Origin of the sequence: Pseudomonas sp. N-137, assembly GCF_034555295.1 — a bacterium.
GTDB classification, from domain to species: Bacteria; Pseudomonadota; Gammaproteobacteria; order Pseudomonadales; family Pseudomonadaceae; genus Aquipseudomonas; species Aquipseudomonas rhizophila.
On record NZ_JAXUDQ010000006.1, the window covers coordinates 571,443 to 686,242 of the forward strand.

At 61.1% G+C, this 114,800-nt stretch carries 102 protein-coding genes; 49 read left to right on the forward strand and 53 right to left on the reverse strand.

Annotation, left to right across the window (positions count from 1 at the left end; genetic code table 11):
- Positions 1-151 precede the first annotated feature (151 nt).
- The gene (locus tag T3A99_RS04805) at positions 152-688 is read left to right on the forward strand and encodes a hypothetical protein (protein WP_047226451.1); all 537 of its coding nucleotides are present in this window, start codon (positions 152-154) and stop codon (positions 686-688) included.
- 4 nt (positions 689-692) lie between these two features.
- Here the strand turns inward: T3A99_RS04805 and T3A99_RS04810 are convergent, their stop codons facing one another.
- Positions 693-2,030, reverse strand: a complete 1,338-nt coding sequence (locus tag T3A99_RS04810) for a sodium:proton antiporter (RefSeq protein WP_322834003.1) — start codon at positions 2,028-2,030, stop codon at positions 693-695.
- A 249-nt stretch (positions 2,031-2,279) separates the two neighbouring features.
- Between T3A99_RS04810 and T3A99_RS04815 the strand changes: the two genes are divergently transcribed.
- From T3A99_RS04815 to ligD, 4 genes are read left to right on the forward strand one after another with little or no spacing between them, the layout of a single operon-like run.
- Positions 2,280-3,665 carry an iron-containing redox enzyme family protein gene (locus T3A99_RS04815; protein ID WP_322834004.1) on the forward strand — a complete coding sequence of 462 codons (1,386 nt, stop codon included), beginning with the start codon at positions 2,280-2,282 and terminating at the stop codon, positions 3,663-3,665.
- A gap of 8 nt (positions 3,666-3,673) precedes the next feature.
- Complete coding sequence (locus T3A99_RS04820; RefSeq protein WP_322834005.1) at positions 3,674-4,675, forward strand: class I SAM-dependent methyltransferase; 1,002 nt, start codon at positions 3,674-3,676, stop codon at positions 4,673-4,675.
- Positions 4,647-5,810, forward strand: a complete 1,164-nt coding sequence (locus tag T3A99_RS04825) for a carboxylate-amine ligase (RefSeq protein WP_047226455.1) — start codon at positions 4,647-4,649, stop codon at positions 5,808-5,810. The genes T3A99_RS04820 and T3A99_RS04825 overlap by 29 nt, the downstream gene beginning before the upstream one ends.
- Complete coding sequence (gene ligD, locus T3A99_RS04830; RefSeq protein ID WP_322834006.1) at positions 5,807-8,395, forward strand: DNA ligase D; 2,589 nt, start codon at positions 5,807-5,809, stop codon at positions 8,393-8,395. The genes T3A99_RS04825 and ligD overlap by 4 nt, the downstream gene beginning before the upstream one ends.
- A gap of 22 nt (positions 8,396-8,417) precedes the next feature.
- Here ligD and T3A99_RS04835 read toward each other — a convergent pair whose 3' ends face one another.
- Positions 8,418-9,032: a Yip1 family protein gene (locus T3A99_RS04835; protein ID WP_160892738.1), complete on the reverse strand. Its 615-nt coding sequence runs from the start codon at positions 9,030-9,032 to the stop codon at positions 8,418-8,420.
- Between the two features lie 166 nt (positions 9,033-9,198).
- On the opposite strand from T3A99_RS04835, the gene T3A99_RS04840 reads away from it, so the two are divergent.
- Genes T3A99_RS04840 through T3A99_RS04850 form a run of 3 tightly spaced genes read left to right on the forward strand, consistent with a single transcriptional unit; the run spans position 9,199 to position 10,681 of the window.
- Positions 9,199-9,699 (forward strand): CinA family protein, encoded by a 501-nt coding sequence (locus T3A99_RS04840; protein ID WP_274090452.1) that lies wholly within the window; start codon positions 9,199-9,201, stop codon positions 9,697-9,699.
- 9 nt (positions 9,700-9,708) lie between these two features.
- On the forward strand, positions 9,709-10,227 hold the full coding sequence (locus tag T3A99_RS04845; protein WP_047226458.1) for a hypothetical protein: 519 nt from the start codon (positions 9,709-9,711) through the stop codon (positions 10,225-10,227).
- Positions 10,228-10,234: 7 nt separating this feature from the next.
- Positions 10,235-10,681: a DUF421 domain-containing protein gene (locus T3A99_RS04850; protein WP_047226459.1), complete on the forward strand. Its 447-nt coding sequence runs from the start codon at positions 10,235-10,237 to the stop codon at positions 10,679-10,681.
- 68 nt (positions 10,682-10,749) lie between these two features.
- Here T3A99_RS04850 and T3A99_RS04855 read toward each other — a convergent pair whose 3' ends face one another.
- On the reverse strand, positions 10,750-11,607 hold the full coding sequence (locus tag T3A99_RS04855) for an SDR family oxidoreductase (protein ID WP_047226460.1): 858 nt from the start codon (positions 11,605-11,607) through the stop codon (positions 10,750-10,752).
- A gap of 166 nt (positions 11,608-11,773) precedes the next feature.
- Here T3A99_RS04855 and T3A99_RS04860 point away from each other — a divergent pair, with 166 nt between their 5' ends.
- Complete coding sequence (locus T3A99_RS04860) at positions 11,774-12,178, forward strand: VOC family protein (RefSeq protein WP_047226461.1); 405 nt, start codon at positions 11,774-11,776, stop codon at positions 12,176-12,178.
- Between the two features lie 66 nt (positions 12,179-12,244).
- Here the strand turns inward: T3A99_RS04860 and T3A99_RS04865 are convergent, their stop codons facing one another.
- On the reverse strand, positions 12,245-13,393 hold the full coding sequence (locus tag T3A99_RS04865; RefSeq protein ID WP_076384669.1) for a MalY/PatB family protein: 1,149 nt from the start codon (positions 13,391-13,393) through the stop codon (positions 12,245-12,247).
- A gap of 988 nt (positions 13,394-14,381) precedes the next feature.
- Between T3A99_RS04865 and T3A99_RS27815 the strand changes: the two genes are divergently transcribed.
- The 3 genes from T3A99_RS27815 (at position 14,382) to T3A99_RS04880 (ending at position 16,068) form a co-directional block, all read left to right on the forward strand.
- Positions 14,382-15,089, forward strand: a complete 708-nt coding sequence (locus T3A99_RS27815; RefSeq protein WP_411157100.1) for a methyl-accepting chemotaxis protein — start codon at positions 14,382-14,384, stop codon at positions 15,087-15,089.
- A gap of 122 nt (positions 15,090-15,211) precedes the next feature.
- The gene (locus T3A99_RS04875) at positions 15,212-15,640 is read left to right on the forward strand and encodes an Sbal_3080 family lipoprotein (RefSeq protein ID WP_047226464.1); all 429 of its coding nucleotides are present in this window, start codon (positions 15,212-15,214) and stop codon (positions 15,638-15,640) included.
- Positions 15,637-16,068 (forward strand): DUF2846 domain-containing protein, encoded by a 432-nt coding sequence (locus tag T3A99_RS04880; RefSeq protein ID WP_274090449.1) that lies wholly within the window; start codon positions 15,637-15,639, stop codon positions 16,066-16,068. The genes T3A99_RS04875 and T3A99_RS04880 overlap by 4 nt, the downstream gene beginning before the upstream one ends.
- Before the next feature lie 21 nt (positions 16,069-16,089).
- Here T3A99_RS04880 and T3A99_RS04885 read toward each other — a convergent pair whose 3' ends face one another.
- The 10 genes from T3A99_RS04885 to T3A99_RS04930 all read right to left on the reverse strand — a co-directional run bounded on the left by T3A99_RS04885 (position 16,090) and on the right by T3A99_RS04930 (position 27,364).
- A complete protein-coding gene (locus T3A99_RS04885) occupies positions 16,090-18,330 on the reverse strand; it encodes a xanthine dehydrogenase family protein molybdopterin-binding subunit (protein WP_305468415.1) in 2,241 nt (746 codons plus the stop codon).
- A gap of 12 nt (positions 18,331-18,342) precedes the next feature.
- A complete protein-coding gene (locus T3A99_RS04890) occupies positions 18,343-18,816 on the reverse strand; it encodes a (2Fe-2S)-binding protein (protein ID WP_047226466.1) in 474 nt (157 codons plus the stop codon).
- Between the two features lie 185 nt (positions 18,817-19,001).
- Complete coding sequence (locus T3A99_RS04895) at positions 19,002-20,321, reverse strand: OprD family porin (protein ID WP_076384677.1); 1,320 nt, start codon at positions 20,319-20,321, stop codon at positions 19,002-19,004.
- Between the two features lie 178 nt (positions 20,322-20,499).
- Positions 20,500-21,330: a phosphodiesterase gene (locus T3A99_RS04900; RefSeq protein ID WP_047226468.1), complete on the reverse strand. Its 831-nt coding sequence runs from the start codon at positions 21,328-21,330 to the stop codon at positions 20,500-20,502.
- 25 nt (positions 21,331-21,355) lie between these two features.
- Positions 21,356-22,387 carry an ABC transporter ATP-binding protein gene (locus T3A99_RS04905; protein ID WP_322834007.1) on the reverse strand — a complete coding sequence of 344 codons (1,032 nt, stop codon included), beginning with the start codon at positions 22,385-22,387 and terminating at the stop codon, positions 21,356-21,358.
- Positions 22,384-23,178: an ABC transporter permease gene (locus T3A99_RS04910; protein ID WP_047226470.1), complete on the reverse strand. Its 795-nt coding sequence runs from the start codon at positions 23,176-23,178 to the stop codon at positions 22,384-22,386. Before T3A99_RS04910 ends, T3A99_RS04905 begins: the two co-directional genes overlap by 4 nt.
- Complete coding sequence (locus tag T3A99_RS04915; RefSeq protein ID WP_047226471.1) at positions 23,175-23,996, reverse strand: ABC transporter permease; 822 nt, start codon at positions 23,994-23,996, stop codon at positions 23,175-23,177. Before T3A99_RS04915 ends, T3A99_RS04910 begins: the two co-directional genes overlap by 4 nt.
- A gap of 48 nt (positions 23,997-24,044) precedes the next feature.
- Positions 24,045-25,049 (reverse strand): ABC transporter substrate-binding protein, encoded by a 1,005-nt coding sequence (locus T3A99_RS04920; protein ID WP_107322481.1) that lies wholly within the window; start codon positions 25,047-25,049, stop codon positions 24,045-24,047.
- Entirely contained in the window at positions 25,033-26,052 is a 1,020-nt protein-coding gene (locus T3A99_RS04925; RefSeq protein ID WP_047226473.1) for a LacI family DNA-binding transcriptional regulator, read from the reverse strand. The genes T3A99_RS04920 and T3A99_RS04925 overlap by 17 nt, the downstream gene beginning before the upstream one ends.
- 100 nt (positions 26,053-26,152) lie before the next feature.
- Positions 26,153-27,364 (reverse strand): MFS transporter, encoded by a 1,212-nt coding sequence (locus T3A99_RS04930; protein WP_047226474.1) that lies wholly within the window; start codon positions 27,362-27,364, stop codon positions 26,153-26,155.
- A 152-nt stretch (positions 27,365-27,516) separates the two neighbouring features.
- Here T3A99_RS04930 and T3A99_RS04935 point away from each other — a divergent pair, with 152 nt between their 5' ends.
- The gene (locus tag T3A99_RS04935; RefSeq protein ID WP_173406961.1) at positions 27,517-28,398 is read left to right on the forward strand and encodes a LysR family transcriptional regulator; all 882 of its coding nucleotides are present in this window, start codon (positions 27,517-27,519) and stop codon (positions 28,396-28,398) included.
- A 41-nt stretch (positions 28,399-28,439) separates the two neighbouring features.
- Here the strand turns inward: T3A99_RS04935 and T3A99_RS04940 are convergent, their stop codons facing one another.
- The 9 genes from T3A99_RS04940 to T3A99_RS04980 form a co-directional block, all read right to left on the reverse strand.
- Positions 28,440-29,219 (reverse strand): SDR family NAD(P)-dependent oxidoreductase, encoded by a 780-nt coding sequence (locus tag T3A99_RS04940; RefSeq protein WP_322834008.1) that lies wholly within the window; start codon positions 29,217-29,219, stop codon positions 28,440-28,442.
- Between the two features lie 75 nt (positions 29,220-29,294).
- Positions 29,295-30,554: a TIGR02270 family protein gene (locus T3A99_RS04945; protein WP_322834009.1), complete on the reverse strand. Its 1,260-nt coding sequence runs from the start codon at positions 30,552-30,554 to the stop codon at positions 29,295-29,297.
- 15 nt (positions 30,555-30,569) lie between these two features.
- A complete protein-coding gene (locus T3A99_RS04950) occupies positions 30,570-31,439 on the reverse strand; it encodes a hypothetical protein (protein WP_177513913.1) in 870 nt (289 codons plus the stop codon).
- Positions 31,436-32,353 (reverse strand): DUF4150 domain-containing protein, encoded by a 918-nt coding sequence (locus T3A99_RS04955; RefSeq protein ID WP_047226479.1) that lies wholly within the window; start codon positions 32,351-32,353, stop codon positions 31,436-31,438. The genes T3A99_RS04950 and T3A99_RS04955 overlap by 4 nt, the downstream gene beginning before the upstream one ends.
- On the reverse strand, positions 32,350-33,402 hold the full coding sequence (locus T3A99_RS04960; protein ID WP_322834010.1) for a 3-oxoacyl-ACP synthase: 1,053 nt from the start codon (positions 33,400-33,402) through the stop codon (positions 32,350-32,352). The genes T3A99_RS04955 and T3A99_RS04960 overlap by 4 nt, the downstream gene beginning before the upstream one ends.
- On the reverse strand, positions 33,399-34,541 hold the full coding sequence (locus tag T3A99_RS04965) for a DUF2169 family type VI secretion system accessory protein (RefSeq protein ID WP_047226481.1): 1,143 nt from the start codon (positions 34,539-34,541) through the stop codon (positions 33,399-33,401). The genes T3A99_RS04960 and T3A99_RS04965 overlap by 4 nt, the downstream gene beginning before the upstream one ends.
- 12 nt (positions 34,542-34,553) lie before the next feature.
- Complete coding sequence (locus T3A99_RS04970; RefSeq protein ID WP_047226482.1) at positions 34,554-35,006, reverse strand: DUF6484 domain-containing protein; 453 nt, start codon at positions 35,004-35,006, stop codon at positions 34,554-34,556.
- 16 nt (positions 35,007-35,022) lie between these two features.
- Complete coding sequence (locus tag T3A99_RS04975; protein WP_274090444.1) at positions 35,023-37,248, reverse strand: type VI secretion system Vgr family protein; 2,226 nt, start codon at positions 37,246-37,248, stop codon at positions 35,023-35,025.
- A gap of 228 nt (positions 37,249-37,476) precedes the next feature.
- Positions 37,477-38,625 (reverse strand): alpha/beta hydrolase, encoded by a 1,149-nt coding sequence (locus T3A99_RS04980; RefSeq protein ID WP_322834131.1) that lies wholly within the window; start codon positions 38,623-38,625, stop codon positions 37,477-37,479.
- Positions 38,626-39,015: 390 nt separating this feature from the next.
- Between T3A99_RS04980 and T3A99_RS04985 the strand changes: the two genes are divergently transcribed.
- The 5 genes from T3A99_RS04985 to T3A99_RS05005 all read left to right on the forward strand — a co-directional run bounded on the left by T3A99_RS04985 (position 39,016) and on the right by T3A99_RS05005 (position 42,723).
- Positions 39,016-39,375 (forward strand): co-regulatory protein PtrA N-terminal domain-containing protein, encoded by a 360-nt coding sequence (locus T3A99_RS04985; RefSeq protein ID WP_274090442.1) that lies wholly within the window; start codon positions 39,016-39,018, stop codon positions 39,373-39,375.
- Positions 39,376-39,541: 166 nt separating this feature from the next.
- Complete coding sequence (locus T3A99_RS04990; RefSeq protein ID WP_274090441.1) at positions 39,542-39,745, forward strand: hypothetical protein; 204 nt, start codon at positions 39,542-39,544, stop codon at positions 39,743-39,745.
- 165 nt (positions 39,746-39,910) lie between these two features.
- Positions 39,911-40,159 carry a DUF2933 domain-containing protein gene (locus T3A99_RS04995; RefSeq protein WP_274090440.1) on the forward strand — a complete coding sequence of 83 codons (249 nt, stop codon included), beginning with the start codon at positions 39,911-39,913 and terminating at the stop codon, positions 40,157-40,159.
- Positions 40,160-40,164: 5 nt separating this feature from the next.
- Positions 40,165-42,522 carry a heavy metal translocating P-type ATPase gene (locus T3A99_RS05000; RefSeq protein ID WP_274090439.1) on the forward strand — a complete coding sequence of 786 codons (2,358 nt, stop codon included), beginning with the start codon at positions 40,165-40,167 and terminating at the stop codon, positions 42,520-42,522.
- 33 nt (positions 42,523-42,555) lie between these two features.
- Positions 42,556-42,723, forward strand: a complete 168-nt coding sequence (locus tag T3A99_RS05005) for a heavy-metal-associated domain-containing protein (protein ID WP_322834011.1) — start codon at positions 42,556-42,558, stop codon at positions 42,721-42,723.
- Between the two features lie 188 nt (positions 42,724-42,911).
- On the opposite strand, the gene T3A99_RS05010 is transcribed toward T3A99_RS05005, so the two are convergent.
- Positions 42,912-45,155, reverse strand: coding sequence for a TonB-dependent receptor (locus T3A99_RS05010; protein ID WP_322834012.1), 2,244 nt, complete (start codon positions 45,153-45,155; stop codon positions 42,912-42,914).
- 434 nt (positions 45,156-45,589) lie between these two features.
- Here T3A99_RS05010 and T3A99_RS05015 point away from each other — a divergent pair, with 434 nt between their 5' ends.
- From T3A99_RS05015 to T3A99_RS05050, 8 genes are all read left to right on the forward strand, one after another.
- On the forward strand, positions 45,590-46,441 hold the full coding sequence (locus tag T3A99_RS05015) for a putative selenate ABC transporter substrate-binding protein (protein ID WP_322834013.1): 852 nt from the start codon (positions 45,590-45,592) through the stop codon (positions 46,439-46,441).
- A complete protein-coding gene (locus tag T3A99_RS05020) occupies positions 46,438-47,235 on the forward strand; it encodes a phosphonate ABC transporter ATP-binding protein (RefSeq protein ID WP_322834014.1) in 798 nt (265 codons plus the stop codon). The genes T3A99_RS05015 and T3A99_RS05020 overlap by 4 nt, the downstream gene beginning before the upstream one ends.
- The gene (locus T3A99_RS05025; RefSeq protein ID WP_047226488.1) at positions 47,229-48,056 is read left to right on the forward strand and encodes a PhnE/PtxC family ABC transporter permease; all 828 of its coding nucleotides are present in this window, start codon (positions 47,229-47,231) and stop codon (positions 48,054-48,056) included. Before T3A99_RS05020 ends, T3A99_RS05025 begins: the two co-directional genes overlap by 7 nt.
- Positions 48,053-48,820: a phosphonate ABC transporter, permease protein PhnE gene (gene phnE / locus T3A99_RS05030; protein WP_076384900.1), complete on the forward strand. Its 768-nt coding sequence runs from the start codon at positions 48,053-48,055 to the stop codon at positions 48,818-48,820. Before T3A99_RS05025 ends, phnE begins: the two co-directional genes overlap by 4 nt.
- Positions 48,821-49,018: 198 nt before the next feature.
- Positions 49,019-50,398 carry a UDP-glucose dehydrogenase family protein gene (locus tag T3A99_RS05035; protein ID WP_076384902.1) on the forward strand — a complete coding sequence of 460 codons (1,380 nt, stop codon included), beginning with the start codon at positions 49,019-49,021 and terminating at the stop codon, positions 50,396-50,398.
- Between the two features lie 173 nt (positions 50,399-50,571).
- Positions 50,572-51,279, forward strand: a complete 708-nt coding sequence (locus T3A99_RS05040; RefSeq protein ID WP_076384904.1) for an HPP family protein — start codon at positions 50,572-50,574, stop codon at positions 51,277-51,279.
- A 134-nt stretch (positions 51,280-51,413) separates the two neighbouring features.
- Positions 51,414-52,520, forward strand: coding sequence for an enoyl-CoA hydratase/isomerase family protein (locus tag T3A99_RS05045; protein ID WP_322834015.1), 1,107 nt, complete (start codon positions 51,414-51,416; stop codon positions 52,518-52,520).
- Between the two features lie 3 nt (positions 52,521-52,523).
- Positions 52,524-53,675 carry an acyl-CoA dehydrogenase family protein gene (locus tag T3A99_RS05050; protein WP_047226493.1) on the forward strand — a complete coding sequence of 384 codons (1,152 nt, stop codon included), beginning with the start codon at positions 52,524-52,526 and terminating at the stop codon, positions 53,673-53,675.
- Positions 53,676-53,801: 126 nt separating this feature from the next.
- On the opposite strand, the gene T3A99_RS05055 is transcribed toward T3A99_RS05050, so the two are convergent.
- The 7 genes from T3A99_RS05055 to pssA all read right to left on the reverse strand — a co-directional run bounded on the left by T3A99_RS05055 (position 53,802) and on the right by pssA (position 61,989).
- A complete protein-coding gene (locus T3A99_RS05055) occupies positions 53,802-54,575 on the reverse strand; it encodes an enoyl-CoA hydratase (RefSeq protein WP_047226494.1) in 774 nt (257 codons plus the stop codon).
- Between the two features lie 13 nt (positions 54,576-54,588).
- The gene (locus tag T3A99_RS05060; protein WP_047226495.1) at positions 54,589-55,716 is read right to left on the reverse strand and encodes an acyl-CoA dehydrogenase; all 1,128 of its coding nucleotides are present in this window, start codon (positions 55,714-55,716) and stop codon (positions 54,589-54,591) included.
- A 9-nt stretch (positions 55,717-55,725) separates the two neighbouring features.
- Positions 55,726-56,913 carry an acetyl-CoA C-acyltransferase gene (locus T3A99_RS05065; RefSeq protein WP_188251708.1) on the reverse strand — a complete coding sequence of 396 codons (1,188 nt, stop codon included), beginning with the start codon at positions 56,911-56,913 and terminating at the stop codon, positions 55,726-55,728.
- Positions 56,914-56,924: 11 nt separating this feature from the next.
- Entirely contained in the window at positions 56,925-57,686 is a 762-nt protein-coding gene (locus tag T3A99_RS05070) for an SDR family NAD(P)-dependent oxidoreductase (RefSeq protein ID WP_274090420.1), read from the reverse strand.
- Between the two features lie 16 nt (positions 57,687-57,702).
- Complete coding sequence (locus T3A99_RS05075) at positions 57,703-59,367, reverse strand: AMP-binding protein (RefSeq protein ID WP_047226498.1); 1,665 nt, start codon at positions 59,365-59,367, stop codon at positions 57,703-57,705.
- Positions 59,368-59,617: 250 nt separating this feature from the next.
- Positions 59,618-60,634, reverse strand: coding sequence for an AraC family transcriptional regulator (locus T3A99_RS05080; protein WP_322834016.1), 1,017 nt, complete (start codon positions 60,632-60,634; stop codon positions 59,618-59,620).
- 11 nt (positions 60,635-60,645) lie between these two features.
- The gene (gene pssA, locus T3A99_RS05085) at positions 60,646-61,989 is read right to left on the reverse strand and encodes a CDP-diacylglycerol--serine O-phosphatidyltransferase (RefSeq protein ID WP_322834017.1); all 1,344 of its coding nucleotides are present in this window, start codon (positions 61,987-61,989) and stop codon (positions 60,646-60,648) included.
- A gap of 122 nt (positions 61,990-62,111) precedes the next feature.
- On the opposite strand from pssA, the gene T3A99_RS05090 reads away from it, so the two are divergent.
- From T3A99_RS05090 to T3A99_RS05100, 3 genes are all read left to right on the forward strand, one after another.
- Entirely contained in the window at positions 62,112-62,681 is a 570-nt protein-coding gene (locus T3A99_RS05090; protein WP_274090419.1) for a TetR/AcrR family transcriptional regulator, read from the forward strand.
- 54 nt (positions 62,682-62,735) lie between these two features.
- Positions 62,736-63,215, forward strand: coding sequence for a DUF1348 family protein (locus T3A99_RS05095; protein ID WP_047226502.1), 480 nt, complete (start codon positions 62,736-62,738; stop codon positions 63,213-63,215).
- Between the two features lie 273 nt (positions 63,216-63,488).
- Positions 63,489-63,890, forward strand: a complete 402-nt coding sequence (locus T3A99_RS05100; protein WP_076384918.1) for a hypothetical protein — start codon at positions 63,489-63,491, stop codon at positions 63,888-63,890.
- 33 nt (positions 63,891-63,923) lie between these two features.
- On the opposite strand, the gene T3A99_RS05105 is transcribed toward T3A99_RS05100, so the two are convergent.
- From T3A99_RS05105 to T3A99_RS05120, 4 genes are all read right to left on the reverse strand, one after another.
- A complete protein-coding gene (locus tag T3A99_RS05105; RefSeq protein ID WP_107322497.1) occupies positions 63,924-66,347 on the reverse strand; it encodes a TonB-dependent receptor in 2,424 nt (807 codons plus the stop codon).
- 67 nt (positions 66,348-66,414) lie between these two features.
- Positions 66,415-67,359 (reverse strand): FecR domain-containing protein, encoded by a 945-nt coding sequence (locus T3A99_RS05110; RefSeq protein ID WP_322834018.1) that lies wholly within the window; start codon positions 67,357-67,359, stop codon positions 66,415-66,417.
- Complete coding sequence (locus tag T3A99_RS05115) at positions 67,359-67,868, reverse strand: sigma-70 family RNA polymerase sigma factor (protein WP_322834019.1); 510 nt, start codon at positions 67,866-67,868, stop codon at positions 67,359-67,361. The genes T3A99_RS05110 and T3A99_RS05115 overlap by 1 nt, the downstream gene beginning before the upstream one ends.
- A 185-nt stretch (positions 67,869-68,053) precedes the next feature.
- Complete coding sequence (locus T3A99_RS05120) at positions 68,054-68,575, reverse strand: SgcJ/EcaC family oxidoreductase (RefSeq protein ID WP_047226507.1); 522 nt, start codon at positions 68,573-68,575, stop codon at positions 68,054-68,056.
- A 167-nt stretch (positions 68,576-68,742) separates the two neighbouring features.
- Between T3A99_RS05120 and T3A99_RS05125 the strand changes: the two genes are divergently transcribed.
- From T3A99_RS05125 to T3A99_RS05140, 4 genes are read left to right on the forward strand one after another with little or no spacing between them, the layout of a single operon-like run.
- Positions 68,743-69,927: a sensor histidine kinase gene (locus T3A99_RS05125; protein ID WP_047226508.1), complete on the forward strand. Its 1,185-nt coding sequence runs from the start codon at positions 68,743-68,745 to the stop codon at positions 69,925-69,927.
- Positions 69,924-70,592, forward strand: a complete 669-nt coding sequence (locus T3A99_RS05130) for a response regulator (protein WP_047226509.1) — start codon at positions 69,924-69,926, stop codon at positions 70,590-70,592. Before T3A99_RS05125 ends, T3A99_RS05130 begins: the two co-directional genes overlap by 4 nt.
- Complete coding sequence (locus tag T3A99_RS05135; protein ID WP_322834020.1) at positions 70,589-72,901, forward strand: ATP-binding protein; 2,313 nt, start codon at positions 70,589-70,591, stop codon at positions 72,899-72,901. Before T3A99_RS05130 ends, T3A99_RS05135 begins: the two co-directional genes overlap by 4 nt.
- Positions 72,898-73,365 carry a response regulator gene (locus tag T3A99_RS05140; protein ID WP_076384928.1) on the forward strand — a complete coding sequence of 156 codons (468 nt, stop codon included), beginning with the start codon at positions 72,898-72,900 and terminating at the stop codon, positions 73,363-73,365. The genes T3A99_RS05135 and T3A99_RS05140 overlap by 4 nt, the downstream gene beginning before the upstream one ends.
- Before the next feature lie 32 nt (positions 73,366-73,397).
- Here the strand turns inward: T3A99_RS05140 and T3A99_RS05145 are convergent, their stop codons facing one another.
- The 5 genes from T3A99_RS05145 to T3A99_RS05165 form a co-directional block, all read right to left on the reverse strand.
- Entirely contained in the window at positions 73,398-74,231 is an 834-nt protein-coding gene (locus tag T3A99_RS05145; RefSeq protein ID WP_047226512.1) for an energy transducer TonB, read from the reverse strand.
- The gene (gene tolR / locus T3A99_RS05150; protein ID WP_047226513.1) at positions 74,228-74,674 is read right to left on the reverse strand and encodes a protein TolR; all 447 of its coding nucleotides are present in this window, start codon (positions 74,672-74,674) and stop codon (positions 74,228-74,230) included. The genes T3A99_RS05145 and tolR overlap by 4 nt, the downstream gene beginning before the upstream one ends.
- Positions 74,675-74,687: 13 nt before the next feature.
- Entirely contained in the window at positions 74,688-75,395 is a 708-nt protein-coding gene (gene tolQ, locus T3A99_RS05155; protein ID WP_076384930.1) for a protein TolQ, read from the reverse strand.
- 64 nt (positions 75,396-75,459) lie between these two features.
- Positions 75,460-77,337 carry a phytase gene (locus T3A99_RS05160; RefSeq protein WP_240539607.1) on the reverse strand — a complete coding sequence of 626 codons (1,878 nt, stop codon included), beginning with the start codon at positions 77,335-77,337 and terminating at the stop codon, positions 75,460-75,462.
- 142 nt (positions 77,338-77,479) lie between these two features.
- On the reverse strand, positions 77,480-80,002 hold the full coding sequence (locus T3A99_RS05165; protein ID WP_288910758.1) for a TonB-dependent receptor: 2,523 nt from the start codon (positions 80,000-80,002) through the stop codon (positions 77,480-77,482).
- A 476-nt stretch (positions 80,003-80,478) separates the two neighbouring features.
- On the opposite strand from T3A99_RS05165, the gene T3A99_RS05170 reads away from it, so the two are divergent.
- Positions 80,479-81,390, forward strand: a complete 912-nt coding sequence (locus T3A99_RS05170) for a GGDEF domain-containing protein (protein WP_047226518.1) — start codon at positions 80,479-80,481, stop codon at positions 81,388-81,390.
- Between the two features lie 9 nt (positions 81,391-81,399).
- Complete coding sequence (locus T3A99_RS05175) at positions 81,400-82,437, forward strand: AraC family transcriptional regulator (protein WP_047226519.1); 1,038 nt, start codon at positions 81,400-81,402, stop codon at positions 82,435-82,437.
- 69 nt (positions 82,438-82,506) lie between these two features.
- Here the strand turns inward: T3A99_RS05175 and T3A99_RS05180 are convergent, their stop codons facing one another.
- The 4 genes from T3A99_RS05180 to T3A99_RS05195 all read right to left on the reverse strand — a co-directional run bounded on the left by T3A99_RS05180 (position 82,507) and on the right by T3A99_RS05195 (position 87,102).
- Positions 82,507-82,947, reverse strand: coding sequence for a CBS domain-containing protein (locus T3A99_RS05180; RefSeq protein ID WP_047226520.1), 441 nt, complete (start codon positions 82,945-82,947; stop codon positions 82,507-82,509).
- A gap of 81 nt (positions 82,948-83,028) precedes the next feature.
- A complete protein-coding gene (gene nirD / locus T3A99_RS05185; RefSeq protein WP_047226521.1) occupies positions 83,029-83,415 on the reverse strand; it encodes a nitrite reductase small subunit NirD in 387 nt (128 codons plus the stop codon).
- On the reverse strand, positions 83,415-85,976 hold the full coding sequence (gene nirB, locus T3A99_RS05190) for a nitrite reductase large subunit NirB (protein WP_047226522.1): 2,562 nt from the start codon (positions 85,974-85,976) through the stop codon (positions 83,415-83,417). The genes nirD and nirB overlap by 1 nt, the downstream gene beginning before the upstream one ends.
- A gap of 496 nt (positions 85,977-86,472) precedes the next feature.
- On the reverse strand, positions 86,473-87,102 hold the full coding sequence (locus tag T3A99_RS05195; RefSeq protein WP_173406990.1) for a TetR/AcrR family transcriptional regulator: 630 nt from the start codon (positions 87,100-87,102) through the stop codon (positions 86,473-86,475).
- 86 nt (positions 87,103-87,188) lie between these two features.
- On the opposite strand from T3A99_RS05195, the gene T3A99_RS05200 reads away from it, so the two are divergent.
- Positions 87,189-87,821: an NAD(P)H-dependent oxidoreductase gene (locus tag T3A99_RS05200; RefSeq protein ID WP_173406991.1), complete on the forward strand. Its 633-nt coding sequence runs from the start codon at positions 87,189-87,191 to the stop codon at positions 87,819-87,821.
- A gap of 6 nt (positions 87,822-87,827) precedes the next feature.
- Here the strand turns inward: T3A99_RS05200 and T3A99_RS05205 are convergent, their stop codons facing one another.
- Positions 87,828-89,390, reverse strand: a complete 1,563-nt coding sequence (locus T3A99_RS05205) for a L,D-transpeptidase family protein (protein ID WP_107322507.1) — start codon at positions 89,388-89,390, stop codon at positions 87,828-87,830.
- Between the two features lie 180 nt (positions 89,391-89,570).
- Between T3A99_RS05205 and T3A99_RS05210 the strand changes: the two genes are divergently transcribed.
- Positions 89,571-90,233: a murein L,D-transpeptidase catalytic domain family protein gene (locus tag T3A99_RS05210; RefSeq protein ID WP_047226636.1), complete on the forward strand. Its 663-nt coding sequence runs from the start codon at positions 89,571-89,573 to the stop codon at positions 90,231-90,233.
- A 213-nt stretch (positions 90,234-90,446) separates the two neighbouring features.
- A complete protein-coding gene (locus tag T3A99_RS05215; RefSeq protein ID WP_076384948.1) occupies positions 90,447-91,400 on the forward strand; it encodes a class I SAM-dependent methyltransferase in 954 nt (317 codons plus the stop codon).
- An 88-nt stretch (positions 91,401-91,488) separates the two neighbouring features.
- Here T3A99_RS05215 and T3A99_RS05220 read toward each other — a convergent pair whose 3' ends face one another.
- The 3 genes from T3A99_RS05220 to T3A99_RS05230 form a co-directional block, all read right to left on the reverse strand.
- Entirely contained in the window at positions 91,489-96,591 is a 5,103-nt protein-coding gene (locus T3A99_RS05220) for a dermonecrotic toxin domain-containing protein (protein WP_281459258.1), read from the reverse strand.
- A gap of 180 nt (positions 96,592-96,771) precedes the next feature.
- On the reverse strand, positions 96,772-97,374 hold the full coding sequence (locus T3A99_RS05225) for a LysE family translocator (protein WP_076384952.1): 603 nt from the start codon (positions 97,372-97,374) through the stop codon (positions 96,772-96,774).
- A 53-nt stretch (positions 97,375-97,427) separates the two neighbouring features.
- The gene (locus T3A99_RS05230; protein ID WP_047226529.1) at positions 97,428-98,264 is read right to left on the reverse strand and encodes an AraC family transcriptional regulator; all 837 of its coding nucleotides are present in this window, start codon (positions 98,262-98,264) and stop codon (positions 97,428-97,430) included.
- A 215-nt stretch (positions 98,265-98,479) separates the two neighbouring features.
- Here T3A99_RS05230 and T3A99_RS05235 point away from each other — a divergent pair, with 215 nt between their 5' ends.
- Together T3A99_RS05235 and T3A99_RS05240 are read left to right on the forward strand one after the other, a co-directional pair.
- Positions 98,480-99,556, forward strand: a complete 1,077-nt coding sequence (locus T3A99_RS05235) for an aromatic ring-hydroxylating oxygenase subunit alpha (protein ID WP_047226530.1) — start codon at positions 98,480-98,482, stop codon at positions 99,554-99,556.
- On the forward strand, positions 99,553-100,503 hold the full coding sequence (locus tag T3A99_RS05240; RefSeq protein ID WP_076384957.1) for a PDR/VanB family oxidoreductase: 951 nt from the start codon (positions 99,553-99,555) through the stop codon (positions 100,501-100,503). The genes T3A99_RS05235 and T3A99_RS05240 overlap by 4 nt, the downstream gene beginning before the upstream one ends.
- A gap of 129 nt (positions 100,504-100,632) precedes the next feature.
- Here T3A99_RS05240 and T3A99_RS05245 read toward each other — a convergent pair whose 3' ends face one another.
- From T3A99_RS05245 to T3A99_RS05260, 4 genes are all read right to left on the reverse strand, one after another.
- On the reverse strand, positions 100,633-101,346 hold the full coding sequence (locus T3A99_RS05245; protein ID WP_047226532.1) for a GntR family transcriptional regulator: 714 nt from the start codon (positions 101,344-101,346) through the stop codon (positions 100,633-100,635).
- 256 nt (positions 101,347-101,602) lie between these two features.
- On the reverse strand, positions 101,603-103,471 hold the full coding sequence (locus tag T3A99_RS05250; RefSeq protein WP_274090404.1) for a feruloyl-CoA synthase: 1,869 nt from the start codon (positions 103,469-103,471) through the stop codon (positions 101,603-101,605).
- Between the two features lie 143 nt (positions 103,472-103,614).
- On the reverse strand, positions 103,615-105,063 hold the full coding sequence (locus tag T3A99_RS05255; RefSeq protein ID WP_047226533.1) for an aldehyde dehydrogenase: 1,449 nt from the start codon (positions 105,061-105,063) through the stop codon (positions 103,615-103,617).
- A 106-nt stretch (positions 105,064-105,169) separates the two neighbouring features.
- The gene (locus T3A99_RS05260) at positions 105,170-106,000 is read right to left on the reverse strand and encodes a p-hydroxycinnamoyl CoA hydratase/lyase (RefSeq protein WP_003202420.1); all 831 of its coding nucleotides are present in this window, start codon (positions 105,998-106,000) and stop codon (positions 105,170-105,172) included.
- 216 nt (positions 106,001-106,216) lie between these two features.
- Between T3A99_RS05260 and T3A99_RS05265 the strand changes: the two genes are divergently transcribed.
- The 9 genes from T3A99_RS05265 to T3A99_RS05305 all read left to right on the forward strand — a co-directional run bounded on the left by T3A99_RS05265 (position 106,217) and on the right by T3A99_RS05305 (position 113,093).
- Positions 106,217-106,705, forward strand: a complete 489-nt coding sequence (locus tag T3A99_RS05265; protein ID WP_047226534.1) for a MarR family winged helix-turn-helix transcriptional regulator — start codon at positions 106,217-106,219, stop codon at positions 106,703-106,705.
- Between the two features lie 57 nt (positions 106,706-106,762).
- A complete protein-coding gene (pnuC, locus tag T3A99_RS05270; protein ID WP_047226535.1) occupies positions 106,763-107,326 on the forward strand; it encodes a nicotinamide riboside transporter PnuC in 564 nt (187 codons plus the stop codon).
- Positions 107,323-107,847, forward strand: a complete 525-nt coding sequence (locus T3A99_RS05275) for an AAA family ATPase (RefSeq protein WP_047226536.1) — start codon at positions 107,323-107,325, stop codon at positions 107,845-107,847. The genes pnuC and T3A99_RS05275 overlap by 4 nt, the downstream gene beginning before the upstream one ends.
- Before the next feature lie 321 nt (positions 107,848-108,168).
- The gene (locus T3A99_RS05280; RefSeq protein ID WP_047226537.1) at positions 108,169-108,618 is read left to right on the forward strand and encodes a hypothetical protein; all 450 of its coding nucleotides are present in this window, start codon (positions 108,169-108,171) and stop codon (positions 108,616-108,618) included.
- Between the two features lies 1 nt (position 108,619).
- Positions 108,620-109,198, forward strand: coding sequence for an adhesin (locus T3A99_RS05285; RefSeq protein ID WP_173406996.1), 579 nt, complete (start codon positions 108,620-108,622; stop codon positions 109,196-109,198).
- Between the two features lie 63 nt (positions 109,199-109,261).
- Positions 109,262-110,233, forward strand: a complete 972-nt coding sequence (locus T3A99_RS05290; RefSeq protein ID WP_047226539.1) for a hypothetical protein — start codon at positions 109,262-109,264, stop codon at positions 110,231-110,233.
- A 65-nt stretch (positions 110,234-110,298) separates the two neighbouring features.
- The gene (locus tag T3A99_RS05295) at positions 110,299-110,979 is read left to right on the forward strand and encodes a C39 family peptidase (protein ID WP_092397940.1); all 681 of its coding nucleotides are present in this window, start codon (positions 110,299-110,301) and stop codon (positions 110,977-110,979) included.
- Positions 110,980-111,037: 58 nt separating this feature from the next.
- A complete protein-coding gene (locus T3A99_RS05300; protein WP_076384967.1) occupies positions 111,038-111,784 on the forward strand; it encodes a hypothetical protein in 747 nt (248 codons plus the stop codon).
- Positions 111,785-111,830: 46 nt separating this feature from the next.
- Positions 111,831-113,093 carry a transporter gene (locus tag T3A99_RS05305; protein WP_076384969.1) on the forward strand — a complete coding sequence of 421 codons (1,263 nt, stop codon included), beginning with the start codon at positions 111,831-111,833 and terminating at the stop codon, positions 113,091-113,093.
- A 119-nt stretch (positions 113,094-113,212) separates the two neighbouring features.
- On the opposite strand, the gene T3A99_RS05310 is transcribed toward T3A99_RS05305, so the two are convergent.
- Positions 113,213-114,538 carry a sigma-54 dependent transcriptional regulator gene (locus T3A99_RS05310; protein ID WP_047226543.1) on the reverse strand — a complete coding sequence of 442 codons (1,326 nt, stop codon included), beginning with the start codon at positions 114,536-114,538 and terminating at the stop codon, positions 113,213-113,215.
- Between the last annotated feature and the right edge of the window lie 262 nt (positions 114,539-114,800).

Sequence of the window (114,800 nt, forward strand, 5' to 3'; positions counted from 1 at the left end):
CCTCCTCAAGCTTTCGGTGATCTAGAGACCGTGACGATCACTGAGCGTTTCGTTGAGCCCGGGTCGCACCTCTGGTCCGGTGGCCGGAACTTGCCTGTCCCTCATTTCTTCTAACAAGTCCCAAACCCACACCCGAGGCGCAGCCTGCGCAATGCCCAGAATACTCACCAGCCATACCCCGGATGAAGAACTGACGGAACACAATGCCAAGCTGTTCGGCTCGCCCAAGGAACGCCTGGATTTTTATCGCCGGGAGATCCAGTACGAAACCAGCATCCTGGCCAATCGAACCGATGCGTACCTGGCCGCCCAATCCTTCCTGGTGATCGCCTTTGCCTCATGCATGGCCAACCTGAACCCGGAGTGGGGCAAGTTGTTCACATTGATCGTCCCGCCGTTCCTGGCTCTGCTGGGCTTCCTGAGCTCGCTCAACGCCTGGCCAGGAATTCGCGCGGCTTACGAGATCATCGACCATTGGCATTTCAAGCAAAGCGAGTTGCTGCGCGCAGAGCCGTTGATGGGACTGGCCTACGACGAATCCCCGCTGTTCAGCAAACAGGAATCGACTCACAAGGGCTATCGCAAGTCGTTGCTGTTTTCGGTGCGTACGCCATGGATCTTTGCCGCGTTCTGGGTCTTGCTGGGGGCATACTCGGTTTATATCCAGGTGAGTGATCCAGGGGGCTGAAGCCTTAGCTCGATTTTTTGTGGCGCTCATACCAGGCCAGTATGGGTTGGGTACTCAAGCCATGGACCAAAATGCTCAGGGCCACCACCGACAGCGTGATATTGATGCACAACTGGACCATCTCTGGCTGTAAATCATGGTTCACCGCATAGAACAGATAAAACAGACTGCCGATGCCACGTATGCCGAACCAGCCAATCAGCAACCGTTGTGGCGTGTCCAGCAGCCGTCCCCAAGGCATCACCAGCAAGCTCAACGGGCGAATCACGGCAAACAGCAGACCACCGATGACCAAGGCCCGCCAGTCCCAATGAGTGGCAAGCGCCACCCCCAACAGCGTCACCAGAAACACTTCCATGGAACGCTCCACCAGACTGCCGAAGGCGAGCATGTCGCTCATCATGACCCCCGCAGCCACCTGACCCTCTTCCAGAGTCTCGGCGTCACCCCGGACCGCGTCCCGGGGGGTGACCGCTTCGTGCCCCACCACCGGTTGCACCAGGTGTTCTGCCGGGAGTGAGTGTTCATCCGTCGATTGCACCTCGGCTTGGCGCAGGCCCAGGCCAGCGGCGAACACCGAAAGAAAGCCATAACCCTGGAGGGCTTCGGCCACGACATAGGCCAGGGCAATCAGCGCCAGGGCCAGGTAATCGTTGGGCGAGAGGGTGCTGTCGGCGTTCTTGATGCGCATCGACAGGGTCAACCAGCCGATACCGCGGCCCATCCAGTAACCGGTGAGCAAACCGACCGGCACTGCCCACAACACATCCTGCAGCATCCAGTCACCGAGAAAGCCAAGGTCGTCCTCGCGCAGCAACAACAAGCCCAGAATCACAAAGGGGAAGGCCGTGCCGTCGTTCAAGCCGGCTTCCCCCGACAGGCCAAACCGTACCTGGTCATCATCCCGGGCATCGTTGACCTGCACCAACGCTGCGAGCACCGGATCGGTTGGCGCGAGGATTGCGCCGATCAACAACGACACGCCCCAACCGAGACCAAACAGGTAATGCAAGGTCAGGGTCAGGCCCGCGATGGTCAGGATCATCACCGGACCGGCCAGTGTGTAGGCCACACGCCAGCTTCGGTTCTTGAGGGGCAAGCGTAACTTGAGGCCGCTGACGAACAGCGAAAACACCACCGCGACTTCGGTGAGGTGCTCCATCCAGGCCGAGGAATCGGCAATGTCCAGCCTCAACAACTCCAGGCCCGCCGGCCCGATGGCAACGCCCAAACCCAGGCATATCGCCGAGGTGGTTACCGGCATCCAGCGCAGGTAGGAGGACGTCAGGGCCAAGGTCAGCAATACGGCGCCGAGCACCGCTACCCATACTGTGAAAATCATTGCTGCTCCTTGGATAGCTCGTAGGCATAGCTCGCAGGCACAGCCCCGAGTGAAACAGACACCGTCAAGCCAGTATCCGGCTCCTGTCGTTCATTCGAGGGTCTGAGCCAAGCGCCGGTTCCGTCAAAGCGATACGGCTCCGTTTATCCGGAGGACTTTCATCTGAAGGGAATTTTTCGTCATTCCTGGCGCTCTGCCAAAGTAGAGACGTGTTGATTCAGCGTCCTGCCGAGAACCCAAGAGGCCCTTATGACTGCGCTGACACCCCTCCAATCCCGGCCTGCCACCGTGCATTCATTCATGGATGCCGGGAGCGTGCGCCAATGCTATGAACGGCTGCTCCATGGCCCTGACGATGCTGACAAGCAAGCCGTCGCCCAGGCCTTCCTTCAGCAATGCGTGGGGCAGGCCGCGGCACTGCCCCTGGAACTGCCCGACACGCCCACGGCTCTGCAAGACTGGGTCGAGCAACACAGTGCCGGTGTAGCCCGCCAGTACGCCGAGTATCTGGAGCGGCGCAAAAACGCCGGTCCACGAGAGTTTTTCACTTGCAAGGCCCACGCCTTGTATTTCCTGCAGGCGGTGGCGCCCACCAAACTGGTGGACGGCGCGTGGTTGTATGGCGTGCTCAAGCATTGGCACGACCACCGTTTCGAAGGGCTGCTGAGCACTTATCTGGAAGAGTTGGGTGACGGCAATCCCTCGCAAAACCATGTGGTGATATACCGCAAGCTGCTCGCCGAACACGACCTGTCGGACGCGCCAGACATTGAAGACGAGCGCTACCTGCAAGGTGCCGTGCAATTGGCCCTGGGCTATGGCGGCGATGAATACCTGCCTGAAGTGATCGGCTACAACCTGGGTTACGAACAACTGCCCCTGCACCTGTTGATCAGCGCTTATGAGCTGACTGAGTTGGACATCGACCCTTATTACTTCACCCTCCACGTGACGATTGACAACGCGAGCACCGGTCATGCCCACAAGGCCATCCAGTCGCTGCTGCAACTGATGCCGATGGAGGCGGATCGCGAAGCGTTCTGGCACCGGGTCACCCTGGGTTATCGCCTCAATGATCTAGGCCACGGCAGCCGAACCATCATCGAGTCATTCGACCTGTATCGCGAAGTGCTGGACATGCTCGAACGCAAACGTCCGTTCGGCCAACACATGCATTCCGATTACTGCAAGTTCGAAGGCAAGACCGTCAATCAATGGCTCGCAGCGCCTGGACAACTGGAAGGCTTCCTGACGGCGCTGCAAAACAAGGGCTGGATCAAACGTCATGAAGATCCGCAGAACAGCCGGTTCTGGACGCTGATCGAAGGGGCGGGCGCGGCCATGTTCGGGGTGTTCAGCCCCTATGAAAAACAGTTGCTGCACGACTGGATCGCCGGTGACTGGACGCAGGAGCGCACTAAGAAAAGCCCGCGCCGCGCCCACGGTGCAGCGTGCGAGCCGCAGATGCCGATCGAGGACCTCGATGTACAGAGCCTGCAACAGACCCTGCGAGGCCAGACGCCCGATGCGCAGATGCAGACCCTGATGCCGTGGCTCTCGGCGCGCTGCCACAGCCATCCGGCCGGACTGCTGGCGACTCGTCGCTTCATCGAACTCAAATCCGCGCTGCGCTAGGAGCCCGCATGAATCAGGAAGAACGCCTATCCGAAACTGACCTGGCGCTATTGCAATTGGGCCGACGCCTGCAAGCCGACGGCTATCGCTTCATTACCCCGACACCCCTGACCCACGAACGCGTCAACCAACGACCTGGCAATGAACGCTCCAGGACCCTGAGGGATGTGTTCGGCTGGTCGCGCCCGTTTGCCCCGGGGCTGATCAGCGCCGATGAGCAGCGCCAGTTGCAGGAAGCCGAGGTGCTGCAAGCGCGCGACGGCCTGTTGCATAGCCGCGTGCGCTGGTCGAGCCTGGACGGCCTGCTGTTCGCTCATTCGCAATTTCCCACCCAAGCCAACGACGCGGTGTTTTTCGGCCCCGACAGCTATCGTTTCGCCCAACTGATCCATACTTATCTGCAACAGAACTTCACGGCAATACATCGGGCCGTGGACATCGGCTGTGGCGCCGGTGTCGGGGCGCTGGTCATTGCCCGCGCCCGGCGCGAGGCACAGGTGCTGGCCGTGGATATCAATCCGATGGCCCTGCGCCTGAGCGCGGTCAACGCGGCGCTGGCCGAGGTGTCCAACGTCGAGATCGCCCGAAGCGATGTACTCCAGGATGTGGAGGGCGACTTCGACCTGATCGTCGCCAATCCGCCGTACATGGCCGACCCCAGCGAACGGGCCTACCGCCATGGCGGTGGCGCACTGGGCGCCGGGCTGTCGCTGCGCATTGTCGAACAGGCCCTGCCACGGCTCACGCCCGGTGGCTCGCTGGTGCTCTACACCGGCGTGGCGATGGTCGATGGGCGTGATCCGTTTCTCGAGGCGCTTGAGCCTTGGCGCGACTCACCGGACTTCGGCTGGACTTACAAGGAATTGGACCCGGACGTGTTTGGTGAAGAACTGCTCACCCCGGGTTACCAGGACGTAGAAAGGATCGCCGTGGTGGCGTTGGTTGTAACCCGCATCGGCGCGGGTATCGGAGGGATTATCGATGAACAGGCGACTGAAGTTCGGCATTGAAGAGGAGTATTTCATCACCGATCTGCAAACCCGTTGTATGCCGGATCAACCCTCCGCAGAGGTTGTCACGGCGTGCCAGGCGCTACTGGGCAAGCATTTCGCCCATGAAATGTTCCAGTGTCAGATCGAGATGGCGTCGCCTATTTTCCGCAACTTGCCCGAGGCGGCCGATTACCTGGCCCAGGTCCGCACAGGCCTGACCCAGCGCCTGGCCGCCCATGGCCTGGGCCTGCTCAGCGCCGGCTCGCATCCCATGGCGACCCAGGGTCTGCAGCCCACCGACGAACTGCACTTTCAGCAGTTGTTCGACGATTACCAGCGGGTGGCCCGACGGAGCGTGCTTTCGGGCCTGCATGTGCACGTGGAGGTGCCGGCCCATAAGGACCGTGTCCGGGTCATGAACGAGGTGCTGCCCTGGCTGCCGATGTTCCTGGCGCTGAGTGCTTCGTCGCCGTTCTGGAACGGTGCCTACAGCGGGTTCAGCAGCTACCGTCAGGTCGCTTGCGATGAATGGCCGCGCATGGGCGTGCCGGAATTCTTCGAGGATGAGTCGGCGTTTGCCGGCTACGTGGACATGCTCATGCGCACCGGATCCATTCGCCAGCCCAGCGATTGCTGGTGGGTGATGCGGCCTTCGTCGCGTTATCCCACGCTGGAGCTGCGAATCTGCGATGCCTGTCCGCGTGTTGAAGATGTCCTGTGCCTGGTCTCGCTGTTTCGGTTGATGGTGGCCCATGCCATTGCACTACCCAAGCCCGGCGCGCACTTCAGCCTGACCTCCCACTGGATCCTCAAGGAAAATCGCTGGCGGGCCAAGCGTCATGGAATCCTGGCCGAGTTCATCCTGGAGGGGCAGGAGCAGCCGATGATGATCGGGGAGTGGATCACGCTGGCGGAGCAGACCTTCGGCGAGACTGCCGCCGCACTGGGCGTTGAGGATGTGTTCAAGCAGGCACGTCGTATCGTCCAGGAAGGCACCAGTTCCGATCGGCAAATCGTGCTCTACGAACAAGGGCTGCTGCTGGGCGACTCCACCGAGCACGCCTTGAGCAGGGTGGTCGATCAACTGTTGGCGGAAACTGCCGGGATGCCCGTGGCCGACCCGTCGCTGTTGCAAGTGGCAGGTGGTCCATGAGCAGCAAGACCCTGGAGGATTACAACCGGATGCGTGACTTCGACGCCACCCCGGAGCCGGCGGCCAAGCGTTCACGCAAATCGGCGAAAACCGCCCATGCCTTGCAGTTCTGCATTCAGAAGCACGACGCTTCACGGCTGCATTATGACTTCCGGCTGGAGCTGGACGGTGCGCTCAAGAGCTGGGCGGTGCCCAAGGGGCCGTCCCTGGACCCCAAGGTCAAGCGCCTGGCGGTGCATGTCGAAGACCATCCGCTGGATTACGCGACCTTCGAAGGCAGCATTCCCGAAGGCCATTATGGCGCTGGCGACGTCATTGTCTGGGATCGAGGCGTGTGGATTCCCCAGGGCGATGCCCATGAGGCCTATGAAAAAGGCCGGCTCAAGTTCGAGCTGCAAGGGGAAAAACTCAGTGGCCTGTGGAACCTGGTGCGCACCCACATGCCCGGCAAGCAGGAGCAGTGGTTCCTGATCAAGCACCAGGACGCAGCGGCACGTCCCGAAAGCGAGTACGACGTGGTCCAGGCCGAGCCGGACAGCGTGCTCAGCGAGCGCACCCTTGTACCCAAGCGCCGTGGCAAGGCTGCCGCCCAGGTCAAGGCTGTCCAGCAACCGAAAAAAGCCGCCACGCCCAAACCGTCAAAAAAAGCCTCAACCACAACCCTCAGCGGCGCGGTGGCCGGGGCGATTCCCAAGACGCTCAAACCGGAATTGGCCACGTTGGTAGAGCGCGCGCCTGAAGGCGAATGGCTCTATGAAATCAAGTTCGACGGTTACCGCGTCATGGCCCGCATTGAAAACGACGATGTCAGGCTGATCACCCGCAATGGCCATGACTGGACCCACAAGCTGCCCAAGCAGGCCGAAGCGCTGGCCGGATTAGGGCTGGAGTCCGCCTGGCTGGACGGTGAGATGGTGGTGGCCAACGAGCACGGCGTACCGGACTTCCAGGCCCTGCAGAACGCTTTCGACGCCGGCAGCAGCAACAAGATTGCCTACTACCTGTTCGACCTGCCTTACCTCAATGGCATGGACCTGCGCGAGGTGCCCGTGCAAGAGCGGCGGGCCGCGTTGGCGGCAGTGCTTGCGAGCAACAAGAATCCGCTGTTGCGCTTCTCCGATGCCTTCGAAGAAACCCCTGAAGCCTTGCTCAACAGTGCATGCCAAATGCAGATGGAAGGACTGATTGGTAAACGTATGGGCAGCGCCTACGTTTCCCGGCGCAGCAACGACTGGATCAAGCTCAAGTGCAAGAATCGCCAGGAGTTCGTCGTAGTCGGTTTCAGCGAGCCCAAGGGCGCCCGCAACGGCTTCGGCGCCTTGTTGCTGGGGCTGCACGATGCCGACAGCGGGCAACTGCGCTATGCCGGCAAGGTCGGCACAGGGTTCAACGAGCAAACCCTCACAAGCATTCACCAGCAATTGTTGCCCCTGGAAAGAAAAAAAGCCGCGGTGGTCAACCCACCCACCGGATACGAGGCCAAAGGAGTGCATTGGCTGGAACCGACGCTACTGGCTGAAGTGGCGTTTGCCGAGATGACCAAGGAAGGCTCGGTGCGCCATGCCGTGTTTCATGGTTTGCGCAACGATAAACCGGCCAAGGCGATCACCCAGGAGCTGGCCAAACCCGTGAAAAAGACTGCGGAAAAAACCAAAGCCAAAACCAAAACCAAAACCACTCAGGCGCCAGCCATGGACGGTAAGGTGCGCATCACCCACCCTGAGCGAGTCATTGATCCCAGCAGCGGCACGACCAAGCTGCAACTGGCCGAGTACTACGCCAGCGTCGCCGAGTTCATCCTGCCGGAACTGGCCGACCGCCCGGTGGCACTGGTCAGGGCGCCGGATGGCATTGCCGGTGAGTTGTTTTTCCAGAAAAACGCCGAGCGCCTGGCGATTCCTGGTATCACCACCCTGGACAAATCATTGACCGGGCAGCCGGTAATGATCATCAACAATCCCGAAGCGTTGATCGGCGCGGTGCAAATGAGCACGGTGGAGTTACACACCTGGAATGCCACGTCGGTGAACCTGGACAAGCCTGATCGCTTTGTTCTCGACCTTGACCCGGATCCGGCCCTGCCTTGGAAAAGCATGGTGGAAGCGACGCATCTGACCTTGTCGGTACTCGATGAACTAGGGCTCAAGGCGTTTCTCAAGACCAGCGGCGGCAAAGGCATCCACATTGTCGTGCCCTTGACCCGCAAGTTGGGTTGGGACGAGGTCAAGGGCTTCAGCCATGCGATTGTCAGCCACATGGCCAAGCTGTTGCCGGATCGATTCTCGGCGGTCTCCGGGCCAAAGAACCGGGTAGGGCGGATCTTCATCGACTACCTGCGTAACGGCCTGGGCGCCACCACCATCTGCGCCTATGCCGCCCGTACCCGTGAAGGGTTGCCGGTGTCGGTGCCGATCTTTCGCGAGGAAGTGGCCGAACTCAAAGGCGCAAACCTGTGGACCGTGCACAACGTCCATGAGCGTTTGGCGCAAGTGGGTCACGAGCCTTGGGCGGGCCTGAAGAAGACCCGCCAAAGCATCACCGCCGACATGCGTCGACGCATTGGTATGAAAAAGACCGATAAATAGCTTGGTTCGATGCCTCCCGGACTCATCCACTTATCGGAACGCGCAGATATTCCGGCTGCAGGACGTTGAACCATAGCAGAATCATTTCCACCAGAATGGTCACCAGCACCAAGAGTCCTACGCCCCATACGCTGGCCGAGTACAACAGACCTTGTTCCTTCTTGAGATTCATGAACTTGGGCAGGCCCACAAACAGCAAAAAGGTCGAGTAGGCCGACGCCATTGCCAGCGCGATCACCGCCAGCCAGCGGTTGGGGTAGAGCCCGAAAATCCCGGCCAGGAAGTAGGGCGTGGCGGTGTAGGCGGCAAAACCAATGCACTGGTTGACCGTAGGGCGGGCATCGAAGGTGCGCGACATCCAGCGGATGAACAGCCCCATGAGCATCACGCCGGCCACGATGGTCAGGTACAGCAGCACACTCAGTTGAAGTGCGCTGGCAGTGCTGAGCCGTACCGTTTCGTTTTCAGCCAGGCTCCAGCCGGTCCAGGTGGTCCCAATGAACAGGCACACCACGGGAATCAGGGCGAGCAACAACAGGTGAGCCAGATAGTGGCGCGGATGAGCTTGTTCCTGTTCGCGGATGTCTTTCCAGGCAAACTCGGGGTGGGTGAACAGTTTGACGAAAGGGGCGGACATGACGACCTCCTGATCAGTACAGCCTCTGGTGAGGCCCATACGGATTTGAGATACAGGATCGGTCGGGGGTTCATTTATTTGGAGTGCCCGAGGAGGGGCGTGATCAGAGGGAATGAATCCATACGGCCGGGGTCAATCCATCAGCATCCCTGAAGGACTGTATGCCATGACCATTGCTTGCTCCCTGGTTGATTACTTGCGTGAACACGAGCTGCGCCTGACGACGGCCGAGTCCTGTACCGCCGGCAAGATCGTCACCTTGCTGGCCGAAGTACCCGGCAGTGGTTCGCTGATTGAAAGCGGTTACGTGGTGTATTCCCCGGAGGCTAAACAACGATTGCTGGGGGTCAACCCATGCACCATCGACACCTTCAATCTCACCAGCCGTGAGGTGGCCGAGGAAATGGCCCTCGGTGCCCTGCGCGACGCCAATGCCAACGTCGCCGTGGCCACCACCGGCATTCTCGGGCCGGATGACATGGACGGCATTCCGGCCGGCACCGTCTGTTTTGCCTGGGCGTTCGATATGGCCGGCGAGCGAGCGCTGTTCAGTCGCCTGGAAAGGTTTTTCGGGACTCGCAACCAGGTCCAAAGGTGGGCCGCCGAACATGCGCTCGTGCAGTTGCGGCACTTTCATCAACGCGCGCTGGCGGGTGAGCGCAGATAGGGGATCACCATGACCCACCCCACTGATCCCGAGGAATTGCGCAGCCGCCAGTTCCCGGTCCGCGAAGACATGGCCTACCAGCTCAAGGTCTGGCGTTTCGAGCGGGTGGGTTGGTACGTGTTGGTATTGCTGGTGATCCTGACGTTGCTTGGATTGTTCTCTCGTGGCCCGTTGAGCACCCGAAATGTACACAGCGCAGATGGCCGACTCGGCGTCGAGTACGAAATGTTCCACCGCAACGGTTCTACCAACCCCATGGTCATCCATCTGATGGGGCAGCCCAATGCCGTGCTGGAGGTGGAACTGGTCGGCCAGTGGCTGGAGGGTTTCGAGGTGCAAACCCTCCAGCCCCAGCCCGTGCGCTCGGCGAGTGCGGAGCGGGGCCTGAAGCTGTGGGTCCAGGCGGATGCCAAGGGAGAGGCCAGCCTTTATCTGTCACTGCTGGGCGATGGGCTGGGGCTCTATCACAGCCGTATCGACACGCCCGATGGCGCCACGGTCAGGTTCAATCAATTCATTTTTCCCTAGGTGACGTATGGACTCTGTGCTGCGGGCTGCCGCGATCTATGTGGCGTTGCTGGTACTGTTCAAGATCGCCGGGCGACGCTCCCTGGCGGAAATCACCACGTTTGATTTTGTCCTGCTGATGATCATCGGCGAGGCCACCCAGCAGGCGTTGCTGGGGGATGATTTCTCGTTGACCAATTCGTTGATGGTGATCGTGACGCTGATTGCCATCGATGTGGGCTTGTCGCTGCTCAAGCAACGCTCCCAATGGGTCTCGCAACTGATTGACGGCGGCCCGACCATTATTGTGGAGGATGGGCGAATACTGAAGGCACGCCTGCGCCATGCCCGCTTGATAGAAGAAGACATCATGGAAGCGGCACGGTCGAGCCAGGGAATCGAGACACTGGAACAGATCAAGTTCGCGATTATCGAACGTAACGGCAAGATTTCGGTGATTGCCAAGGAGCCGTGAGGCCCTTCACATGATTCATGGCGAGGGCTACATCCCCTCGCCACAACAGCTGCCCACCATTGCTTGACTCACAGGATCGGCTTGCCGCCCGTAATCCCATACCGGGAACCGGAAATGTAGCTCGCCTCATCCGAAGCCAGCAGTACATAGATCGGCGCCACTTCCACCGGCTGGCCAGGACGGCCAAGGGGCGTCTGGGAGCCGAAGTTCTGTACTTCTTCCTCAGGCATGGTGGCGACAATCAGCGGTGTCCAGATCGGCCCTGGCGCCACGCTGTTCACCCGGATGCCCTTGGGGCCGAGCATCTGCGCCAGCCCGCCGGTGAAGTTGGCGATGGCGCCTTTGGTGGTGGCGTAGGCCAGCAGAGTCGGCTTGGGCATGTCGGAGTTGACCGAACTGGTGTTGATGATCGAGCCACCCGCCTTCATATGCGGGACGGCGGCCTGGCAGATCCTGAACATCGAGGTGATGTTGATATCAAACGTGCGCACCCACTCTTCGTCGGGGATGTCTTCCAGGTTTTCGTGAGTCATCTGGAACGCGGCGTTGTTGACCAGAATGTCGATATGCCCGAAACGGGCGACGGTTTCGTCGACGATCTTGCGGCATTGGGCCTTGTCCGCCAGATCGCCGGGCAGCAACAGGCATTGGCGGCCGGCCTGTTCTACCCAGCGGGCGGTCTCCCTGGCGTCTTCATGCTCGTCCAGGTAGGAAATGGCCACGTCAGCGCCCTCACGGGCGAAGGCAATCGCCACGGCACGACCGATGCCGCTGTCGGCGCCCGTGATCAAGGCGATCTTGCTTTCCAGGCGTCCAGAACCGGTGTAGCTCTGTTCTCCGCAGTCTGGATACGGGTCCATCTTGCGTTGAGTGCCGGGCACCGGTTGGCTTTGTTTTGGGAACGGCGGGGTAGGGTAGTCAGTCATGACATTCTCCATGCTGGATGTGTAGTCGATGGAGGGTGGACTGTGGGCCTTCAGGCAGAGTTCGCTCGGATTCCGGGGCCGAGCGATGAGCGTGGTCCGAGCCCTTTTGCCAATCGCGAATCAACATCGGCTAATGTTGGACGAATGCAGATAAGGAGCCGGACAGATGTTCAGTCACATACAGATTGGCGCGCGGGACCTGCCAACAATGGTCGCGTTTTATGATGCCGTGCTGGGCTGCCTGGGGTTGGTACGCCTGCCCAGCGAAAACGACTCGGGCCCGCCGGGAGAAGGCTGGCATCAACCCGGCAAGCGTTGGCCTCAGGTGTTCGTGCAATTACCGTTCAATGGTTTGCCCGCGACCTGGGGCAATGGCATGCAAGTGAGTTTCGCCGCCGATTCGCCGCACACCGTACAGGCCGCCTGGGCGCAGGCCATCGCCCTGGGCGGCACCGACGAAGGCCCGCCGGGCCCGCGGCCCCAGTATTCGGAAGGGTATTTCGGGGCCTATTGCCGCGATCCGGAGGGGAACAAGTTGTGCTTTGTTTATGCGCCGGATATGGATGAGTAAAACGCGGATCCATTGTGGCGAGGGAGCTTGCTCCCTCGCCACAGAGGATCTTCGTCGTCAGGGAGATCAGCCCCTGGCCTTCAAGCTCCGCTCCATCCGCGTAATCCCTTCCTCCAGCAGCGCCCGTGGGCAGCCGAAGTTCAAGCGCACGAATTGCCCGGCATCGTCACCGAAATCCAGTCCGGCACTCAGGCCTACCTTGGCTTGCTTCAGGAAAAAGCCCTGCGGGTCGTCCAGCCCCAATCCCGAGCAATCCAGCCAGGCCAGGTAAGTGCCCTGGGGCACGGTCATGGTGATGCCCGGCAGGCGGGTCTTTACGGCGTCGACCAGATAGTCGCGGTTGGCTTGCAGGTAAGCCTTCAATTCTTCCAGCCACGGGCCAGCTTCGCTGTAGGCCGCGCGGGTCGCTTCAAGGCCCAGGGCGTTGACGCTGTCGACCATGCCGGCCCGGGCACTGTTGACCCGCTCGCGGACTTTGGCGTTCTGGATGATGGCGAATGAAGTTTTCAGCCCGGCAATGTTGTAGGCCTTGCTGGCCGACATCAGGGTGATGGTGCGCTCGGCAATCTCCGGGCTGAGGGTGGCGGTGGGGATGTGCACACGACCGTCGAAGCACAGCTCGGCATGGATTTCGTCAGAGATGATCCAGGCATTCTGTTCCAGGCAGATATCCGCCACGGCCTTGAGTTCTTCCCGGGCAAACACCTTGCCCAACGGGTTGTGAGGGTTGCTCAGCAACAGCGCACCGCCACCTTGCAACGCGTCACGCAACGCGGCCAGGGGTGTGTGGAACTCGCCGTTGAGCGGGTTGAACGGCAGTTCAACCTTGTTCAGTTGCCAGTGAGCAGGGGCATTGCGCAGCGGCGGGTAATTGGGCACCTGTACCACAACGTTCTGCGCAGGCTCCACCAAGGCGTGCAGTGCCATGTTGAAGCCTGGTTCGACACCCGGCAGGAAGACGATCTGCTGAGGCTCGACGCGCCAGGCGTACTTGTTCCAGAGGTCCGCAACGATGGCGGCGCGCAGCGAGTCCTGGGCCACGCTGTAGCCGAGCATGGGGTGTTCGAGGCGTTTGTGCAGTGCGTCGATGACCACCGGCGGAGCAGGGAAGTCCATATCAGCCACCCACATGGGCAACACGTCAGCGGGGTAGCGACTCCACTTGGTGCTACCGGTACCGTGGCGCTCCAATACCGTGTCGAAATCGAAAGTCATGGGGGTTCCATCAGGTCTGGGAATGAGATGGCGAACATCATAAAGCAAAGATCAGTGAAAAAAGGAAGATGGCGTAGTGCCACTAACCAGGAGGAATCGGCTACAGTTCGATTCCGACACGCCGATAAGGCTTGAAGCCAGCATTGGTAACGGACCCTCCAAGCCCCCCGAAAAGGACAGCCCCCATGACATCGCCCGTGCGCTTTACGATCACTACCGTAAAGCTGATCGCATCATGCTGGGGTTACTCTGGCTCACTTTTGTCTACTCCCTGTGCCTGGCCTTCCTGCACTCCACCTTCAGCCAGGCGCTGCTGATAGGAGCGACGACCTGTCTGCTGACCACCGTGCTTTATCGCGGCCTGGGCGGCACCCGGGCCATGCGCTGTGTCATCGCCGTGGCGCTGATGGTCATGGCCGCCTTGCACATCAACCAGACCCGTGGCGTGATCGAGTTCCACTTCGGGATTTTCGTACTGTTGGCGGTGCTGACGTTCTACCGTGACTGGCTGCCGATCATCGTGGCCGCCGCCACTATCGCTATTCACCACGTCGGTTTTCACTGGCTTCAGCACCAGGGTTATCCGGTGTTCGTCATGGCCAACCATGGCGGCTGGACCATGATTTTCATCCACGCCTTCTACGTGGTGGTGGAAAGCGTGATCCTGATTTACCTGGCGAACCAGAGCCTGGCCGATGCCACGGAAAACCAGGATGTGCTCGACAAAGTGCTGGCCGCCGCTATGCAGTTGAGCAGTGACACCCAGACCCAGCGCAACCGGGGGGACAAAGCCTCTTCGTCCGAGCGTTTCGATCATTTCCTGCAGCAGATCACCAACCTGGTAGACGGCGTGGTGCGCGATACCCGCAACCTTTCGGACTTGGGTCAGGACCTTTCTCAAGTCGGCCAGACACTGGAGCACGGCGCCAGGCATCAGCTCAATGAAGTGGCACAGATGAGCGGCGCGATTGGCCATCTGGTCCAGGCCATGGACAGCATTGCCGGGCATGTCGGCCAGACGGTACAACGGGCCGGCCAAGCCAGTGAACAGGTCAGCCGCGGACGCAGCACCGTTGACCAGAGCCGCGAGGAGATTGTCGAGTTGGCCGGTCGCCTCAACCTGACCAACGAAACCGTGCAAGGCCTGGCCGAGCAGGCGCAACAGATCGGCCAGGTGCTGGACGTCATTAACAGCATCGCCGAACAAACCAACCTGTTGGCCCTCAACGCCGCCATCGAGGCCGCCCGGGCCGGGGAGCAGGGACGCGGTTTTGCGGTAGTAGCGGACGAAGTCCGGACCCTGTCGCAAAAGACCTCGACGTCCACCACGGAAATCCAGCAGATCATCGCCAAGCTGCAACAGGGCAGCCGTCAGGCAGCCCTCGCCATGCAAGACAGCCAGGAAGGGGTACAACGCTGCGTATCGGCCAGCCAACTCGCCTCGCAACTGCTGAATGCAGTGGTAGAGGACATCGCGGCGATCAACCACTTCAACGGCCTGATCGCCAGCACCACCCAGGAACAATCCGAGGCCTCGAAGGGCATCAATGAACGCTTGCAAAGCGTCCAGGCCGTCGCTGAGCGCAACGCCGATAACATCGGCATTCTGACTCGGAGCAGTCAATGCCTGCCACCGTTGGCCGAACGCTTGGCGGTGTTGGGGCAGGCGTTTCATCGTAAAGGTGAGGCGGTTTGAGGTCTTTCACGCCGGGCCTTTTCAGTCCACGCCCGGTAAAGAAGGCTGGCGATTGACGGCAAAACGCACCTCACCTAGCATGACGCCATCATTTTGATATCTTTTTTAGTTTGGAGAAAAGTGTGCGGTTTAGAGCGCTTACGATTGGTTTTGTATTGATACTGGCCGGGTGTACCAACATTAAAGTCGAACCGGTGGAGCGCCAATATCAAATTTCGAAGATTTGTATTGAAGAGAATCCAAAAGTCGTCGTTGGCGACTTTGTCGATGGCTTGCAACTCCTCTTACGCAAGCACCATATCGAGAGCCAGCTCTACACCAGATCTGTGCCGAGCACCTGCGAGTACCGTTTGACCTATACCGCGATTCGCTCGTGGGATTTTTCTGCCTACCTGTCCGATGCCAGTATTTCTCTTTATAAGGGCAATCAAAAAATCGGCTTTGCGCACTATCATCTGACGGGGGAGGGAGGATTCGATCCGTCTAAAATGGCAACGGTCGAGGAAAAAATGGAGCCGGTAATCAATCAGTTATTGGGGCAGAACAAATGAGCGCGACAATAAAAAAAATAACAGGGCTGGTGCTCCTGCTCCTATTGACCGGCTGCGGCCATACAACTTCCAACCAACCCTATTTCGACCCTCCGTCGCCACCTCAAGGTAAGGCGCTCGTTTATCTGGCGCGGACGCATGTCATTCAAGGCAGCTTTTATGACAGCATATTCAGCATTAATGACAGCGCGGTAGTGGGCCTCAATGAACGGACCTATTCCTGGGTCTACGTGAGCCCCGGCCAGCACAAGATAGCTGCTGGACAGAACAACCATCCCCGAAACGTATTCCTGAACCTGCAGATTGAAGAGGGTAACGAGTATTTCGTTGAATACACTCAGGAACACATGGTTGAGCTTATTCGGGCTCGGAATACGCAGGAAGGAAAAGCAATGGTAAGGGGTTACTCGTACATCCCCGTACGATAGTGAATCTGGAGATACACTCCATCACGTCATCTTGAACGGCAACTCACGCATTGGCTTGCCCGTCAGGCTGGCAATGGCATTGGCAAAAGCCGGAGCCAACGCCGGCAGGCCGGGCTCGCCCATCCCGGTGGGTGGTTCGGCGCTTGGCACGATGTGCACGGCAAACTCCGGCATGTCGGTAATGCGTGGAACGCTGAAGTCAGCAAAGTTGCTCTGCTGCACGACGCCGTCTTTCAAGGTGATGGCGCCGCCCGGCAGGCACATCGACAATCCCATCAGCGCTGCGCCTTGCACCTGAGCTTCAACACTGCGCGGGTTGACCACCAGGTTGCAGTGCACACCCGCAGTCACTTGGTGCAGCACCGGACGGCCACTCTGCACCGACGCCTCAACGACATAAGCCACCACCGAACTGAACGACTCGTGCACCGCCACGCCCCAGGCATGGCCAGCCGGTAGCGGGCGTTTGCCATATTCGCTCTTGTCCACCGCCAATTGCAGCGCTGCGCGATGGCGCGGGCTTTGATCGGCGAACAGCTTCATCCGATAGGCCACCGGATCCTGCTTGGTTGTACGGGCGATCTCATCGATCAAGGTTTCCATCACAAAAGCCGTATGGGTGGAGCCTACGCTGCGCCACCAGAGGATGGGGACGTTGACTTTCGGGTGATGGACCGTCAGGCGCATCGGCAGCGGATAAGGATCACGCATACCTTCCGTGGCGGTGGGGTCGATGCCGTTCTTCACTTGGCCACCAAACACGGTGCCGGTAAGAATGGATTGCCCGACCAGGGCGTGATCCCAGGCCAGTACCTTGCCGGCGTCGTCAAAACCGATGCGCGCGCGATGCAGGTGCATGGGGCGATAGTAGCCGCCCTTGATGTCGTCTTCCCGGCTCCAGAGCGTGCGCACAGGCGCGTCAAGCCCCTCAGCGCGGGCGGCTTTGGCCACTTCGCAAGCCAGCACGACAAAGTCGCTGGTGGGCACGCCGCGCCGGCCAAAACCACCGCCGGCCGTCTGCACGTTCAGCTGGATTTGCTCGGGCTTGAGATTCAGTACCTTGGCGGCCGCCGCACTGTCGCCGCCGGGAAACTGCGTGCCGACCCACAGTTCGGCGCGTTCTTCGCCGAGCTGGACAGTACAGTTCAACGGCTCCATGGGGGCGTGGGCGAGGTAGGGGAATACGAACTCAGCTTCCAGTTGATGCGGCGCGGTTGCCAGCGGCGTCATGTCGGCATCGAAGCGCAGTGGGCCGGGCTGGCCGGCCAGCTCCCGGTACTGGAGCAATTGTTTTTCGCTGTCCACCTTTTCGACCGACGCCAGGTCCCACTCCAGCTTCAAGGCATCGCGCGCGAGCTTCGCCTGCCAGTAGCTATCGGCGACTACCGCGACACCTTCGGCGCCGCCGTCCAACGGCACGCGCAATACCGCTTTCACGCCCCGGGTGGCGCGTGCCGCGCTGTCATCCAACGAAGCGATTCTGGCACCGAACACCGGCGGGTGGGCGACCACGGCAGTGAGTTGCCCTGGCAGATGCATATCGATGCCGAAGTCCTGCTGGCCGCTGCTCTTGGCTTTGGCATCGATGCGCGTGGTGGCATGGCCAATGATGCGAAAGTCCTTGGGGTCCTTGAGTGTCACCTTTTCCGGCACAGGCAGCGCCATAGCGGCCTCGGCCAATTCGCCGTAGCTTGCCTTACGGCCCGCCGGGCCGAGCACCATGCCGGCTTGGGTGCTGAGGCTGGCCACGTCCACGTTCCAGCGTGCTGCCGCCGCCGAGAGCAGCATGGCACGAGCACGGGCGCCAAGTTCGCGGTACTGGGTATAGCTGTTCTTGATCGAATTGGAGCCGCCAGTGAGGTGTATACCAAAGATCGGATCCTGATAAGCAGCATCACCGCTGCCGTTGCGGGCTCGCACCAGACTCCAGTCGGCATCGAGCTCTTCGGCAAGAATCATCGGGAGGCTGGTTTGCACGCCCTGGCCGAATTCCAACCGGTTGATCGTCACGGTGACTTCGCCGTTGGGCGCGATCTGTACGAATGCCGAAGGTTGCTGATTCGGCTTGAGTGGTACTGCGGCGTCGCCGTTGGCCTCTTGCGCCAAGGCAAGATGAGGAAAAGCGCCCAAGGCCAGACCGCCGATGCCGACAATCTTGAGGAAACTGCGGCGGGGAAGGGTGGTAGGGCCGTCAGCCTGATCGCGCTCAAGCATGTGCTGTAAAGCGCGGGGAATCTCGTCTGGAAAAATCTCGTTCAACATGGCGAACTCCGGTCAGGCAAGGGTTTTGGCGGCATCTGCCACGGCAGCGCGGATGCGCGCGTAAGTGCCACAGCGGCAAATGTTGCCGGCCATCGCCGAGTCGATTTCGGCCGCCGTAGGCTGCTTGCCCTTGGGCTGGGCTTTGAGAAACGCTGTCGCGCTCATGATCTGGCCGCTCTGACAGTAGCCGCACTGCGCCACGTCGTGTTTGACCCAAGCCTCATGCACGGCGGTGCCGACCGGGTCACTGCCATCTGTGGCCGCCTCGATGGTGGTGATCTTCTTGCCTTGGGCGGCGGCGATTGGCGTCACGCAGGAACGAATGGCCTGACCATCCAGGTGAACGGTGCAGGCGCCACACAGGGCTGCACCACAACCAAATTTGGTGCCGGTCATGCCCAGCGCATCGCGCAGGGTCCAGAGAATCGGGGTGCCTGGGTCTACGTCGACCGTATACTCACGGCCATTGATGTTGAGGGCGCTCATAGCGATTCCAGCTCCAGAAGGTTTGACTCTGGATAACTATAGGAAGCAATTCTGGGGGCTGGTTGCATAATCCGCGCGGATGATTGCCCAATCGTGCGAATCTGCCGACGTTGGGCAAGCGCTGATAAAGAGCCAGGAGCGTTTCACGCGAGTTCGACGCCCTGGCCCTGAATTGCGCTGGATGCTTACATCAAGGGAATGCTGTAACTCACGATCAGGCGATTCTGGTCCTGGTCGCGAGCCACTTCGCTTCGGGACATCGCGTTGCGCCAGCCAAAACCCAGGTTCTTCAGCGTACCGCTCTGGATCACATAGTCCAGGGAGATATCGCGCTCCCACTCACTGGCGTCCTGACCGCTGGCGGTCTGGATATTGTCGCCCTTGAGGTACATCACCGACGCCTTCAATCCCGGCACGCCAAGCGCGGCGAAGTCGTAGGCATACTGGGCGAACGCCGTGCGCTCACCCGCCTGGATGAACGTCTGAATAGTGCGGTCGGTGTAGAGATAAAGGCTGGCGCCGGCTTCGCCTTTACCCACCAAGCCACCCTGGTTGAGTTGGGCAAAGTTGCTGTCTTCGGAAACGCTTTGATAACCCGCGGTAATGGCATGGCCGCCCAGCGAGTAAATGAACGCCGCACTCCAGGTATCGTTGTCGATTTCCCCGCTGCCGTCCTTGGTGTAGCCGCCCAGTTTGTAACCACTGGCGCGACCGGCGGCGCTGCTGTTCTTGCCATCGGACGTGGTCTTGAAGTAGCGCAAGTCGGTTTTCAGCGAGCCGTATTCGCCCAGCGGCAATACATGCAACAAACCGGCGAAGTGCTGTTGGTAATAGTCTTCGAGATTGGCGTAGTAATACTGTGCGGTCAGGTCCTTGGTCAGTTTGTAGTCGCCACCGGCAAAGGTGAATTTGTTGCTTTCCTGGCTGCCGCCCGCAACGGCCAGCCCGGCGCGGTCACTCGATGCACGCCCGGTGGCGTGTTCCAGTTGGCCGGCGGTGAACGTCAGGTTGTCGATTTCATTGCTGGTGACTTGGCCACCTTCGAAAGTTTGCGGCAACAGACGGCCATCGTTGGACACCAGGATCGGCAGTTTCGGTTGCAAGGTGCCGTAACGCAGTTCGGTCTTGGAGACGCGCATCTTCGCCGTTGCGCCGAGACGAGCCCATTGGTCGGCAGCCTTGTCACCGTCGTTGGGAAACATCGAGCTGCCAACATGGCGACCCGCGCCGCTGTCGAGTTTCAAACCCAGCAGGCCGATGGCATCCAGACCAAACCCCACAGTGCCGTCGGTAAACCCGGACTGATAATTGAGCATGAAGGCCTGTCCCCATTCCTCAGTCTTCGAGGGCGCGGCGGTACCGTCACGGTTATCGTTGTTGAAGTAGAAATTGCGCAAGTTCAAGTTGGCTTTACTGTCGCTGACAAAATCAGCAGACGCCAACGGGCTCAAGACAATACACACGCCGCCGGTTAATAAACTCAGTACGTTGAATAGAGCTTTCATCAGGACGAACTCCAGCGCGGAACCTTTGTTCCGGGCACAGTGAAAAGGCAGCAGGAAGCCCTCGGCCGATCACATGATTGGCCGATGCGTTCAATAACTCGTTAGAAAATCTTCAATGAATAGAGTGGGGTAGGGATTAAATCTCCAAAGCAGGTCATCAGTGAAAGTCCCTGGGTTATCAGTCGATCAATCCATGAGCGTCATAAAACGGATACGGTCCGGGATACTCGCCAAACACGCCGTTATGGGTCACCAGTGCCTGCCCATGCCAGTGATGCAGCAGATACCCCGGCGGTTCCAGATTGAAATGCGCGGGAGCGGTTGGCTGTAGATCCAGGACGATCTGATGTGAGGTACCGGGGCACACGCAACTCAGGCTGCCGCCGAAACGCCGTTGCATCGACCGATGCAAATGCCCGCACAGCAAGCGCTCCACCTGCGGGTGTCGGGCAATGACCTGCTCCAGTGCCGCCGCGTTGATGAAGGGTTCACGGTCCATATGGCCAATCCCGCTTACAAACGGCGGGTGATGCAGCACCAATAGCGTCGGCGCATCGGGACGACAGGCCAGTTGTTCATCGAGCCAGCGCAACTGGCTGTCCAGGAGCTGACCGCCATGGGCACCGGGAATGGTGGTGTCCAGGCCAATAAGGCGTAGCGGATGCTCCTCCACCACCCAGTCCAGGGGGGCGTCAGCCCGTATCGGTAGGTAGCTGTGGTCGGCAAATGCCGCCCGCAAATGCTCGCGATTGTCATGGTTACCAGGCACCAGGTAGCAAGGCATGTGCAGGCGCGCCAGCTCAGGGTGCAGCGCGGCATATTCATCAGGGCGACCGAAGTCCACCAGGTCGCCACTGACCACCACGATGTCGGGACGCGGCACCTGGGTGTTCAAATGATCCACCGCACGACGCAATGCAGCGAGGGTATCGACAACGCCGTAAGTCAGTTTTTGTCCGGCTTTAAGGTGCAGATCGCTGATCTGCGCGATGAGAAACGGATGATTCAAAATAAGCCCTCTGCAAACACAAAGATCACGATGACAGGGTGAACAGCACTTGTGGCTCGACGGCCAGGGCAATCAGGGCACCGGGGGCATGGATAGCGCTATCGGTGCTGTCCACCAGCAAAGGCTGAGTCGCACCCACATCCACCAGCAGACGGCTTTGAGCCCCCTGGAAAAACTGGCCCACCAGACGCCCGTGCAGATGGCCCTCACTGTCCATCACCCGCAAATGCTCGGGGCGGCAATAGACAGTGGCGGGTAGGTCGGCGCCATTCCATGGCAACTCACCGCCACTGACCTTCAAGCCATGGGGCGTGTGCTCGATCACCGAAAAAGCATTGAGATTGCCGACAAAACGGGCGACGAACGCGTTGGCAGGTTGCTGATAGATGTCCCGCGGGCTAGCCAGTTGCGCGACGCGGCCATGCTCCATGACCAGGATGCGATCCCCCAGCGCCATGGCTTCACCCTGATCGTGGGTGACGAACACGGCGGTAATGCCCAAACCGCGTAGCAACTGGGCCAATTCGCTGCGCAGGCGTTCACGTAATTGCGCATCCAGTGCCGCCAACGGTTCGTCGAGCAGCAATACCCGGGGCCTGGGTGCCAGGGCGCGGGCGAGGGCGACTCGTTGGCGCTGACCGCCGGACAACTCGTGGATACTGCGCTTGCCGTGATCCTGCAAGCCGACAAGTTCCAGCAACTCCAAACAGCGCTTGTTACGCTCGGCGGGTGACACACCGCGAACTTTCAGGCCGTAAACAATGTTGCCGGCCACATCCAGATTGGGAAACAGCGCATAGTTCTGGAACACCATGCCCACGTCGCGACGTTCGATGGGGAGGCGGGTGACGTCGCTGTCGCCAAAAAATACCTGGCCCACGTCCGGACGCTCCAGACCCGCGATCAGGCGCAGGGTGGTGGTTTTACCGCAACCGGACGGACCGAGGATCGCCAGGGTTTCTCCAGCCTCAATGATCAGGTCCAGGTCATGTACGGCAACGGTGCCGTCAGAGAACGCCTTGCGACAACCCTTCAGGCGAATAGTGGTTCCGCTCATCGATTTGCTCCACGGGAAAGGCGCGCGCTGATGGCCTGCAATGCAACAAGCAGCGGCACAATCATCAACAGGAATATAAGGGTGTAGGCGCTGGCGACTTCCAGCCTGGCCGAGGCATAGCTGTCGGCCAGGCCCACCGGCAAGGTTTTGGTCATCGGGGTATGGAGCATCCAGGTCAGGTTGAACTCACCCAACGACAGGGTGACGACCATCAAGACCCCGGCGAGAATCCCCGCCCGACAGTTGGGCACCACCACGCTGAAGAAGCGCCGGACCGGCCCGGCACCCAGGCTCGCGGCGGCTTCTTCCAGGATCGGCAGGTGCTGGCGTTGCATCACCGCCATCACCGGGCGCACCAGAAATGGCAGAGTGAACAGCACGTGGCCGACGAGAATGAATAACCAACTGCTGCGAAACCCGCCGAACTGACCATAGGTGAGCAGCAATGCCAAGGCACTGGCCAGACCGGGCATCGCCACCGGCAACACCATCAGTTCCTCGAACGCGCGGCTAAAGCGGTTGTTCATCCGTACCAGGGCGTAAGCCGCCGGCACACCCACCACACAGACACACAGCGCACAGGCGGCGGCCAGTTGCAGGGACAGCCAGACCGTCGGCGAATACGCCTGCCAGACCTGCAGCAGCCAGTCGAACGTCAGGCCGCTGGACAGCCCTTGGAAGTAATTGCGCGTCAGCCCGGCGAGCAGTGACATCACCACAGGCACCAACATGAAAGCGCACACCAGCAAGGTAAACACCAGTTGCCCGACAAACAGCGTTGAGCGTTTCACAAGACTGTCCTCGAATCTTTGGCCAGCCGCCGGGCCAGCAACAGAACCGCCCAGGTCACCAGCCCCAACACCACCGACAGCGCAGCGGCCACGGCGAAATTGGCGTAATTGGTAAACACGTTGTAGATCGCCACCGGCGTCACGTTGAGCCGGGTACCCAGGGTGAAGGCGGTACCGAACGCGCCCATGGAGGTGGCAAAGCAAATCGCCCCGCAGGAGACCAATGCCGGCGCCAGGCCGGGGACAATGACGTCACAGAGCACACGCCAATGGCTGGCTCCCAGTGAACGAGCGGCCTCTTCCAGGCTGCGATCCAGGCTTTCACAAGCAGCCATCACCGTAAGGATCACCCGCGGAATCGAGAAATACAGGTAGCCGATGCACAAGCCCATCAACGAGTAGGCAAAAATCCAGCGCTCACCCACCAGGCCGAGCCCCAGGGTGGCAAACAAGCCTTGGCGGCCGGCCAGCAGGATCACCAGAAAACCAACGACCACGCCGGGAAATGCCAGCGGGAAGGTCAACAAGGCGACAAGTACCGAACGGCCGAAGAAACGTTGGCGACTGAGAAAAAAACCACTGAAGCCGCCCACTAACAACGCCGCGAGGGTCGTTGCCAGTGCCAGCAGGCAGGTCTGCGCCAGACTGCCCAGGTATTGCGCGCTGCTCAGCACCTGCCAATAGCCGCTGTCGCTACCATCGCGACTTTGCCCACCGAGCAAGACCAGGTGCGCCAGCGGCAACAACCAGAAGGCGAACAGCACCGCCGCCGCGGGCGCAAGCGCCCAGGCAGCGGTCGGCCGCAAGCGCGGCACCATGGCCCAGCCCGACCGTACGTCTCGGGCTTTTACTGCCGAGACGGTCACTTACTTGACCTCGCTCAGATAACGTGCGGAAAAGGCTTCCTGCGCCGCGGCCATCTGCTCGTAGTTGACTACGCCGGCCCGGGCGTAATCGCTGTCGGGCAGGAACTGCGCGGCAACATCGGCAGGCATCTTCATTGCCCGCACCGGTCGCAGGTACGCCTTGGCCCAGAGCGCCTGGCCTTGCTCGGACAAAACGAAATCCAGGACCTTCTCGGCGTTGGCCCGATGGGGGGCGTTGTCGACGATGCTCATCACGTAAGGCACGCTGATGCTGCCTTCCTTGGGAATCACAAAGGCAACGTTGGCCTTGTCTTTGTAACGAGCCCGATAGGCGTTGAAGTCGTAGTCCACCAGAATCGGCAACTCCCCGGACAGCACCCGCGCATAAGCCGTCTGCTTGGGCACGATCGGTGAGTTTTTCGCCAGCTTTTTGAAGTAGTCGATGGCTGGGGCGAAGTTATCCAGATTGCCGCCCATGGCCTGGTTGATCGCTACCGCCGAGACGTACCCAACGAAAGCACTGGACGGGTCAAGGTAGCCGACCATGCCTTTGTACTCAGGCTTGAGCAGGTCGGCCCAGCTTTGCGGCACGGGCAGACCGCCCAGCGCATCGACGTTGACCATGATGCCCAGGGTGCCGGAGTGAATGGCAAACCAGTGTCCCTCGGGGTCCTTCAAACCCGCCGGGATCTGCTCCCAACCCTTGGGTTTGTACGTGCCGACCACCTCGGCTTTTTGCGCCTGCAAACCGAACGTCACGCCGTAATACACCACGTCCGCCACCGGCGCGGCCTTCTCGGCGACCAGTTGCGCCAATGCCTGTCCAGAGTTCTTGTTGTCCAGCGGAACCTGGACGCCAGTGGTATCGGCAATCGCCTTGAGCTGCGTGCCCCAATCGGCCCATTCTGGTGGACAGTTGTAGCAAATCGCCGTTTCGCCGGCCTGGACCAAGGTGGCCGCGCCGCATAACAGCAGTGTCGCCAGGGTTTTACGCAAGTGGAACATCAAGCGTCTCCTCGTAGGGTTGAGTGCTTTCGCCCGGCCGGATATGACAAGGCAGGCAATGGGAAACCGGGGTGGCGCCAGCGATCTGCGCCAACAATTGATCAATCACGGTGCAGGCCAGTGCCTCGATGGGCTGAACAACACTGCACAGCGTCGGATGCATCTGGGTGCCGAGGGCGATGCCGTCAAAACCGATGACCGAGAGTTGCCGAGGCACTTGCCAGCCGTTGCGGCGCAGTTCGGCGATCAAGCTGATGGCCAGCAAATCGTTGGAACAAACCAGCGCACTGAGCGCCTGGGGGCCATGCAATAACGGCTCGATAGCGGCGAAGTCAGCCTGGGTATGGGCGGGCATTTCAATCACCGGCAGGCTGGCGAGACCGGCTCCATGCATTGCCTCGCAATAACCGGCATAACGCAGGCGAGCACGGTCCGATTGCAGGGCAGGGCCGGCGACCATGCCAATCCGAGTGTGCCCGGCGTCCAGCAGATAACGGGTGGCTAGCGCCATGCCGGCGCGGTTGTCCACCGACACCGCGCTGTAATCCGGATTACCCGGCTGGTGATAAGCCAGCACAAAAGGCGTGTCCTCGCTGTCCAGGCTTTGCAGCACCCGGTTGCTCTCGGCGTCGGTTACCGTGAGGACCAGCCCATCGACACGCTGTCGCAGCAACTCCTCGACGACCGCGCTTTCGCGCTCGCTGCTGTAATCGGTGGTTGCCAACAACAGGTTGTAACCATGCACGCGTGCAGCACGCTCCATCGCCTGAAACTGTTCGGCGAACACCGGATTGAGCAGGTTGGGCACCACGACACCGATCAGCTTGGTCACTTGCAGGCGCAGTTGGCGACCAAGACGGTTGGGCCGAAACCCCAGTTGGCGCGCTGCGGCGAAGACCTGTTCACGGGTAGCCGGACGGACCACTTCAGGGGAGGCAAAGGCTCGCGCCGCGGTTGCCCGCGAAACCCCTGCCAGCCGTGCAACTTCTTTCAAATCAGTCATTGTCACTCGCTTGAGATCGATCTCATTGGCGAGGACAGTACTCAGGATGTATGGCGTTTCGACGACGCAGTGATGACGATTTGATGTCAGTTGCTGCTATCTATCGTTGAGGGTCTGCTGCAAACCCATACTGCCGGGCGGACCACACCACCGCCAACGTCAGCAGCAAGAGCGCGACCAGCACAGGCGCAAACGCAACGACACCCAGATGATCGAGCAGGATGCCCCCCACGATCCCGCCGCCGGCAATGGCGACGTTCCAGGCCGTGACCAGCATCGACTGGGCGAGATCCGCCGCGTCTCCGGCCGTCTTGGCAATTGCCGTTTGGAACAACGTCCCGGCCCCGCCAAAAGCGACTCCCCAGGCCGCCACGGCGGTGTAGATCGCAGCAAGGCTGTCGCTCATGGCGCCCAGTGTCAGGGCCGAGATGGCGAAAAGTGCCGTGCTGGCAAGGGTCAATGCCCGTAGATGGCGATCGATCAGCACGCCGACGACCCAGATGCCCAGCAACGAGGCGCCCCCGAAGACCAGCAGCACCAGGTCGATCCGCTCGCCCAGGCCTGCCGCCATCAGGAACGGGGCGATATAGGTAAAGAGAATGTTGTGCGCCAGAACAAAGGCCAGCACCACACACAGCACCGAGCGAACGCCTGGCAGGGTGAAGACCTGGCGCAAGGCAAGACGTTTGTCGGTGGTTTGCCCGGGAAAGTCAGGCACTTTGAGTCGCACCCAGACCATCAAGGCGACGGCGAACAAACTCATGATGGCGAAGCTCATCCGCCAGCCGATCAAATTACCGAGCAAGGTGCCGGCCGGTACGCCCAAGGATAACGCCAAGGGTGCGCCGACCATGGCAATTGCAATCGCCCGACCTTTCTGGCTCTCGGGCACCATGCGCGCGGCATACCCGGCTAACAAGGCCCAGAGCAGCCCGGCCGATACGCCACCCAGCAAGCGGGCAACGATCGTCAAGCCGTAATGGGACGAAAACGTTGTGACCGTATTGGCCACGGCAAAACCGGCAATCGCCAGCAGCAAGAGCGACCGGCGCCGCATGCCTTGGGTCGCGGCCGTCAAGGGAATGGCCGCCAGCAAGGACCCTATCGCATAGACCGTGACCAACTGGCCGGCGAGGGCTTCGGAGATCGCCAGCCCTTCGCTGATCTGTGAGAGAAGGCCGGCGGGCAAGGCTTCGGTGAGAATGGTCACGAACGCCGCCAACGCGAGGGCGAACAGTGAACCGATGGGGAGCGGCGCAGCATCTTGAACGACCTCGGCATCGGCGTCGATATGGGTATTGGCAATCGTCATGTGTCACCTGCTTGGCGCGCTTCTGACCCGCCGGATGGCGGCGTCAATAGCAGATTGATAAGTGTCGACTACGGTAAGTGCCGCTCTTTGGCGAGACAAGAATGCTAGAGTGCGCAACACATCGGAAAAAATGTCCGCAATGGGAGCCTGGCGTGGAATCACTGAGCGGGATTGATTTTTTTGTTCGCGCGGCCGAAACCCGCAGCTTTTCAGAGGCGGGCAGGGCGCTTGGCATTTCGTCTTCGGCGGTGGGTAAAAGCGTGGCCCGACTCGAGGAAAGGCTGGGTGTGCGGCTGTTTCATCGCAGCACGCGCAGTATCACGCTGACGGCAGAAGGGACGCTTTTCCTCGAGCGTTGCCGACGCATTCTCTGCGAAGTCGAAGCGGCCGAATTGGAACTGTCGGAAACCCGCAAAGCGCCGCGGGGCAAATTGCGCGTGAGCTTGCCCCTGGTTGCAGATTTGGTCATGCCGACGCTGATGGCTTTCATGCGCCGCTACCCCAGTATCGAATTGGACCTGGATTTCTCCGATAGGCTGGTGGACATCATTGAGGAAGGTTTTGATGCCGTCATTCGGACCGGAGAGCCAAACGACTCCCGGCTGATGTCCCGCCCGTTAGGCGCGTTCAAGCTCGTCGTGGTCGGTTCGCCCCGGTACTTCGCCGAACACGGCACACCGCAGGTGCCGGCGGATCTGCTGCGCCATGCCTGCCTGCTATACAAATTCCCCAGCACTGGCAGGCTGCAGGTCTGGCCGGTGAACGGGCAAGGGCAGTCCGATCTCAACCTGCCGGCCACCCTGGTCTGCAACACCACCGAGGCGTTGCTGTACGTCGTGCGCGATGCATTGGGGATTGCCTGCGTACCGGATTTCACCGTGCGCGATGCCATCGTCGCCGGTGAGCTGGTTACCGTCCTTGACGAGTTCAATCGGCATCAGAGCACCTTCCGCATGCTCTGGCCCTCAAGCAAGCACCTGGCGCCGAAACTGCGGGTGTTCATTGATTTCATGAGCAGCGAATTGTTCAAGTGACTCACGGGGATATGTCCCAACCCTGTGGGGGCCTGTTCAGATCAAGGGGCCTTGTTCTCGACCAAACAGTTTCCACCATCCACCACGATGACTTCGCCAGTGAGGTAGCTCGCCTCTGAAGACGCCAGGAAAGCAACCACTGCAGCCACCTCTTCGGGACGTCCGGGCCGGCCCATCGGCGTGTAACCTGCCGCCTTGGCTTCCTCGGCTGTGGTCGACCCTGTGGTGATCCAGCCGGGAGCGACGCTGTTTACAGTGATCCCTTGCTGGGCGACTTCAAGCGCCAGGCTCATGCTCATTCCTACCATCGCGGCCTTTGCGGCGCTGTAAGCCGCTTCACCGGGGTTACTGCAGCGGGTGCCGGTAGTGGAACTGATGTTGACGATGCGCCCGTAACGGCGCGCCCGCATGCCGGGCAGAACGGCCTGTGTAAGCAGAAAAGCCGTGGTCAGATTTCGCGCCAGGGTAAGGTTCCAGGTGTGCAGATCCATGGTTTCCAAGTCGGAAAAAAACTCCGGGCTTCCTTGCATGGCCATGCCCGCGTTGTTGACCAGAATATCGATCTGCCCCCAGAGGGACTCTGCCCATGGGATAAACTCACGCACCTGATGCTCATCGGTAAGATCGATGGCCCGCCCTTGGACTTCGAATCCTTCGGCACGCAGTTCTGCGACCCGATCATTGATTCGCGCACTGCTGGCGGTGACGATCAGTCTGGCACCTGCAGTCCCCAGTCTGCGCGCGATGGCCATGCCAATCCCAATCTCACTTCCAACCCCGCTGACAAGGGCCACAGGGTTCTGTCCGGTTGCGTTTGGCATGGTGTCTCCAGAGGGGTGTAAGTAATGATCAGGGGTCGCAGCCTGAGTTGCTTTCGAGCTATATAACCACCCTGATCAACGCCCGAACACCCCCGTCCTCCCCAACAACTGCTGTTGCCGCCAGGCCGGTGCGCTGGTGGGAAAAAGCACTTCGTTTGGTCGAAAACGGGCGATACCGCAGGCGGCAGCGATGCGCTGGCGTTGCTGGCCGTGGGCAAGGGCCTGCCGAAAACTGGCTTCGCTCTGCATTTGTCCCAGCACATAACCGACGCCTGCCTGGAAATCACCGCCATGGGCCTGCCACCAAGCGGTGATGAGCTGCGGGTCGGGCCAGGGTAGATTTTCGTCGGGGTCCATTGCCACGTTGGTGTCTTGCGGGTCATCGTTCGGGCCGGCGTCGAAATCGGGCAGGTCCCGCAACTCCAGATCAAGCAACGCCAGGTCAGCGCCGGTGATCAGGCTGAAAGCTTCACCGGCGACCCGGGCATAGGGCAGGTCGCTCATTTGCTGGATCAACCACGGTACACAGACCGGATCGCCCAGCAGCCCAAGGGCCTGGATGCCGATGCGCCGATCCCTGGGATCCTGTACCAACTGGCGTATCCAGGCGATGCTGGGCTCGCGTTCCTGCCAGGCCAGCAGTACGCAGAGCGCGCGATACTGGAACTGGCCCGGTTGCCCGGCGAATTGTCGCAATGGCTCCAGGGCTTGCGCGTCGCCCATCTGTGCGGTGGCCCAGTTGGCCCAGAAGCGCGTGGCGGCATCTTCATGCTGGCGGTGGGTACGAATCGCCGGGAGCAGGTCACGCCGGCGCAGTTCACCGGCGGTACGGGCGGCACGCGCCAGCACGTTGGGGGCGGCATCGGAAAGTCCGGTAAGCAGCGCGGGGCCAGGATCATGGCGATGCATCCCGCAGGCCGCCAGGCCGAGGCGGTGAAACAACGGCTCAGGGGAGGCGAACATGCGCTCGATCCAAGGCGATATACGCTCCCAGTCGAGCCACCCCAGGGCCATCAGATAACCGCGCTCCGTTTCTGACGCGCTTCGCAAATGATCGCTGAGTCGCGACAACATCTTCACATCGGCCGCCTCGAAGGCCAGCAACACACTGGCGAACGTCTCGCCGACGGCGTGCGGACCGAGCTGGGCCAGCAGGATTTCCAGGCCCGTTGAGCCGGCGATGCGCAGGCCATCGAGATGGGCATCGATGCGCTCGTCCAGTTTGCTGAGATCATCAAGGTCGTAGTGGGGGGCGCGCACGGCGTGATCGTGCAGGAGGATGAGGAAGCAAGCTTCTTCGGCATGTTGCTCGATCATTGAGGAGATAGGGAGCATGACGTCTCTGTCTTGTTACGGCACCAGGTTTCCGAAGAAGTAACGTTTACCGACTTCGAACTGCAGGGGAGAGGCCATGTATCGGTCCAGGACAGCGGCCGCATTCAGCGGTTGAAAGTCGCCATTTTTCCCATAGAAACTGGAGCAGTCGACGCCGGAATACACCTCGAATTTACGCCTCCAGATGAGAAAGTTGCTCCAGTCGATCCATTCATCAGTGCCTGAAGGAACCAGGGACTTTCTCATGACCCAGACTTGTTTGTTCATGTCGACGGGCATGCCACCGGAGATCGAGCAGCGATCGCTGCCATAAGCGTTCTGCAGTTCGCTCAGTCGTGAATCGACAGCCGCTTTGTATTCGATTTCGTTCAAGCCACTGTCAAAGAACTCGGGTTCGTTTTCGATGGGGTCAAGAAGATTGCTTAAATTGGCTTCCACGGCGGCTCGGTCGGCCCGACGGGCAAACGTGCGCCATGCCTCAACCATGAAAGGTATCAGCCACAGCACACCAGACCACTGCGCTGCCAGGCACGCCTCGATACGCAGGTAGGTGGGGCCTTCGAGTATGAGCTCGGCGAGGAAATCCAGGTCGGTGTCGAGTCCTGCATCAGCGGTCAGACCGAGGCAAGCCGATACCAGCGTTGGATCGCAATCAGGGTCCACTATCCATTTGCGCAGTTGGGATACATGGCTGTAATCGCCATGCTTGGCTTGCTCCAGAATCGCAGCAAGTGCCATCCACGGGTCGTCTTTCTTCCAGCCGTCAGGCGACATTACTTCTGCCGGAGCGCAGCCGCAGTAGTGATAGCCACGCCCCTTCCAATAGAAGCTGTCTTGAAGAAAACCGGGTCTTTGAGTGTGCTTGTAATTAGAGGTTTTCATCATTCAGGCCTTGGAAAACTATTGATGCGTGTCTCTTGAAGTGAACTGAGCTCTCCTTCGAGCTTCTCACACTTCTTGCCAGTCGGGGCGAGATTCCCTTGCCCGGCCGGACAACCTCCGGCCGCCTTGGGGACTCTATGCGCCACCGGTTCTCCCTGACCCACTTCGGTTTTCCAACGCATATAGCCTGGCCTGTTAATCGCCCAATCATTTTCAATGTTGGCTTTCTCTCGTTTGCTCGTTACGTAGTACTTATTGCATCCGCTCGGTTGCTTTCCGGCAGGTGGCAACAAGTGCCTGCACTTGGGGTTTGCCCGGACTTTGGCGAGGACGGCGGCGTTCTGAGGATTTTGTGCGGTGCCGTAGAATTCGTCTTCCGTCATGTACTCCCCGTTCGCTTGAGCCTTGGAGTGCGCCGCGCCGCCACAACATTCACATTTGTGTTTGCCTGGCACCTTGGCGTCTTGTTGCACCGGACTGTATTTGGCGGTGTTGACCATGGGGACGGCCGCATTCGCTGCGGGACTGGCATGATTCGATGTGGTGAGGTCGGTATGTCGGTCTACGTTCTGGCCTTCGAAAAGAACATCCATTGACCATGAAACAAAATAGGTCTTACCGGTGATGACGTGAGTGATGACACCGGCACCCTGGCTTCTTGTGGCGGCTTCATCGCCCAGTGGGGAGGTTTTATAGAAGGAGCGATTTTTTAACATGATCTCCTTGTTTTCGATCTTGACGGTCTTGCTGCCTTTCTTCATGTCCTTGGAAAACGAGGTGTCCGGATAGGGCACCGGGATGGGGCCTGCGGGAGGCGGTGGTGGCGTCAGGCAGACATCCGGGAATGCCGCGATGACCTTGCCGCCACCCGCTTTGCATGCAATCTCATCGCCATTTGCATAAACGTCGCAGCTCATAGGGGCCCCTGGGGTCGACTGAGGTCGCGCACGACGGCGGCGGCGCGTGCACCGGCCAGGGCACTGCTCAGACAGATCGCGGTGGTTCCCGGTGCATAGCCTTTGCGAAACGCCTGGTCGGCGAGTATCAACTGGACGATTCCAGCAATGGCCCCGGTGTCACCCATGGCCTCTGCCCAATGCCACAGTGGCTGATCCTCTTTTCGGACGGTCCGAAAAAGCCGGGCCTCCATCAGCGGAAGTTCCTTGAAGCCGTATTGCTCGCCCGTGACATCGGACAGGCGCAGATCAATTTCATGCAAACCCAGTCTGGCCTGTGCGAGCGCCGTGCGGGCGGCGTCGGTCAGCCCGCCTGCTCGCAGGGGTTTGTTCGACAAAAGCGGTGCCTCTTCTTGCCCGAATCCCAGGCCTGAGATTTCCAAGCAGGTGCCAGGTTGCCGATAGGCCTGAATCAAGATGGCCGCGGCCCCTTCGCCAGGAAACAAGCCGTCATTGTGAGTGGCCGTTTTCAGCCGGCGATGCTGGTCCAGCCATTGCAGCGTCAAGGCGCTGAGCAGCGAGTCGACACCCGCCACCACGCAGGCAGGCGCACGGGTTTCTTGCATCAATCGACTGGCTTCATGAAGGGCTTGCATGCCGGCAACCTGGCCGGAGGGGATGACCCTGGAGTGGGTTGGGTGGAACTGTATGCCCAACTTGGAAGATGCGTCGTGTATGACGGTCTGGGCTATTCCCCTGATATCGATTCCGGGGCGCTCCGGTTCAGCCAGGCACAGGAGAAAGGGCACTTCTGTCCAATCCAGCTTCGGCGCACCCTGTATCAACTCCACCAGTGCATGCAGCATGAGCCCGGACATACGCGATGCTGCCGGCAGCGCCAGGTCGAGACTGGACACCGTCGCGCCGATGATGGGTTCGCAAGCGTTGTCAAAAAACGGCAGCTCCTGGAGCGCTGACAGTCCGGCGCGCTTGGCAGCACAGGCACTGGCGACGCATAGGCCCACAGGGCAAGCCATGCCCATGCTGGTGATGAAAAGGGCCGGCGTCATAACGCCTCTTCTGCGGGAGGATAAGCTTCCTTAGTCCACGCGATGAGTTGAGCCAATGACTTGAAGTGTTGCTTTCCTCGCATGCGTTCTTCGTTGGCCTTGGCCTGTTCGAACTGATCGGCGCTTTGCCCGACGATGACCTTGGCCACTTCCTTGATGTTGCGCCCGAGCGGCGCAGAAGCTCGCCATGTCAGGAGCAGCCGATTCGCGTCCGGCTCCAGAATCACGGTGTCGACAACGGCTGCCGTTTCCCGCGTGCTGTCATCGTGAAAAACCAGGAGCACCGGCAGTTTCAAGTTTGTCGGAAGCCTGAATGCCGTCCGGCCTTTATCGTTGAGATTGAGCAGCGCAACTTCTTCGCCACCTTGCGGGTAGTCAATTTGCTGATCCTCTGGTGCGCACTGGAAATAACGCAGGTCAAAATCTTCCGGCAGAAATGGAAACTGATGATCAAGCCACGCCTGATCATAAGTGCCGGCCCATCGGATCCGCTGTTGCCAGGCTCGACCGATCGGGCCGAATGCCATCGGTTTGTAATTCCCATCGGGCGTGGTGACGGGCCTGTCCAGTTCTTCGGTATTGGGCAGCGGCAGACCATTTATCCGGGCAGTGTTTGCACTTGGGTAAAATCCGACCCCTACAGGGTTCCAGGGGTACCACTGATGTTGAGTGGCGTCGGCATGCGTGCGGTCCACCCCGCCAAAAGCCTGGGCATAGGAAACAGGCATTCTTGTGAAGGGAACAGGCCTGGTTGTCGAGTGTGAGAGGGCGCCCTCCACATAGACTCGTGCCCCCACGACTTTGAATGCTTTTACCAGCGTCCCGACTTTCAGGGCTACGTTCAGCTCTGTTACCGGCTCTCCATTGGGTGCGTAGCAGTGTCCATTGAGCAGGACATCGCAGCGTGGCTTGTGCAGTGCAAAATCGTTTTCGTATAACGCAGCTGATTCGCCCGGTTCCCCTGGGAACACATCAGCCATGATCAGCGGAGCCTGTTGTTCCAGCAGGCGAGGTTCATGTCCAGGATGATCAGCAATGCCGTAGGTTCCTTTCGCCACCACGACCAGCCATTCACGGCCGGTTTTATCGGTTGAGGTGGTAAAGCCGCCGACGAGGCGGGTCTTGTTTATCAATTCCATGGCGTCACTGCCTCAGTTGATCTGTACCGAGCCGCCCTTGATCCGGTTCACTCCAGATGATCGGCTCGAGAGGTAGGCGCCTCGGATCAGTACCTTGCCTTCACGGGTAAGAGTGATGCTGGCCTTGCCGCAACGCAGGACGATTTCCCGTTCTGCGGTGAACTCCAAACGCTCGCCGTCCAGGTTCGCGACGGCGCGGGGCGTGGTTTGCGGCAGGCGCTGGATGCGACCGATCACCAGCGGCCGGGCCGGGTCGCCGGCCTCGAACATCAGCGCGACCTGGGCGCCGATGTCTTCGCGACTGAGCGGTGTGGTGGTGCGCGCGGCGAGCCCCGCGTCATCGGGGCAACCGGGAAAAGCCACCACTGGAGCGTCGGCCAGGGGCACATCCAGCAGCACACCAATCACGACGCCCTCCACGCGCACGGGCGTGGAGGAGGGGGCGAGGTGGTATTCGACGGTCATAGCGCACACTCCATGGCTAGTTCTGCAGAATCTTCTGGCCTTTGACGACAACGTTCCTGTTGGCCTTGATGTTGATGGCGCCGGAGCCGTCGATGGTGATGTTCTTGCCGCTGATCACGATGGTGCCGTCCTTCTTCATGGTGATGCTGGCCGCGCCCGTCGTCAGGCTGATCGAGTCGCCGGCGTTGAGGACAAAGTTCTTGCCAACGTCCAGGCTGTCGTTCTGCTTGATGTCGGTGGTGCGGTTGCGTGCGACGTCGCGGGATTCGTTCTGGCCGATCTGGGTACTCTGGTTGCCATTGATCTCGATACCTTCGTTGCCTTTGACCGTTTCGTTGCGGTTGCCGATGATGCCGATGGTCTCGTTACCGCCCACGTCCTCGGTGCGGTTGCTGACGATGGTGATGCTTTCGTTGGCACCGACCTTTTCCGTGCGGTCCGCACCTATGGTGATGGTCTCGTTGCTGCCCACCTTTTCGGTGCGGTTGGCGCCGATGGTGATTTTCTCGTCGCTGCCCACATCTTCGGTGCGGTTCACGCCGATGGAGATGGTTTCGTTGTTGCCGACGGTTTCCTTGCGGTCGACGCCGATCTTGATGGTTTCGTTGTTGTCCACGGTCTCAGTGCGGTCGTGTTTGACGTGTACGGTTTCATCGTTGTCGATGGTCTTGCTGCGGTCGTGGCCGACCCAATGGGTCTCGTCGTTCTCGACCTCGATGTCCTGATTCTTCTCGGCGTGGATAAACAGTTGCTCCGCGCCTTTCTTGTCCTCCATGCGGATCTCATTGAAGTTGGCCTGTGAGCCGTCCTTGCTTGAACGACTTTTCACGCCACTCTGAGTGGCATTGGCTGGCAGCTTGTAGGGCACGGTCTGTTCGGCGTTGTAGACGCGACCGGTGATGATCGGCCGGTCGGGGTCGCCTTCGAGGAAGCTGACGATCACTTCCTGACCGATCCGCGGGATCTGCACCGCCCCCCAGTTTTTGCCAGCCCAGGCTTGGGACACGCGAATCCAGCAGGAGCTGTTTTCGTTGGATTGGTCATGGCGATCCCAGTGGAAGTGCACCTTGACCCGGCCATACTGGTCGGTCCAGATCTCCTCGCCACTGGGGCCAACCACCACGGCGGTCTGTGGCCCGCGGACAATGGGCATGGGCGTCAGAGGGAGAGGGCGGAAGGCTTGGCTGGCATCCATGCAGTCCAGCTCGCTGACGAACTGTTCGGCTAAATCTGACTGTCCGCTTTCATAGATTTCCTGACGGATCTGATAGCGCGCGACCACCACCAGGTATTCGCGATTCTGGTCCGCACGGTCGTAACCCGTCAGCGTGAACAAATGACCGGAGCCCAACCCGCGGGCCCGGCCGCGCAACTGCACGCGCTCGAACTGGCTGTGAATGGCTTCGATGCGGGTGCGTGCGTAGTGATCGCCATCGTTGCTCTGCAGGTATTCACCGGGGTAGTCATAAAGCGGGTGGTCACCGTTGCTGTGGTTGCGTACCACGCTGGAGCGCACCTCAAGGCTGGCGCGCGGGCGCAGGAAGTCATAGTCGTTCAGCGCCAGCGAACCCGGCTGGACTTCCCGCGCCAGTTGCCAGTCATAGAAATGATCGCGTTCGCGCATCTGCCGATCGGGCGGATAGAAGGGCACCGAGTCGTAGTCCGCTGGCGTGGAGTGAGCACCATAGGCGTCGGCCAGCACCAGGACATGACGCTCCTTTTCATGGCGGAAGTAGTAATAGATGCCTTCCTGTTCCATCAGCCGACTGACGAAATCGAAGCTGCTTTCGCGGTACTGAACGCAGTATTCCCACTCACGGTAGCTGGCGCTGAGGCTGTCTTCAAAATCAGAGAAACCGAGGTCGCGAAACACCTGCTTGATGATGTCCGGCACGGTCTTGTTCTGGAAAATCCGACAGTCCGAGGTCCGCGTGAGCAGCCAGAACCATGGCCGCAAACTGACGCGGTATCCCGCGAACTGGCCGTGACCGGTCAGTTGCCGGCAGCTGCTGATAATGCCGTGGAAATAGCGTTTGCCTCCGTTGTACAACTCCAGGGTCAAACCCATCGGTTTGCCCAGCAACTGATCGAACTTGATCGCCCGGTCTTCGGAGGTAAGGTCCAATTCGTAGTGAAACAACCGCCCCAACTCTTCGCTGCCATCCATGCTCTGCAACAACAGGACATCGCCACCGAGAGGACTGTCGACCTGTACCAGACGGTTGTTTTGGGTGATTGCCATCTACGGCTTCCTTGGCTCGTGTTCGGGCATCCGTTCGCCGTAAGGAAGGCAGCGGCGTATCAGGAATACCGGCCAATGACGGCCCCTCAGATGTTCAAGATAGGTGACCGGTGGTCGCTGACTTAGGTTATTTGGTTATAGTTTCATTCTAGAACCGCACCAACAGTGATGAGCACCAGCAACTAGGCTCCAGACAGGAGGAGGGGCCCGACGGCAAGGGGCGGGCGATTATCGTGTGTTTGCCACAGTGGAATGTTCTTGAGCCCCGGCCTCCAGCACCTGCACCATCACCTCGGATTGCCAGGCGAAGTACGGGTTGTAGGTCAACCGTGCATGGACTTTACCGGGCTCACGATAACCCCAGTCCGAATACCAGACAGGGCCACCTGCCTGGCATTGTTGGTAAGCCGTGTCGCTCTGGCCGTTCCAGCACAGACGCTGGTTACCCTGGCGACCATATTGCGGATTATCTGGGGAGAACAGCACGCCCATATGGGAAAACTGACTGATCTGCTCGGCCGGCAACTGGTCGCTGCGCACCAACAGGCGCGGACTTTGCAATTCGTTGGCGAGGTTGCCGTACCAGATCATCCGCGACCCCGGGTTGGGGAAACGCCGATTGAAGGCGTCCCGTACAAACTCCACATCCACCACCGAGTCATGGGCCGCACTGACCACCAGCACCGGGCGGTCGAACGCCTGCGATGCCAGCTTCCTGCGCACGGCGGTACTGCTTAGGTAAAACTGGGCGAAGCCATTGGTTGGCACGTTCTGGTAGCGCAGCGACGTCTGCTGTGGGGCCGCGCTGGTCGGCTGCCGTAGCCATGGTTTGACCTTCGCCAGCCACGGCAGCACCCAATCAAACCCAACATTGGACTTGAACGCCGGGGAAAACAGCAGCAGCCCAGCGATCGACTGATCGTCCATGGCGTACGCCACAACCAGGTTGGCACCGGTGGAGAAACCGCCCAGGTAAACGTGGCCGACATCCTTGCGTAGCAGCGTCACCTGTTGTTCCACGGTTCGACGCCAATCATTGATGTCAACGTCGAGCATATCGGCCGGCCGAGTGCCGTGGCCGGGCAGCAGCACGGTGCGTACCCGATATCCCTGGCTGGCCAGTTGTGTCGCGACATCTACGAATGAGCCGGGCGAATCGCCAAGGCCGTGAACCAGAAGAACGCCTCTACCATTGGGCTGAGCGGGCACCCATTCACGGGGAGCGTTCCAGGCCAGCTCCAAGGTGTGGTCGGGACTTTGAAACTGCCGATTACGCTCAATCTGCGCCAGGGTTTGCAGGCGGTAGTCGCCGAAGCTGACCGGCGCCGGCTGGGCGACCTCAACCGGAGCGCGCGCGCAGCCGGCAAGGCCGATCATCAAGAGCGCGTAGAGTGCTTTCATTGGGGTTTCCATATGTCCATGTTGATGTCCTATCGAGAGCGATAGATGTACCACGCGGGTCGCAGTGCACAAAACCCGGAAGAGTTACTTTAGGTGGGGGAGCTGACGTCAGGGTGACGGGTGGCTGACAGGGGTGCGAGTAAACGCGCTCTATACACATGCTGTTTAACAAGTGGTAGCTTTCGAGCATGCTCTGTGTGGTCTTTTCCCCCCAACCAGAAGCTTACGAAAATGTAATTCTGACTTCAGGTCACTGACAGGGTGGCTTGTCTAGGGTGCAAGCACGAGCACTAGGTTGTGCTCTCGGCCCTCGACAGACCAAAAGCAGAGGTGCCGACCATAGTTTGCACTGTTGGAGACTGCCCCATGAAATCGCTGAAACCTTTGCTTCTGGTTGGTTCGCTACTGCTGTCTTCTATGACTTGGGCCGAAGGGGGCAGCGACCGTGTATTCGAGCGCATCCAGCAGATGCGTGACAAAGCAGAAGCCGTACTGATCCAGGCGGAGAAGGCCCCGGTCGGCGAGCGGCATGTGCACATGAAGGAGCATATGAACATGCTCGAAGACATCATGAGCCAGCTGCACAACGAACATCCCGCGCCAGACATGTCTGCCGAAGAGCACCTGGCCTGGATGGAAAAGCATGACAAGCTGGTAGACGACGTGCTGGGTCAAATGATTCGAGAGCACAAGCTGATGATGGCCGACAAGGAATGCCATCAGTAAAGGATTTCCCCCATCTTCCAGGCCTTTCGTGATTGCTCCTTTGGCCTAGCAGCGCCTCTATGGCGCGTTGCTTTTTCCCAGCTGACGCAATTGTAGTTTTGGGGTCAGCGGCCTGGCAGCAAGCGGGGAATAGCATGAGATCCAGCACCCATCGCGAGGTCTCACCATGAAAGGCTTATCCTTTAAGCTGCTGATCAGCACTCTGTTCATTAGCACCACTTTTCCGGCATTTGCCGAGGCCGGCGGCAATAGCAATGGCATCGGGCAGCAGACCCAGGCGACTCCGGGAACTCGTACCATCTTGGTAAAGATGGACGACATCAACTACAGCCAGAAAACGATCGATGTGAAACCGTGCGCTTCGTTCTGAAGAACGAGGGCGCGTTGATGCACGAGTTCAACATCGGGCAGACAGCTTCCCAACTGGAACACCAGCGTAAGGTGATCGTACGCTGACGTCTATTGATACTCGTCAACTCCGCCCAGTCTGAGACACCTATGCTGATCCAGCTGCCATTGAAACGAGGCTATTGTCATGGACCATACCCATCACACCAGTACCACTGAACCGCCTTTTTGGAGGAGCAAGATTGGCATTGCGCTGATCATGCTGGCCGTAATCGGCATCTTCTATGTGGCACGCGAGCATTACAGTCACATCTCGCAGGCCCTGCCATACCTCATCCTGCTGCTATGCCCGCTTATGCACCTGTTTGGCCACAATCATGGCGGGCACTCCCACGCTAGCGGTGCCACGGTCTCCAAGGATGAAGATAGGAAATAAATCGCATGCGAAATTCCTCCTGCCACGATCACGGACATGCACACAACTCGCACGGTCAACCGGAAAGTCAACGCGACCCCGTGTGTGGCATGGAGGTGAAATCTGATAGCCCATACCGCGAGAGCGTTGAAGGGAGGACCTATCGCTTCTGCAGTGCCAAATGCCTGCAGAAGTTTCAAGTTGATCCCCACTCGTACATGGGCCACTCGTCTCATGAAGCACATCAGCATACGAGTCAGTCCCCGATATCGGCACCAGAAGGAGCCGCATATACCTGTCCGATGCATCCTGAGATTCGCCAACCGACCCCTGGCAACTGCCCGATCTGTGGCATGACGCTGGAGCCTGTCATCCCGGAATTGGAAGAGGAGGAGAACCCGGAGCTGAAGGACTTCTCACGGCGGTTCTGGTGGACCCTACCGCTGACCGTCATCGTGACCGTGCTGGCGATGGCTGGCCATTCCTTGCAACTGTTTCATGGCACGACCCAGAACTGGGTTGAGCTTGCTCTGGCGACGCCCGTGACGCTATGGGGTGGCTGGGTGTTCTTCGCCCGCGGCATTGACTCCATCCGGCACCGCAGCCCCAACATGTGGACGCTGATCGGTTTGGGAACGGCTGCTGCCTACTTATACAGTTTGGCCGCTACCTTGGTTCCGCGGTGGTTTCCGGCGGCCTTTGTCCAGGACGGACGTATCGGCGTCTATTTTGAAGCAGCCGCGGTGATTATCTCACTCACGCTGTTGGGCCAAATGCTCGAACTAAAGGCCCGCTCGCAGACGTCCGCAGCTATCAAATCGCTGCTGGGACTGGCGCCAAAGACAGCGCGGCGCATCAGGCCCGATGGAGTAGAAGAGGACATTCCTCTGACTCATGTCCATCAGGGCGATCATCTGCGTGTCCGGCCAGGCGAGAAGGTTCCTGTAGATGGCACTGTGCTGGAGGGTGAGAGCGCAGTCGACGAATCGATGCTCACCGGCGAGCCAGTACCGGTTACCAAGCGGATAGGCGATGCCCTTATCGGTGCCACCCTGAACACCCACGGCAGCCTAGTGATGGAGGCGCAGAAAGTGGGTGCCGAAACTATGCTGTCGCAGATCGTGCAGATGGTGGCCAAGGCCCAGCGCTCCAAGGCCCCCATGCAGCGTATGGCTGATGCGGTGGCAGGGTATTTCGTGGTCGGGGTGATCCTGATCGCGGTCCTTACGTTCTTCGGCTGGGGGCTATTCGGGCCGGAATCAGGCTGGGTATTTGGCCTGATTAATGCGGTGGCGGTGCTAATCATTGCGTGTCCCTGCGCTCTTGGTCTGGCAACCCCGATGTCCGTCATGGTTGCGACTGGCAAGGCCGCTAGCTGCGGTGTGTTGTTCCGCGATGCCAGCGCCATCGAAAATCTATGCAAGATCGACACGCTCATCGTCGACAAGACTGGAACCCTGACCGAGGGGCGTCCCGTATTCCATAGTGCGGAAGGGACAGGCGGTTACGACTCCAATGAAGTGCTGCGCCTGGCTGCTAGTCTCGACCAGGGTAGTGAGCACCCGCTGGCTCATGCCATCGTCGATCATGCGCGTGGTCAAGGCATTGCACTGGTCAAGCCGGCTATTTTCGAGTCTGGCTCGGGCATTGGTGTGCGCGGGCAGGTCGATGCTCATCAACTGCAGCTCGGCAACACCGCGCTGATGGACGAGGCGGGTGTCGATATTACCCCGCTGCGTAATCGCGCCGAACAACTGCGTCTGGAAGGCATCAGCATCATCTATTTGGCCGTTGATGGTCGCCTGGCGGGACTCCTGGCCGTTTCCGATCCGATCAAGCCTACTTCTCAACAGGCTGTCTCCAAGCTTCAAAGCGAAGACGTGAAGGTCATCATGGCCACTGGTGATGGCCTCACCACAGCAAGAGCCGTGGCGAAGCAGCTCGGAATCGAGGAAGTGCATGGTGAGGTCAAACCGCAGGATAAGGAGAATCTAGTCGCCGATTTGCAGGGCTATGGCCGTCGTGTCGCCATGGCGGGTGATGGCATCAACGATGCGCCCGCCCTGGCCAGGTCTGACGTAGGTATCGCCATGGGCACCGGTACCGATGTGGCGATGAACAGTGCCCAAGTGACGCTGGTCAAAGGAGATCTGATGGGCATCCTGCGAGCGCGCACCCTGTCAGTGGCGACCGTGAAGAACATGAGGCAGAACCTCGCCTTTGCGTTCCTCTACAACGCGATGGGAATCCCGCTAGCGGCGGGGCTGCTTTACCCGCTAACGGGGCATCTTCTGTCGCCCTTGATTGCTGCGCTGGCGATGAGCGTCAGTTCGGCGTCGGTGGTCTTCAATGCTCTGAGGTTGAAATCAACGGACATCGGCTAGTCTCCCAGACCACCGGCCAACGGCTGGGCCTTATTGGGCTGGGGCAGTTGCGTGAATAAAATCACGAAGGTCATCCAGGCGCTGGATCAGAACGCACGGGTAGAAGTGGATCGAGCAGCCGGCAAGGTCACCGTTGAGAGCATAGAAAGTGCCGAATCGATCCGCCTTACCGACGGCCTGGAGAAGGACAGCACGCAATGAATAAACATTTTCCACACACGTCGTTTAACATAATATACATTACACGTAACAAAGTATGTCGCTACCAGCCGGACTATCCAGCAGATTTTCCACCAGACGCTTCCCCTCACCATCACCCACAAGCATCACTGAAAACCAATTCACCGCGCACCAATCCCTTGGCGAGCGTCATCACGGCAACCACTAAACTACCAGCGCGTGCGCAACGTCATGCCCATGCTGCGCGGGTCGCCGGTAAGCACTCCGTAATCACCTGCACCAAGCCGAGGGTAAACGGCGGTGATGTAGTTCTCGTCGAACAGATTGCGCGCCCACAGTTCGGCTTCCCAACGCCTGTTGCTGCGGCGCAGTCCAAGACGCAGGTTGGTCAGTCCATAGGATGGCTGGTAGCTGCCCTGGCCACCTTCGAGCGTGCCGTAGTAACCGCTGCGGAATTTGTAGTCCAGGGCGCTGAACAGCTCCAGGCCATGCTCCAGTGGGTAGCGATAGTCGATTCCAGCGTTGGCGTTCCACTCTGGAGCGTTGAACACGCGTTGACCTCCCAAATCGCACGACCACTGCGCGCTGGTTGGCGAGCACGGCGCGTTGGGGAAATCCCGGTAGCGTGCGTCACTCCAGGCGATCCCCAGCCTCAGGTCAACCCGTTCGCTGGCACGTAGCTGCGCGTCCAGTTCGATCCCGCGCAGGCGCACTTTGCCGACATTGATCAGGTTGTCGCGGATCGGCGGCGAGAACTGGTCCGCCGGCGCACGGTTGGTCAATGCCTGGTAGTCGTCGACATCGGCCTGGTACACAGCCAGATCGAGCACGCCTCGTTCGTTCCAGAAGCTGCGCTTGAGGCCCACCTCGACCGAAGTGACCCGCTCCGCATCGAATGTCGATGAGACATTCGGGCCGATTACGTCGAGATTGATGCCACCGGCCTTATAACCGCGTGACCAACTGGCATAGCCGAGCAGGTCATCGGCAAACTGGTAGCTGAACGTCAATTGTCCGGAAAGATTGCTCTCCTCGATCGCATCACGTCGGTAGTACTCGCCGCCGAGTGCGACGCTGCGCAGCAACGGGCCCGCCAACTGCGAGATCAGGTCAGGGCCCAGTGGCGCCAACCCCGAAACGCTGCGCGACAGCCAGCCCTGCTTGCGCTCGCGGGTGTAGCGCAGCCCTGGTGTGATCGCCAGGCGGTCCGTGGCATGCCAGGTGAGTTGACCGAACACGGCGCGGCTGTCGGTGCGTTGCTGACCGTCGAAGTCCTGCTGCGCGCCATCGAGCAATGACGGGGCAATCATTCCGGGCGTAATGCCCAGCCAGTCGATTTCCGGGCGATCCCCCAGAAAATAAGCGGCCGCGTCCTCGCCGAAACGCACGCCCACCTCGCGGTTCAACTTCTGCCGCAAATAATAAAGGCCCACCACGTAGTCGAAGTGTTCGTTGGGCGAATCGGCCAGGCGCAACTCCTGGCTGAATTGATGGTGATCGAGTTTCACGGCGGCGTTTTCGGCCACCGACAGCGGCATACCATCGCCGTCCTGGTCCGCATCATAGGTCCAGTCGCGGTAACCGCTGATGCTGGTCAGCGTGGCGCCACTGTCGAGCAGCCAGTTCAACTCCAGCGTAGTGCCGGTCTGCAGCGTCTTCACCGTGTTCGGTTCGTCTTGCTGCACGCGACGCGCATAAGGATCTATCGGCAGTTGGCGGTAGCCAACGAAGGCGGCTCGATCAATGCTCGTCTGGCTGTAGTTGCTGGCCGCAAAGACATTGCCCTGCTCGTCCTGCCAACCATACTCACCGATCAGTCGCGCGCTGAATGTTTCGCTCGGCGTCCACATCAACTGTCCCCGCAGGCCCTGGCGGTTCTGGTCACCCAGGTGGCTGCCGTCGTAAGTGTTCTCTATGAGCCCGTCGCGCTCTACGTCGTAGCCGGTCAGGCGCCCTGCCAACACCCCATCGATCAGCGCGCCTGAAACCGTGCCGCGATACTGACGCAGGCCATCACTGCCGACCGAGACCTCGCCATTGCCTTGCGGCTCGAAGGTGGGCGCGCGGCTGCTGATGTTGATCGCACCTGCCGTGGTGTTTTTGCCATATAGGGTGCCCTGTGGCCCCCGCAACACCTCGACCCGCTCGATATCGACCAGGTCGACCAGCGACATGCCTTGGCGCCCGAGGTAAACCCCATCGAGAAACACCCCGACACTACCGTCCAAGCCATCGTTGTAGGAGCTCGAACCGAGTCCGCGAATACCGTAGCTGGCGTAACGCGCACTGGGCACGGCCACCAACAGACTCGGCACGCGCTGCTGCAGGTCCTCGGTACGGTAGATGCCGGCATCGTTCAATTGCTCGCCATTGAGCACGTTCATGGCAATCGGCACGGCCTGCACGCGCTCCTCGCGGTGGCGGGCAGTGACCTTCACCTCGTCGAGTACCAAGACCGAAGGCCGGCCAGGCTCCGCCTGTTCAGCACCAGGATCCTGATCATCGGCCTGGGCCCCACTCAGATAGAACCAACATACAACATGAAGCAGGCATCCATAGCGCACTCGGGGCTCGATCATCCTGGACACAGCAAACCTCTGATAGCGAACTGACATATAGCCGCTGCGAGGCTACATCATTCAGACTATGGAAAAAATCGTAAACGCTCGGGACAATCCATCCCTAGGGAGGCGGTAACAGCCAAGAACTGTTTGCATCGCGCGTTTGAGCTTGTAGGATCCGCGCATTGTGACTGGATGGCCGAGATTCACCAGGGCCAAAAACGACCGTTATCACACTCATTCGTCTACCCTCACAAAGCGCCATGCGGTTGTTCGCGAGTGCCTGGTGCTTCAATATTCCTGCGTTAACGTACCGGAGATTTTCCATGCTCAAGCGTTCCCTGGCATTGGCCGTCGGCTTGACCCTGTCTTTCAGCGCCTTGCTGGCCCAGGCCGCCGACACCCTGAAAGTCAGCGCGATTCCCGATGAAGCCCCTACCGAATTGCTGCGTAAGTTCAAGCCCTTGGGCACTTATCTGGAACAACAGACCGGCATGAAAGTCGAGTTCATTCCCGTAAGCGACTACCCCGCGGTGGTCGAGGCGCTGGCGACCGACCGCATCGACCTGGCCTGGCTGGGTGGTTTCACGTTCGTGCAAGCACGCTTGAAAACCGGTAATGCGATCCCGCTGGTGCAGCGCGAGCAGGACGCCCAATTCACCAGTAAATTCATCACCGCCGACCCTGCGGTCAAATCCCTCGCCGACCTCAAGGGCAAGACCTTTGCATTCGGTTCAGTGTCTTCCACCTCTGGCAGCCTGATGCCGCGATACTTCATGCTCCAGGACGGCATCAAGCCGGAAAGCTACTTCAGCCGCGTAGGTTACTCGGGCGCCCATGACGCCACCGTCGCCTGGGTCCAGGCCGGCAAAGTGGATGCTGGGGTACTGAACGCCAGCGTCTGGGAAAAACTGGTCGCCGCCGGCAAGGTCGACACCACCAAGGTCAAGGTGTTTGCCACCACCCCGGCCTACTTCGACTACAACTGGACGGTGCGCGGAACGCTCGACCCGGCGCTGGCAGCCAAGATCAAGGCAGCCTTCCTGGCACTCGACCCGGCAAATCCGAAGGACAAGGAAATCCTCGATCTGCAGGCTGCCAGCCGCTTCATCGAAACCAAGCCTGAGAACTACAAGGGCATCGAGGAAGCCGCACGCGCCGCCGAATTGCTCAAATGACATTACATCTGACCCAGGTCAGCCTTACCCACGCCAACGGTGTCCAGGCGCTACGTGGCGTGGAGCTGCACATCGGTGCCGGCGAACAGGTCGCCATCATCGGTCCGTCCGGTGCGGGTAAATCGAGCCTGCTCAATCTGCTGGGCACGGCCCTGCGACCGGGTCAGGGCGAAATGCAGGTGCTCGGTGAAACGGCCTGGCAGTTATCTGCCCGCCAACGACAGCGCCTGCGCGCGCGCATCGGCTTGATCCACCAAGCGCCGCCCCTGCCACCGCGCCAGCGCGTGATCACTGCGGTGCTGGCCGGCAAACTGGGTCAGTGGGGCATGGGCAAGAGCCTGCTGAATCTGCTGCACCCGCTGGATGTTCCCGGCGCCCGGGCGGCATTGGCCAGGCTGGATCTGAGCGACAAGCTGTACGCGCAATGCCAGCAACTCTCCGGCGGCCAGTTACAACGCGTTGGGATTGCCCGGGTGCTGTATCAGGCGCCCGAGGTGTTGCTGGCCGATGAACCTGTTTCGGCCATGGACCCGGTGCTGGCCGAGCACACCCTTTCAGTGCTCTGTCGCCATGCCCGGGAGCACAACGTCACCCTGGTCGCCAGCCTGCATGCGGTGGACCTGGCCTTGGCGCACTTTTCGCGGATCATCGGCCTGCGTGACGGACAGATCCTGTTCGATCTGCCGACCGATGCCGTCGACCGTGAGCGGCTCGACAAACTCTACGCCAATGAGCAGTTGATGCCCTCGCCCCCACCGCCCTCCCCCTTGAGTGTGCAAATCCCGCGATGCTGACACGCGATACCCGAGACCCCGCCAGCGGCCCTCGCCTACTGCTCTGCCTGTTGGCGCTTGTCCTGCTGTGGCCGGGCATCCACTTCAGCGAGCTGGACCTTGGCGTGCTGGTGACGAGCGACAGTCAAAGCGAGATGGGCCGGTTTGTCTCGGCCTTCTGGCCGCCGGCCCATGGCGAAGCGTTCATTGAGCTGCTATTGCAAGCCACCTTGCAGACCTTGGCCATTGCCACGGCGGGCATGGCTTTGGCATTGCTGTTCGCCGTTCCCGCCAGCCTGCTGGCAAGCCGTGCGCTTTCGCTGTCTGCGGCCTCCCGGGGTGGCCAACCGGGCTATTGGGGGCAACTGCTGCGCTGGCCGGTACGCGGTCTGCTGATCTTCCTGCGCAGCGTGCCGGAAATCGTCTGGGCCCTGCTTTTCGTCCGCGCCGTCGGTCTGGGGCCGACTGCCGGGGTGCTGGCCATCGCCATTACCTACAGCGGCATGTTGGGCAAGGTCTACGCGGAAATCTACGAGTCGGTCGACCAGCGTCCGGCACATGCGCTGTTGCAGGCTGGCAGCGGCCGACTGACAGCCTTCTGCTACGGGATCCTGCCCAATGTCGCGGCGGAGCTGCTGTCCTACACGGTGTATCGCTGGGAGTGCGCCATCCGCGCCTCGGTGGTGATGGGCTTCGTCGGTGCCGGTGGCCTGGGCCAACAAATGGACCTGTCGTTGCGCATGTTCGCCGGCGGTGAAGTGGCCAGCATGCTGTTGACGTTCCTCGTCCTGGTCCTGCTGGCCGATCAACTCAGTCGCCTGCTGCGCTGGAGGCTGGCATGAACCGCCTGTTCAACGCGATATTGCTCCTGTGCATCGGTGCAGCCGTCGTCGCCTCGTTCGCCTATCTGGGCATCGACCTCGGCCAGCTTGGCGACAGCGGCAACCTGAACCGGATGGGCGCTTATGCCCAGCGTTTCCTCAGCCCGGACCTGAGCCCGAGCCATCTGAAAGCAATCGGCCACGGTGCCCTGGAAACCATCGCCATGTCCGCCCTTGGCACCCTGCTCGCCGCGGTGTTCGGCCTGGTCCTGGCCCTCCCCGCCGCCGGGCGCTTCGGTTGGCCGATGCAAAGCACCTCGCGCCTGGTACTCAACGCCTTGCGCGCGGTTCCTGAACTGGTGTGGGCGGCGCTGATGGTCTTGGCTGCTGGGCTGGGCCCCAATGCCGGCACCCTGGCATTGGCGCTGCACACCACCGGCGTGCTCGGCCGGCTGTTCGCCGAAGCGCTGGAAAACACCCCACCCGAACCGGCCGAAGCCATTCGCCTGCAAGGCGGCAATGCCGTGTGGGCGTTCTGTTACGGCACCCTGCCCAACCTGATGCCGCAGCTGTTGGCCTACATCCTGTACCGCTGGGAAAACAACATCCGCATGGCCAGCGTGCTGGGCTTCGTCGGCGCCGGCGGATTGGGGCAAATGCTCTATGTCAGCCTCAGCCTGTTCCAGGAGGCGCAGGCCAGCACGGTGATTCTGGCGATGCTGCTGCTGGTCCTCGCGGTCGACTCGCTGAGCAGTTGGAGTCGTCAACGCTGGGTCAAGGCCTGAAAGCTGCCGCGTAGCGGCGAGTTTGACAGCACACGTTCAGATCAGGGTGGCTCCCCTCCCTTGCCCACGGGTTGACCGCAACCGCTGCAGCCTGTCAGCGAACTGAAATATCCCCGACTTATTCTGCTGATGCGCGCATTGCGGCGATGTGCGGGTTGTACGTGCCTGCCCGTTCGGAAGTCATCCAGGGAGTCCGCCATGAAAATCAGTGTATTCGGTAGTGGTTACGTGGGATTGGTGCAAGCGGCGGTGTTGGCCGAGGTGGGCCATGACGTGGTGTGCATGGACATAGACGAACAGAAAGTCGAAAGCCTGCGCCAGGGCCAGGTGAGTATCTTCGAACCCGGTCTGGCCGCGCTGGTCCGTGAGGGGCTGGAGGCCGGACGCCTGCATTTCACCCACGATGAAAAGCTCGCGGTGCAGCACGGTCAGGTGCTGTTCATCGCCGTGGGTACGCCTTCCAGGGAAGATGGCTCGGCCGATTTGAGTCAGGTCCTGGCCGTCGGTGAGGCGGTCGCTCGTTACCGCGAACTACCGGTCCTTGTCGTGGAGAAATCCACTGTACCGGTGGGTACCGGCGACGCCCTGCGGGCGCACATCGACAAATGCCTGCTCAAGGCCGGCCGTTTGTTGCAGTTCGATATCGTGTCCAACCCCGAGTTTCTCAAGGAAGGCTCGGCAGTGGCCGATTGTCGCCGCCCGGATCGCATCGTGATCGGCTGCGAACGCGATGAAGTGCGCGACACCATGCGCGACTTGTACGCGCCCTTCAATCGCAACCATGACCGGATCCTGTTCATGGACCTGCGCAGCGCCGAGCTGACCAAGTACGCAGCCAACGGGATGCTGGCGACGAAGATCAGCTTCATCAACCAGATCGCGGAGCTGGCGGAACACCTGGGCGCTGACATCGAAGCCGTGCGCCTGGGCATCGGCGCGGACTCGCGCATCGGTTATCACTTCATTTACCCGGGCTGCGGCTACGGTGGCTCGTGTTTTCCCAAGGACATGCGCGCGCTGATCCACACGGCCGAGCAAGCCCACTGCTCCAGCGATCTGTTGCAAGCGGTGGAAACCATCAACCAACGGCAGAAGCACAAGCTGTTCGAACGCATCCAGGCGTTCTACAAAGGCGATTTGCGCGGTAAAACCTTCGCGGTGTGGGGCTTGGCCTTCAAGCCCAACACCGACGACATGCGCGATGCGCCGAGTCGTACCCTGCTGGAGGCGTTGTGGGGGGCCGGTGCCAGTGTCCGCGCCTTTGACCCAGAGGCCATGCAGCAGACCCAGCAGCTGTATCCCGACGAATCGAAGCTGATGTTGATGGGCACGCCGGAATCGGTTTTGCCGGGGGCCGATGCACTGGTGATCTGCACTGAATGGCAACCGTTCAAGGCGCCGGATTTCGACCTGATCCAGCAACGGCTCAAGGCTGCGGTGATTTTCGATGGCCGCAACCTGTATGACCCGGACCGCATGGCAGACAAGGGCTTTACCTATTTCCCCATAGGGCGCGGGCAATCGTGCAACCTGCCTATCGCTCAGCAAACCTGGTTTCAAGCGTCCAGAAGCGCATGATCTTCCTTACCTCAAAATAAGTGCACTCAAACAGCATTAATATGAATTTGTAAGCAAGGGCCGCGAACGGCACACTGTGCATCGTTCCTCCCCCAACTGTTGGAACACTTAAAGGGCTTTCAGGGATTCTCCCGTAAGCCCCTTTTTTTGTTCGTTTTTTGGATTTCCGCTTAATGCTTTCTCGCTGGTTCCCCGCTGCTATCAATACCCGCCCCACCGAATGGAGCCGGGCCGCCATCGGTATGGCCCTGGGTACGATGTTCAGTGTCTGGCTGTGTGGCCAGGTGTTTGGCCTTGAGGTGGCGCAACACTTGATTGGCCCACTCGGCGCCTCGGCCGTGCTGTTGTTTGCCGTCTCCTCAGGCGCCCTCGCCCAGCCCTGGTCGATCTTCGGCGGTTACTTGTGCGCCTCGGTGGTGGCATTGCTGGTGGCCCATGTCCTGGGCCGTACCCTGGGGAGCGCCTGTCTGGCGGCCGGCATGGCGCTGGTGTTGATGTGCTGGCTGCGTTGCCTGCACCCTCCGGCGGGCGCCCTGGCGGCGACGATGGTATTGGCCGATCCGTCGATCATCGCCCTGGACTGGCAAGCTGTCGGTGCCGCGATGCTGGCCGGTTCCACCCTGCTCTTGAGTGCATTGGCCTATAACAACCTGACGCGCGTGCGCTATCCCAAGCGCGCCAGCGAGCCGACGCCGGTCATTCCCGCCGACCATTCACCCATCGACCGTCAGGCCATTACGGCTGAGGACTTGAAGCTCGCTCTTGAGCAAATGGAAGCATTCTTTGACGTAACTCCCGAAGATCTCGAGCAATTGATCCACGCCAGCGAACGCAATGCCAGGCGTCGCAGCATCACGGAAGTCCTCTCGGGTCGCGGCTGAGCCTGAGGCTGCTATAAATATGCAGACAGGACCTGCACGTATCCCGGTTGTGCAAGGCAAATTTGCACTGGTACGATCCTGACCGGGTACGCGCGACACAATTCATAAAGAACAATAAAAGCAGGGAGTTAGCGATGACAGCTCAGGTTTCATCACAAGCCTCGGGACCCATCGGAGCCGTGGCTCATGAAGTGCTGGTCGAAGTACGCAACCATATCGGCCACTTGACCCTGAACCGCCCCGCCGGCCTCAATGCCCTGACGCTGGACATGGTGCGCAGCTTGCAGCAACAGCTCGATACCTGGGCTATGGACCCACAGATCCGCGCCGTGGTACTGCGTGGTGCCGGCGAGAAAGCGTTTTGCGCCGGCGGCGATATCCGCTCGCTGTACGACAGCCACAAGCAGGGCGACAACCTGCACCAAGACTTTTTCGTCGAGGAATACGCCCTCGACCTGACGATTCATCACTACCGCAAACCCATCCTCGCCTTGATGGACGGTTTCGTCCTGGGCGGCGGCATGGGCTTGGCGCAAGGTGCCGACCTGCGGGTGGTGACCGAACGCAGCCGCCTGGGCATGCCGGAAGTCGCCATCGGTTATTTCCCCGACGTCGGGGGCAGCTATTTCCTGCCGCGCATTTCTGGCGAACTGGGCATCTACCTGGGAGTCAGTGGCGTACAGATCCGTGCTGCCGACGCGCTGTATTGCGGGCTGGCCGACTGGTATCTGGACAGCGACAAGCTCGATCGGCTCGATGAACGTCTCGACCGCCTGGAATGGCACGACACGCCCCTCAAGGACCTGCAAGGCCTGCTGGCGAAACTCGGCATGCAGCAGTTGCCTGCCCCGCCTCTGGCCGACCTGCGCCCGGCCATCGATCACTTCTTTGCCCTTGCGGACGTGCCAAGCATGGTCGAGCAGTTGCGTCAGGTCACCGTCGCCAACAGCCATGAATGGGCGCTGAAAACTGCCGACCTGCTGGAGACCCGCTCGCCCCTGGCCATGGCCGTAACCCTGGAAATGCTGCGTCGCGGCCGGCATTTGAGCCTGGAAGACTGTTTTGCCCTGGAACTGCACCTGGACCGTCAATGGTTCGAGCGCGGCGACCTGATCGAAGGTGTGCGCGCCTTGCTCATCGACAAAGACAAGAACCCGCAGTGGAACCCGCCGACCCTGGAGGCGCTGGACAAGCGCCACGTGGCGAGTTTCTTCGACGGCTTCGACGACCACGGGAACTGAACCATGCACGACCTTGAGCTGACCGAAGAGCAAGTGATGATCCGCGACATGGCCCGGGATTTTGCCCGCGGCGAGATCGCCCCTCATGCCCAGGCCTGGGAAAAAGCCGGCTGGATCGACGACGCCCTGGTGGCGAAGATGGGTGAATTGGGTCTACTGGGCATGGTGGTGCCCGAAGAATGGGGCGGTACCTACGTCGATTACGTGGCCTATGCCCTCGCGGTGGAAGAAATCTCCGCGGGCGATGGCGCCACCGGGGCGCTGATGAGCATTCACAACTCGGTGGGTTGCGGGCCGGTCCTCAATTTCGGCACCGACGAACAGAAACAGACCTGGCTGGCCGATCTGGCCAGCGGCCAGGCCATTGGCTGCTTCTGCCTCACCGAACCCCAGGCCGGGTCCGAAGCCCACAACCTGCGCACCCGCGCCGAACTGCGGGACGGCCATTGGGTGATCAATGGCGCCAAGCAATTCGTCAGCAACGGTAAGCGGGCGAAACTGGCGATTGTTTTTGCGGTGACGGATCCTGAGCTGGGCAAGAAAGGCATTTCGGCGTTTCTGGTGCCGACCGACACGCCGGGCTTCATCGTCGATCGCACGGAACACAAGATGGGCATCCGCGCTTCGGATACCTGCGCCGTGACCTTGAACAACTGCACCATCCCCGAAGCCAACCTGTTGGGGGCTCGCGGCAAAGGCCTGGCGATTGCCCTCTCCAACCTGGAAGGCGGCCGCATCGGCATCGCGGCGCAGGCCTTGGGCATCGCCCGTGCGGCGTTTGAAGCGGCCTTGGCTTACGCGCGGGACCGGGTGCAGTTCGACAAGCCGATCATCGAGCACCAGAGCATCGCCAACCTGCTGGCCGACATGCACACCCGCCTGAACGCCGCTCGCCTGCTGATCCTCCACGCCGCCCGCCTGCGCAGCGCCGGCAAGCCATGCCTGTCGGAAGCCTCCCAGGCCAAGCTGTTCGCCTCGGAAATGGCCGAAAAAGTCTGCTCCTCGGCCATGCAGATTCATGGCGGGTATGGGTATCTCGAGGATTATCCGGTGGAGCGCTACTACCGCGATGCGCGGATTACCCAGATCTATGAAGGGTCGAGCGAGATACAGCGGATGGTGATCGCCCGGGAGTTAAAGAACTACCTGGTGTAATGGCTGAAAAAGCATCGCGAGCAGGCTCGCTCCCACATGGGATCTTTGGTGTACGCAATCTCTGTGTACACCTCCGAACCCTGTGGGAGCGAGCCTGCTCGCGATGGCGTCAGTCAGGACGCCGCATTACTTGTCCTGAAACTCCGCCGCCCGTTTGGCCACGAACGCCGCCATGCCTTCCTTCTGATCCTGCGTGGCAAATGCCGCATGGAAGACCCGGCGCTCGAAGCGCACACCTTCGGACAGGCTGACTTCAAAGGCGCGGTTGACGCTTTCCTTGACCATCATACTGATGGGCACTGACTTGGAGGCGATCAGAGCGGCGGTTTTCAGCGCGTCGTCGAGCAATTCATCAGCCGGCACGATGCGCGCAACGATGCCGCAACGCTCCGCTTCCACTGCATCGATGAAACGGCCGGTCAGGCACATTTCCATGGCCTTGGCCTTGCCCACTGCGCGAGTAAGCCGCTGGGTGCCACCCATGCCCGGCAGCACGCCCAGGTTGATCTCCGGCTGACCGAACTTGGCATTGTCACCGGCCAGGATAAAGTCGCACATCAACGCCAGTTCGCAACCACCGCCCAAGGCAAACCCGTTCACTGCCGCGATGATCGGCTTGCGCCGGTTAGCCACGCGGTCGCTGTCGCTGAACAAGTCATCGAGGTAGATCTGCGGGTAGGTCAGCTCGGCCATTTCCTTGATGTCGGCACCGGCGGCAAAGGCTTTTTTCGAGCCGGTCAGCACGATGCAGCCAATCTTTGGATCAGCCTCCAATGCATCCAGCGCCTGGTTCAGCTCGCTGACGATCTGCGCGTTCAAGGCGTTCAACGCCTGGGGACGGTTGAGGGTGATCAGGCCAACGCGGTCCTTGATCTCCAATAAAATCGTTTCGTAGCTCATGCAGGACTCCTGTTCAAAGATTGCGCGAAATGACCATGCGCTGAATGTCGCTGGTGCCTTCGTAGATCTGGCAGACCCGCACGTCGCGGTAGATGCGCTCCAGCGGGAAATCGTTGAGGTAACCGTAACCGCCCAGAGTTTGCAACGCCATGGAGCAGACTTTTTCGGCCATTTCCGAGGCGAACAGCTTGGCCATGGACGCTTGCACCAACGCCGGCTGGCCGTTGTCGCGCAAAGCAGCGGCGTAATGGACCATTTGCCGCGCCACGGCGATCTGGGTGGCCATGTCCGCCAGACGGAACGCCACGGCTTGGTGTTCGATAATCGGCTTGCCGAAACTTTGCCGCTCGCGAGCATAGTCGCGGGCCGCTTCGAACGCCGCGCGGGCCATGCCCACGGACTGCGCCGCGATACCGACCCGTCCGCCTTCCAGGTTCGCCAGGGCGATCTTGTAGCCCTCGCCCTCCTCCCCCAAACGGTTGCCCACCGGAACACGGACATCCTCGAACAGGATCTGGCAGGTGTCGGAGGCGTGCTGGCCCAGTTTGTCTTCGACCCGCGCCACGCTGTAGCCCGGCGAATCGGTGGGCACGATGAACGCACTGATGCCACGCTTGCCGGCGCTCGGATCGGTCACCGCAAACACAATCACCACCCCGGCGTTCTGCCCGGAGGTGATGAACTGCTTGCAACCATTGAGCACGTAGTGATCGCCCTCCAACCGTGCCCGGGTCTTGAGGCTACTGGCGTCCGAACCGGCCTGGGGCTCGGTCAATGCAAAGGCACCGAGCATCGCACCGCTGGCCAGGGGGGTGAGGAATTTGGCCTTCTGTTCATCGCTGCCGAACTTGAGGATCGGCACGCAGCCCACCGAGTTGTGCACGCTCATGATGGTCGAGCACGCCCCATCGCCGGCGGCGATCTCTTCCAGGGCCATGGCATAAGTCAGGTAACCGGTGTCGCAACCGCCCCACTGCTCCGGCACGAGCATGCCGAAGAAACCCAGTTCGGCCATTGCAGCAATGGCTTCCTTAGGGAAGCGGTGCTCGCGGTCCCACTCAGCGGCGAACGGTTTCAAGCGCTCCTGAGCGAACTGCCGGGCCACGTCGCTGATTTGAGTCTGTTCTTCAGTCGGGAGCATGGTGATTCCTTAATACAGGCATTCAACGGCCATGGCCGTGGCTTCGCCGCCACCGATGCAGATGGCCGCGACGCCACGCTTGAGGCCTTTCTGGCGCAGGGCCGAAAGCAGCGTCACCAGGATCCGCGCGCCCGACGCACCGATGGGGTGGCCCAGCGCGCAGGCGCCGCCATGGACGTTGACCTTGTCGTGGGGGATCTCCAGCGCGCCCATGGTCGCCAACGCCACCACTGCGAAAGCCTCGTTGATTTCAAACAGCTCCACGTCGTCGAGCGACCAACCGGTTTTGTCCATCAGTTTCTTCACCGCGCCGATGGGGGCGGTGGGGAACAGGCTCGGCGTGTCGGCAAAAGCGGCGTGGCCGTGAATCACCGCCAACGGCTTCAAGCCTCGCTCCCGGGCCTGGCTCTGGCGCATCAACACCAGGGCTGCGGCACCGTCAGAGATGGAGCTGGCATTGGCTGCAGTGACCGTTCCGCCCTCACGGAACGCCGGTTTGAGCGAGGCGATCTTATCCAGGCGGGCCTTGGGCGGCTGCTCATCGTGGCGCACGGTGACCTGTTCCTTGCCGACCATGACCTGCAACGGCACGATCTCGGCGTCGAAACTGCCGTCCTTGATCGCCTGTTGGGCACGGGTGGTGGAAGCGATGGCGAAAGCATCCTGGGCTTGGCGGCTGAAACCGTTGGTTTCAGCGCAGTCTTCGGCAAAGGTGCCCATCAGGCGGCCCTTGTCGTAGGCATCTTCCAGGCCATCGAGGAACATGTGGTCAAGCACCTTGCCGTGACCCATGCGCAAACCGCTGCGGGCGCGGTCGAGCAGATACGGGGCGTTGGACATGCTTTCCATGCCGCCAGCCACCACCACCTCGGCGCTGCCGGCGATCAGCATGTCATGGGCAAGAATTGCCGCCTCCATGCCCGAACCACACATCTTGTTGAGCGTGGTGCAGCGGGTCGATTTATCGAGCCCGGCCCCCAGTGCGGCCTGGCGCGCCGGAGCCTGGCCCTGGCCTGCCGCGAGCACACAGCCAAACAGCACTTCTTCAACCGCATCAGGGGCAATGCCGGCCCGCTCCACGGCAGCTTTAATGGCGGCGGCTCCCAGTTGCGGAGCGCTGAGGCTTTTCAGTTCACCTTGAAAGCCGCCCATGGGGGTGCGGACGGCGCTGACGATAACAATCGGATCGTTGGACATGACAATTGCTCCTACTTGGCAGCCATACGCAAGGCGCCGTCGAGACGGATCACCTCACCGTTGAGCATGGTGTTTTCAATGATATGCCTGACCAGCGCCGCGTACTCGGCCGGTTTGCCCAGACGCGGTGGAAAAGGCACGCCAGCGGCCAGGGAGTCGCGTACTTCGGGTGTCATGCCGGCCATCATCGGCGTTTCGAAAATGCCCGGGGCGATGGTCATCACACGGATGCCGAAGCGCGCCAGTTCCCGGGCGGCCGGCAGGGTCAGGCTGGCGATGGCGCCTTTGGAGGCCGCGTAGGCTGCCTGGCCGATCTGGCCGTCGAAAGCCGCCACCGAAGCGGTATTGATGATCACGCCACGCTCACCCTCGGCATCGGCCTCGGTTTCACTGATAGCGGCGGCGGCCAGACGCAACAGATTGAAGCTACCGATCAAGTTGACGTTGATCACCTGGCTGAAGCTGGCCAGCGCGTGCGGGCCGTTCTTGCCGAGGATCTTCTCGCCGCGCACGATGCCGGCGCAGTTCACCAGGCCATTGAGGCCACCGAACGCCGCCAAGGTGGCCTTGACCGCCGCGTCTGCCGCCGCTTCGTTGCTGATGTCCGCCACCACGCTATGGCAGCCCAGCATCTGCGCCTGGGCAGCCACGGCTTCGGCGTTGAGGTCCACCAGCATCACCTTGGCACCGGCCTTGACCAGCATCTCGCCGGTGGCCGCGCCGAGGCCGGACGCGCCGCCGCTGACGAGGAAAATCTTGTTGTCGATCTGCATCATGGTTTCCTTGGATTCAAGCTGAAACGTTAGGCGCCGCGGCCTCTTGAGCCTTGGCGATCTCCTGGTTGCGCAAGATAAAGCGCTGCAACTTGCCGCTTGGGGTTTTCGGCAAATCACTGACAAATTCGATTTCACGGGGATAGGCGTGAGCGGCCAAGCGCTTACGCACGTGCTGGCGCAACTCTTCGGCCAGCTCTGGCGCGGCGCGGTATTGGGCGCTGAGCACCACGAAGGCTTTCACCAGTTCGGTGCGTTCGGGATCGGGCTTGCCGACCACCGCAGCCTCGACGACGGCGGGGTGTTCGATCAGTGCGCTTTCCACGTCGAACGGGCCGACGCGATAGCCGGAGGTGGTAATCACGTCGTCGCTGCGGCCGACGAAGCTGATGCTGCCATCGGGGTTGAACTCAACGGTGTCGCCGCTCAGGTAATAATCGCCGACGAAAGCCTTGGTTGGCCCGCCCTCGTAACCGGCGAACCAGCACATCGGTGACTGGCTGCGGTCGACAGCGAGAATGCCCGGCTGGCCCACGCCCAATTCACGGTTATTTTCATCCAGCACCACGATCCGGTGGCCCGGCGAGGCAAAACCAGCCGCGCCCATGTGCACCGGATGTTCCAGAGCGTGGTGATTGCACAGCACCATGCCCAGTTCGGTCTGGCCGTAGTGATCGTGGATCACCACGTTCAGGTTGTCGGCAAACCAGCGGATGACCTCCGGGTTCAGCGGCTCTCCGGCGCTGCTGACCGCGCGCAGCGTGCCCTTGATCGAGCGGGCGAACTGATCGCCCCCGGCGATCAACAAACGATAGGCAGTGGGTGAACCGGCGAGGTTGGTGATGCCGTACTTGTTGATGACTCGGCAAGTGCTTTCCAGGGTGAACGGCCCATCGTAGAACGTGATGGGATGCCCCATGGCCAGAGGGCCGGTCACACCGAAGTAGATGCCGTAGGCCCAGCCCGGGTCAGCGACGTTCCAGAAGGCGTCTTCGGGACGCAGGTCCACGGCGTCACGCATGTAGCTCTGGAATGCGACGATGGCCTTGAGCGGCACCGACAGCGCCTTGGCCGGCCCAGTGGTGCCGGAGGTAAACATCAACAGGAACGGGTCTTCGCCACTGAGCATCACCGGTTCGCACTGGTTTGCATGGTTCGCCACTTCTGCCCAGAAACTGTAATCGCCGCGAACGATGCCCTGGCCTTTTGCGCCGCCGACCGTGACCACTGTGGGGCAACCGGCTACATCGTTGAGTTTGGGGCGATTGACCGCGTCGGTGACCACAACACGCGCACCGGAGCTGCCCAGACGGTGTTCGATGGCCTTGGGGCCGAACGCGGTGAACAACGGCTGATACACCGCGCCGATGCGCCACGTGGCGAGTACCACGATCAGCAATTCAGCGGTACGTGGCAGCAGGCCGGCCACCTTGTCACCCTTGCCCACGCCTTGGGCCAGGAGGAAATTGGCAAAACGTGCGGCGTTGTCCTGCAGGTCACGGTAAGTCCAGGTCGCGTCGCTGCCGTCGCGACCCTCCCAGAACAAGGCAATACGCCCCGGCAACGCATGCCGGTCGCAACACTCGACACAGGCGTTCAATGCCTCGAGCGAGCCGTGCAGTGCGGTGTTGACGGTGTGCAGGTAATCGAACTGTGACGTGGCGGACGAGTAATCGCGCATGACCAGAATCCCTCTGTACTTTTTATTGGTTGGGGGAACCGTAAACAGCAGGGAAATACTCGCGCCGAAGGGCTTGGGCGGCAATGGTCAAAGCCATCAAGTTGCTTGACTGGTTTGGCCATGGTTGGGTGATGTGGCGTCTGGGAGGCCGTTATCGCGAGCAGGCTCGCTCCCACCGGGGCAATGCGAACCTTATGTGGGAGCAAGGCTTGCCCGCGATAGCGCAAGCCCAGTCAACCCACATCCCAAATCAGCCAGGATCGTTGAGAATCAGGCTGCGATAATGTCCCGGATTGGACCCGGACCACTTGCGAAATGCCTTGTAGAAGGAGCTGGCATCGGCAAACCCCAGGCGTGCGGCGATTTCCACGAAACTGATGGAAGGTTCGGCCAGCCAGTTGATGGCCAACTCTTTGCGCACACTGTCCTTGAGCCCTTGATACGTCTGGCCCTCCTCCGCCAAGCGGCGGCGCAGGGTCGACGCCGAAACGCACAACTGCTGGGCCAGAGCCTCGGTCTCCGGCCACTGCTCGGGTGGCAATTGGCGCAGGTCGTGTCTGATGCGGCTGGCGAGGCTTTGCGGGTCGCGATATTTGACCAGGATGTTGGCCGGTGCCTGGGCCAGAAAGCGGTTGAGTTCCTCGGCGCTGCGTCGGATGGGCAGGTCCAGGCATTCGGCGGAGAAGATCATCCGGGTGCGGGGCCGGTCAAAGCGTAGGTTCCGGGAGAACATCACACGATAGTCGTCGCAGAAATCCGGTTCCGGGCAACGCAACTCAATGGAAAGAATCGGAATACGCCGCCCGGCCAGCCAACAGGCCACGCCATGAACAATCATCCAGTAGGTGAAATAGGTGAAGGCCCGTCGCGGATCCTGATCGTCCTCCAGCAGGACGATTTCCGCCAGGCTCTGCTGGCGGCCCCATTGGGCCGGCAACTGTTCGAACATCAGCGAGAGGAACCCCAGCCCCGCCGTCAGGCCGCTCGCCAGCGTGGGTTGGGCCATGGCGCACTGGCAGAGAAACGCCAGGCTACCCGACTTGAGCTTGCGCGGGTCCATGCCAAAAAACTCGTCATCCAGGCGTCGGGCGAGCAAGCGCCAGAGCCGCGCATAAGCATGGGCCGGAACCCGCGCCTGGGAGTCGTCGAGCAACGCAGGGTCTATGCCGACCTTGCTCAGAACCTCATCGGTGGCCGCTCCGGGAGCGCAGCTTTGCAGCAGCGCCTCACGTACCAACTGGATGGAGATGGTGTCTTTTTCCGACATGGCACGAGCTTTCACAGGATCCGGTAAAGCAGCCGCTCGATCCGCACCCGGCTGACCCGTTTCAGAAACCTGGCGACTGCGGCGGGATAGTCCGGCAGGGTTTCCAGGTCCAGATATCGATCGATGCGCCGGGTGTGTTGGTAAATCTGCTCAAGCTCGGCCTGACGCGGCCCCAGCAGTTCGCCCTTGGGGTCATCCAGCAACAAAGCGTTTTCCAGGTCCAGGCGAAACGCCCGTGGATTGAGGTTATTGCCGGTCAGCAAGGTGTAGCGCTCGTCGATCCACATGCCCTTGAGGTGATAGGTATTGTCACCGTCACGCCACAGGTGCAGGTTCAGTTGGCCGCTGTCGATGTAACGCTGATGCCGCTTGGCGAAGCGGCGTAGGCTGATTTCGTAGAGATAGGGCAGCGCGGCGATGATCTTGAACGGCTCGCTGGGCGGCATATAGAAGTCGTTGGCGGTTTTGTCGCCGACGATAATGTCGATCCTGACCCCGCGAGCCAGCGCGCGATTGATTTCCCGGGTCACCCCCAGGGGCAGATTGAAATACGGCGTGCAGATGGTCAGTTGCCGGCGGCTGCTGGCAATCAATTCGCCAATTACCCGGCTCAACGGATTGTTCTTGCCCACGCCCAGCAACGGGCTCACCGACAGGCCGCTCTTGTCGAGGTTGCCGGCCTGCGTGTCATACGCGGCGTACTTGAGCCGGCTGCGCAGATCGCCGATGTCCTTGCGCAGGCTGCGAGTGCTGGGCAGGTTCGGCAAATCCAGACGATGCACGGCGCTGGAGGCAATCAAGCCATGCTGTATCAGGTGCTGCATCGAGTCGGCCAGTGCCTCGTTGCGCAACAGGTGGTAGCGGTCGTAGCGGTATTTGTCGAACTTGTGCAGATAGACGTTATTGAGGCTGGCGCCGCTGTAAAGCACACAGTCGTCGATCACGAAGCCTTTGAGGTGCAGCACGCCGAACAACTCGCGAGTCTGCACCGGCACGCCGTAGATCGGCACTTCGCTGGCGTGAGTGCGGGTCTGCTCCTGATACCACGCCGAATTGCCCGGCTGCTTCTTGGCGCCGATCAGCCCGCGCTGGGCCCGCAGCCAGTCCACCACCACGACCACGTCCAGTTCCGGACGCTTGGCCTTGGCGGCGTGCAAGGCATCGAGGATTTCCTGCCCGGCCTCGTCCTCTTGCAGGTACAGGGCGACGATGTAGATGCGCTGGGTGGCCTGGGCGATTTGCTCCAGCAGGCAACGGCGGAACTCGGCGGCGCCATCGAGGATGGTCACGGCATCGACGGTCAGTGCAAAGCTGCGCAGCTTAGGCAGCAAGGGGCGTTTGAAAAGCGACGGCATAGGGCTCGCAAAAGGTCGAATCCGAAGAGTGGTTGAGCTTACACCATCGATGGGTTCGGGTCTTCAGGGCGTCATGAAAAAACAATTTGACCAAGGAGAACGTTCGTTCTACTGTTAGTGACATGAACGAAATCAATAGCAATGAGACCCGAGACATTATTCTCGATGTCGCCGAAAAGTTGATCTATAAAAGTGGCATCGCGGCCACCGGCATGGATCGGCTGGTGAAAACCGCCGGCGTCTCCAGAAAGAGCATTTATCGCTACTTTGCCAACAAGGACGATCTGATCGTGGCCGCACTCCAGCGGCGCGACGAACGCTGGATGCACTGGTTCAGCAGTGAGGTCGACAAGGCCCCTACTCCGCGCGCCCGGCTGCTCAACCTGTTTACCGTGCTCAAAACCTGGTTCGACAGCGAAGGTTTCCGTGGCTGTGCGTTCATTAACACCAGTGGCGAAACCGGCGACCCACAGAACCCGGTCCGCCAGGTCGCCAAACTGCATAAACAGAAGTTGCTCGACTATGTAACCCGGCTATGCACAGAACAAGGCGTCGAGAGCCCGGGAGCCTTGGCCCGGCAGTTACTGATCCTGATCGATGGCGCCATTACCGTCGCACTGGTCATGGGCGATCACAGCGCCGCTGACCAGGCCCAGAACATACTGAAGTCCTTATTGGCTGAAACTGAATAACCCGTTCCCGTAAACCGCTGTGCCACTTGCTCGATCACTCACTGGAGATCTGCCATGTCATCCACTGCTGAAGTTCGTCCGCCGCTGCCGCCTTTCACCCGTGAATCGGCCATTGAAAAAGTCCGCCTGGCCGAAGACGGCTGGAACTCCCGCGACCCACAACGGGTGTCCCTGGCCTATACGCTGGACACTCAATGGCGCAACCGTGCCGAATTCGCCCATAACCGCGAAGAGGCCAAGGCCTTCCTGACCCGTAAATGGGCCAAGGAACTGGACTACCGGCTGATCAAAGAACTGTGGGCCTTCACCGGTAACCGTATCGCCGTGCGCTACGCCTACGAATGGCACGACGATTCGGGCAACTGGTTCCGTTCCTACGGCAATGAAAACTGGGAGTTTGACGAGCAAGGGTTGATGTCCAACCGCTACGCCTGCATCAACGACATGCCGATCCAGGAAAGCGAACGCAAATTCCATTGGCCGCTGGGTCGCCGGCCGGATGATCATCCGGGGCTGTCTGACTTGGGGCTGTAGGCGCACGGCATTTGTATAAGCAACGGAAACCTTGTGGGAGCGGGCTTGCTCGCGAAGGCGGTGCGTCAGCAGGTAGCAATGCTGGACGAACAACCGTCTTCGCGAGCAAGCCCGCTCCCACATTGCTACTGCGGGCTCGGCCCAGCGCCCGCTCACAACGGCGCTAGACAAGCGGCCACTCGCCAGGGTTGACCGGCATGCCGCCAGGCATCACATTGCCTGGACCGCCGATACACTCAGAGGCGATTTGCTCGTTGCTGACCTGTGGAGCCCATGACCGCGTCGATTCCGATCCGCCCCCCCTGCCCGCCTGGTATCTGTGACTGCGGGCGTGATGCGTTGCTGCAAACCCCGGGCAGTGACCTGCGCATTCTTTGCTTGAACCGTCAGGAAGAAAAACGCCTGCTCGAACGGCTGGAAAATATCCAGAGCCTGGACGAACTCCAACGGTTGCAGCAGCGTATGTACGAGAACCTCGGAATCCGCCTGAGCGTCGAACCCGGCTACAACGAAGTGCGCACCATGCGCGGCATCGCCATCGAGTTCCAGGAGCAGCCCGGCCTGTGCCGCAAGATTCGTCAGTCGATCCCCACCGCCATTCGACGCGGGTTGGAAAAACGTCCCGAAATCGCCTGGCGACTGCTGGATGCCCACGACCTGTTCCGTGACACCTGAGAAACAGCTTCATCCCTGAAGCTGCACATCGGTCTAGAAGTCCACGGTGGCCGAAAGCAGGTAAGTGCGCGGCGTTGCCAGGGTCAAGCCTGCCTCGCTGTCATCCGAGGCGCCGGCTGAACTCCAGTAGCGCTTGTCCGCGACGTTCTCGACATTGGCACGCAGGGTGATGTTCTTCTGGTCCACCTTGAACGCGTAGCGCGCGCCCACATCCACACGCTCCCAGGAATCGATTTCCTTGGTGTTGGACTGGTCCAGGTACTGCGAACTGGAGTGGATGGCGCGGCTGGTCAGGGTCAGGCCCTGCACGGTCGGCACATCCCACTCGGCGCCCAGATTGACATTGTATTTGGGCGTGGCCGGCGCCCGATTACCATCAAAGGCGCCATCGGTGGTATCGGTCAACTCGCTGTCGATATACATGACCCCGCCGAGCAAACGCAAACCCTTGAGCGGCTCACCGAACACGCTCAACTCAACCCCGGTGTTCTCGCGTTTGCCGTTCGGGCCGAAGACACGGGTCGTGGCATCGGTGGCGTAGGCAGGCTGCTTGATCCGGAAGACGGCGGCGGTGACGGCGAGCGCACCCGCGTCATATTTGGCTCCCACCTCGACCTGACGACTGATGAACGGCGGGAATATTTCGTCCTCGTTGATCGAGGTCGATGGCGCGATCTTGCCCTGGCTCAAACCTTCCATGTAGTTGGCATACAACGACAGCTTATCGGTTGCCTTGAACAGGATTCCGCCCGACGGCGACATCTTTTCCTCGTCGTACGCGGTGGCGCCTTTGACGTTATCCGTCCAGTCGTCAACCTTGATCCGCTGCCAGCGGGTGCCGAGGGTCAGCAGCAGTCGATCATCGAAGAAACCCAGAGTGTCGGACAGCGCCACGCCGGTGGAGCGGTTTTCGGTATAGACCTTGCTGTCCTGGCGCGTGGGGTCGCTCGGAGTCGGCGTTTGCACCGGGTCATACAGGTTGCTCGGGGACGAAGCATAACGAGCGCCGCCGTTGGTGAAATCCATGTAGAAGTAGCTGGCGGCCAGGTTGATCTCATGGCTCACCGGGCCGGTATGGAACCAGTTGCGCACCCCGGCCGTGGCCGTGCGGACATTTTCATCGCGGGTAAAGTCGCGGGGTTGAACGCTGAAATCGCCAGCGTCGTTGCTAACCGAAACGTTGTGCCGCAGGAAGTCATGATCACTTTTGCGCGCCCCTGCACTGCCGTACAGCATCACGGAATCGTTGACATCGTATTGCGCGTTCACCGCGCCGAAAGTGTCCTTGGTGCGCGCCTTGCTCCAGCGCTGAGCGTAGTTGCGGCGCACATCGCTGGCGTGCGGGACCTGTGCGTTGGCCCCTACCAGCACGCGCTCCTGCGGCGCGTCGGTATCGCGCTCGGTGCGCCCGATATCCGTCGAGAGGCGTAGACGCTCGCCACGAAAATCCAGGCCCAGCACGGCCATGTCACGGTCGACACTCTGGTGATCCCATTCAGTGTCGCCGGACTGCTTCACGCCGTTGAAACGAACGCCGAACTGGTTATCTTCACCAAAACGCCGGGCGACATCCACGGCGCCGCCGAGCTGGTTGTTGGAGGCGTAGCTGCCCGTGAACGAAGTGATGGGTTTGTCGGTGGCCCGCTTGGGCACCACATTGATCCCGCCACCCACGCTGCCACGTGGCGAGACGCCGTTGATGAGCTGGGTCGGGCCCTTGATGATGTCGACGCGGTCGGCCATCTCCATGTCGATCGAATAGGTCGGCAGGATGCCGTAGAGACCGTTGTAGGCGACATCACTGTTGAACAGACTGAAACCGCGAATGGTGAACTGCTCGAAACGCCCGCCTGCCGGATTGGTGGCGCGAACCGAAGGGTCGCTGGCAATCAGGTCGCCCAGGGTCCGAGCCTGCTGGTTCTTGACCACTTCGCTGGTATAGGTGGTCATGCTGAACGGGGTTTCCATGAAGTCTCGCGACCCGAGCAAGCCTTGCGAGCCGCGGCGCGCGACCTGGCCACCGGCATAGGGCTCGCCCTGCGCCAGGCTCGTGGCCCCCATGATCGAGGTGGGAGCCAGTTGCAAGCTGCTGCCTTCCGGCGCCGGGGTCAGGATGTAAGCCTGCTCGCCCACCGGCTGCAGTTGCAGACCCGAGCCCTGTAACAGTCGGGCAAAGCCCTCCTCCACGGCATACTCCCCCGACAGACCGGGGCTGTTATGCCCGCTCACCAGGGCCGGGTCGACCGACAGGTTGACCCCCGCCAGGCCGGCGAACCGGGTCAGCGCGGCGCTGAGGCTGCCGGCCGGCACCTGATAGCTGCGTCGGGCAGCTTCTTCGGCCTGACTGGAGGACATGAACAATGGGCTGGCGCTAAGGCTGAGCACGAGGCTCAGGTTCAACAGCGGACGCCAGCCGGCAAGGGCCGGGCGAAAACGCAAAGGTACTACTGCGGACATTGGAGGGAGCTCTCGTTTTTGTTCAGTTGCCTTGAATGACAAGCGAGACAAAAAAAGGGGACAGGCGTCACACAGTATTTTTGCGCAGCGTCAATGTGACCCAGTATCGGGTGCGCGTTTGCACGTGCAGCGGCAGGCTGGCCGAGAGCAACGCGAGGATTCGATCGGTGTTTTCCAGACGGAAGCTGCCGGTCACCCGCAGCGACTCCAGGGCGGGGTCCCAACGCAATAAACCTGGGCGATATCGGCCCAGCTCACGGAGAAAATCCCCCAACGGCTGGTTCTGCGCGACAAGCACACCGTCACGCCAACCCAACTGCGCTACGTCGAACGCCCCCACCGGTCCGGCGCCCGAGGCCAAGAGGTTGACCTGCTCGCCTTCCTTCAGTGTCAGCATTGGCCCGCGCAACGGTTGCAGTTGCACCGAACCACTGAGGACCGACACCAGGCAACTGCGCTCATTCAGGCGTACGCAGACCTCGCTACGGCTGACGGAGATCAAGCCGAACGGTGCCTGAATGGCCAATGGCGCAGGCCCCTGGACATTGAGGGCCATCTCCCCTTGCACCAGCACCAGGCGTCGAGCCTTGAGGTCCAGGTCCAGGGCGCTGTCGGTATTCAACTGCAAGGCGCTGCCGTCGGCCAGCGACCAGCGCCGCTGTTCGCCCGTGGCCGTATGCAGGTCGGCGCGCCAGACCTCCAGCGGCAGCTCTCGCCCCAGCCACCAGGCCGTGGGCACCAACGCGGCGACGCCGAGCGCACGCTTGAGCACCGCCCGACGGGGCAATGCCGGGCGATCCAGGGTCGCCATACCCAATGAAGGCGGCACCCCGGCGAAACGCTGGCGCAATCGCTGGGCTTTTTGCCAGGCGGCCTCGTGGTGGGCGCTGCTGTCGCGCCAGCGTTGCAGCGCGGCGCAATCGAAGTCATCCCCGCCAGACTCCATCATGGCCAGCCAGCGAGCCGCCGCCCGGGCGACTTCGCGAGCTTCAGGCGAAGGGGCCTGGCGCATCAAAACTCCACCAACAGGCAATGCTCATAAGCCTGGGCCATATAGCGCTTGATGGTGCGCTCCGACACCTGCATGCGCTCGGCGATTTCACGGTAGCCCAGGCCTTCGAGCTGGCTCCACAAAAAAGCCCGCCGCACCAGAGCCGGCAGGCCATCGAGCAATTCATCCAGGGCTTGCAACGTTTCCAGCAGCAGCCAGCGCTGCTCCGGGGACGGTACGCACGCTGGGGACAAGCTCGCCAAGGCGTCGAGGTAAGCCTGCTCCAGGTTGCGGCGCGCGTAAAAGTTGCTCAACAGACGCTTGCCGACTGTCAGCAGATAAGCGCGGGGTTCGTGCAGATCGGCCAATGGCTGAGCGCTGGACAGGACCCGCAGGAACGTATCCTGGCGCAGGTCCGCGGCATCCCAGGCATTGCCCATGCGTCGTCTCAACCAGCCTTCCAGCCAGCCACCGTGGTCTCGGTACAGCGCGTGCAAGGAACGCTCCGTTGGCGTAGCTGCATCAGACATGTCAAGAAGCCTTGTGCAAGGAATACATTAAATGAGAGTGATTCTAATTAATGTTCCCGCACGAATCCAACTTCTTTATCGAACCGCTCTGTTAATGACCCTGGCCTATTGTTTTTTGCCAGCCTGCCAAACGGGTGGTTCGCCCCCCAACGCAGCCAGGGACGAACTCATTTGTTCAAACGGCCTCAGTGGCTGGCATGCAGTTGCTTCTGGACTTGCGGCATGGCCGAGGAGTGGTGGTTAAGGATCTTCCACTGACCGTCAATGCGTTCATAGATAAAGGTGTAGCGCGCCTGAACCTCGCGCTTGGAGCCGTCGGCGTTGGTCAGGGCAAAGGTATAGACACCACTGTCCATCGCCGCGTCAGGTCCCAGGTGACGGATTTCCCGGTAGTTGATCTGCCCCACCGGCTTGCCGGCCAGGAAGTGTTCAAAGTAATCCTGAATCAGTGCCGCCGTGTTGCGCACCTGGTTGGATACGGTGGGCTGCAATATCGCATCCGGCGCATACAGGCTGGTTACTGCAGCAGCGTTGCCGGTTTTGAGGGCCGCGTTCCAGCGGTCGAACAATGCGGCGATTTCACGGTCATTCTGATTCTGTGGCTGCTCGGCTACGGTGCGATAAACGTATGGCGTTGTTTCAAGTGCCAGGGCCAAGGGTGTGGTCAGCATGAAAAAAGCGGCAGCGGCGAAGGTTTTCAGTTTCATCGTAACGTTCCTGTGGGTTTCAATGAGCCGACTTTGCCGGGCCTGACGGCCTTCGCCATCGGCCAACCGGTGCCGATTGCCTATGCCGTTCGGCAGATAGGCCCGGTGCTGATGACACGCTCTAATACCGCCACGCCGACCGGTCCCATCCACGCTGGAGCCCTATCATGCAAAGCCCACCCCATGACCCCGGCAGTGCCCTGGCCATCCGAACCCAATATCGCCAGTCGCAAAGTCGTGCCGCACGCCTGCGCCTGCTGTTGGGCACCGGCCATGAACTGACGCAATTGCCCCTGTCGGCGATGCGCCAGCGCGCAGTGCAACGAGCGTGCGCATTCATGGCCATGGATCATGGCCTGCTGCTGGAGTGGGCAGCGGACACCACGTTTCGCACCATCGCCAGCCATGGCAGCCAAGAACGGCTCGATCTGCTTGCCAACCTGGCTCAGCCGCCGTCAGCCGAGCCACAATGGCTGGAGTACCCTGGCAGCGCCCTGCCCCAGGTCTTGCGCGTTCCGTTGCGTGGCTCCGACGGTGTGGTGTTCGGGGCTTTATTGCTGGGCAACGGCGTAGCCCTCGGCACGCCGGACAACGAGGATATTGAGTCACTGCAATTGCTGGCGACCCTGCTGGCTGCCCATCTGGAAAACAGTCGTCTGCTCGAAGCGTTGCAGGCCCGCGAACGCACCATGTCCGAGCTGGTCCATCGACTGTTCAGCGCCCAGGAAGACGAACGCAAGCGTGTGGCCTACGACCTGCATGATGGCCTGGCACAGAACCTGGCCGGCCTGCATCAGCGCCTGCAGGGGTTCGCCGGTCGCTGCCCGCCTCTGCCGCCGGCCCTGGCGAACGACTTGCAGGCCATCCTCGATCTCGCCCGGGGTTGTGTCGGCGAAGGCCGGCAGTTGATCGGCGGTCTGCGTCCCCATGCGCTGGATGACTTCGGTCTGTACAAAGCCGTCGACAAGGAAGCCGACCGCCTGCGGGATGCAGGCCTGTCGGTGGACTGGGCCGAGCACAGCGCCGCTCGCCTGCCGGGCAACACCGAAATCGCCTTGTTCCGCATTGCCCAGGAAGGCATCAACAACATTCTCAAGCACGCCCGGGCCAGCCATGTACGCCTGGGATTGATGGTGAGCGACGACCGGGCCTCGCTGCGGGTCGAAGACAATGGCCGTGGTTTTGCTCTGGAACAACCCATCGAGACCAATGGCACCTGCCATCTGGGCCTGGCGGCCATGCAGGAACGAGCCAGCCTGCTGGGCGGCCACCTGAGCTGTTTCAGCCAGCCCGATGGCGGCACCCGTTTGCTGGCCAGCGTCCCCCTACCCACCCACGGAACACACTCATGACGTCCCCTTTACGCCTGCTTTTGGCCGATGATCACGAAGTGACCCGCACCGGTTTTATCAGCATGCTGGCCGGCAGCCCGGGGTTCGAAGTCGTCGGCCAGGCCAGCGACGGCCAGGAAGCCCTCGATCTGTGCGAGCGGCTGCAACCGGACATCGCCATTCTCGACATTCGCATGCCGGTGCTCAATGGTCTGGGGGCGGCGCGTATCCTGCAGCAGCGCCAGCCGGGGATCAAAGTGGTGATCTTCACCATGGACGACAGCCCTGATCACCTTGAAGCCGCCATCGGCGCGGGCGCGGTCGGTTATCTGCTCAAGGATGCCAGCCGCGATGAAGTGCTGGACGCCCTCAAACGGGTCGCCCAGGGCGAAGAGGCCCTGAACAGTTCGGTCAGTGCGCGCCTGCTGCGGCGCATGGCCGAGCGCGGTGCCAGTGGCGCTACCCCGGTCCAGGCCCTGACAGCCCGCGAGCGCCAGGTGTTGGGGCTGGTGGCCGGCGGCTTCAGCAACCGTGAAATCGGCGAAAAACTCGGCATCGCCCCCGGCACCGCCAAGGCCCACGTGGAGCGCGTCATCGGCAAGTTGGGAGCCGCCGATCGAACCCAGGCCGCCGTGCGCGGTGTTGCCCTGGGGTTGGTGGCACAACCCAGCGGGCAATGGCCATGAGATTCCTCGCCGCCCGCCGCTGGGCCAACCTGCCATTGCGGGGCAAGGCATTGGTGGTCATTTCCCTGCCCCTGGTGGTGCTGTTGCTGTCGCTGGTGCTGATCTACATCACCGAACGCCAGACCGCCCGGGCCGAAGAAGACGTGCGCCGGGTGCTGCTGGTCCAGGGCGATATCCAGACGGTGCATACCCTGCTGGCCGAAGCCGCAGCCAGCGTGCGCGGTTACCTGCTGACCCGGCGCGAAGACTTCCTGCCCAGCTACGAACAGGCCACGCCGCTGATCAAGGCCGCGTTGCAACGGTTGGACCACAACATCCGCGACGCCCGGATGCGCGAGCGCCTCAAGACCATCACCCCACTGATCGCAGAAAAACTCGATGGGCTGGATGCCTTGCGCAACGGCAAGGCCGATGACACAGCGGCCATCACGACGATTCTGATCGAAAACAAACACGTCCTGGACGTGCTGCGCGAGCAGATCAACGCCATGCGTATACGTGAGGACGCCCTGCTCGCCGACCGCAGTGCCGCCGCATCGGCCACGCGCATGCGCCTGTTGTTCGCCACGCTACTGGCGGCGCTGTGCGGGCTGCTTGGCGCCATCGTGGCGGTGCTGTTCCTGTCCAAGGGCATTGTCGCCCGCGTGCAACAGGTGCAAGGCAACGCTCAGCGCCTGGCCTTGGGTCAACCGTTGTTGCCGCAACCGCCGGAGCAGGACGAAATCGGCCAGTTGGGCACCCGTCTGGTAGAGGCCGGGCAGTTGCTTGCCGAACGCGAGCGGGCTCTGCGGGATAACGAAGAACGCTTGCGACTGATCATCGATGGGGTGAAGGACTACGGCATCTTTGCGCTGGACGCCCAAGGCCATGTCATTACCTGGAACGCCGGTGCCGAGCGGATCAAGGGTTACACCGAACAGGAAATCCTCGGCCGGCATTTTTCGTTGTTCTATCTGAGCGAAGAATGCCCGGCGCACCCGGACATGGCGCTGCACGAAGCGGCCCGTGACGGTCATTACATGGAAGAAGGCTGGCGCTGTCGCAAGGACGGCAGCCGCTTCTGGGCCAGTGTGGTCATCACTGCCCAGTACGACAGTACCGGCACCCTGCGCGGGTTTTCCAAGATCACCCGCGACATCACTGACCGCCGCGCCGCCGAGATCGCCCTGCGCACCGCCCGTGAAGAAGCCGAAAGCGCCAGCCGCGCCAAGAGCGAATTTCTTTCGCGCATGAGCCACGAACTGCGCACACCCCTGAACGCCATACTCGGCTTCGCGCAACTGCTGGACATGGACTCCAGCGCCGGCCAGCGCCCACAGGTCAGTCACATCCTGCGCGCCGGCCAGCATTTGCTGGCATTGATCAACGAGGTGCTGGACATTGCCCGGATCGAGGCCGGTCGTCTGCCGCTGAACATTGAGCCGATTGCCTTGACGACGGTGTTGCATGAAGCCCTGACGCTGGTTTCACCCATGGCGGCCGACGCCGGGATTCAGTTAGCCGAGCTGGCGCCGCTACCCGACAGCAGCGGTGTGCTGGCCGACCGTCAACGCCTGGTGCAGGTGCTGCTCAATCTGTTGTCCAACGCCATCAAGTACAACCGGCCCGGCGGTGAAGTGCGCATTGAAGTGACGGCCCAGGGGCCGCGAGTCAGCATTGCCGTCAGCGACACCGGGCATGGCATTGCCCCTGAGCAGCTTGACCGGTTGTTCAAGCCGTTCGAGCGCCTGGGTGCCGATCCACAGGTCGAGGGCACCGGTCTTGGGCTGTCCTTGAGCAAGAGCCTGCTGGAAATGATGCAAGGCAGCCTGCAGGTCCACAGCGAGCCGGGGCAAGGTTGTTGTTTTACCCTGCAATTGCCCGGTGCCCAGGTGGAACACGCCCGCTTGCCCCCCATCGTCGCGCTGAAGGCACCGCGTCCGTCAGTTGAATATCACGGCAAGATACTGTGCATCGAAAACAACCTGTCGAGCCTGGCGCTGATCGAGACCCTGATGCAGCGACGTCCGGGTATTCAACTGCTGTCGAGCATGCAAGGCCAGTTGGGCCTGGACCTGGCTCGCCAGCACGCCCCGCAGTTGATCCTGCTGGACGTGACCCTGCCGGACCTGACAGGCCTGGAGGTACTGCGCCGCTTGCGTCAATCGGCGGCCACGGCGTCCACACCGGTACTGATGATCACCGCCGATGCCAGCGACCTGACCCACCGTGCCCTGCACGAAGCCGGGGCCACAGCGATCCTGACCAAACCCATTCATATCCAGGCCTTTCTCGGCCACCTTGAACGTTATTTACCGGAGCCCGCATGAATCACGATTTGCGCATCCTGATCGTTGACGATCAGCGCCCCAACCTGGACCTGATGGAGCAGTTGCTGGCTCGCGAAGGGCTGCACAACGTACTGAGCAGCACCGAGCCTTTGCGCACCCTCGACCTGTTCAACAGTTTTGAGCCTGACCTGGTGATCCTGGACCTGCACATGCCGGCATTCGATGGCTTCGCCGTGCTGGAGCAGCTCAACCGGCGCATCCCGGCAAACGACTACCTGCCGATCCTGGTGCTGACCGCCGACGCCACCCGCGACACCCGCCTGCGCGCCCTGGCGCTGGGCGCCCGGGACTTCATCAGCAAACCCCTGGATGCGCTGGAAACCATGCTACGCATCTGGAATCTGCTGGAAACACGGGCGCTCTATAAGGCGTTGCGCGAGCTGGTTCCATCGCAGCAGATCGAACTGTTGCGCCAGCACCGGCCGGCCGCCGGCGCGGTTTAGTCCGATTAAGCCGGCCGCAACAGGCTCGGGTTCTATTCGATGCGGTAGTGAAAGGTATTGCGCACCGCCGGCACTGTCACGGCCTGGCCGTCGACGATCCGCGGCTGATAACGGAAGGTTTGGGCCGCAGTCAGCGAGGGTCGGATGAACAACGGGTGACAGCCGTCCAACACCTTGGGGTTGTCGATTCGTCCGTCCGGCTTGACGCTGTACTCCACCGTGCAATCGCCTTCCAACCCTTTGTCCAAAGCCCGTTGCGGATAATCCGGAGCCTCTTTGCTCAGGGGTTGATAGTGGCGACTGTCGGCGGCGGCCAGGCGTGCCTGTTCGGCTTGGCGTTGCCGGGCGAGCGCCTGGGCCTGTTGAGCCGCTTGGCGCTGTCGTTCGGCGGCCTGTTGCTCGGCTTCCTGCTGACGTCGCTGGTTCTCCTGACGCTCGCGCTGCTGCTGGGCCTGTTGCTCGGCCTGCTGCTCGCGCTTTTGCTCCTCGACCCGTTTGCGCGCCAGGGTTGCCTGCTCCAGTTTCTGCGCTTGGAGCCTTGGATCAACCGCAGGTTTGCTCGGCGCCGGGCGTGGCGCTTGCACTGGAGCCGGCGTGGCTTCGACCGGTTCTGGGGCGACCTCTGCCACGGCGGTCGGCGCAGGCGCTTCAGGCACCGGCAGCGGTGGCAACATCACCAATTGCGTGCGCAGCACCCGGGGCGCTTCGACGGTCGGTTTCTCTACGGTCCAGCCCAGCACCAGCAATGCCGCGACAACCGCGTGCAAGGCCACGGCGAGTCCCGCTGCCAGGCTGTTCCTCCAGAAACCGCTGCCGGACACCGTGGGTAAACCCAAGGATGGACTGTGCATGATCATCGCCGTCATCGGGGTGCCTCGGTCACCAGGCCAAGGTTGCTCACTCCGCCCTGCTGCAAGGCGGCCATGGCGGCCACGACACGACCGTAGTCGGCGTGGTCGTCGGCACGGATATACACCTGGGTATCGCTGCGCTCGGCAACAACCTGGGCCACTTTGGCGCGCATCTGATCCAGGTCCACGGCGCTGTCGGTCTGGCTTTGGGTGTCCAGTTCAGCACCCAGGTTCCAGTAGTAACCGCCCTCGGCCTTAACAGACAGGGTCAGGATCTGTTGGCGGCTATCGTTGGCCAATGCCTGGCTGGCGACCTTGGGCAGCTCGATTTTCACGCCTTGGGTCAGCATGGGTGCCGTGACCATGAAGATCACCAGCAGCACCAGCATCACATCGATGTAAGGCACCACGTTCATTTCGGCCTTGGGCCCGTGCTTGCGTTGCGGCTTGACTAGCATCTGCCCTCTCCTCTCAAGCGGCCGCGGCCAGGTTCACCGGAGCGCCGTGCAGCTTGCGATGCAGGCGTGCCTGCAGCTCGTTGCCGAACGCGTAGTAGCGTGTCAGCAAGGTCTGGCCGCGGGCGGAAAAGCGGTTGTAGGCGATCACCGCGGGAATCGCCGCGAACAGGCCGATGGCGGTGGCGATCAACGCCTCGGCGATGCCCGGCGCCACGGTGGAGAGGCTGGCCTGTTGTACCTGGGACAACCCCAGGAAGGCATTCATGATCCCCCAGACCGTGCCGAACAAACCGATGTAAGGGCTGACCGAACCGACCGTGGCGAGAAACTGCAAGCCTTTCTCCAACTGCACCTCCTGCTCGCTGATTGCCACTTGCAGCGAACGCTCCACCCCTTCAAGCACCACCTGTGGGCTGCCGGAGGGCACGTTGAGCTGGGTGAAAGCCTGGAAGCCGGCGTGAAAGATCGGCTCCACGCCGCCCTCTTCCTCGCGCACCTGGGCGGTCTCGCGCAACAGCGCTGGCAAATCGCTGGTGCTGCGAAAACGCTGCATGAAACCCTTGAACTGGCGCTCGGTGCGGCGCAGCACGGTGCTGCGCTGGATGATCAGGTACCAGCTCAGCAGCGAGGCCAGCAGCAGTGTGAGCATGACGGCCTTGACCAGAAGACTCGCATCGCTGATCAGGCCCCAGATTGTCATATGTTCCAGCGTGGCTTGCATGGGTAGAGCTCCTGTCTGGCTGCTATTCGATGAAATGTTCATGACCGGTTGATGACAGCGCCGCTCAAGGCAGGCGCAAGGCTTTCGCGACTTCGTTCCAGGGCACGAACTTGAAGTTCTGGGTCTGCTCGGGCATCCGTTTGCGGCCGTCCTGGACCACCAGCATGCCGTCGCTCCAGGGACCGCCAAGGTTGGCCGAAGTGACTTCCAGGCCATCGGTTTCCGAGGCGCCGTCGATGCCCGCGGCGCCGTTCAGGCCGACACGGAACGCACCGCGCACGGCATAAGGCGGTTCGGCATCAAGTAGCACATAGCTGTCGTTGCCCTGGCTTGAGATCACCAGGTAATCGTGGCCGGCGCCTTGGTACAGGGCGATGCCCTCGACGTCGGCATGCAACTGAGGTCCGACCTTGATCACGTTGTCCAATGTCGCCGGCCGGTCGGCCCGGGCATCCACCGCCCAGACTCCGACGTCTTCTTCACCGAGAAACAGCCGCTGGCGCCGGTCATCGGCGACGCACCCTTCAGGCTGGCTGTCGACGCTGAACTGGCGCACCAACTGCCCTTTCACCACGCCGTCCGGGGCGCTGAGGCGGTACTGCAAATAGCGCCCGTCCTTGCCATTGGCGAAGGCATACAGTTCGCCCTCAACCGGCTGGAACAGGCAGATGCCGTAGATTTCCTTGAGTGGCGTGGGGATCTCGCCGGCCTCGCGCAGTTCGCCGCTGACCCGGTCGATGCTGAACAGGCTGAGGCTGTTGCGGTCGCGGTTGCTGGCGACTGCCAGATCGACGGTTTGCGTACCCAGCTTGAAGTTGCCGCGCACATCGACGTTGTTGAGGCGGCCCACCGCCAGCTCCTGCAGCAGCTTGCCGTGCAGGTCATACGTCAGCAGGCCTTGCTTCTTGTTAGTGCCCAGCACCCGGCTCAAGGCTGGCGTCGTGGGATGAACCCAGATCGCCGGATCATCCGCCGCGTCGCCCTGGCGCGCCACCGGCTCGCTCTGGCCAATGGCAGCCACTGTAGGCAGCACCGGCGGCAGGGACACAGGGGTGGGTTGCCAATTGATTTGGCCCTGATACAGGCGTGCGCTGTCATCGTCGCGCAACAACAGTTCAAGGCCGTTTTTCGTCGCCCGTACCGCCAGATTTTCCGGCTCGTTCAGGCCCGGCAGCGCCAGACGGGCTGTCGAGGTCCAGCCCTGGCCGTCTTGCTGATACAGATGCAGCTGTCGCGCTTGTGGGTCCAGGCCCAGCAACCCGCCTGGTAACGCCGCCAGGTCCCCAGCGGCCTGCTGGATGTCACCGAACGGCGTGCGCATCGCCACGGGTACACGCACGGCATCGGCCTCGGAGGATGCCGGGTAGGCCCACCAGCCGACTTGTTCCTCGTTGACGAACAGTTGATTGGCGCTGTCTTGCACCTGACAGGTCTGGGCATCGGGCGGCAGTGGCAAGCCGCGTACGCGCTGTGCACTGGCGCTCAGGTGCTCGCCGTTGCCCACCAGCCATTGCTCCCCCTTGCCTTCTTCACCCACCAGAAACACAAACAGGTTGCTCGCTTCATCGCGGTACAGGCACAGCCCGTTCACCGGGAAATCTCGCGCAGGAAGGTACAGCGGCGTCCCCCACTGACGTTTATCCGGATCGAGGCTGACCAACAGTGCTTGCTGACGAGTGCTGTCGAGGCTGGCCACCAGAACGTTCGCCCCGAGGGCACGGCTGTCGAGACCTTCGAAGGAGCCCTCCAGGCGTGACAGTTCGCGGCCTTGGGCATCCAGCAACAGCAAGCCTTCACGGGCGCTGGCCAGTCGTTCGCTGGTCCAATGGCCGGGTACGAATCCCAGGGCATTGATCGAGCGTTCCTGTGCCTGAGGCCAGGGTTGCAGCTTCAGGGTTGGGGAAGCCGCCAACGCTGGAACGCTTGCCAGGCTGATGAGCATTGCCAACAGGTACTGCTTGGGTAAAAAAAAAGCTGTGTTCAACGGAAAAATCCTTGTCATTGAGCCGGGTTCAAACGGGTCTTTTGTCCACCTGCAGGGCGAGGGGATTTTTCCCCTCGCCCTGACGGATCGGCGTCGCGATCTAGAAATGGGTGAAGGTCAGCCCCAGCTTGTAGGTCGGGCCGTATTCTTCGTATTGACCGTTGTAGGCGCGGTGGCCGGTGTAGACGAAATACGACTCGTCGGTGAGGTTCTGGGCTTCCAGGCTCACTTGCAGGTTTTTGGTCAGGGAGTAGCGGGCGCTGAAGTCGACAAAGGTCTGGGCGTCAACGTGCAGGTCATGGTCGCGGTCGCTGATGGACGCCAGCTCATACAGGTAGGCCGACTTGTAATTGGCCGACAGACGCAGGCTCAGCTTGTCGTTTTCCCAACCCAGCATCAGGTTACCCACGGTGTCCGACTGGTTCGGCAGGTCGATGCTGCGCTTGCGTTGTGTTCCGCTGGCCTGATCGAACCCTTCGATCTCGGCGTCCGAGCGACTGAAGGTGGTGTTGGCCCCCAGAAGCAATCCATTCCAGGGGGCTGGCAGCCAGTCGAATTTTTGTGAGTAGGCCAGTTCCAGGCCATAGAGCTTGGCGCTGTCACCATTGGCAAAGCTATGGGCTTCGGAGAAGTCGGCCCAGGCGCCCGTGCCCGCCAGGTCGGTGTTGTAGACGAAGTTCTTGATGTCTTTGTAGAACACGAAAGCCGACACAGTGCCGGCCCGGCCCATGAAATGTTCAATGCCCAGGTCCAGGTTGCTCGACTCCAGGGGTTTGAGGTCCGGGTTGCCGAAGGTCGCCTCGTCATCGTCAATGACAAAACCCGGGGCCAGTTGCCCGAAGGTCGGGCGCACCACGGACTTGGTCCAGGCCGCACGCACCTGGGTGTTCTTGTCCAACTGGTAACGCGCGTGCAGGCCCGGCAGCCAGTGGTGATATTTGCGCCGGGTTTGGGTGTCGGTGAACACGCCGTCGGTAACGCCGCTGCCTTTGGCTTCGAACTCCGTGCCTTCATAACGCATGCCGGCGATCAAGCGCCAATCGTCGATGTCCACGGTGTTCATCAGGTAAGCGGCGTTGATGTCTTCGCTCATCTGGAAGTCATTGACCCGCGACTCTTGCGCATCAAAGAAGGCGTCGCGATCCAGACCACCCAACAATTGTTCGATGGCTCCGGCACTGATGCCTGGACCGTAACGGCCGAGACTGTAATCCACGTTGCCCTTCTGGAATTGTCCGAGGTTCAACTGCTCGTCGGTGAACCCCAGGTCGCCGAAATCCTCATAGACCCAGGCGTCGAGGTCGTTGTCCTTGTCGCGGCGGCTGACTTTGCCGCCGAATTTGACCTGGGAGGCGTAGCCACTGACGTCATAGTCTCTGGCCAGGTCCAGGCGCAGGTTTTTCTCGGTGTCGGTGGTGTTCTGCTGTTCCCAGTCCACCTTGTCCAGGCTGAAGTTGGCCGGATCATAGAACCCCGAACCAATGATCGGCCGCGGCTTGTCGTTGCCGTAGAAGCCCCCCTCGAAACTGTCGATGCCTTCGAATGTGGCACCGGCGATATGACCGGGGCTGTCCTCGCTGGACTTGCTGTAGCCGCCCTGGCCGCTGAGAGTCCAGAGACCGAACATGCGCTCCCCGCCCAGTACATAGGACTGGATCTCCTGGGTTTCTTCGCGCTGCTTGATCTTGCGCTCGCCTTCTGCGGCACCCAGCTCACCGGCCGCTTGCGGATCTTCGAAAGCCAGGCTGGCGGCATTGCGGGTTTCGCTGTCTTTGTAACGACTGTAAAGCGTGCGCAGGTAGTAGCTGCTCAGATCATCAGGCTTGTAGTCGAAGTTCAGCCCGCCGCCGGCGCGCTCCCGACGGATGTCATAGTCGCGTTGTTCGAACTCTTCCAGTCGTGAGCCTTGCTCGAAATCCCAGGCGCCGCCGGTTTCAACGTTGTCCGAGCCAAAATCGCGCTTCTGCCAGCTCAGCGCTGCTGCAACGCCGAAGTTATCGATGCCGTCGCCCAGGCTGAAACGGTCGCTGATAGCGCCAGAGAATTTCGGACTCGTCTGGCCGGTATTCTTGTCGTAGCTGGCTTCGCTGCTGCCGGTGTAGAACAAGCCCTTGTGGTCGAACGCCGAGAGGCTTTTCACGTCGACCGTGCCGCCCAGGGAGTTGGCGTCCATGTCCGGCGTCAGGGTCTTGATCACCGACAGCGACTGCACCAGCTCCGCGGGCAGCACGTCCAGGGCAACGGCCCGGCGCTCGCTTTCCGGTGCCGGTACCAGCGTGCCGTTGATGGTCACGCTGTTGAGGTCTGGCCCCAGGCCCCGCACGCTGACAAAACGACCTTCGCCCTGGTCACGTTCGACGCTGATGCCCGGCAGGCGCTGCACGGCTTCGGCGACGTTTTCATCCGGCAACTGCGCCACGCCGTCGGCATGCACCACGCTCTTGATGCTGTCGGCGCTGCGCTGCTCCTTCAGGGCCTGATCGATGCTGGCCGCCTGACCAACCACTTGGACGTGTTCAGTGGTCGTCTGCTCGGCAGCGCTCAGCCGTTCACTGGCAATGGCCATCGCCAACGCGGTGAACGTAAAACCGACGAGCCCGGCAGTGCTTGTGCGGTGATGCATGGTGGTCTCCCCCAGGAATCCGAAAATCCGCCAGGCAACGGCCCGGCAACTGGGAGGGCACGCTAGGGGTGGGGGGTGACGGTTCTGTGACAGCGTTTGCCCGCAGGGCCTAAAACACACTGATGTGAGGGGGTTGGCGGACCAGAATGAGCTGAAATGACCTGTTTCCGAGTCGCACAGGCCTTCAGCAGCCGATCACTTTTTGCGAAACGTCGCTCCACACCGCTGTGGGAGCAAAGCTTGCTCGCGATGCAGGTGCCTCGATCCCCTGAAAAACCGCGTCGTCTTCGTCGCGAGCAAGCTTTGCTCCCACAAAATCCCCTCGCCACAATGAGATAAGGGCGATCTCATGCATAAAAATCCGGACAACCAATGAGCTGATTCGACCTCCCCCACCCATTCACCCACCGTCACCGCACTGTCACATCCATCTGCTGTGCTGAGCCGCATTCCGCTTCTGGCAAAGGATTCCGGCCATGTTTTCCGTGCTGCGCCCGCACCGCCTCAAACTCGCCCTGCTTCTGCTGGCGGCCAACCTCGGGCTGATGCTCCACCTGGCCAACGGTGAGCTCAAACCGCTGAGTGAGTGGGTCTGGCTGGATATCCTTGGCGAAGGCGGCTCGGCCTTGCTGGCGCTGGTCTGGCTCGGCCTGGTGCTCAAGAGTCGCCCGGCCGGTCGGGTGACCAACTACCTCGTATGGGGCCTGGGTTGCATCTTTTTTTCCTGGTGGATCGACAGCCTCGACGAGTTCATCCGTTTGCCCGACAGCATCACCTGGGACCACTGGCTGGAGTCCGGGCCGATGCCGGTGGGCATGATTCTGCTGACCCTCGGCATCTATCACTGGCACCGGGAACAACTGGCGATCAACGGACAAATGGAAAAGCGTGAACGGTTGTTCCGCGAGCACCGCCTGTTCGACAAACTCACGCCGCTGGGAGGCGCGGACTTTTTCAGACATGAACTGACGAGCAGCCTGGAGGACAGCCGACGCCGCCAGCAGCCCTTGTCATTGCTAGCCCTGGACCTGGACAACTTCACCGCCATCAATCAGCGCTTCGGTCACGGCGAGGGCGATGCGGTGCTGCAAGCCGTCAGCCAGTTGCTGGTGCTGAACCTGCGCCGTCAGGATCTGCTTTGTCGCCTGGCCGGTGATCGCTTTGTGGTCCTGCTGCCCGACACCGGCGAGAGCCAGGCCCGGTATCTGGCCGCAGAACTGGCCCACGCGGTTGGCAGCCTGGCCCACAAGACTCGGCAACACGGCGAGCGCTTGCAACTGGCCGCCAGCACCGCCGTGGTGATGGCATTTGACGAGTCGCCGGAGGCCTTGCTCAAACGCCTCAACCTGACGCTGGCCCGATCCCGTTCCACGTTGAAAAGCGCCTGAGGCCGGCCCATGACCCTCAAGACCTGCTGGTATGAAACCGACAGCCGCTTCATTCCGGGGCACTATCAGCCTGCCGCGCTGATCGATCTGGCACTGTCGCGTGACATCGACAGCCACCGCCTGCTGCGTGGCACCGGGCTGTTCCACGACGATATCCTCGCTGGCCAGAGCCGCATCAGCCCGCAACAGTTTCTTGGCCTGATCGACAACAGCCGACGCCTGCTCGATGCCAGTGACAGCAGTTTCCTGTTTGGCCAGCGGCTGCTGCCGGGACATTACGGGCCAGCCAGTCATGCGCTACGCCACGCGCAGAATCTGCATCAGGCCCTGGAAACCCTGATTGACCAGCAAGCACTGCTCAGCCCCCTGGCCGCGCCGCGCCTGTTGTTGGACGAGCACTACGCCTACATCCATTGGCTGGACAGTTGCGGTGCGGATGAACAATGGCGCTTCATACTGGAAGCCAGCATGACTTCGATGGTTGCCATGAGTGCATGGCTGAGCGGCGAACGCCTGCCCTGGCAATGCAGCTTCCGCCATGAGGAGCCGCGTTACGTCGAACAGTACTGGGTGCACCTGGGTGAGCAGACGCAATTCAATCGGCCGCTGGACCTGATGCGCCTGCCCCGCCACTGCCTGGCCCAGCCCTGGCCCAACGTGTCGGCCACCGCCGGCCAGGTGGCGCGGATCGAAGCCCGAGACCAACTCGATCAACTGGGTTTCGCGGCAAGCTTTCTGGACTGCGTCTACGACTACCTGCACAGCCATGTGCAGCAGACGCCCAGCCTGGAACAGATCGCCCAGGCTTTCGCCATGAGCCCGGCGACGCTCAAGCGCAAGCTGCACAAGCACCATACCGGGTTCCAGCAACAGGTGGACCGGGTGCACACCCATGTGGCGTTGTACTTGTACCAGGTCAAGGGGTTCAGCAACGAGGAAGTGGCGCAGTACCTGAACTTCAACGACACGGCGAATTTTCGCCGCTCGTTCAAGCGCTGGACCGGCAGTACGCCGAATCTGATCCGGCAGTTGCTGATGTTGGGGTGAGGAAATTTAGCGAAACTTCGCACCATTGTGGGAGCAAGGTTTGCTCCCACAGATAAATTCCCTGTGGGTTCAGTGCCCGCGAATGTAATGCTCCAGCTGCCGGATCAAATCCGCCTGCTCGACAATCGCCTCCTTCACCAGATCGCCAATGGACAACAACCCCATCAACTGGCCGTTATCCAGCACCGGCAAGTGCCGCAGGTGGCTGTCGGTCATGACTTCCATGCAGCGGTCGATGCTCTGCTGGCTATCGGCGGTGACCACGGGAGCACTCATGACGGTGCGTACCGAAGTGCCCACCGAGGAGCGTCCTTGCAACACCAGCTTGCGCGCATAGTCGCGCTCGCTGAACACGCCAACCACCTGACCGTGTTCGATCACCGGCAACGCGCCGACGTTTTTCTCGGCCATGATCTGCAGCGCTTCGAGCACGGTCTGCTCCGGCGCGATGCTGTGAACCTGCTGGTTCTGCACACTCTTGAGTCTTACCAGTTGAGCGGCTGTTTTCATTGTTGATTCCCAACTTCAGTTAAAGGCAAGCCAATGCACTTAAATTGCCTGATTCATTGTGGCGCCCCGGTCAGAGGCGGATCAGTCTTCGCCAATCTCCACCACATCACCATTCAGGCGCACCGGCCACACCCGCAGACGCTGCTCCGGGTATTCCAGGCAATGGCCGTCTTCCAGGCGGAAATGCTGTTTGTAGAGGGGCGATGCGATCACCAGTTCACCCTTGATGCTGCCCAACAGCCCCCGACCGATCACGTTCGCCCCGGACTTGGGGTCGCGATTGTCGATGGCGTACAACGGTTTGTCCTGCTGTTCGGGCAGGTACAACAGCGCCACCTGGCGGCCGTCATGCCAGGCGACCACGCCGGAGTTGGGCACCAGATCCTCGCGGCTGCACAGGGTACGCCATTGCACGGGACTTTGGGCCGCGTTGCGGGTGGGGATACGAACGACGTTTGACTGGCTCATCAGAGCACCTCCTCGGTGACGGGAATCAGGTGAAGCTCGTGGGCGTGAACCGGCCGGCGCTGGCCGCGTTCCCTGACGAAATGAACATCCGGATCACCGCGACCGTCGTTGACGAAGGTGCGGAAGCGCTTGAGCTTGTCCGGGTCTTTGAGGGCGTTGGCCCACTCGCATTCATAACGATCGACCACCAGTTGCATCTGGGCTTCGAGTTCGGCCCCCAGGCCCAGGCTGTCGTCGATGATGACGTCCTTGAGATAGTCCAGGCCGCCTTCCAGGCTTTCGCGCCAGACCGACGTGCGCTGCAACTTGTCGGCGGTGCGGATGTAGAACATCAGGAAGCGGTCGATGTAGCGGATCAGGGTCGCGTCATCCAGGTCGGTGGCGAACAGCTCGGCGTGACGCGGGCGCATGCCACCGTTACCGGCCACGTAGAGGTTCCAGCCCTTCTCGGTGGCGATCACGCCGACGTCCTTGCTCTGGGCCTCGGCGCACTCGCGGGTGCAACCGGACACCGCGAACTTGAGCTTATGGGGCGAACGCAAACCCTTGTAGCGATCCTCAATGGTCAGGGCCATTTGCACACTGTCCTGCACGCCGTAGCGGCACCAGGTGCTGCCCACGCAGGACTTCACCGTGCGGGTCGACTTGCCGTAGGCGTGCCCGGTTTCGAAACCCGCTTCGATCAGTTCGGCCCAGATATCCGGCAACTGGTGTAACTGGGCGCCGAACAGGTCGATACGCTGGCCGCCGGTGATCTTGGTGTAGAGGTCGTATTTCTTGGCGACCACGCCGATGGCAATCAGCTTGTCGGCGGTGATTTCGCCCCCGGCGATGCGTGGCACCACCGAATAGGTGCCGTTTTTCTGCATGTTGGCCATGAAGGTGTCGTTGGTGTCCTGCAACGGCACCAGGGACGGGTCCATGATCGGCTGGTTCCAGCACGACGCCAGGATCGAGCCCACCGCCGGTTTGCACAAGTCGCAACCGGTGTGCCCGCGGCCGTGCTTGGCCAGTAGCTCGTCGAAGCTGATGATGCCTTCAACCCGCACCAAGGCATAAAGCTCCTGGCGGGTATAGGCGAAGTGTTCGCACAGGCTCTTGTCGACACTGACGCCGCGAGCAATCAGTTCGTGCTCGAACACCTGCTTGACCAGGGCGGCGCAACCCCCGCAACCGGTGCCGGCCTTGGTATCGCATTTCAGTTGCCCAAGGTCGGTGCAGCCGCTGTCGATGGCCGCACAGATCGAGCCTTTGGTGACGTTGTGACACGAGCAGATGGTCGCCGCCGCAGGCAGTGCTGCCGGGCCCAACGTGGGTGCACCTTCGGAACTCGGCAGGATCAGGCCGGCAGCCTCCTTGGGCAACGCGATGCCGTTCTGCATGTATTGCAGCAGGGTGTCGTAGTAGCTGTTGTCGCCCACCAGGACCGCGCCGATCACTCGTTTGCCATCGGCGTCCACCACCAGTCTCCGGTAGCTGGCGCTGGTTTGATCGATGAACTGGAAGCTGCGCGAACCCGGTGTATTGCCGTGGGCATCGCCGATGGAACCTACGTCCACCCCCAGCAACTTGAGCTTGGTGGACATGTCCGCGCCAGTGAACGGCTCGGCGCTTTCACCGCACAAGCGAGCCGCGACGTTGCGGGCCATCTGGTAACCCGGAGCGACCAGGCCGAAGATGCTGCCGTTCCAGGCTGCGCATTCGCCGATGGCGTAGATGTCCGGGTCACTGCTCAGGCAATGGTCATCGATCACCACGCCACCGCGCGGACCGATCTGCAGAGCGCACTGGCGAGCGAGGGCATCCTGGGCGCGAATGCCGGCAGAAAATACGATCAGGTCGGTTTCCAGGAAATCGTCATCGCCGAAATTCATCCGATAACGGTACTGCTCACCGGCGCTGATGGACTGAGTGCCCTTGGACAGATGCACGCCGACGCCCAGTTTTTCGATGCGCGCCTTGAGGGCCAGACCGCCCTGCTCATCCAGTTGTACCGGCATCAATCGTGGGGCGAATTCCACCACATGGGCTTCCAGGCCGAGGGTCTTGAGGGCATTGGCCGCTTCCAGGCCCAGCAGACCACCACCGACCACCACACCCCGGCGGGCGTTGCTTGCAGCGGCACGAATGGCGTCCAGGTCTTGCAGGGTGCGATAGACCAGGCAGGAATCGCCTTCGGCGCCCTGGATCGGTGGCACGAACGGGTAAGAGCCGGTAGCGAGCACCAGTTTGTCGTAGCTGATGCGAGCCTGGGCAGTGACCACCTGGCGCGCCTCGCGATCAATTTCCAGCACCGGCACGCCCAGGTGCAGCGTGACGCCAGGGGTCTGGTACAACGAGGCTTGCCCAAGCGCCAGGGACTCGGCGTCACGGCCAGAGAAATACTCCGACAGATGCACGCGATCATAGGCGCGCATCGGTTCTTCGCTGAACACATGCAGGTGGTAATGATTGAGGGCACCGCGCTCGATCAGTTGCTCGACGCAGTGATGGCCGACCATGCCATTGCCGATCACGATCAGTGTTTGCAGCTTGTTCAGGGAAGCAACGTTGGAATTCATAAAAGCACCCGACAAAAGCCCATCACGGTTTTGAAAGCAAAAAAAAAGACGCCTGAAACCTTGCGGTTCCAGGCGTCTTTGCCTGTTCTGTGCGGTATCGATCCGGCGACTGCGCCCCGATCTACCGTTACCCCCGGCCTGCTGGCTCTCGATCTTCGTTGACCGACAGGGTTGCCCACTTGAATGTATTTACAGTGGGCCTGAACAGCCTCTTGCAGCGAGCGTGCCAAGCCTTTGTCTGCCTCCCTGAAGTCATAGACCCAACGCTGCTTGCAACCCTCGAAAATCCCTGTGGGCGCGGGCTTGCCCGTGAAAAAGGCCGTCCAGTCACCTCATGCTTATAAGCGCTCGCCTGACGCCTCCATGCGCGGACGATTGCCTTGCCATGGTGCGACCCATCGCCTGCGGCTTCATAAAAGTGCAGTGACTGGGCTGACGCTATCGCGAGCAGGCTCGCTCCCACAGGGGGGCTCGGGCCATTCGCGATGGGGAAGGTTCAGGTTGCGCCGATGCGGGTGGCTCTATCCACCATCGCCACGATGGTCACAAAGAGCTCTTGCTTGGCCTCGGCGGCGCTGACTTCCCCGGTGGCAGCGGCATTGGACAGGGCCTCTGCCGCACCCAGCATCGCCCGCAGACTCGCCTGGGTGATGGCCCGTGTACCGGCGAACGGTTCCAGGACGGTTCGGCACTTGTCCAGGAAAATCGCCTCATATTCGCGCTTGATGCGCTCCAGTTCTGGCGAACTGGTCAGCGCCGCGATCACCCCCGGGATCTCCCGGCCTTGCAGCAGGACGCATTCGACAAACGAAGCAGCAATCACCTCCGCGCGGCTTTGCAGTGTCGGTTCGCTCGCTTCCAGGGCGGCGTCCATGAGCGCCGTCTGACGGGCATCGAAATCCTGATAGAGCGCCGCCAGCAGCCCGGACCGAGTGGTGAAGTGGTCATACACGATGGGTTTGGTTACCCCCGCCTGTTCGGCGAGGCGGGCCAGGGTCAGCGCTTCGCTGCCCTCCTCTCGCACCAGCCGCCAGGCGACATCCAACAGCTGCCGTTGCCGATCCTCGCGAGACAAGCGTCGACGGGGAGCAGCTGTAGATCGCGAATTTTCATCAAGGCTTGACATGCTAACTTTACCAACCGTAACTTACTAAAGGTAACTTAACCAAGCATACCTGCTTGATACCGGTCATTGCCATGAGGAGTTTTGCCATGCACGCACTCATCGTTGTCGCTCATCACGATCCCCACTCCCTTACCCACGGCCTCGCGAAAAAAATCGCCCAAGGCCTGACCCAGGCCAATCCCGCCGATACGTTCGAGATCGCCGACCTGGCCGCCGAAGGCTTCGATCCGCGGTTCAGTTTCGCCGATCACGCGGTACACCACCGCGAGGCCTCACCGCCCATGGACGTTTTGGCCGAACAAGCCAGAATCGACCGCGCAGATGCGCTGGTGCTGGTGTATCCCATTTACTGGTGGTCGATGCCAGCATTGCTCAAAGGGTGGATCGACCGGGTGTTTTCCAACGGCTGGGCGTTCGATTTCAGCCTCGATAAACCCTTTATCAAAAAACTGCAGCGTTTGCAGGTGCATCTGGTGGCCCTGGGCGGGGCTGATGAGGGTACGTTCCTGCGCCACGGTTATGGCCAGGCGATGACCGCGCAAATCGACCACGGCATCTTTGATTACTGCGGCGCCCGGGTGGTCAGTTCCCAACGTTTGCTCGACTCGGAAACCCTCGAACCGGCGCTTCACCTGGCCACTGCCTATGACCTTGGCCGGCGGCTGTTCCCGCAGTGCGAGAAGACTGCACAGGTTCAAGCCAGCAGCGAGTGCGCCTGACCGCCATCAGAGCACGCTGCCCTTGGCGGCAGCGAGGACCTGATCACGCTTGTAGATATCCGGGATGTACACCGCCTGCCCCTGGCTGTCGGCTTGCACTGTCCAGTAGCCCAACAGAATCGGCACCGGCCTGGCCAGCCTGAACTCATGAGTCAGCCCGCTGGCCAGCAGCGTGTCGGTGCGCAGACGTTCAGCCGGGCTCACCAACCAGTCGCGCAACTGCATGGCCTGTTCGACTCGCACACACCCCGAACTGAACGCCCGCGGTTCCTTGCTGAACAGTGACTGGCTGGGCGTGTCATGCAGGTACACGGAAAACGGATTGGGGAAGCGGATCGCCATTTTACCCAGTGGGTTTTGCGGACCGGGGTCCTGGCGCAGCATGAGGCCGCCGGGATGCTCCCAATCGATGTCCTGGGCCAGTAACGGCAAGCCATCGCGATCGATCACCCTCAGGTTGTGTCGACTCAAGAACTCTGGGTCGCGACGAATCTCAGGCAGTTTGTCTTCACGCATGATAGTCGGGGGGATGGTCCAGGTCGGGTTAAGTGTCAGTCGTGTCACTCGGGACTTGAGCAATGGGGTTTCCCGGTCCGCGCGGCCCACTTGGGTGCGGGTTTGCCAGACCGCTGCGCCGTCCTGGTAGACCGTCAACCGGGCCGCCGCCACATTGACCAGTACGCTGTCCGGCTCCAGGTCCCGGGCCAGCCAGCGCATGCGCTCCAGATTGACGCGCAACTGCTCGCGCCGCATGAACGGGCTGATGTTCAGCTCCGTCACCGTCCATGGCCCCACTACCCCATCGGCTTGCAGCGAATGGTGAAGCTGGAAGCTTTTCATCGCCGCCACCAAGTCGGGGTTGTAGTGATCGTCGACGATCACGGGGGGTGCGCTGAAATAGCCTTCGCTGAACAATCGCTGGGCCAGGGCCGGTACGCGGGCGTCCCGCTTGTCCGGGTGCAACAACGGGCCGCCGGGCACCGGTTGCCATTCGGGCAAGGGCTGTTGCCGTTGCCGGGCGTAAAGTTCACGCAAGTTGCGATACAGCGCCAGGCTCGGCCGGGCCTGCTCAAAGGCCTCGTCCAAGTCGTGCAGGCCCGACCCGGCAATGGCCAACACCTCGACCTGACGATCCTGCGGCAGCGGGTCGGCCTTCCACACCGGCTCCAGGCGGTCCTGAGGCAGGTATCCGAAACGCAGCTCATACAGCGCTTGCAAGTAGCGCTGACTGATGGCGATGTCTACACAATGGGGGTTTTGGGCGGTTCCTTCTGCGGGCAAGCTGTAGCGTGCCGGGTCCAGTCCGTCGTCGGCCAGTTGCTGCAACTGTGCCTGCAACGCCATCCGTCGCTCATCGTCCGACCAGACGTCCTGGCCTGCGTTTTGCTCGTAGAACGCCTGCAAACTCATCATCGTCGGAAAGTCGACGCCTGCGGCCAGCTCGGGACAGTTGACCGACAGCTGGGCCAAGGTGGTTTGCACCAATGCCGGATCGCTTTGCTCGGCTGTTGCGACCAATGGCGCAGTGAGCAATAAAACGCTCAGGTAACATGCGGACTTTTTGAACAACTGCTTTACTCCAATCCATGGCCGTCCCGTTGACGGTCAACTTTGCGACAGGTACGACCCGCCATCATGCAAACAAACCAAATCGGACGGGATGCCGCAAACAAACACCACCGTGGGAATTTTCCATCTTCAGCAAGCCTCTTGCGCCGACTCTGCCTGGTCATCACCGGCCTTGGCGTGATGTGCAGCCCGGCGCTGGCCGACAAAGGAAATTCTCAGCCGCTTTACAACAGCCTCACCCACGCGGCGCCGGAACTCAATCCCCAAGCGCTCAAAAGTGCCTTGAGCGCCATGCAATGCGCTGTCGCCAACGGCGCTCGCCCAGCCCGCCACCTGGCGGTCATCGACTACTCGCAACCTTCCACGGCCCGTCGCCTGTGGATCTTCGACCTGCGCCAGAAGAAGCTGGTATTGCGCGATCTGGTGGCCCACGGGCAAAAATCCGGGGAAAACTTCGCCACGCAGTTCTCCAATCGCCTGGGCAGTTTCCAGTCGAGCCTGGGACTGTTTCGCACTCAGGAAAGTTATCAGGGCGCCCATGGATACTCGTTGCGCATGGACGGTCTGGAGCCGGGCTTCAATGACCTGGCCCGCGACCGCGCGATCGTGATCCACGCCGCCGATTATGTGAACCCGTTGTGGAGCGTGCGTCAGGGGCGCATCGGCCGTAGCCTGGGCTGCCCTGCCGTCCGCCCGCAGGTGGCGCGCAAGGTGATCGACAAACTTAAAGACGGGCAATTCATGTTTTCCTGGTACCCGGACCCGAGCTGGCTCAAGCGTTCGGCCTACCTCAACTGCCAGCCGCAACAGGTTGCGAGCATTTTGGCTACTAGCGGCAGTTAGGTAGCACCTTTGTGGCGAGGGGATTTAGCGAAACGTCGCACCGCCCCGCTGGGCTGCGAAACAGCCCCAATGCAGCAGACTCCATCTTCCTGGCACACCGAGTTGGCAGGCAGGGCTGCTTTGCAGCCAGCGGGGATAAATCCCCTCGCCACAGATTGCACCTGCTGAAAGGCTGGTTAAAATGCCGGCCTTTCGCATTGCTGGCCTTGTCCGATGAACCCTGAAGCCCTTCAAACCCTGCAGACCCATTTACTGACGGCCCTGACCTCGGTGCCGGAAGAAACCCGGCGCCTGTTCCATGGCCGCGGTCGCTGCTGGCCGGGGTTGGAGCAGATCACCGTCGACTGGCTGCAAGGGGTGATGCTGGTTTCGTTGTTCAAGCAGCCTGAGCCGACGCAGTTGGACAATCTGATGTCCACGCTGCTCGCCCTCACCGTTACCCCGGCCTGGCAACAGAGCAAGGCCCATACGCTGGCCGTGCAACACCGTTACCTTCCCGACAGCCTTACCCAGTGGCTGGTGGGTGAGGCTCTGGACGAATGGACCTTGGTCGAAGGCGGCTTGCGCTATCGGATCGACCTGGGCAAGAAGCAGAACAACGGTCTTTTCCTCGACATGCGCTACGGCCGCGACTGGGTTCGCGCCAACGCCAGCGGCAAGCGAGTGTTGAATCTGTTCGCCTACACCTGCGGTTTTTCCGTGGCAGCCATCGCCGGCGGTGCACAGCATGTGGTCAACCTGGACATGTCGCGCGCGGCCTTGAGTCGTGGCCGCGACAACCATCGCCTGAACGGCCATGACCTGAGCCAGGTGAGTTTTCTTGGCCACGACTTGTTCAAGTCATGGGGCAAGGTGATCAACAGCGGCCCTTATGACCTGGTCATCATCGATCCCCCCACCTTTCAGAAAGGCAGCTTCCTGCTGACCAAGGACTATCAGCGAGTCCTGCGGCGCTTGCCGGAACTGTTGTGCGCCACTGGCACGGTCCTGGCCTGCAGCAACGACCCCGCCACCGGCCCGGACTTCCTCATCGACGGCGTCACCCGCGAAGCGCCTGGCCTGAAGTTCGTGGAACGCCTGGCCAATCCCCCGGAGTTTCCCGACGCGGATATGGAGTGCGGCTTGAAGGCATTGGTGTTCACCCGCGACGATGGCTGCGCCGTGTAACGATGCCTGATGCGCCCCTTTGCAAGGGCGCTGTGGCGAGGAGATTTACGCCCTCGCCACAGCTTCGCGGCAGGTGTGCCGGCACAGGTTATTGCGGTCGCAGCGACCACCAAGGGGTGACCAGGCCAGTGGTTATCCGATGCACCATGGCCTCGACTTCCCGGCTCTTGACCGAACGGTAGATCGCCATGGTGCGCCGCAATTGGTCTTCGGTGAGCGTCACCGGCTCGCCTGCGGCCCAGTTCACATCTGCTACGGCCTCGAGCCTCACCCGATACCACATCGTCCCGGTGGGCTGGGTGATTGACTCCAGGGCGCTGGGCAGGTCGGCGTCCGGTTGCGCCAGGTTATCCAGCAATACCTGCGGCCAATGGGAGGGATCCACCGGCTCGCTGAAGGCATCCACCAGGTTTTCCTCCACCGTGTCCCAGATGGCCAGGCCGTCGAGCCAATCGCGAGACATCAACCCCAGATACGGGCGCCAGGCCAGTTCCCCTACGCGGGGCGTTTGATCATTGCTGTTGAATGTGTCCTGTGCGTCACTGAGCCAGTTGATGAAACCCTCACGGGTCATCGCGGCCCGGCGTTGCACAAGCTCGGGATATCGGCCGCTTAACACCTGGCCCCAATAGTCATAATGGTTGGTCAGAAACCTCGCAAAGTGTATGCCCTGGGGTTCGAGGCGAGCACGCTGAACCGAACCGAACATGAGGAAATGCAGCTCCAGCTCGGCAACGTCTGGTGTTTGCCTGTCCAGAACCCGTGCTTGCAAGCGGGTACGCAGTTGGGCCAATTGCTGGTCGAAATCTGCGATACGGCCCGACAGCTCGGTATAAAGGTCGGGGTAGCCAGTGTAGTACTGCAGGATACCGGCAGCCCTCTGACGATCTCCCAGGGCCAGGCCGCCTGGTTGATCGGCGTCTGCGTCACGGATGGCGCCGCAGAACCAATCGATGAAGCGGCGCCCTCCGGCATCGTCGCGAGCCACTTCCAATGCACTCTTGAGGTCGGGGAAGTCACGGAGCCAGTCATCGACGGTGTAGCGAAAGGCCTCGGGGTCCAATGCGCGAAGGGCGCGGATCTGGGCGCTGGGCAGTGGATTATCTTCGAGCCAGAGCCCAAGGGTGTTCGTCTTCGGCATGTTGCCAAGGGCAGGAATCAGATCATCCTGGATGTTGCTGATGCGATTGCCCTTGAGGTCGAGGAAGATCGGATCGGATGAAGGCCTGGCCAACAGCGCCAGGGCCAATGCCGGTACCCGATCGAGCCCCGCGTTGGCCAGTTCCAGCTCCTTGAGGTGCGCAAGCTCCGGCAGATCGGGTAATTCCCGACAGTTGTTACCGCTCAAGCGCAGGTCCTCCAGGGCCGTGGCGGCACGCAAGAATGCACTGCCCTGTTCATCCAGGCGAAGGCCACAACGAACCAGGTCCAGCGCTTGCAATCCTGGTAAAGCGGTGATGGCCTCCAGCTCCTGGGGGGTGAAATGCAAGTTGTCGGACCAGACCAGTTCACGCAGGGACGGCAACTCAGCCAGGCGGCCGATGGCCGCGACCATATTGGCACTGGCCACGGGGTCCGAGCCACTGCTCACCTCGGACAGCTGCAGCTCTCGCAAACCAGTAGCACGGTCGGCGCCGATCAAGGGGGCAAAGGTGTCCGCATTCATATTGAGCGGATTTCTGCCCAATGACAGCTCCTCCAGAGAGCGAAACTCACCCGCCGCTACCGGCACGGCGGTGAGCTCATTGCCATGCAGGCGCAGCGTATCGATATTGGGAAACAACCTCAGGAAATTCGAAGGGTCTTCGCTCAGCCCCAGATGAGCCAACGTCAGCTCTTCAATATGCTCGAAACGTGCGCTGATGGGAGGAAGCCGGCCGATGTTCAACCCCGACAGACGTAGAGTCAGCTCGCTATCCTCCCTGCGCGGATCCGGCTCACGGCGCCAGGCGCGACGGATCTCCTGCGCCACCTCCCTGCGCATGGCGATGGTATCTGCACGGGTATATTCGCTCTCGACGGGGTGATGAACCCCCTCATGGACCTCCCACTGACGCAGGCCTTCGTCCAGCGTTGCCCAATCGTTGCTCAACCGGGTCACCAGGGTGTCCAGGCTGATGCCTTCGCGCCTGGCCTGATCGGCCAGGCTACGCTGAAGCCTGGCCAGCGATTCCCCGGCATAGTAGGGAAACAGGCGTTCAAGACGCCCTTCCACACGGTGGCGCCAGCCCTGCAAAGGAAGTTTCCCGCGCCCACTGAGCGGATAACCCAGGCGTCCGTTCTGCCATTGCAGGGCAGCTGCGTCGTTGCCCGTGCGTTTGAGCGACAGGTACGTACGCAGCCTCTGGCGATCGCCAAGGGCTTGCTCCATCAGCACCTTGCGAAGGGTGGTCGACGCCCAGATGTTCAAGCCGAGCGCGTTGCGGGCCTCATCCGGCATCGCTCTGAGCAGCGCCTCTTCGAGGCTCGAATCCCCAGCCAGCTCATTTCCCCTTTCGTCGAAGGGATGGTATTTCCCGCCGTCCTGGCGGATGACTTTCAAGGGGCCGTTCTCTCCCACCTCGAGCGGAGCCAACAACTTGTCCGACAACAGCCGCAGGTGCAACCGGCCTTGCAGTTGCGGCGCATTGCCAAGTAGGCCCATGACAATGCGATCCCGGTCCGCGCTGCTTTCACCCCGCTCAAGATCGCGCAAGGCTCGAGTCAGGCGCAGCTCAGTCAGGGCTTCTACGCATTGTTTACCCAGGCGTCCCGTCACCCGGCCTGCTTGCAGCCGCACCCGGTCCTGGCCCTGAGACTGCCGGGCAAGCTCGTTGGCGATGGATTCAGGCAGCCCGGAAAAAGCCCGAACTATCGGAGCGGCCAACGGATCGAGCCGGGTGGACGAGGCCATGCCAGCAGTCACCTGCGTAACATTGCGCTCAAGATAATCGGCCCAGCGGCCGGCCAACAACCGACTGCTTTCCACCGGGCGCAGGCCGATAGAACTCTGCCCCAGCAGCACGCGCTGTTCGTCCGCGCGAAGACCGGCCAGGATACGCTCCGCCCAGGCATGATGCTCCAGGTCCGCTTTGTCCAGATCGAGAAAACGCATGGTGGCCCTGTCGCCCACGGAGTGAACCTGCTCGCCATCGTGCAAGCGCAGCGTCATGTCCGCAGGCCAACCGGGCAAATCCACAAGGGTTTGGGTGACCTGAATGTGCGCGCTCCCGGGTGCTTCACCCGCGCGCAAGCGTCCAACGGTCTGCTGCACCCATTGCCAGTTGCGTGCCTCAGCGAGGGCATCGGCGAATATGGCCGGCATTGGCTGCCCGCCTACTTGCAGGTAGCGCAGATGCGCCTCGCTGATACCGACCTGCTGCTGTACGGCCAGGAGCATAGCGTCGTCCAGCTCGGCGGGCGTCTCGACAAAGTTGCGCAGCAACTCCAGATTGCTTCGCTGCAAGGGATTGCGGTGTGCCCATTGCCAGCCGCGCGCGCGGCTCCACTCCAGAGGCGGGGTCACGCCTCGGTGACCGGCAGGCAGGCGCAGCCCCAGGGCCTCGCCGGTGCCTTGCACCTCGAAATAACGACCATCGATCCGCACCCATGCCTCGTCTGGCGTACGCCAGACACCCCAGGCGTCCTGCTCGGCCTCCACAGGCGGCAAGCGTCGCGCCTGGAAGGGCGTGACATCGCCATTCCACAGCCGCGTCGTGCCGTCATGCAAGGGCATGGGTTCAACAGCCCCGCCGATGAAACCCAGATAGGCACCTTGGGCGACCCCGAACAGCACGTTGAAGATGTGATTGATGCCTTCTTGCGCGTGGCCTTCGTTGAGCGCCTGGATACCTTCAAAGAACTCATACACCAGGCGCACCCCGCCCACCGCCGCCGCAGCCATCCCCATGGGAGCGCAGAACGGAATGAAGCTGACAGCCAGCATCAATGAACGCTCGGCAAGGCCTTCCCAATACTCCAGGCGTGCCAGCAATGCCTGCCAGTCCTGGTCCCGGGTCGAGATCATCAGCGCCGAGGCATTGCTCAGGGTGTGGGTGCGCCATTCGTGATAGCGATCATTCCAGTGATCCTCGCGAACATCGCTAAGGGTCCAGGGGACGTGGGGAACAGGCACGCGAATGCGCCGGGGATTACCCTCCTCGCCAAGCTCGCCTTCACGCCAACCCACAATACGCGCGTGGATTTCCTGGAAAAGGTTGAGGTTGTCTTTTATCTCCCACTCCACTTGGTCATGCAGGGCCTCACCTAAGCGGGCCTGCAAGCGTACCGGCAGGTAACGCATCAGGCTCTGGCGGTAACTGCGTTTGCGCACCAGTTCGGTCAGCTTTGCGGCCATGGCCTGCAGGCTGGGAAATTGCCTGATCGGGGCCACTACGTCATAGGGCAGGTGCAAGACGACCGGGCGAACGCCTTTTGCGTCCCCTTTCAGCCCCCAATACACCCGTGCGCCGAACAACGGCGCAGACAGCACCTCCAGGCCCTTGACCTCACACGCCAGGGAAGCCACCGGACGATCTTCGAGCCGCACCCCGACATAGGCCAACAATCGCTCGCCGGTGTCGTCCAGGCGTCCATCCAGCTTCGCCTCGTACGCGTCATAGGCGAGCAGACTGCGCGCGTAGGCCATATAGGCGTCAGCCACGACAGGAACCTCGTCGCCGATAGGCGGCAGGCGTTGCTTGAGCAGACGCTGGTAGGCACCGCCCACATCCACCTGCCGACAGACTCGGGCAAAACTGGCAGGGGTCGTGGGCAATGCCGTGGTGTCTGACGGCGCGCCCCAACGGTAAAACTCTCCAGGCTTGCCCTTGATGAAAAGCTCGCCGGTTTTATCGAAAGAACTGCCGGTGGCCGCATCAGCAGGAGGAAAGTTGCGCATGGCGGCCTCCACCACCGACAGAGAGGGGCCGAAGTGCTCGCGCCTGACCCTTGCCCGCCGGACTGCGTCGCAAACACTGCCGCGGCCATTGATCGGGCGCCAGGCCTGCATGGGTGGCTGAGCCTGTAGCAAATCGAGTGTGAAGGGTTCCGGCGCTGGCAGGTCGATAAGCAGTGCGTTCAGCGCATCGCTGTCGCGCTGCAATTGCTGGGCAAGGACCTTGAAACGCTCTTGGCGGTGGCGCGAAGCTTGTTTCAACCAGGCCGGTAGCCTGGCCTGGATGAAATCGATATGGGAATCGACAGTGGACATGATGGACCTCCTTCCTTGGGGTCGATTAAGCATCTGAAATTTTGAAATACGCTAAGCCGGGGCGTGGGCGATCCTCTCCAAAATGAGCTTGTTTTTAAACCGCCCAACCGTTGCAAGGGGTTGCAGGTTCCATGGCCAGTCGCTGACAGGTCTGCATCAAATGCTTGCGCCTGATCAGGATCACACCACCAACGTCAACCACGCCGACATCAGCAACAACACCGCCATGATCCGATTGAACCGCCCCATGGCCACGGTGGATCGGCAGAATCTGGCGGCGCCGAGGCCCAGATACGCCCAGGCGGTCATGCATGGGATCGAAATCGCGAAGAACGCCAGGGACAGCCAGAGCACCCGCACGGTGCGGTCGGCCTCGGTGCCGGCGAAGACGCTGACCACCGCCAATGCCATCATCCAGGTCTTGGGATTGACCAACTGCAAACCGGCCGCCCCCGCCAAGCCAAGACGCAGACCCTCAATGGGTCGTTCAGGGTCGATGGCCTGGACTGGCGTGCTGAATATTTGCCAGGCCATCCAGCTCAACCAGGCAATTCCGGCCCATGACAGCAAAGTCTGGAGCGTTGCATGACGGGCCAGCACATCGCCCAATCCGGTGCCCACCAACAACACCAACAAGGCTGCGGCGGCGCAGGCGCCGAGGATGATTGGCAAGGTGGTCGCCAGGCCAAAGCGCGAGCTGTGGCTCAGCACCAGGATATTGGTCGGGCCCGGGGTGATGGAGGCAACAAAGGCGAACAAGGCGAACGGCAGCAACTGGTCCATGGAGCAACATCTCGGTGAATGATCGTAGCCTGATCATCCCCACCCAACCGCGCTCAGTCTGGAACGTTTGAGCAACGCTTGCGGTAGTCCGCCGGGCTCAGGCGATAGGCGCGCTGGAACCAGCGACCCAAATGACTCTGGTCGGCAAAACCGAGTATCGCCGCCACCGCCACCGCGCTTTCGCCACGGGCCAGCAAGCGCCGGGCCCGGGCCAGGCGTAACTGGATCAGATAGGCATGGGGGGCGAGACCGAACGCGGCCTTGAACGCCCGGGTCAGGCGAAAACGGTCCACCCCGGTGACCCGTGCCAGGTCATCCAGCCCGATGTCTTCACTCAGATGACTGTGCAGATAATCACGGGCCTGCTGCGCCACCAATGGCAGGCGTGGATCGGGATTGATCCGCGCACGCCAGTGCAGGTGCTGGGTCAGGTTGGCCAGCAAGGTGTCGAGGGCCGTCTGGCGCACGATGCGCATCTCCTGCTGATGCAAACTCTGGAACGCCATGGCCGTGGCGCTCGCCAGCCGCGCATCGTCGGCCAGGGTGGCGGCGAATCCCAGCTGTGCATTATCCGGAGCCACGTCGAACAACGACCGCAGTTCGCGCTCCAGCCACTGTGGCTCGAGGTACAACGTGCGATAGGTGAAACCGCTGGCGTGGGGCGCGTTGCCGTCATGCAACTCCCCAGGCTCGAGCAGAAACACCTTGCCCGGCGTGCTGTTGTGCTGCTGGCGGCGACAATGGAACTGCTGCACGCCCTGTTCGGTCACGCCCACCAGATAGGCGTCGTGCCAATGGGGATCGTAGGCATGCCCCTCGAAATGCGCGCGCACGGTCTCGATGCCGGACGTGGCGTCCTGCTTGAGATCGATCCAGTTGCGCGTTGTCATGGGCAGTCTCGTTTTGTGTATCAGCACGAGCAGGTTAACCGCTGGCGGCGAGGGTGTCTGGAAGATTTGTGCAGTTTTGTTTTCGCCGAAACGAAGCAAATGGATCCATTAAAGACTGCCAACCGTCTACCAGGACACCAAAAATATTGACAACCGAATTAGTTAAGAGAGTTAATGGATCCATAAGCACAACAACATCCGCCCGGAGATCCGTCATGTATCCCAAGAACACCTGGTACGTTGCCTGCACCCCCGATGAAATCGCTGACAAACCTCTGGGCCGCCAGATCTGCGGCGAGAAGATGGTTTTCTACCGTGGGCATGAAGGCAAGGTCGCGGCTGTCGAGGACTTCTGCCCCCATCGCGGCGCCCCGCTCTCTTTGGGTTATGTCGAAAACGGTAACCTGGTGTGCGGCTATCACGGGCTGGTGATGGGGTGCGACGGCAAGACCGTCGAAATGCCCGGGCAACGGGTGCGTGGGTTCCCTTGCAACAAGACGTTTGCGGTGCAGGAACGTCATGGGTTTATCTGGGTCTGGCCCGGTGACCAGGCCTTGGCTGACCCGACGCTGATCCATCATCTTGAATGGGCCGAAAGTGACGAGTGGGCTTACGGCGGCGGCCTGTTCCATATCCAGTGCGATTACCGCCTGATGATCGACAACCTGATGGACCTGACCCACGAAACCTACGTGCACGCCTCGAGCATCGGCCAGAAGGAAATCGACGAGGCGCCGCCGGTGACCACGGTCGAAGGTGACGAAGTGGTCACCGCCCGGCACATGGAAAACATCATGGCCCCGCCCTTCTGGCGCATGGCCTTGCGCGGCAACAACCTGGCCGACGACGTGCCGGTGGACCGCTGGCAGATCTGCCGTTTCACCCCGCCCAGCCACGTCCTGATCGAAGTCGGCGTGGCCCATGCCGGCAACGGCGGGTATCACGCCGCGCCGCAGTTCAAGGCGTCCAGCATCGTGGTGGACTTCATCACCCCGGAAACCGAGACATCCATCTGGTACTTCTGGGGCATGGCCCGGCATTTCCAGCCCCAGGACGAAGCACTGACCGCCAGCATTCGCGAAGGCCAGGGCAAGATTTTCAGCGAAGACCTGGAAATGCTCGAACGCCAGCAGCGCAACCTGCTGGATCACCCGCAACGCAGCCTGCTCAAGCTCAATATCGATGCTGGCGGCGTGCAGTCGCGTCGAGTGCTGGATCGTTGGATTGCCCGTGAGCGCGAGCCACAAGCGGGATTGATTGCCAGCACCCATCAGGGAGAGCAGCGAGCATGATTGAAGTCCAGGTCACGGCGCGACACAACGAAGCCCAGGACATTTGCAGCTACGAGCTGACGAGTGTCGACGGCCAGCCTTTACCGGCGTTCACCGCCGGTGCCCATATCGACGTACACCTGCCCAACGGCATGATTCGTCAGTATTCGCTGTGCAATCATCCCGAGGAACGGCATCGCTACCTCATCGGGGTGCTCAAGGATGCCGCATCCCGAGGCGGTTCGCGCAATTTGCATGAACAGATTCTGCCAGGCGCGCGCTTGCTGATCAGCGAACCGCGCAACCTGTTCCCCCTCGCCCCCGAGGCTCGACGTAGCCTGCTGTTTGCCGGCGGTATCGGTATTACGCCGATCCTGTGCATGGCCGAACACCTGGCCCAGAGCGGTGCGGCGTTCGAACTGCATTACTGTGCCAGGTCCAGGGAGCGTGCAGCCTTTATCGAACGCTTGCGCCAATCGCCTTATGCCGACCGGGTGTTTCTGCACTTCGATGAAGAGCCTGCAACCATGCTGGACGCTGCCAGGGTCCTGGCCGCCCCCAGTGAGGATCTGCACCTCTATGTGTGCGGTCCCGGTGGCTTCATGCAGCATGTCCTCGACACCGCCAAGGTTCAGGGCTGGCGGGAAAGCTGTGTGCACCGCGAGTACTTTGCCGCTGCGCCCACCGACACCCGCGCGGACGGCAGCTTCTCGGTGAAAGTCGCCAGCAGCGGCCAGGTCTTCGAAGTACCCGCCGACCGAAGCGTGGTCCAGGTGCTGGAAAGCCATGGTATCGAGATTCCGATCTCCTGCGAACAGGGCGTGTGCGGCACCTGCCTGACGCGTGTGCTGGAAGGTGTGCCGGAGCACCGGGACATGTTTTTGACCGAGGCCGAACAGGCTTGCAACGACCAGTTCACGCCGTGCTGCTCCCGCTCGAAGACGCCACTTTTGGTGTTGGATATCTGACCCAATACCCTGAGGGAAGAGCTTTGTGGGAGCAAAGCTTGCTCGCGATGGCGGCGACTCAGTCAGCATTGCTATCGGCTGACAGACGGCTATCGCAAGCAAGCTTAGCTCCCCCAGCCGTATGCGCGCTCACTGCGAGCGAACAATCACCTTCATCCGCTCATCAGCCAACGTCGAGCCGAACACCTCGGCATAACGCAAAGTCGCATTGGCATGTTCGCGCATGATTGCCTCGGCGCGGGCTCCCTGGCGATGGATCAGCGCATCGAACACCGAGTGGTGCTGCATGTGGGCGTAGTTGAAGCGGCGAAATTCGCCGGCCATGTTCTGACGATCCACCGCCAGGGCGGTGACTGAGGCAAATGGCAGGTGATCGTTGCGAGCCAGGGCATCGGCAATCGCCGGGTTATGGCTGCCCTCGACGATCACCTGATGAAAGCGCATGTTCAAGTCGTGATAGACCTCAAGGTCATCCTCGGTCACATAGCCCTTGGCAAACAGTTCGTCGCCCTGCACCAGGCATTGTTCAAGTGCCGCTCGCCCCTCTTCGGATAAGCCACGCTCGGCCGTTTGCCGCGCGGCCAGGCCTTCGAGCACACCACGCACCTCCACGGCCCCGGCGATTTCCTCGGCACTGACCGAGCGCACCTGGAATCCGCGACCACCGAAGCGCACCAGCAGCCCTTCCTGCTCCAGGGTACGAAACGCCATGCGCACTGGCATTCGCGAAACACCGAACAACTCAGCCGTGGGAATTTCCATCAAGCGCTCACCGCCCGCCAGCTCGCCTGAGGCGATCATCCTGCGCAATGCGACCAGCACCGTTTGGCCGGGCTTACTCATCCAGGTTCTTCCAGAGAAAACAGAGTCGCCATAGTAGAAGGCTTGGGACGGTGTGTCACGGCGGGGGTATGGAGCGAACGCAAGAGCAATCGAGCGCAGGAAAATCAGCGGGGCAGGCAGACCGCCATCGCGAGCAGGCTCGCCCCCACAATGGGTCCGCCATAGATCCTTGTGGGAGCGAGCCTGCTCGCGATGGCGGCAGACCAGACAACATTGATGGCAAGCCTTGCTGTCACGGATTTTGGGTCTGGACCGACTAGTTCGCCCGCAGGATCGACAGATCTTCGCCGCAATACAGCGCCTCGACTTTCGCCGCGCGCCATTGCAACACCGCCCGTTGGTTGATCGAGCCCTTGTCGGTGATTTCACCACGATCGATGGAGGGCGGCTCATCGAGCAAGGCAATCCACTCTACGCGGCTGGCGTTGCCGCTCGCCTCGCGGTTAAGACGTTGCAGCCAATCGGCAAACCACTGGCGTACCGGTGGGCTGGCCAAGACCTCGGCATCGCTGGCGCTCGGGGACAGGCCTGACAAGCGTCGGCATTCAGCCAGCCGTGGGAACACCAGCGCGCCCAGGCACTCGCGATCCGGCGCGGTCACCACCAGGTCCTGGACATACGGGGTCCCCTCCAGCACCGCCCGGTTACGCAGCGGCCCGACACTGACAAACACCCCAGAGGACAGCTTGAAGTCCTCGGCTATCCGTCCGTCAAACATCAGGCCCAATTGCGGGTCATGGGGATCGGCCAACTTGATCGCATCGCCCGAACAGTAAAAACCGTCTTCGTCGAATACCTCAGCGGTCTGCTGCGGCGAGCGCCAGTAGCCGGGCATGATGTGCGGTCCGCGGAAGCGCCCTTCGAACTTGCCGTCCACCGGCACCAGCCGCACCTCGCAGCCGGGTGCCGGCAAGCCGATGTAACCGGCCATGGACAACGGCCCGGTGGTAAAAGTGCAGGACGGCGACGCCTCCGTCATGCCCAGCCCGGCCATCATGCGAATGCGTTCGCCGCAATGCCGTTCGGCGACCTTGTCGAGCCGGTCCCAAGTACTTTGGGACAGACCCGCTGCCGCAAAAAAGAACAGACTGATGCGCTCGAAGAACCGCTCGCGCAACTCGCCGTCCTGCTCCAGGGCACTGACCAACTCTTCCCAACCTTTGGGCACGGTCAGGTACGCAGTGGGAGAAATCTCCTTGAGGTTGCGCAAAGTTTCGGCGAAGCCCTGGGCGGTGGGCTTGCCGTCGTCCAGGTAAAACGTGCCGCCGTTGTACAACACGATGCCGACGTTGTGACTGCCACCGAATGTGTGGTTCCACGGCAACCAATCCACCAATACCGGCGGCGCTTCACCGAACACCGGAAAGGTCTGCAACAGCATTTGCTGATTGGCGCAAAGCATGCGTTGGGTAGTGATCACAGCCTTGGGCAGCTTGGTGGAGCCCGAGGTGAAGAGAAACTTGGCAATGCTGTCCGGTCCGGTGGCGGCAAAGGCCCGCTCGGCCTCAATACCACCGGGTTGCGCCAGCAGGCTGGCGAAGCTTGCCCTGGACCTTGCGGCCATTTCCCCACGTACCGTGATCAAGGGAATGTCCGCCGGCAACACCGCATTGATCGCCCGCTCAAACGGCGCGGCCTCGCTGACAAACACCAGCCCCGGCTGCAACAGATCGCAAACGTGCCGCAGCTTGGCGAAATCCTGGGACAGCAACGAATAGGCCGGCGACACCGGGCAATAGGGAATCCCAGCGTACATCGCGCCAAGGGCCATTTGCAGGTGCTCGATGTCATTACCCGATAGCAGCGCCAGGGGCTTTTCGGCTGACAGGCCATAGCTCAACAAACCTTGAGCGATGGCCCGCACGCTGTCGAGCATCTGGGCATAGCTGACTCGACGCCAGTCCCCGCCCGCCTGGCGGGCTGCAATAAAGGTCTGTTGCGGGCGCACCTCGGCCCAATGCACCAGGCGATCAAGCAAGCGCGTCGGCAACGCAGCCAACGGCTCCAGGGAGCGCATGTGCAGGATGCCCTGCTCTTCTCTGACTTCAACGGCTGGATGACCAATCGACACCTGGCGATAGCGCCCGGGGCCGGCTCGGGAGGACGATCTGAACTCAACACTCACGTACATTTCCTCCATCAAGGCACGCCGAACCCGCGCGAAGCGAGCGGAGCGTGGCAGCATCTGGCTGCGGCCTTGTTATTGTTATGTCTGGCCTGCATCGGGCCGGCGATGTCCACGCGCCGCCGCCCGCAATGCGACGGATATCAGATCGGGTAATGCCGGGCGCCGTTCTGCATCGTCACCCAGCGCAACTGGGTGAAATGCTCGATGGACGCCTTGCCGCCAAAACTGCCGTAACCGCTGGACTTGACTCCACCGAAGGGCATCTGCGCCTCATCGTGCACGGTCGGACCATTGATATGGCAGATGCCCGACTCGACCCGTTGGGCCAAAGCCAACGCCCGAGTGGTATCGCGGCTGAAAATGGCTGCCGAAAGGCCGAACTCGGAGTCGTTGGCCAGGCGCAACAAGGCTTCGTCGCCTTCACCACGCAGCAACACGGCCACCGGACCGAAAGACTCTTCGCGGTACAGGCGCATGTCTGGAGTGACGCCGTCGAGCAAGGTCGGCTGCAGAATGCTGCCGTCCAGTTGCCCTCCCGCCACCAGCGTCGCGCCTTTGGCCAAGGCATCGTCGATCAACCCCTTGATACGCTGGCCGGCACTGACGTCTACCAGCGAACCCAATACCGAATCACCGGCCGCAGGATCACCGGCACGCAAGGTGGCGATCTTGGCGCTCAGCCGGGAAACAAAGGCATCGGCCACGCTGGCATCGACGATCAGCCGCTCGGTGGACATGCAAATCTGCCCCTGATTGAAGTACGCCCCGAAGGCGGCGGCTTCTACCGCTGCATCCAAGTCAGCGTCATCCAGCACCAGCAACGGCGCCTTGCCGCCCAGTTCCAGTAATGCCGGCTTGAGGTGGCGCGCCGATAGTTCGCCAACGATGCGCCCGACATGGGTCGAGCCGGTGAAATTGACCCGGCGTACCGCCGGGTTGGCGATCAGCCGCGCGACAATGGCCGGCGCATCTGCCGGGGCATTGCAGATGACATTGACCACGCCATCGCCCAGTCCGGCGTCCTGCAATACCTGGCCAATCAAGCGGTGCACCGCCGGGCTGATTTCAGAAGCCTTGAGCACCACGGTGTTGCCGCAGGCCAGCGGCATGGCGATGGCGCGGGTGGCGAGAATCACCGGGGCATTCCACGGCGCGATACCCAGCACCACGCCGCAAGGCTGACGCAGGGCCATGGCAAAACTGCCGGGCACATCCGAAGGAATGATTTCGCCGTTGATCTGGGTGGTCATGGACGCGGCTTCGCGCAGCATATTCGCCGCCAGATGCACGTTGAAACCGTACCAGTTGGCCATGGCGCCCGTCTCGCCGGCAGCGGCGATGAACTCGCCAGTGCGCGCCTGCAATTGCTCGGCGGCACGCAGCAGACGCGTGCGTCGCTCATTGGGCGCCAGCGCTGCCCAGACGGGAAACGCAGCTTGCGCGGCGGCCACGGCGGCGTCGGCATCCTCCAGCGTGGCAGCCGCCACACGGGAGACCACTTCACCGGTTACCGGATTGCAACGCTCGAAAGTCCGACCGTCACGGGCGGGGCACGACTGGCCGCCGATCAACAGGGGCACGTCCAGCATGGTGATTCCTCTTTATTGTCTTTATAGGGAACACATTCACAGTAGCGCCAAGGGCTTTTGAACAACAGCCTGCGGGCGCAGGATAGACACCCGCCGCGCCGTCGTCTCAGCGCTTGTAGGTCTGCAACCCCGGCTTGATGCTCTTGTCGTCGAGGAACTGCTTCATCCCCTGCTCGCGACCACCCTCGGTGTCGAGCAGGCGCGACTGATCGAGCTTGGCATACAGGTAATCCTCATTCTGCTCCCACGTCAGTTCGCGGCAGCGTTTGAACCCGTGCTTGGCTGCTCGCAACACCACCGGGTTTTTCTCCAGCAGGTTACGCGCCAGCTCAACGGTGACTTCGCGCAGTTGCGCCAGGGGCACGCTTTCGTTGACCAGTCCCATCTCGGCGGCTTTCTGCCCGCCAAAGGTCTTGCCGGTCATGATGTAGTACAGCGACTGGCGATGGCCCACGGTATCAGCCATGGCCTTGCTGACCAGATTACCGGGCGGGATGCCCCAGTTGATTTCCGAAAGGCCGAAGGTCGCCTCGTCAGCGCAGATCGCCAGGTCACACGCCACCAGCGGGCTGAAGCCGCCACCGAAGCACCAGCCATTGACCATCGCAATGGTCGGCTTGGCGTACATGCGGAGCAGTTTCCATTGCCACTGGGAGGCTTCGCGACGGATTTTTTCTTGCAGGATTTCAGGCCCGGCATCCACTTCGCGGAAATACTCCTTGAGGTCCATGCCGGCCGTCCAGGCATCACCGGCCCCGGTCAGCACCAGTACACCGGCGGCCGGGTCCTGCTCCAGGGTTTCCAGCACGTCGATCATCTCGCGATTGAGCGTCGGACTCATGGCGTTGCGTTTTTCCGGACGATTGAGGGTGACCCAGGCAATGCCTTCCTCGATATCGACCTTGACCGTTTTCCAGCGACCTTCGTAATTGCTCATGGCGGGCGTGCTCTCTTGTTCTTGGCTGAAGATGAGCAAAAATTAAACTCGAAAACTAGTTATGTCAATTAACTATTAATCCATTTATCTGTATTTTTCCCAACGGACAGGACAAAGCGACAAATCACGATTTCGATATCCACCATAGCCATCGCGCTTCAACCTCGGCAAAATGGATAGCCTTGTTAATCACTCACCTTGAGGATGCTCCCTCCGATGGCCAAGTCTTCCAAGCTTGCCGAACCCGCCGAGCCCCAGGCCAGCGGTACCGACGCACAGGCCCCGCTGGACTCCGCGCTGGATGATCTGATCGGTTACGCCCTGCGTCGCGCCCAGTTGAAACTGTTCCAGAACCTGATCGGTCGACTCGCCATCCACGATCTGCGGCCCGCCCAATTTTCGGCCCTGGCGATCATCGACCAGAACCCCGGCCTGATGCAGACCGATCTGGCCAAGGCCCTGTCGATCGAACCGCCGCAAGTCGTGCCCCTGTTGAACAAGCTGGAAAGCCGGGCACTGGCCGTGCGGGTGCGATGCAAGCCCGACAAACGCTCCTACGGGATATTCCTGAGCAAAACCGGCGAAACCCTGCTCAAGGAACTCAAGCAAATCGCCGCACAGAGCGACCTGGACTCCACCTCAACGCTTGACGGTGCCGAGCGCGAAGAATTGCTGCGCCTGCTCAAGAAGGTTTACCAGGCATAGAAAAACGGGCGCCAGCGTTTACAATCGCCGCCTTCTCCTACTACCCAAGGAATCGCCATGTCCGGGCTTGAACTGTTTGCCGCAGCCCTCGGCGTGATTGCTGTCTGGTTGACCGTCAAGCAGAACCCCTGGTGCTGGCCGATCGGCCTGGTCATGGTGCTGCTCTATAGCTGGATCTTCTTCGAAGTGAAGCTGTACTCGGACATGTTGCTGCAGTGTGTCTACGCCGTACTGCAACTCTATGGCTGGTACCAATGGACTCGTGCGGGGCAGCATCATGAGGGGCGACAAATCACCCGTCTGGGCGCGCCTTCAGTATTGCGTGGCCTGGCGGTCGGCGCGGCAGGCAGCCTGATGCTGGGTGCTGCCATGGCGCACTGGACCGACGCCGCCCAGCCCTGGCTCGACGCTGCACTCACCGGTTTCAGTCTCGTGGCGCAGTGGTGGATGGCGCAAAAACGCGTGCAATGCTGGCCGTTGTGGATCGCCCTGGACATCATCTTCGTGGGCTTGTTCATCTACAAGGACCTGTACCTGACCGCTGCGCTCTACGCTTTGTTCACGCTGTTGGCCGTACAAGGCTGGCGCGAATGGCGCGCCGACCCGGTCCTGCGCACATGAAGGTGATGGTGCTCACCGGCCCGGAGTCCAGCGGCAAGAGCTGGCTGGCGGCGCAGTTGCAGGAGCACTTCGGCGGCTTGCGGGTGGACGAATACGTTCGCCACTTCATGGAGCAGAATCCGCGTGAGACCCGCCTGTCGGACATCACCGATATCGCCGCAGGACAGTTGGCCTGGGAAGACGCGGCCCGCGCCGGTAAACCACCGTTGTTGATCCTCGACACCCACCTGTTGAGCAACATCCTCTGGAGCCAAACCCTGTTCGGCGACTGCCCAAGCTGGCTGGAGCCGGCCTTGCTGGCACGCCATTACGACTTGCACCTGCTGCTGAGCCCGCAACAGGTCGAATGGACGGGCGACGGCCTGCGCTGCCAACCCGAACTGGAAGACCGAATGAGGTTTTTCGAGGCTATCGAGCAATGGCTGGTTCGGCATCAGCAACCCTTCCAGGTTATTGAAGGCGATTGGGCGCAACGTCGGGAACGGGTGTTTGCAACCGTGACTCGACTGCTCCAAGCCTGATTTACCCCTCTGTTTGTACCACTCTTGAAACACCCCAGTCTTGGCAAACCCGGCTCCAGAGCACTTCGATGGTTTTTCCAGTGCCTTTGTCAGGTTCTTGAAACACCTGCTTGCGAAGCCTTGAACCAGAGCCAAGCGATAGCGCCCGGCCATTAGCCTTCTATCGGCCTGTCTCACGGATGAAACAGGTGCTGGGCGAAATTCCTCTGAAATATACCAACCAATTGAATTTGATAGATTTTTTATAACCGGCACAACACCTGCTCTTCCTCCTTCGCAACGCTGGACCAAGGCCAGCCCACCGAAGAAGGAATCGATGCCGTGGGGACTTTCAATAGAAGCTTGACCTGCATGCTGTTGATCGGCTGCGCCGCTGGCGCGACGTTCAGCCTCCCTGTGCAGGCCGAGGGCAACGGCGTCATTGTGCTCACCCGTGACGTACAGCCCGTTCATATCGGTCGCAACGGTGGCAAAGACCCCTACCCGAGCACCGTCAACGCCAACCCATCTGATCGAGTCAATCAAGCGACCGCCAGCATTGAGCTGAGCGACGGCGAATTCGCCAGCGTCGCCAGCGGCTCGTCGATCCGCAACGCCGTGAACCCGAACAACACCGGCGTACAAGGTCTGAACATCGTGACCAACCCCAACGGCTTGCCGGGCATGCGCGCCGGTCACGGTGGCGGCAACGGTGGTGCCATCTCCGGCACGATCAACCGCTCGCTGAGTTCAGGGCTGGCCCCGCTGGGCCGGCTGGCCGGAGGTCAGTGACATGAAGCCAACCCTATTTCTGCTTGCCCTGCTCGGCTCGTCCACCGCGTTCGCCGATCCGGGCGCGGCGGTGATCAGCACTGCCAATCTGCAGGATTCCGGCAGCCGCTATACCGGCAACTTCAACGTCAACCAGGCCGCTGGCGATCAGACCCAGCAGACCAACACCCGGGCCATCGCCATCGGCACTCACGCCCAGGCCACCACTGTCGTGCGTCAACGGCTGGATACAGCAGCCAACCCATCGGTGAACGCAACAGCCCGCATCGGCGGCAGTTCATTCAGCAACGGCAACGGAGTGCTGGGCGTGAACCAGTCCGCCGGTGCCAACAACCAGATGGCCAATGTCATGCGGGTGGGTATCAGTGCCCGGCCGCAGAGCATCGACGATAGCGCCCTTTCTCAGCAGAACGTGGCGTTGTTACCAAACTCAGGAGCAACTGGCACCCCAACCGGCAGTCGCCAGGTCGTCACCAGCGACCAGGCCTTCACCGGCAGCCGAGGGGTTATCCAGGTGAACCAGAGTGCCGGGGTGGGGAACCGCATGGCTAACACCCTGAGCATCCGGGTCGCTGACTGACCCGAAAACCGTGGGCATAAGAAAGTACTGACACTTAACCAACGACACGCAAGGAGAAACACCATGAAACCAACAATGGCACTTAAACCATTGGTTTTCGCTCTCGCCGCTGTCATGGCAATGGCTGCACAGGCTGATGGAAACGGACGTGGCAACGGGCATGGCAATCACGGTCCGCAAGGTCCGTCGTTTGAACAACTGCTTTCGATCACCGCCGGGGCTAGCGCGACCGTGATGGATGAGCAGAACAGCGACGGCAACGTGGTGACCAACCAGGCCACCCGCAACACGGCTGAAGCCGCTGACTCGCTCAATGGCAGCAACGGCAATATGGGCGCCAACATCGCCGCCGGCGATGGCAACCAGCAGGACAACGCCGCGGCCATCGCCACTGCAGACGAAGCCTTCATCTTCGGCTCGGCGGTTGCGACCTCCAGCGCCATGCAGGTCAATAACAATAACTACGTCAAAAACAACTCGACCCGAAACAACGCCTCGCTCACCAATGCGGGCAACAATGGCTCCGGCAACATCGGCATCAACGTGACCGCCGGCAACTTCAACCAACAGAAAAACAACCTGGCCATCGCTGTATCGGGCGGACGTGTCGCAGAGGCCGCAGCCTCGGCTGATCAGTCTTCCACCGGCCTTGTGGTCGACAACAAGGGCGTACGGACCTACAAGACCGACACCCTCACCAGCACCTATGCTGCTTCCGGCACATTCAAGGCCAAAGGCACCGGCACCGTCGAAGACGACGACCATGGCGGCTGGGGCAACAGAGGCGGCTACGGCGGCGGTCACGATGACGACAAGTTCAAGTTCTCCGCCGTGGGCACTTTCGAACTGGCCGGCAGCAACACTCAACAAGTGCTGACCCGCGATGGCTGGAAAAACCCTGTCATCAACAACGCGACCATGACCAACTCCATGAACGGCTTCTCCGGTAACGGCGGCGCCAACGTGTCGGCGGGCGTGGGCAACCAGCAAAGCAACTCGCTGTCCATTTCGGCCGGTTGCAGGGCTTGCATGTAAGCGCGATCGAAACGAAGCCCCGGAAACGGGGCTTCTTTCCCAGGTGTGCATAAGGCGTATCGATCATGCGAGCGGCAGCCCTTTCTCTGCTCCTTTGTCTGGCCGGCGTGGCTGAAGCTGCGCAGATGCCGGTCGCCGCCCTGCCCGGCGGCATGCTGGTCTACAAGCCAGTACAGAGTGTGCGCGAGCGCAAGTTCAGTGACATCGTCGAACAGAAAACCGATTTCAGTTGCGGCGCCGCCGCGCTGGCCACGGTACTGCGCCAGGCCTATTGGCTTGACGTGGATGAAGAGCACGTCATCAAGGGCATGCTGGTCAAAGCCGACCATGACCTGGTCCGCACCCAGGGATTTTCCATGCTCGATATGAAGCGCTACGTGGAAAGCATCGGCATGCGCGCCAGGGGCTACCGGATACCGCCGGAAAAGCTCGAGGCAGTGACAATTCCGGTGGTGGTCCTGATGGACATCCGTGGCTACAAGCACTTCGTGGTATTGCAGCGAGCCGACCAGCAATGGGTTTATATCGCCGACCCCGTACTGGGGCACAAGCGCTACGCCCATGACGATTTCGTCAAAGGCTGGAACGGCATCGTGTTTGCCATCGTCGGCCCGGGTTACGACAAGACCAACGCACTGCGCACCCCTCCGCAACCGCTAACGGCGCGTAACAAACTGGACGGGTTCAACCCGGTCAAAGATGCAGAGCTGATGGATTTTGGTTTCATACAGAGCGACTTTTTCTAATCGCCGACCAATCGCCAACCATAAGTACAAAAGGAGCAGGAAGCTCCGGGAGCAGCACATGAAAACTTCACGCTGGCTGGCGTTTGCCAGCCTTGCCGCGGCTGTGTCGGGCCATGCCCACGCCGGATTCAAACCCATCGAAGTCAAGGATCAGGAGCTTGCCGAACTGCGTGGACGCTATGTCATGCCCGGTCGGGTCATCAGCTTCGGCATCGTCATGAGCAGCACCTGGCGCAACGCCAGTGGCGACCTGATTGGTGCGAGCAGTTCCATGCAAATCCAGGCGGCCACCGTCAAACCCCAGTTCTATGTCTCAACGATCAAGCAGACCGGCAATGGCCAGGCCCCGCAACAGGGCAGCGGCAACATTGTCGGTGGCGCGGGCCTGGCCGGTGGCCAGGGCGTGACCCAGAGCGTGCGCGCCGCGGGCGATGGCAATTCCGCCTACAACAACGTCAGCATCAACGTCAGGGAAAGCAACCAGGCACCCGCACTGGTGCCTGCTCAAGGCCAGCTGCTGAGCAAAGGCCAAACCATCAGCGGCAGCAACGCCGCCGGCAGTGTCGCGGTTACCGCCACCGGCAGCGGCGTGCAGATGGCGATCCAGGCCAACCACAACCAGGGTAGTTCTCTGCAACAAGTCGCCCAGGGCGGCTTGCTGCAAAACACTCGCTTGCTGGGTAACAGCAACCTGGTCAACAACATGACGCAACTCAACGTGGTGTTGAACAACAACGGCCTCAGCGCCGGAGCTTTGGACTGCAACCTGACCCAGCTGCGCGGACTGCGCAATCTCGGATATTGAACTACGCTGCCTTGCGACCACTGGGCAAATAGGGACGGCATATTTCATGTATCGATCCGTATCGTTGCGCGCTGTGATGTGCGTAAGCACCCTTTTACCGGCGCCCCTGCTGCAAGCAGCACCTGACGCCGACATTCAAGCACTGAAGCAGGAGCTTCTCGAGCTCAGACAACGATACGAGGTCCAGCAAAGAGCCCTGGCGGTACTCGAGCAGCGAGTCCGCCAGGTCGAAGATCAACCCGCTGCTCCCGCGCCCAAGCGCCTGGCCAAATCCCCAGCCGACATGAAAGGCAACCAGACTGCGGCTGGCGGCAGCGGTTACGGGCAGTCCCTGGCCGATGATTCACAGCCCGCCCAGAGTGTCTCCAACCTCTATGACGAGGCCAGCGGCTTTTTTGGCGGTGGTAAGTTCAGCTTCGAAACCGGCGTGACTTATTCGCGCTACGACACACGACAATTGATTCTGAACGGCTTCCTGGCCCTGGACTCGATTTTCCTGGGCAACATCAACCTGGACAGGATCAAGGCCGACACCTGGACCCTGGACCTCACTGGCCGTTACAACTTCGACAATCGCTGGCAGTTCGACCTCAACGTACCGGTGGTCTACCGCGAATCCACCTATCAGTCCGGCGGTGCCAACCAAGGGGCAGCTGGGGTGACCAGCGAAGAAACCGTTACCCGCGATCCCACCATCGGTGACGTCAACTTCGGCATCGCCTACAAATTCATGGACGAATCGATCAACAGCCCGGACGCGGTGCTCACTCTGCGCGTCAAGGCGCCAACCGGCGAAGAGCCGTTCGGCATCAAGCTGCGCCAGTCCCAGGCCAACACCAACCTGTTCGTGCCTGAAGAGCTGCCCACCGGCAACGGCGTATGGTCGATCACACCCGGGATCTCGCTGGTCAAGACCTTCGATCCGGCTGTGCTGTTCGGTAGCCTTTCCTACACCCATAACTTCGAAGAGTCCTTCGACGACATAAGCTCCACCGTCAACCAGAGGATTCCGGGCAAGGTGCGGATCGGCGACAGCTTCCAGATCGGCGCGGGCATTGCCTTCGCGCTGAACGAGAAGATGAGTATGTCGTTCTCGGTTTCCGACCTCATACAAAAGAAAAGCAAGCTCAAACAGGACGGCGGGGATTGGGAATCGGTGGTTTCCAGCGACGCCAATGCCGGCTACTTCAACATCGGCATGACCGTAGCCGCCAGCGACAACCTGACCATCGTCCCCAACCTGTCCATCGGTCTGACCGACGATGCACCGGACTTCACCTTTAGCCTGAAATTCCCGTATTACTTCTAACGCAGTGCCCTGTGGGAGCGAGCCTGCTCGCGGTAGTGGTAGATCAGTGACCTGTTGGTGACTGACACACCGCTACCGCGAGCAGGCTCGCCCCCACATCGAATAGGGCAAGGCTTGATTCAGCGGATTTGATGCTTGTGCAGAAGCCGGTAGAACGTCGGTCGGGATATGCCCAGCACGCGGGCAGCAACACTCAGGTTGTCACTGTGCCGGTTAAGCACATCGCTCAACGCCTGGCGCTCAGCACGGGTCTTGTAGTCTTCAAGGGTGCCCATCGGCGCCACCGGCCCTTGATGACCTGTCAGGCCAAGGTCCATCGCTTCGATCTGCCGCCCCTCGGCCAACACCAGGCCGCGACGTACTCGGTTGGCCAGCTCACGCACATTGCCCGGCCAGTCATGCTTGCCCATGGCCACCAACGCGTCTTCACTGAAACTGCGAGGCCGGCGACCGGTTTCCTGACTGTAGAAATGCGAGAAGTGGCTGGCCAGCATCGACAAATCGCCATGGCGTTCACGCAACGGCGCCATCAGCACCTGCAGCACGTTCAAGCGATAATACAGGTCTTCACGAAACAGCTTGTGCTCGATGGCTGCTTCCAGATCCACATGGGTGGCGGCCAAAATCCGCACATCCACGGCGATCGGCTGGCTGCCTCCGACCCGCTCGATGTGTTTCTCCTGCAGGAAACGCAACAGATTGGCCTGTAGCTCCAACGGCAGGTCGCCAATTTCATCCAGAAACAGGGTGCCGCCGTGAGCTGCTTCGATCCGCCCGATCTTGCGCTGATGGGCACCCGTGAAAGCGCCTTTCTCGTGCCCGAACAATTCCGACTGGATCAAGTGCTCCGGTATCGCGCCACAATTGATGGCAATGAACGGTTTGTTGCGCCGATGGGATTGGCGATGCAGCGTGCGCGCCACCAACTCCTTGCCGGTGCCGCTTTCACCGCGAATCAACACGGGCGATTCGGCAGGTGCCAGTTTGCTCAACAATTTGCGCAGCTCCCGAATGGGTTTGCTGTCGCCCAGTAATTCATGTTCGGGCTCATTGATGTGAATCGAGCCCTGTCCGCGCAAACGCGCCATGCCAAAGGCGCGGCCCAGAGTCACCTGAACCCGGGACACGTCGAATGGCAAGGTATGAAAATCAAAAAACCACTCGCAGACAAAGTCCCCCACATTCTTCAGACGCAACACTTCCTGATTCAGCACGGCGATCCACTCGGTGCCGCTGCGGCTGATCAACTCCTTGACCGCCTCCGGCCGTTCCAGATGAAAAGGTTGAAGTCGCAACAGGCCCACATCGCACGTTCGATCGCCCGCATGTTCAAGGGAACAGCTCTCCACGTCCCAGCCAATGGTGCGTAATCCGGGCAACAGGCGATGGCAATCATCGCAGGGATCAACCACGAGCAGACGACGCGACGTACTGGCTTCGATCATGACTGATCCTTGGCGCCAAAATAAGGAATATGAGGAAAAACAGTCGTTTGGCGAACCTGCATGTAACAGTAGCAAGAAGTTGACACCTGCTTGTATCAATTGATTATCGAGTTCGCTTTAAAGTGGTTATAAGCGCGCGTTTCGTTAGTTGTCGCCCGCTTGAATCTTTCATCAAGCTTTCAAACAAAAGTCCAAAAGCCGGGTCTGAAAGAAAATCGAAATTTATTTAAGGAATGTGTGACCTGCCCCCCCTTACAAGACA

Coding starts and splice junctions, on each gene's coding strand:
- T3A99_RS04820 (WP_322834005.1), top strand. CDS start 3,674: ATGAATCAGGAAGAACGCCTATCCGAAACTGACCTGGCGCTATTGCAA.
- T3A99_RS05100 (WP_076384918.1), top strand. CDS start 63,489: ATGACCGCGTCGATTCCGATCCGCCCCCCCTGCCCGCCTGGTATCTGT.
- T3A99_RS27815 (WP_411157100.1), top strand. CDS start 14,382: ATGGACAGCATTGCCGGGCATGTCGGCCAGACGGTACAACGGGCCGGC.
- T3A99_RS04850 (WP_047226459.1), top strand. CDS start 10,235: ATGGACTCTGTGCTGCGGGCTGCCGCGATCTATGTGGCGTTGCTGGTA.
- T3A99_RS05000 (WP_274090439.1), top strand. CDS start 40,165: ATGCGAAATTCCTCCTGCCACGATCACGGACATGCACACAACTCGCAC.
- T3A99_RS05035 (WP_076384902.1), top strand. CDS start 49,019: ATGAAAATCAGTGTATTCGGTAGTGGTTACGTGGGATTGGTGCAAGCG.
- T3A99_RS05260 (WP_003202420.1), bottom strand. CDS start 106,000: ATGAGCAATTACGAAGGTCGCTGGAAAACGGTCAAGGTCGATATCGAG.
- T3A99_RS05110 (WP_322834018.1), bottom strand. CDS start 67,359: ATGCGCCAGGCCCCTTCGCCTGAAGCTCGCGAAGTCGCCCGGGCGGCG.
- T3A99_RS04915 (WP_047226471.1), bottom strand. CDS start 23,996: ATGGTGCCGCGCTTGCGGCCGACCGCTGCCTGGGCGCTTGCGCCCGCG.
- T3A99_RS05025 (WP_047226488.1), top strand. CDS start 47,229: ATGCTGACACGCGATACCCGAGACCCCGCCAGCGGCCCTCGCCTACTG.
- T3A99_RS04890 (WP_047226466.1), bottom strand. CDS start 18,816: ATGAGCGCCCTCAACATCAATGGCCGTGAGTATACGGTCGACGTAGAC.
- T3A99_RS05115 (WP_322834019.1), bottom strand. CDS start 67,868: ATGTCTGATGCAGCTACGCCAACGGAGCGTTCCTTGCACGCGCTGTAC.
- T3A99_RS04995 (WP_274090440.1), top strand. CDS start 39,911: ATGGACCATACCCATCACACCAGTACCACTGAACCGCCTTTTTGGAGG.
- T3A99_RS05040 (WP_076384904.1), top strand. CDS start 50,572: ATGCTTTCTCGCTGGTTCCCCGCTGCTATCAATACCCGCCCCACCGAA.
- T3A99_RS05225 (WP_076384952.1), bottom strand. CDS start 97,374: ATGGACCAGTTGCTGCCGTTCGCCTTGTTCGCCTTTGTTGCCTCCATC.
- T3A99_RS05310 (WP_047226543.1), bottom strand. CDS start 114,538: ATGATCGAAGCCAGTACGTCGCGTCGTCTGCTCGTGGTTGATCCCTGC.
- T3A99_RS05240 (WP_076384957.1), top strand. CDS start 99,553: ATGATTGAAGTCCAGGTCACGGCGCGACACAACGAAGCCCAGGACATT.
- pssA (WP_322834017.1), bottom strand. CDS start 61,989: ATGCCGTCGCTTTTCAAACGCCCCTTGCTGCCTAAGCTGCGCAGCTTT.
- pnuC (WP_047226535.1), top strand. CDS start 106,763: ATGTCCGGGCTTGAACTGTTTGCCGCAGCCCTCGGCGTGATTGCTGTC.
- T3A99_RS05140 (WP_076384928.1), top strand. CDS start 72,898: ATGAATCACGATTTGCGCATCCTGATCGTTGACGATCAGCGCCCCAAC.
- nirD (WP_047226521.1), bottom strand. CDS start 83,415: ATGAGCCAGTCAAACGTCGTTCGTATCCCCACCCGCAACGCGGCCCAA.
- T3A99_RS05125 (WP_047226508.1), top strand. CDS start 68,743: ATGCAAAGCCCACCCCATGACCCCGGCAGTGCCCTGGCCATCCGAACC.
- T3A99_RS04950 (WP_177513913.1), bottom strand. CDS start 31,439: ATGATGAAAACCTCTAATTACAAGCACACTCAAAGACCCGGTTTTCTT.
- T3A99_RS05180 (WP_047226520.1), bottom strand. CDS start 82,947: ATGAAAACAGCCGCTCAACTGGTAAGACTCAAGAGTGTGCAGAACCAG.
- T3A99_RS05195 (WP_173406990.1), bottom strand. CDS start 87,102: ATGTCAAGCCTTGATGAAAATTCGCGATCTACAGCTGCTCCCCGTCGA.
- T3A99_RS04825 (WP_047226455.1), top strand. CDS start 4,647: ATGAACAGGCGACTGAAGTTCGGCATTGAAGAGGAGTATTTCATCACC.
- T3A99_RS04980 (WP_322834131.1), bottom strand. CDS start 38,625: ATGATCGGCCTTGCCGGCTGCGCGCGCGCTCCGGTTGAGGTCGCCCAG.
- T3A99_RS04840 (WP_274090452.1), top strand. CDS start 9,199: ATGACCATTGCTTGCTCCCTGGTTGATTACTTGCGTGAACACGAGCTG.
- T3A99_RS05200 (WP_173406991.1), top strand. CDS start 87,189: ATGCACGCACTCATCGTTGTCGCTCATCACGATCCCCACTCCCTTACC.
- T3A99_RS05065 (WP_188251708.1), bottom strand. CDS start 56,913: ATGTCCAACGATCCGATTGTTATCGTCAGCGCCGTCCGCACCCCCATG.
- T3A99_RS05305 (WP_076384969.1), top strand. CDS start 111,831: ATGTATCGATCCGTATCGTTGCGCGCTGTGATGTGCGTAAGCACCCTT.
- T3A99_RS05235 (WP_047226530.1), top strand. CDS start 98,480: ATGTATCCCAAGAACACCTGGTACGTTGCCTGCACCCCCGATGAAATC.
- T3A99_RS05015 (WP_322834013.1), top strand. CDS start 45,590: ATGCTCAAGCGTTCCCTGGCATTGGCCGTCGGCTTGACCCTGTCTTTC.
- T3A99_RS05080 (WP_322834016.1), bottom strand. CDS start 60,634: ATGTCGGAAAAAGACACCATCTCCATCCAGTTGGTACGTGAGGCGCTG.
- T3A99_RS05210 (WP_047226636.1), top strand. CDS start 89,571: ATGTGCAGCCCGGCGCTGGCCGACAAAGGAAATTCTCAGCCGCTTTAC.
- T3A99_RS05285 (WP_173406996.1), top strand. CDS start 108,620: ATGAAGCCAACCCTATTTCTGCTTGCCCTGCTCGGCTCGTCCACCGCG.
- T3A99_RS05105 (WP_107322497.1), bottom strand. CDS start 66,347: ATGTCCGCAGTAGTACCTTTGCGTTTTCGCCCGGCCCTTGCCGGCTGG.
- T3A99_RS04810 (WP_322834003.1), bottom strand. CDS start 2,030: ATGATTTTCACAGTATGGGTAGCGGTGCTCGGCGCCGTATTGCTGACC.
- T3A99_RS05135 (WP_322834020.1), top strand. CDS start 70,589: ATGAGATTCCTCGCCGCCCGCCGCTGGGCCAACCTGCCATTGCGGGGC.
- T3A99_RS04895 (WP_076384677.1), bottom strand. CDS start 20,321: ATGAAAGCTCTATTCAACGTACTGAGTTTATTAACCGGCGGCGTGTGT.
- T3A99_RS05075 (WP_047226498.1), bottom strand. CDS start 59,367: ATGCGCGATTACTCGTCCGCCACGTCACAGTTCGATTACCTGCACACC.
- T3A99_RS05265 (WP_047226534.1), top strand. CDS start 106,217: ATGGCCAAGTCTTCCAAGCTTGCCGAACCCGCCGAGCCCCAGGCCAGC.
- T3A99_RS04865 (WP_076384669.1), bottom strand. CDS start 13,393: ATGACTTTCGATTTCGACACGGTATTGGAGCGCCACGGTACCGGTAGC.
- T3A99_RS04920 (WP_107322481.1), bottom strand. CDS start 25,049: ATGTTCCACTTGCGTAAAACCCTGGCGACACTGCTGTTATGCGGCGCG.
- T3A99_RS04925 (WP_047226473.1), bottom strand. CDS start 26,052: ATGACTGATTTGAAAGAAGTTGCACGGCTGGCAGGGGTTTCGCGGGCA.
- T3A99_RS05165 (WP_288910758.1), bottom strand. CDS start 80,002: ATGCATCACCGCACAAGCACTGCCGGGCTCGTCGGTTTTACGTTCACC.
- T3A99_RS05020 (WP_322834014.1), top strand. CDS start 46,438: ATGACATTACATCTGACCCAGGTCAGCCTTACCCACGCCAACGGTGTC.
- T3A99_RS04815 (WP_322834004.1), top strand. CDS start 2,280: ATGACTGCGCTGACACCCCTCCAATCCCGGCCTGCCACCGTGCATTCA.
- T3A99_RS05120 (WP_047226507.1), bottom strand. CDS start 68,575: ATGAAACTGAAAACCTTCGCCGCTGCCGCTTTTTTCATGCTGACCACA.
- T3A99_RS04955 (WP_047226479.1), bottom strand. CDS start 32,353: ATGAGCTGCGACGTTTATGCAAATGGCGATGAGATTGCATGCAAAGCG.
- T3A99_RS05170 (WP_047226518.1), top strand. CDS start 80,479: ATGTTTTCCGTGCTGCGCCCGCACCGCCTCAAACTCGCCCTGCTTCTG.
- T3A99_RS05095 (WP_047226502.1), top strand. CDS start 62,736: ATGTCATCCACTGCTGAAGTTCGTCCGCCGCTGCCGCCTTTCACCCGT.
- T3A99_RS04990 (WP_274090441.1), top strand. CDS start 39,542: ATGAAAGGCTTATCCTTTAAGCTGCTGATCAGCACTCTGTTCATTAGC.
- T3A99_RS04860 (WP_047226461.1), top strand. CDS start 11,774: ATGTTCAGTCACATACAGATTGGCGCGCGGGACCTGCCAACAATGGTC.
- T3A99_RS05230 (WP_047226529.1), bottom strand. CDS start 98,264: ATGACAACGCGCAACTGGATCGATCTCAAGCAGGACGCCACGTCCGGC.
- T3A99_RS05255 (WP_047226533.1), bottom strand. CDS start 105,063: ATGCTGGACGTGCCCCTGTTGATCGGCGGCCAGTCGTGCCCCGCCCGT.
- T3A99_RS05275 (WP_047226536.1), top strand. CDS start 107,323: ATGAAGGTGATGGTGCTCACCGGCCCGGAGTCCAGCGGCAAGAGCTGG.
- T3A99_RS04960 (WP_322834010.1), bottom strand. CDS start 33,402: ATGACGCCGGCCCTTTTCATCACCAGCATGGGCATGGCTTGCCCTGTG.
- T3A99_RS04855 (WP_047226460.1), bottom strand. CDS start 11,607: ATGACTGACTACCCTACCCCGCCGTTCCCAAAACAAAGCCAACCGGTG.
- T3A99_RS04930 (WP_047226474.1), bottom strand. CDS start 27,364: ATGACGATTGCCAATACCCATATCGACGCCGATGCCGAGGTCGTTCAA.
- T3A99_RS05130 (WP_047226509.1), top strand. CDS start 69,924: ATGACGTCCCCTTTACGCCTGCTTTTGGCCGATGATCACGAAGTGACC.
- T3A99_RS05160 (WP_240539607.1), bottom strand. CDS start 77,337: ATGCTCATCAGCCTGGCAAGCGTTCCAGCGTTGGCGGCTTCCCCAACC.
- T3A99_RS05175 (WP_047226519.1), top strand. CDS start 81,400: ATGACCCTCAAGACCTGCTGGTATGAAACCGACAGCCGCTTCATTCCG.
- tolQ (WP_076384930.1), bottom strand. CDS start 75,395: ATGCAAGCCACGCTGGAACATATGACAATCTGGGGCCTGATCAGCGAT.
- T3A99_RS04885 (WP_305468415.1), bottom strand. CDS start 18,330: ATGTTGAACGAGATTTTTCCAGACGAGATTCCCCGCGCTTTACAGCAC.
- T3A99_RS04945 (WP_322834009.1), bottom strand. CDS start 30,554: ATGCTCCCTATCTCCTCAATGATCGAGCAACATGCCGAAGAAGCTTGC.
- T3A99_RS05045 (WP_322834015.1), top strand. CDS start 51,414: ATGACAGCTCAGGTTTCATCACAAGCCTCGGGACCCATCGGAGCCGTG.
- T3A99_RS05055 (WP_047226494.1), bottom strand. CDS start 54,575: ATGAGCTACGAAACGATTTTATTGGAGATCAAGGACCGCGTTGGCCTG.
- T3A99_RS04970 (WP_047226482.1), bottom strand. CDS start 35,006: ATGACCGTCGAATACCACCTCGCCCCCTCCTCCACGCCCGTGCGCGTG.
- T3A99_RS04905 (WP_322834007.1), bottom strand. CDS start 22,387: ATGAGCGGAACCACTATTCGCCTGAAGGGTTGTCGCAAGGCGTTCTCT.
- T3A99_RS05220 (WP_281459258.1), bottom strand. CDS start 96,591: ATGTCCACTGTCGATTCCCATATCGATTTCATCCAGGCCAGGCTACCG.
- ligD (WP_322834006.1), top strand. CDS start 5,807: ATGAGCAGCAAGACCCTGGAGGATTACAACCGGATGCGTGACTTCGAC.
- T3A99_RS05050 (WP_047226493.1), top strand. CDS start 52,524: ATGCACGACCTTGAGCTGACCGAAGAGCAAGTGATGATCCGCGACATG.
- T3A99_RS05145 (WP_047226512.1), bottom strand. CDS start 74,231: ATGACGGCGATGATCATGCACAGTCCATCCTTGGGTTTACCCACGGTG.
- T3A99_RS04835 (WP_160892738.1), bottom strand. CDS start 9,032: ATGTCCGCCCCTTTCGTCAAACTGTTCACCCACCCCGAGTTTGCCTGG.
- T3A99_RS04805 (WP_047226451.1), top strand. CDS start 152: ATGCCCAGAATACTCACCAGCCATACCCCGGATGAAGAACTGACGGAA.
- phnE (WP_076384900.1), top strand. CDS start 48,053: ATGAACCGCCTGTTCAACGCGATATTGCTCCTGTGCATCGGTGCAGCC.
- tolR (WP_047226513.1), bottom strand. CDS start 74,674: ATGCTAGTCAAGCCGCAACGCAAGCACGGGCCCAAGGCCGAAATGAAC.
- T3A99_RS05295 (WP_092397940.1), top strand. CDS start 110,299: ATGCGAGCGGCAGCCCTTTCTCTGCTCCTTTGTCTGGCCGGCGTGGCT.
- T3A99_RS05070 (WP_274090420.1), bottom strand. CDS start 57,686: ATGCAGATCGACAACAAGATTTTCCTCGTCAGCGGCGGCGCGTCCGGC.
- nirB (WP_047226522.1), bottom strand. CDS start 85,976: ATGAATTCCAACGTTGCTTCCCTGAACAAGCTGCAAACACTGATCGTG.
- T3A99_RS04940 (WP_322834008.1), bottom strand. CDS start 29,219: ATGCCAAACGCAACCGGACAGAACCCTGTGGCCCTTGTCAGCGGGGTT.
- T3A99_RS05060 (WP_047226495.1), bottom strand. CDS start 55,716: ATGCTCCCGACTGAAGAACAGACTCAAATCAGCGACGTGGCCCGGCAG.
- T3A99_RS04880 (WP_274090449.1), top strand. CDS start 15,637: ATGAGCGCGACAATAAAAAAAATAACAGGGCTGGTGCTCCTGCTCCTA.
- T3A99_RS05215 (WP_076384948.1), top strand. CDS start 90,447: ATGAACCCTGAAGCCCTTCAAACCCTGCAGACCCATTTACTGACGGCC.
- T3A99_RS05300 (WP_076384967.1), top strand. CDS start 111,038: ATGAAAACTTCACGCTGGCTGGCGTTTGCCAGCCTTGCCGCGGCTGTG.
- T3A99_RS04845 (WP_047226458.1), top strand. CDS start 9,709: ATGACCCACCCCACTGATCCCGAGGAATTGCGCAGCCGCCAGTTCCCG.
- T3A99_RS04965 (WP_047226481.1), bottom strand. CDS start 34,541: ATGGAATTGATAAACAAGACCCGCCTCGTCGGCGGCTTTACCACCTCA.
- T3A99_RS05090 (WP_274090419.1), top strand. CDS start 62,112: ATGAACGAAATCAATAGCAATGAGACCCGAGACATTATTCTCGATGTC.
- T3A99_RS04985 (WP_274090442.1), top strand. CDS start 39,016: ATGAAATCGCTGAAACCTTTGCTTCTGGTTGGTTCGCTACTGCTGTCT.
- T3A99_RS05290 (WP_047226539.1), top strand. CDS start 109,262: ATGAAACCAACAATGGCACTTAAACCATTGGTTTTCGCTCTCGCCGCT.
- T3A99_RS05245 (WP_047226532.1), bottom strand. CDS start 101,346: ATGAGTAAGCCCGGCCAAACGGTGCTGGTCGCATTGCGCAGGATGATC.
- T3A99_RS04975 (WP_274090444.1), bottom strand. CDS start 37,248: ATGGCAATCACCCAAAACAACCGTCTGGTACAGGTCGACAGTCCTCTC.